Below are 113138 nucleotides of genomic sequence, written 5' to 3' on the forward strand. Positions count from 1 at the left end.
TTCAAAAGGCAAAAGCTGCGCGGCCTCGACGCATTCCACGATCTTGGCCGCAGCCGGAACCGGGCGATCAATCACCTGCGCCCGCGCACTGGCGATCGCGGTTTGATAGGCCTTTGGGTCCGAGAACCCTTCGGTGCGCTCGCGCGTGGGTACCAGCGGAGCACTGTCTGCGGCCAGTTCGCGCGCCCAAGCTTTGGACTCTTGCCCGATGTGATCCGGGACGATCCGGTCGATCAATCCCAGCCGCGCGGCCTCGGATCCGGCAATGGTGCGCCCGACCAGCATCAGCTCTAGCGCGGGGCCAGAACCCAAAATTCGTGGCATTCTCTGGGTCACGCCGCCTTCGGGCACCATGCCTAAATTTACCTCAGGAAATCCAACATAGCTGTATTTCGCAGCAATTCGATAATGGCACGCCAATGCCAAAGCCGCCCCGGCTGACAGGGCCGCACCGTGAATCGCTGCGATGACGGGCTTCGTGGACCCTTCTATTTGGTCGCATAATTGATCCAGTGAAGGCGCGTCAGAGGACCCAAATTCGGTCATCGCCCCCCCTGTGGAAAAGTTCCGCCCCGTCGCCCCGATCACAATCGCTTTGACCTCGGGGTTGGACTGCGCCATCTCGAGCGCGGTATAGATCGCGCGGCGCAGATCATCGCTTAAGGCGTTCAACGGCGGGTTGGAAAGCAACAAGTGCGCTACGCCGGTCTGATCGACGTTGACGCGCACTTTCTGTTCCATGCCGTGACCTCTAGCTCTGGGTATACTCTAAGGGCCGCCCTGTGCCGGACGGCCCCTGTTTGGCACTATTAGTATACGGAGAACCTCAAAACGCAATACTTTGATGCGCTTAGAGGCCATTTCCAACTTAGACAGGCATGTTGTCAAACATGTCGTCAGCGTCATCTTCTTCCAGTTCCATCTCAAGTTTGAGAATGTCGTCAGGAACTGGTAACCCCAGAGAGCGCAGTTCTGCGATCTTGTCGCGCAGCTGCGATTGCAGAATATGCCGATCTTCAGGACGTTTCTCGATTTCGTCTAAGATCAGGGCAATGCCCGCTTTGAGTTGTTCAAAAGCCATATAGTCCTCCCATAACCTGGCTTTGCTGTCCTGCCCTACACAGCACAGCGTTTACAAAAAGGTGTCGCTGGCAACAGGTCCAACCGTTGAGGCGCGATCTCCTCTCCGCATTTCACACAAAAACCGTACGTGTCATTGGCAATCCGATCAAGCGCTGCGCGAATTTGTTCAATCTCGTGCAACCCTGAACTGCCCATCGATTCAAGGACTTCATCCTCTTCACGTTCGACGGCCAATTCTGACCAATCCGGGGAATTATGTGTGTCAAGTTCATCCTGAATAACATGCAAGCGCACGTCCAGTTCTTTCAGTCGGGCCAGCAATGTTGCTTTGCGAGTAGACAGGTCCACCATGCGCAACTCCTTTCCTGTTTCGACAGGTATTTTGGCATTATGGCGCCCGGGCGGCCTTGACCCACGTCAAACCCTTGGGATTGGGCTCTGGAATTATTCGCATTCACGTTTATATATGTTTGCGACACCCCGTGCTGCGTGAAGGAGCCAGCCCATGACACCCGAAATCACCGCCTTTTTCGATGAGGCTACGTTCACCGTTTCCTACGTTGTCCGCGATCCAAGTTCGAACAAATGCGCCATCGTGGATTCGGTACTGGACTTTGACTATGCCTCGGGGCGCACCGATACCACCTCGGCGGATCAGGTGATCGCCTTCGTTAAGGACAAGGGCTATGCGCTGGACTGGATTCTTGAGACCCATGTCCATGCCGACCACCTGTCAGCTGCCCCCTATATTCAGGAGCAACTGGGAGGCGAAATCGGCATCGGCGAAAAGATCAAAGTGGTTCAGGATACCTTTGGCAAAGTGTTCAACGAAGGCACCGCCTTTCGCCGCGATGGCAGCCAGTTTGACCGGCTGTTCCAGCAGGGCGACAGCTTTCATATCGGGCAAATGCGCGGCGATGTATTGCACACGCCGGGCCACACCCCGGCCTGCCTGACCTATGTGATCGGCGATGCGGCTTTTGTCGGGGACACGCTGTTTATGCCGGACTTTGGCACCGCACGCTGTGACTTCCCCGGCGGGTCCTCTGAAACGCTCTATAGCTCGATCCAGAAAATTCTGGCCCTGCCCGATGAGACCCGCATTTTCGTTGGCCATGACTATAAGGCCCCCGGACGCGAGGAATTCGCATGGGAAACCACGGTGGGCGAACAAAAGGCCAAGAACGTCCATGTTGGCGGCGACAATGAAAAAGAGGATTTCATCCGCATGCGCGATGCGCGTGATGCGACGCTGGGCATGCCCCGGCTGATTGTCCCTTCACTTCAGGTCAATATGCGGGCCGGTCAAATGCCCGAGCCCGAGGACAACGGGGCGATCTATCTAAAGGTTCCGGTGAATCTGCTGTAACGCGAACACAGCAGCACCAAAGCCTCAACAGCTTGCGTCAGGAAAGGGAACACGCGCCATGCTGGAACAAGACTGGATTTACGGATTTCTGGGCGGTTTGCTGATTGGCACCGGCGGGGCCGTATTTTTGTTGATGAACGGTCGGATCATGGGGGCCAGCGGCATCCTTGGCGGATTGCTGGATGGCTCGGGCCGCGCCAATGCGCGCGAGCGTCTGGCCTTTCTTGCCGGGACCATCTTGATGCCGATCCCGCTCTATCCGTTCTTTCGCTCGGTCGACACACATATCACCACAGATCTGACGGTGATTGTCCTGGGTGGACTGATGGTGGGGCTTGGCACGCGGCTGGCGAATGGCTGCACCTCGGGGCACGGGGTATGCGGGATTTCGCGGCTGTCCTTTCGCGGCATCAGCGCAACGGCCATCTATATTCTGATGGGCGGGTTCACCCTGTCAGTCCTGCGCCACATCTGGGGGGTGATCTGATGCGAATGATCTTTGCATTTCTGGCGGGCGCCCTGTTTGGCGCAGGCCTGTTCATTTCCGGCATGACCGACACCAGCAAGGTGCAGGGTTGGCTGGATGTATTCGGCGACTGGGACCCGACGCTGGCCTTTGTGATGGGCGGGGCGATCCTGCCCATGGCTGCTGCCTGGGCCTTTGCCAAAGGACGCAAGCCGGTGCTGGCCGACAGTTTTCCCAAACCGGTCGAGCCAAAGCTGGATCGCGGCTTGGTGTTTGGTTCCATGCTGTTTGGCGCGGGCTGGGCCCTGGTTGGGCTGTGCCCGGGGCCGGCGCTGGCCTCGCTATCTTATGGCGGCTGGGGGCACTGGGTGTTCATGGCGGCCATGTTGGCAGGCATGGGCCTGGCTGTGCCCGTACGGGCGCGCATTGACCTTACGGCCTAGCGCCGTTGACGCATCGGTATGGGCGGCAGCGTTACCCGAAATGACGCACCGCCCTGCCCCGGCAGATAGGTGATATCGCCGCCCAGTTTGGTCATGATCTCACGACAAATCGCCAGACCCAGACCGGCCCCGCCCGCCGCGTTGCCATCTGAAAGGCGGGCGAATTTCTCGAAGATAATGCTTTGGCTTTTGGTCGGAATGCCCGACCCGTTGTCGGTAAAGTCGACCGCAACGCGCCCGCCGGTTTTGCGCAACCTGATCGACAAGACAGGTTCTTCGGCGTCACAATATTTCTGCGCGTTGGCAATCAGGTTGATAAAGACCTGCGTCAGCCTGTCGGTGTCAGTGTGCAGGTCGATGTCCTCGGAAAGCTTGTCGCGCCGGATTCCCAGACGATCCCCCGATGGCAGGGTCGATGTCGTGGCCACGGCCTGATCAATCAGATCACCCAGATTGCCATCCTGTTCGGTCAGCGAAATCTGCGCATTCTCAAGCACGCTCAGGTCCAGCAAATCGTCCAGAAGACGTGTCAGGCGGATCGCTTCTTCATTGATGATCGAACTGTATTTCTGCGCGTCCTCGGCGTTCAACATCTCGTCCTCCATCAGAATCTCGGAAAAGGCCCGGATAGAGGTCATCGGCGTGCGTAGCTCGTGGCTGATCTGACTAAGAAAGGCGTCCTTCTGAATGGACAATTCAGTCAGCTTTTCATTGGCTTCGCGCAGCTGGCGCGCGGTGCGGGTCAGCTCATCTGACTTGGCTTTCAGCTGGTTGGAAGTCTCCATCATCTGGGCGGTTTCATCGGCCACCGCCATCAGATCACCCACCGAAACCGCCGTACGCCCAACGATTTGACCGATCATCGCATGGGCGGTTGCAGCGCCAACAGAGCCCGAGATTTGGCGCTCTAAGCGTTCAAGAAAACCCGGAGTGATATCAGGCAGATACCCCTTTTTTCCCTGCTCATTGGCGGCCTGCAGGAACAAGGCCTGCGCATCTTCGGCCCCCAAAATCCGCTGGGTCATCATCAAAAGGTCTTCGGCCTCGGCCCGGCTTTGCGCCCAGCCCTGCGCGCTGGTGGAATGTTCAAACACGTTGACGAACTGCGCGCCCTGCAAACGTTCCATGGGTGAAGGAAAGCCCAGCAACGACACGAACAGGAAGCCAAAGGTGTTCAGCGTCAAAGACCAGAACATCGCATGTACCAGCGGGTCCAGCCCCCCGACCCCGAACATGGATTGTGGGCGCAGCCACTCAAGCCCCCAAGGGCCGTTCACCATGATCGATTCGCTAAGGATGCCTCCGGGGCCAAAGCTGGGCAGGAACAGCGTGTAGGCCCAGACCAGCGAGCCTACCAGCAAGCCTACCAGCGCACCGCGCTTGGTCGCGCCGCGCCAGAAAATGCCGCCAATCATCGCCGGCAGCACCTGCGCCACGCCGGTGAACGAGATCAGACCGATAGACGCCAGCGCCTCGGAGCCGCCGGTCAAGCGGAAGTACAAATACCCCAGCACCAGAACACCGCCGATGGACAGACGACGCGACCGCAACAGCAGTTTACGTACGTCTCCCGACACCATTGCCCCTTCCTGGTTCTGCCAGTGCAACCACAACGGCATAACAATGTGGTTTGACACCATGGTCGCCAACGCAATGGAGGCGACGATCACCATAGAAGTGGCCGAACTGAACCCTCCCAAAAATGCCAGAGTCGCGAGCCCTTGCTGATCCATGCTCAGCGGGACGGTCAGAACGAACAGGTCGGGGTTGGCTGTGGCGGGCTGCGTGGCAAGCCCGGTCACGGCAATCGGCACAACGAACAGGCTGATCAGGCAAAGGTAAAGCGGAAAGGCCCACGACGCCGTTTCCACGTGGCGTTCATCTGCGTTCTCCACCACCAGAACCTGAAACATCCGCGGCAGGGTCAGAATGGCCGCCGCTGACAAGGCCGTCAGACCAACCCAACGTCCGGGGCGAAACTGCGCATCCGCAATCGGAGACTCTGCGATATCCTGCGCCATGGCACCGATACCGCCAGACACGCCCCAGACCACGAAAACCCCCACCGCGATCAGGGCGACCAGCTTAACCACGGCCTCGACAGCAATGGCGGTGACAACCCCATGGTGGCGTTCATTCGCGTCCAGATTTCGGGTGCCAAACAGGATGGTAAACAACGCCAGCCCGGCGGCGACCCACAGCGCGGTTGAGTTCATATCAGGCAGGCGCCAGCCGCCTTCGGCGGTTGATGCAAAGACTGAAAAAGACAGCGTAACTGATTGAAGTTGCAACGTAATATACGGAGTTGTCCCGATCACCGCCATCAGGGTTACAATGACGCCCAACACATTGGATTTACCATATCGAGACGAGATAAGGTCAGCGATTGAGGTGATGTGCTGGGTACGCCCGATCCGCACCAGCTTGCGCAACAACCACCACCAACCCACCAAAACCAGCGTCGGCCCCAGATAGATCGTCAGGTATTCCAAACCCGTGCGCGCCGCGTATCCCACGGCGCCGTAAAACGTCCATGCGGTGCAATAAACCGACAGCGACAGCGTATAGATCAGCGGCGAGCGTAGCCATTTCGCCCGCCCAGAGCGCGCCCGTCGTTCGGCCCAGAACGCCACGGCAAACAGCGCGACCACATACACCAGACACACAGTTACGAGGATGTTGAAATTAATCACGCGCCGTCGTCCTCGTCAGGTTCGGGCGTGTCCTCTTCTACTCCGATTTGGCGCGTAAAAAAGAACGCGCCAAGGATCAAAAACAGCCAGACTAAGAACAGATACACCAGCTGGCCGCCCAGCCGGGGTTCTTGTTCGCTCCACTGCTGGAGCGGCGGCAGCATGATCAAAAACAGGCCGAATATCGGCAACAGACGCGCCCCATCGCGCATCCGGCGACGGCGATAGTTGCGCCGCGCCACAAACAGAGGCCGATGGGACGGTTTCACGCCTCGGCCAGCTCGCGCACCGCATCAAGAACATCCGCATTGGAAAACGGCTTGCTCATGAAGCGACTTACCCCAAGCTGTTCGGCCATCTCACGGTCCTTTGTCTGCCCTTTCGCCGTCAGCATTAAAACCGGCGTCCGGTTCAGGTTCGATGCCCCGCGTATGTCACGCAGAATATCGAATCCGCTGCGCCCGGGCAGCATGACATCCAGAATAACAACATCCGGCATGTGGTCGCTGACCGCGTCCAGTGCCGTCAGCCCGTCTGAATGCGTGCGCACAGACCAACCATCGCGCGATAGAATAAATCGAATGGCCTCAATTATATTTGGCTCATCCTCAATCAGAAGAACGTCTCTCCCCATACGTTTCCTCCCCTCCCTGTGTGCCTCTCGGCAGATTTATTAGACTATCGGCTTATTCCCGGCGACTGTCAAAACCCATCCGCAAGGATTGATGGCTCTCGACGTGCGACACAATCACCACGCGGACATATTCGACAGCTTGTTCCTACTGGTTGTGGCGGGCTGGAGGGCGTCTGGGCGGCGGGCACGATCAGCATCGACGCCTCAAGTACCTGCGGGCCATTGAAATCCTGCGTAAAAAGCGGCTGACAGATGGCAAACGTGGTAAAGCGCTCTGGTGGGCGGCCAGCCTGTTCCAGTTCAGCCTTGATCGGTGTCATCGGGCGCGACAAGGACTGATAAAGTGGCCAGAGGGGGCAAGCCGCACCAAACCGCGGCAAGCGAAAACCTTCCACCGGCTTTCGGAAAGTCAGCGTGCCCGACCCGTCACAGATCGCCAAACCGATTCTTTGGTGCATCTGATCTTCGGGCATGCAGGCAAGGCGGCGGAACACAGTGGCGGCGTCTGTGCCAAACTGCAGCGCAAGCTGCCCCGGATCAACCAAGGCCTCTTGGGCCATTGGGGCAAAGCGCTCCAGCGGCAGTTTGGCTGCATCCTGCATGTATCGCTCAAAATATGCCCGGGCCATTTCACGGGCGGACCTGGTGCTCAACTCGGGGGCGTTCTGGATCAAGGTGTTGGGGTCCAGCTTTCCCTGTTCCAGTTCAGGCAAATGATAGCCGCGCTTTTCCAGATAGGTTTCCAGCTCTTCGCGCGGCGAACTGTACCAACTGTCTTCGCCATCGGTATCGTCCAGATAATCCACCAGCGCCTGCGCCCCGTCATTCAGACGCTGGCTTTCATCTACGAGGTTTCGCAGAAATCGCGCCTGCCATTCTGGGTCGATATCTTTGGTGTCAGAAAGAATTGCCGCCGAAGAGCTGATCGCCGTCACCGTTGACAGGATTTCGTGCAAGGAGGCCGACAAGAACGGGTCATGGGTCATACGTTCGGTCAGCATCTCGACGATACGTTCCAGCTCGTCGACACGGCGCGACTTGTCAGACAGCAATTGCGCCCATCCGGGAAAGCGCCCGGCAAATTCTTCAGTACGGGACAATTCCGCCGGCGACCCCGTCGCCACGCCCGAGGCTTCACGCAAGGCTTCAAGCAGAGCAGTCTCGGCGCCTTCCGTTAGGGCAGATGCCTCGACGTCCAGCTTGCGCGCAAGGTCAACCAGCAGTTTGCCGCCGATTCTGCGCCGGTTATGTTCGATAAGATTGAGGTAAGACGGCGAAATGCCCACATCACGGGCAAGATCCGCCTGCCGCATGCCAATCAACATGCGGCGTTCGCGGATACGTGTGCCTGTCAATGCTCCTCGCGACATGTGGAAAACTCCGGTTATTCCAAGGACTTTCTGCGCCTGCGTGATAATAACTTTACAAATCGCCGCAGTGCAATGTGTATTAGTTTACAAAAAAATTGTTTTAAGAAAAGCAGTTGTTGCGAAATTTTCGGTCTACCCGCGATACTCAAAGCACCTTGTAAAAAGGGAGTAGTCCGCGCGGAGGAGGCGCGGATTGCGTTTTTAAACATGGGAGGAATTCATGTCCAAATCTACTCTTACACGCCGTGGCGTCCTTAAGACCGGTGCTGTTGCAGGTGCAACCCTTGCAACTCCGACGATCTTTACGGCGGGTTCGGCCGCGGCTTATACCAACGAGCCGACTGGCTCGACGGTTAAGTTCGGTTTCAACGTCCCTCAAACCGGCCCCTACGCCGAAGAAGGTCTTGATGAACTGCGCGCGCAGGAACTGGCCATTGAGCACATCAATGGTATGGGTGACGGCGGTGCGCTGAACACTTTCACGTCCAAAGCACTGGGCGGCGACGGCGTTCTGGGCAAAAAGGTGGAGTTCGTAACAGGCGACACCCAGACCAAATCAGACGCAGCACGTGCATCGGCTAAGTCGATGATCGAAAAAGACGGCGTTGTAATGATCAACGGCGGCTCGTCCTCGGGTGTGGCCATCGCGGTTCAGGGCCTGTGCCAAGAAGCTGGCATCATCTTCATGGCGGGTCTGACCCACTCCAACGACACCACCGGTAAGGACCGCAAGGCCAACGGTTTCCGTCACTTCTTCAACGCCTATATGTCGGCCGCTGCGCTGGCACCGGTGCTGAACAAAGAGTACGGCTCGGATCGTCGCGCTTATCACCTGACCGCAGACTACACCTGGGGTTGGTCGCAGCAGGAATCGATCGCAGCCGCGACCGAAGCCATGGGCTGGCAGACCGTCAACAACGTGCTGACACCGCTGGCGGCAACGGACTTCTCGTCCTATATCGCACCGGTTCTGAACTCGGGCGCAGACGTGCTGGTTCTGAACCACTACGGCGGCAACATGGTGAACTCGCTGACCAACGCGATCCAGTTCGGCCTGCGCGACAAGCAGGTGAACGGCAAGAACTTCGAGATCGTTGTTCCGCTGTACTCCGAACTGATGGCTGCTGGTGCAGGCGAAAACATCAAAGGCGTGTACGGTTCGATGAACTGGAACTGGCAGCTGACCGATGAAGGCACCAAAGCTTTCGTTCAGTCGTTCGGTCAAAAGTACGGTCGTCCGCCGTCAAACTCGGCTCAGACCTGCTATGCGCAGACCATCCTGTACGCCGATGCTGCGGCACGCGCCGGTTCGTTCAACCCCTGTGCCATCGCAGAAGCCCTGGAAGGCTTCGAATTCGATGGTCTGGGCAACGGTCCGACCCTGTACCGCGCCGACGATCACCAGTGCTTCAAAGACGTGCTGGTCATGAAAGGCCGCGACAACCCAACCAGCCAGTACGATACGCTGGAACTGGTTGAGAAGACTCCGGTTGCTCAGGTCACCTATGATGCGAACCACGCCATGTTCGGTGGTGATGCCGCAACGCTGGGCACCTGCAACGCTGGCGCCTGATTTCGCTCCTGTCCGGTCGCGCGCATGCCGCGCGGCCGGATCATCGCCGCCCCGGCGCCTACCCGGCCCCGGGCGTAATGCATCCAAGACAACATAGGGATGAGGACCGATGGACGCGATCCTTCTGCAAACTCTCAACGGGCTCGACAAGGGCTCTGCCTATGCGCTGATCGCGCTGGGCCTCACGCTTATCTTCGGCACACTGGGCGTGGTGAACTTCGCGCATGGCGCGCTGTTTATGATTGGCGCCTTTTGCGCCGTGACTGTGTCACGCATTCTCAATCTGTCCTACGAGACAGTTGACCCCACTAAAACCGACTTTCTTGGCAACCCGCTGAAAGTCAAAACCCCGTATCTTGAAGGCTGGTTTGGGCCGGAATTCGGCGGCGCGCTGATCGACTGGTCCGTGCCCTTAGCGATTATTTTTGCCATTCCGATCATGGTCTTCGTGGGCTTCGCGATGGAGCGCGGCCTGATCAAACACTTCTATAAGCGCCCCCACGCCGACCAGATTCTGGTGACCTTTGGCCTGGCCATCGTGCTCCAGGAAGTGGTGAAGTACTTCTATGGTGCAAACCCGATCCCGACCCCGGCACCGGATGCGCTGAAAGGCTCGGCTGATCTGGGTGTTCTGATCGGGCTTGATCCGAACGCGGTGATCTATCCGGTCTGGCGACTGGTGTATTTCGGCTTTGCCGCCTTAATCGTCGGCGCGGTCTTTGCCTTCTTGCAGTTCACCACCTTCGGGATGGTGGTTCGTGCAGGGATGGCCGATCGTGAAACCGTTGGGCTTTTGGGCATCAACATCGACCGTCGCTTTACCATCATGTTCGGCATCGCTGCTGCCGTGGCGGGGCTTGCAGGTGTGATGTACACGCCGATCAACTCTCCGAACTATCACATGGGGATGGACTTCCTTGTGCTGAGCTTCGTTGTGGTTGTTGTGGGCGGTATGGGCTCTTTGCCCGGCGCCGTTCTGGCGGGTTTCCTGCTGGGTATCCTGGAAAGCTTTGCCTCTATGAACGAGGTCAAATCCATCCTGCCCGGCATCGACCAGATCATCATCTACATGGTTGCAATCATCATCCTTCTGACCCGCCCCCGCGGTCTGATGGGTCGCAAAGGCGTGATGGAGGATTAAGACATGCTCGGACTCAATAAAAAAGACACGTCCCTATTGCTGATCGTTGCTGGTCTGGCCCTGTTTGCGCCGTTCCTGCTGAACCCCTTCCCTGCGGATAGTGGTCTGGCACAGTTCAACGCGGGCTATCCTGACCTGATGCAGCGTTTTGTCATCTTTGGCATTTTCGCGATTGGCTTCAACATCCTGTTCGGCCTGACCGGCTATCTTTCCTTCGGTCACGCAGCCTTTCTGGGTGTCGGTTCCTACTGCGTGGTCTGGATGTACAAGCTGGTAGACTACAATGTGATCTGGGGCCTGCCCCTGGCCATCGTGGTCTCGGCGCTGTTCTCGCTGCTGATCGGCTTTGTGTCGCTGCGCCGTTCGGGAATTTACTTCTCGATCCTGACGCTGGCGTTTGCGCAGATGTCGTTCAACCTTGCCTATTCGGTGCTGACCCCAATCACCAACGGGGAAACCGGTCTGCAGGTGTACAGCAATGATCCGCAAGTGCTGTTGGGCGCGACGGAACCTAACGCGCCACACCTGTTTGGCATCGTCATGAACCAGTCCAAGACCCTGTCTATGGGCGCATGGGAATTCACCTTCAACAACGGCTACTACTTCTGCGCCGTGATCCTGATGGTGGTATTCTATCTGGCCATCCGCATCTTCCGCTCCCCGTTTGGGATGATGCTGCGTGCCGTAAAGACCAACCAAACCCGGATGAACTATACCGGGCTGTCGCCGCGTCCCTACACGCTGGCAGCCTTTGTGATCTCGGGTATGTATGCTGGTCTGGCCGGTGGCCTGATGGCTGCGATGGACCCGCTTGCAGGCGCCGAGCGCATGCAGTGGACCGCCTCGGGCGAGGTCGTTCTTATGACCATCCTTGGCGGCGCAGGCACATTGCTTGGTCCGGTTCTGGGGGCTGGCTTCATCAAATACTTCGAAAACATCTTCTCGAAGATCAACGATGGTGTGTTGCACAGCTGGTTCAGCTTCCTGCCCGATGGCATGGAAAACCTGCTGGTCGGTATCGTGCATCCGTTCGTGGGCAAAGGCTGGCATCTGACGCTGGGTCTGCTGTTCATGGCCGTTGTGATCTTCCTGCCCGGTGGGCTGATGGAAGGTGGCGAACGTTTGAAGAAGCGGTTTAGCAAGACGCCCGAGGTCAAAGACCCCGAGCATCGTCCCGAAGACAAACCCCACGTGGCTGAATAAGGAGGACTGACAGATGGGAATTCTTGAAGTCAAAGGTGTGGGCAAACGCTTCGGCGGCCTTCAGGCACTGGGCGATGTGAACCTCTCGGTAGAGGAAAACAGCGTCCACGCCATCATCGGCCCCAACGGCGCCGGCAAGTCTACCTTGCTGAACTGCCTGGTGGGAAAACTGATCCCCGACACCGGATCGGTGATGTTCGAAGGTCAAAGCGTGCTGGGCCGCAAACCGCATGAGATCAACCAGATGGGGATTTCACGCGTGTTCCAGACGCCTGAGATCTTCGGCGATCTGAGCGTCCTCGAAAACGTGCTGATCCCCTGCTTTGCCAAACGCGACGGCTCGTTCCGTATGCATGCGTTTGAATCGGTCTCCCGCGAGGGAGAGATGGTCGATAAGGCAATGGCGATGCTGGAAGACGTAAACATGGCTGATAAAAAGGACATGAACTCGGCTTCTATGTCGCGCGGGGACAAACGCCGACTCGAGATGGCCATGTGTCTGGTGCAAGAGCCAAAGCTCTTGCTACTGGACGAACCCACTGCGGGCATGGCGCGTGCAGATACCAACAACACGATCGATCTTCTCAAGGAAATCAATGAGAAGCGCGCGATCACCATGGCAATCATTGAACATGACATGCATGTGGTGTTCTCTTTGGCAGAGCGGATCACCGTTTTGGCGCAGGGCACCCCGTTGGTTGAGGACACGCCGGAAAACATCAAAGGGCATCCTAAAGTACGAGAAGCCTACTTGGGCGAAAGCGCGTAAAAGGAGAAGTGAGATGAATGTAAAACCGGACTTTTCCAAAAACGCCAATATGGCGGCAACTGCCCCGGCCTTCTTGTCGGTCTGGGATTTGCACGCCTATTACGGCGAAAGCTATATCGTCCAGGGCGTGAACTTTAACGTTCACGAAGGGGAAATCCTTGCCTTGTTGGGACGTAACGGTGCCGGGAAAACATCAACCTTGCGGGCACTTGCCCGCTTGGATGACCCGCAGGTCACCCACGGCGAGATCTGGCTTGATCACCAGCCGCTGCACCAGATGACCTCGCACGAGGCTGCGGCGGTTGGCATCGGGCTTGTGCCCGAAGACCGCCGGATTATTCCCGGGCTGACCGTCGAGGAAAACCTTGAACTGGCTCAGATTGCCCCGCCGATTGGCTGGTCCATCGACCGCCTGTATGAACTGTTCCCCCGTCTAGGTGAACGGGCCAAACAGGAAGGTGTGACCCTGTCGGGCGGCGAGCAGCAGATGCTTGCAATCGCGCGAGCGCTGGCGCGCGACATCAAAGTTCTGCTGCTGGATGAACCCTATGAAGGCCTGGCTCCTGTGATCGTGGATGAGATCGAAAAGACGCTGATCCATATCAAGGAACAAGGCATCACCACAGTTATTGTGGAACAGAACGCAATACGTGCATTGGAGTTGGCTGACCGGTCCGTTATCCTGGATACGGGTCAGATCGTCTTTGATGGCACTGCTGCTGAAGTGCTGGAAAACGAGGCGTTGCGCGCCGAGTATCTGGCCATTTGATCTGCATGCCGGATGGGTCTCATCCGGTGTGTATTTAAGCCCGTGTGCCGGACGGTTTTCCGCCCGGCCACATTCACACTCATACGACCCGTTTACGGGGGGAGATCTTCATGAGCGACAAGACCTATCCACCTAGCGCAGAGCTTGCGGCCAGCGCCCACATCAATGCCGAAAAGTACGACGAGATGTACGCTGCGTCGATTGCTGACCCGGACGCATTCTGGGACGAGCAAGGCAAGCGCCTAGATTGGATCAAGCCCTACACCAAAGTTAAAAACACCTCCTTTGAGCCCGGCAACATTGATATTAAATGGTACGAAGATGGTACGCTGAACGTTGCAGCCAACTGCATCGACCGCCATCTGGAAACCCGCGGTGATCAGACCGCAATTATTTTCGAGCCGGATGATCCGGCTGAAGAATCCCAGTACATCACCTATAAAGAGCTGCACAAAAGCGTCTGCCGCATGGCCAACATCCTTGAAGATCTGGGTGTACGCAAAGGCGACCGTGTGGTGCTGTATCTGCCGATGATCCCTGAAGCTGCTTACGCGATGCTGGCCTGTGCCCGCATTGGTGCGATCCACTCGATCGTGTTTGCTGGCTTCTCGCCCGATGCACTGGCTGCCCGCGTCAATGGCTCGGATGCCAAAGTCATCATCACTGCTGACTACGCCCCGCGCGGTGGCCGTAAAACGCCGCTCAAGTCGAATGCAGACGAAGCCCTGCTGCATTGCAAGGACAGCGTCAAATGTCTGGTCGTCAAGCGCACCGGTGGCCAAACCACTTGGGTCGATGGCCGTGACTTCGACTATAACGAGCTGGCGCTGGAGGCCGATGAATACTCCAAACCCGCCGAGATGAACGCCGAAGATCCGCTGTTCATCCTCTACACCTCGGGCTCGACCGGTCAGCCCAAAGGCGTTGTGCACTGCACCGGCGGCTATCTGGTGTATGCCTCCATGACTCAGGAAATCGTCTTTGACTATAAAGAAGGCGACATCTTCTGGTGTACCGCTGACGTGGGCTGGGTCACCGGCCACAGCTATATCGTTTATGGCCCGCTGGCCAATGGTGCGACCACCATCATGTTCGAAGGTGTGCCGACCTACCCCGATGCGGGCCGTTTCTGGGCCGTCTGCGAAAAGCACAAGGTCAACCAGTTCTACACCGCACCGACCGCGATCCGCGCCCTGATGGGTCAGGGTACCGAGTGGGTCGAAAAGTACGACCTGTCTGACCTGCGCATCCTGGGTTCGGTGGGTGAGCCGATCAACCCCGAAGCCTGGAACTGGTACAACGACGTGGTCGGCAAGGGCAAATGCCCGATCGTCGACACCTGGTGGCAGACCGAAACCGGCGGTCACATGATGACCCCCCTGCCCGGCGCCCACGCGCTGAAGCCCGGCTCGGCCATGAAACCCTTCTTCGGTGTCAAAACCGTCGTTCTGGACCCGCACACGGGCGAAGAGATCGAGGGCAACGGCGTCGAAGGCGTTCTGTGTATCGCTGACAGCTGGCCGTCGCAGATGCGGACCGTCTGGGGCGACCACGAGCGTTTCGAGAAGACCTATTTCTCGGACTACAAAGGCTACTACTTTGCCGGTGACGGCTGCCGTCGCGACGAAGACGGTGACTATTGGATCACCGGCCGTGTGGATGACGTGATCAACGTATCGGGTCACCGCATGGGCACGGCCGAGGTCGAAAGCGCGCTGGTTGCCCACGCCAAAGTGGCCGAGGCCGCCGTGGTTGGCTATCCGCATGACATCAAAGGTCAGGGCATCTATTGCTATGTGACCCTGATGAACGATGTCGAGCCGACCGAGGAACTGCGCAAGGAACTGCGCACCTGGGTCCGTACCGAGATCGGTCCGATCGCAGCCCCCGACCTGATCCAATGGTCGCCCGGCCTGCCCAAAACCCGTTCGGGCAAAATCATGCGCCGCATCCTGCGCAAAATCGCCGAAGACGATTTTGGCGCACTGGGCGATACCTCGACCCTGGCCGATCCGTCGGTTGTGGACGATCTGATCGAAAACCGCATGAACCGTCAGGACGCCTGATAGGTCCAAAAGAACAAGAGCGCCTCTTCAGTGAGGCGCCCTTCCCGGTCAGCGCAGCGATGCGCTGGCCTTTTTCTTTATTAGCACCCCGGCGGGGTTACGGTGGTGGCATGATGGCTGATTTCAGCCACGCCGGGTTCGCATTGGCCGATCTCTTCTTCCAACTGGGTCGTACACCCCATCAGCGACAGGGCCAAGCCAAGGGTGATTGCGATCTGCTTAAGGGTCATGTGGGGTCTCCGCCATGTCAAACGGCCTGAGCGCCGTCAGCAGAAGGATACCACCTGAACCGATTGGTTTACCTTGACCGGAATCAAGCCGTTGCCCGCAATGCATCATCAATGGTGGTGATCAGTTGATCTATCTGCGCCTTGTCGATGATCAATGGCGGCGACAACGCGATGATGTCGCCAGTGGTTCGGATCAGACAGCCGGCCTCCCAACATTTCAGGTACACATCAAAGGCGCGCTTTGTGGGTTCATCGGGCAGCGGCGCAAGTTCAATCGCACCGACCATCCCAAGGTTGCGGATGTCCACCACATGGGGTGCATCACGCAGACTATGCAGCGCGTCCTCCCAGTAGGGGGCCAGTTCAGCGGCGCGCGCAAACAGCCCTTCTTCGCGGTAGGTTTCCAAGGTTGCAACCCCTGCCGCCGACGCCAGCGGATTGCCCGAATAGGTATAGCCGTGGAACAGCTCAATCATATGATCCGGGCCCTGCATGAACGCCTCGTGGATATGCGATCCGCACAGCACCGCCCCCATCGGCACAGCGCCGTTGGTCAGCCCTTTGGCGGTGGTGATCAAATCCGGAGTTACCCCAAAGTAATCCGCCGCAAATGGCGCCCCCAGACGGCCAAATCCGGTGATGACCTCGTCAAAGATCAATAAGATTCCATGCCGGTCGCATATTTGGCGCAACTTTTGCAGATAGCCCTTGGGTGGCATGATCACCCCAGCCGACCCCGCCATCGGTTCAACAATCACCGCGGCGATGGTTTCGGGGCCGTGCAATTGGGCGATGCGTTCCAGATCGTCGGCCAAATCAGCGCCGGTATCCGGAATACCGCGGATGAAACGGTGTTCAGGCAGATAGGTATGGGGCATGTGATCCACCCCTCCCAGCAAACCGCCAAAGAACTTGCGGTTGTTGACGATCCCGCCAACCGAAATCCCGCCAAAGTTCACCCCGTGATAGCCCTTTTCTCGGCCGATCAAGCGCGTGCGCTGCCCTTCGCCGCGCATCCGATGGTAGGCCAGCGCAATCTTCAACGCGGTTTCCACGCTTTCCGAGCCGGAATTGGTGAAAAACACGTGCTCCAGGCCTTCGGGCGCCATGTCACGCAGACTGTTGGCCAGTTCGAACACTTTGGGATGGCCCATCTGGAACGCCGGGGCGTAGTCCATCTCGCCCGCTTGCTTTTGGATGGCCTCTACAATCTTGGGTCGGTTGTGACCGGCATTGCAGCACCACAATCCGGCGGTCCCGTCCAGAATATCCCGCCCGTCATCACTTTTGTAATGCATGCCATCGGCCCCCACGACCATCCGTGGGGCGGCCTTGTACTGCCGGTTCGCAGTAAAGGGCATCCAATAGGCCGAAAGATCATTCGGGGCGGGCTTGTGATGCGTATCCATTGTCAAACCTTCTTGAAGAACACGGGGTGTCGGGTCGGCTTAGGCTAGCACTGGTGTTATAACAGTCAAGGCAAAGCGACGCTGGACACTGACCCCGGCGTGCTCTTTAAACAGAGTATGACCCAAACGCGCCAACCTAAAACCCGAATTCAGCAAAAGAACACCAGCGCCATTCTGGATGCTGCGCTGGACGTGTTCTCGCAATACGGATTTCGTGGATCAACTCTGGACCAGATCGCCGACAAGGCTGGCCTGTCCAAGCCGAACCTGCTGTATTACTTCCCGTCCAAAGACGCCATACATGCCGCGTTGCTGGAACGTATTCTGGACACCTGGGACGAGCCATTGGCCCAGATAGACCCGGACGGCGATCCCGAAGAAGAGATCATGCGTTACGTGATGAGCAAATTGGAAGCCGCGCGGGATTATCCGCGCGAAAGCCGCCTGTTCGCCAACGAAATCCTGCATGGCGCGCCCAACATCAAATCCTTGCTGGAAGGCGAAATCAAAGACCTTGTCGATGAAAAGGCCGCCGTTATTCAGGGCTGGGTGGATACGGGCAAGATTGCCGATCTGCATCCCTATCACCTGATTTTCTCGATCTGGGCGCTGACGCAAAACTATGCCGACTTTGACGTTCAGGTGCGTGTCACCCTTGGCGAAGAAGGCCAGGATCCTTTCCCGGGCGCTGAAACTTTTCTGCGTGGGCTATTCCACAAATTGCTACGACCCAGTTAATTATTATAGATAAATTATTTCTTTAAATCTATTAAACTGCCAGAATTGACAGTTTTGCCGGTTTTTCCCCCTTCGACTCGCTTTAAACAAACCGGGCAATCGCGTATAAGCGCGGGACAATAGAAATGACGATACCCGGCAATACGGGCGCATGACCACCGATCGAGGACAGCATGACCAAACTATCCCATGACGCGGACGTAGCCTTCATTCAGGCTCTGGCCGAACTGCTGCGTGAAAACGACCTGACCGAACTGCAGGTCAAACGCGAATACGCCGAAGATGACAGCCTTGATGTGCGCGTGTCGCGCGCCAAGGAAGTTGTCGCCGCCGTTGCCGCGCCTGCCGCGGCCCCGGTTGCAGCTGCAGCCCCTGCCGCGGCGCCTGCCGCTGCTGCGCCGGCGGCTCAGGAAGACCCAGCACAAATGCCGGGCGCTGTGACCTCGCCGATGGTGGGCACCGCCTATTTGCAGCCGGAACCAGGCGCGAAGTCTTTCGTGCAGGTCGGCGATCAGGTGTCCGAAGGCCAGACCGTGCTGATCATCGAAGCGATGAAGACGATGAACCAGATTCCGGCGCCCCATTCAGGCACCGTCAAGCGCATCCTGATCGAAGACGGCACGCCCGTTGAATTCGGCGCGCCTCTGATGATCATCGACTAAGGCGCACAATATGTTTGAAAAAATCCTGATCGCCAACCGTGGGGAAATCGCGTTGCGGGTCATCCGCGCCTGTCGCGAAATGGGGATCAAATCGGTTGCGGTGCATTCCACCGCAGATGCCGATGCGATGCATGTGCGCATGGCCGACGAGGCCGTGTGTGTCGGCCCGGCCCCGGGGACCGAAAGCTATCTTTCCATTCCCGCCATCGTTTCCGCCTGCGAGATCACCGGCGCAGACGCCATCCATCCCGGGTACGGCTTCTTGTCGGAAAACGCGAACTTCGTTCAGATCGTACAGGACCACGATATCGCCTTTATCGGCCCGACGGCGGAACACATCCGCATCATGGGTGACAAGATCACCGCCAAGGAGACGATGAAGAAACTGGGCGTGCCCTGCGTGCCCGGCTCGGACGGCGGCGTGCCAACGCTGGAAGAGGCCCGCAAGGTAGCCGCTGAAATCGGGTACCCCGTGATCATCAAAGCCACCGCCGGTGGCGGTGGGCGCGGCATGAAGCTGGCCAAGACTGCAGATGATCTGGACGAGGCATTCCAGACCGCCCGCGCAGAGGGCAAAGCCGCCTTTGGCAACCCCGAGGTCTATATCGAAAAGTACCTTGGCAAGCCGCGCCACATCGAAATTCAGGTGTTTGGCGATGGCAAAGGCAATGCCGTACATCTGGGCGAGCGTGACTGTTCGCTGCAGCGTCGCCACCAGAAAGTCTTTGAAGAGGCCCCCGGCCCCGCCATTGATCCCGAAACCCGCGCCCGGATCGGTCAGGTTTGTGCCGATGCGGTTGCTGGCATCAACTATATCGGCGCAGGCACCATCGAGTTTCTGTTTGAAGACGGTGAGTTTTATTTCATCGAGATGAACACCCGCCTTCAGGTGGAACACCCGGTGACCGAAGGTATTTTCGGGGTTGATCTGGTACGTGAACAGATCCGGGTGGCCGAAGGTCTGCCGCTGTCGTTCAGTCAGGACGATCTGGAGATCAACGGCCATTCCATCGAAGTGCGGATCAACGCTGAAAAGCTGCCTAACTTTTCGCCCTGTCCGGGGAAAATCTCGGCGTTCCACGCGCCGGGCGGCCTTGGCGTACGGATGGATTCGGCGCTGTATGACGGCTATTCGATCCCGCCTTACTATGACAGCCTGATCGGCAAGCTGATCGTCCATGGCCGCGACCGGAACGAGGCTCTGGCCCGTCTGAACCGCGCCCTCGGAGAGCTGATCATCGACGGTATCGACACCACCGTGCCGCTGTTTCACGCCCTGTTGCAGGAAGCCGACATCCAGAGTGGAGATTACGATATCCACTGGCTGGAACACTGGCTGGAAAGCAACCTGACCGATTGACCATGGCACAGCAGCCCCTGACAGCCGAGCTGTTGCTGCATGCCTATTCGGTTGGCATCTTTCCGATGTCTGAACACCGGGACGATCCAGAGGTTTTCTGGGTCGACCCTCTTCATCGCGGGGTACTCCCGCTGGATGGGTTCCGCATCTCGAAATCGTTAAAGAAAGCGATCCGACGCCCCGATTACCGTGTGGCGGTGGATACGGCCTTTTCAGATGTGGTGCGCGCTTGCGCTGATCGCGATGAAACATGGATCAACGAGACGATCTTTGATCTTTGCGGCCAGCTACACGATCTTGGCGCGGCCCATTCCTTCGAGCTATGGCAGGACGACAGGTTGGTTGGCGGGGCTTACGGCGTGGCTTTGGGGGGGGCATTCTTTGGCGAAAGCATGTTTTCAGCCCGGCGCGATGCGTCAAAGATTGTGCTGGCCTATCTTGTGGACCATCTGCGCCAAGCCGGGTTTACCCTGCTGGATACGCAGTTCATCACGCCGCATCTGGAAAGTTTAGGGGCAATCGAAATCCCGCGTGACGACTATCGGGCGCAACTGGCCAAGGCGCTGGAATTGGACACGGATTTCGGCGCTGTACCCGTGCCCGATGCTCACTCGCTGCTGCAGCGCATGACCCAGACGTCGTAACGCGGATGATCCAGCGCTGACAGGGCCGGGCTTGATGCAAACATCCACCCCGCAAAGGTATCTACCTGCGCCCCGACATTGCGCACCTGTACATAGGCATAGGCATCAGACGAGGGGTTATCCGCCGGATAGCGGCATTCGCCCAGCGTGATTTCAATGCGGCCAAAGCCTGTGGTCTGACCGTTGGCCAGCTCCATATCATTGAGCGCGCCCGAGACACGGTCCAGCACACGCAAAACGGCACCGGGTGCGGCTTCAGCCTTTTCTTCCTCAATCTGCGGGATCGGGGCAAAGCCTGCGTCTGCGGCCTCTTCCGGGGTCAGGGGTTCCAGGCTGATTTCTGGATCAAGGGCAGTATCAGTATCGCTTAGCCCCATGTCTGGCGGAATCGGCGCATCCAATCCGATCTGTGGCTCTTGGATGTCGTCCAGCGGAATGACCTCGATCGTTTCCTGACTGAAAGCCGGGCCGGCAATCAGCAGCGCACAAACCGGCAACGCCCGAATCATTGTGTCGCCTCACCATCATCGCGCGATACGAATTTCATCAACAAGGTCACAAGACTGACAGAGCCTTGGGTGTCTTCGATTTCGCCGCCCGGTTCGATGTTGAACGGGGACCCGCCCGGCAGAATCTCAACGAAATTTCCGCCCAGCAGGCCTTCGGAAGAAATCAGGATCGCACTGTCATCGGGCAGCTCCAGCGCGCTATCTACCGTGAAAGTCGCATCGGCGCGGAACGTCAGCGGGTTCAGTTCCAGCTCGGTGATCGACCCGACTTTGACACCCGCCATCTTGACTTCGGTGCCTACGGAAACCCCCTGAACCGAGCGAAACGAGGCCGTCAATTCATAGTTGTCGCTGCTGCTGTTTCCCACCCCGGTGGCATTGCCCAGATACAGGACAAATCCAACGGCCGCGGCCAGCACAGCCCCCCCAACAGCGATCTCTGTTTTGCTTTCAGACATGGTTACTCGGGCTGCCAGGCCTCGTAATCACGGCGATCCGCCGGAGCGGCTTGCCGCAAAGACCCTGCCGGTGCATAGGCCATTGCAGTGCCGGTCAGATTTTCCTGATGCGGCTTTTCCCACGTTTTATGCACCAAAGGTGCATCGGTGGGCGCTTCTTTAAAGGTAAAGTGCAGCCAGCCATGCCAGTCGGGGTCGATGCGGCTGGCCTCGACCTCACCGTCATAGATCACCCAACGGCGCTTACCATCGCGGGTTTCATAAAAGACATTGCCCTGCGTATCTTCGCCCACTTTGACGCCCTTGCGCCACGTGAACAACTGCGTGCCGATGGTCTGGTCATTCCACCAGGTTACCAGGCGCAAAACAGTGTTGATGATCCCCATGATCCCTCCGGCCTTTGCATGCCTGTCCTATATGGATCAACCACGCGCTCAGGTCCAGAGCGAACACCCGCGCTGAGGCGGTTGGTCGCTTATCCTTGTTTGGCTGTGACCTCAATTTCGATTTTCATCTCTGGTTCCATCAATGGGCAGGAAATCATCGTCGCCGCCGGGCGGACTTCGCCAAAGAAACCCTGCAGCACAGGCCAGCATTTCTCGAAATCCTGAGCGTCAGGCAGGATATAGCGCACACGGGTCACATTCTCCATCGTTGCCCCGGCCTGTTCCAGCGCGCCTTGAATGGTGGTCAATGCGTTGCGGCACTGATCGGCCACCTCGGAGGGCAGGGTCATGGTCTGATAGTCATACCCGGTGGTGCCCGACACAAACACCCAGCCATCCTGAACCACCGCGCGCGAGTATCCGATTTGCGCCTCGAACGGTGAGCCGGAAGAGATAAGTTTACGGGTCATGACGATGTCCTTACTGCAGTGGTGTTTGATGTGTCCTAGCCGGGTTTCCCCGCAAAGACCATTGCAATAGACGATGGTCTTGCGCAGTCTTCGCAGACGACCAACGGAGATCGTCATGAAGCCCCGTATTCTAACCCTCTGCGCCCTTGCCGTTGCCCCCCTGCCCGCCCTGGCGGATGACGCCTGGGTCGAGGCCAACACCATCGGGATTTTCTATCACGAGCTGGGCCATGCGGTGATCGACGTCGAGGGTGTTCCTATTTTCGGTCAGGAGGAGGACGCCGCAGATGTGTTTTCGATCTTTCTGATCGACGCTCTGTTCGAGGAAGAAACCGCCATTGACCTTGCCTATGACGCATCGTTCGGATTCTGGGGAGAGGTCGAAGCGCGTGAAGACGCCCGAGAAGATGTCGCCTGGTGGGACGAACATGGTCCAGACGAGCAACGGTTCTACAACACGGCCTGCATCTTCTACGGTGCCAACCCCGACAGCCGCGATGACTTCGCTCAAGACATGGGCCTGCCCGAAGAACGCGCCGAATATTGCGACTTTGAGTATGACCAAGCCAACGCCAGCTGGGGCGCGGTACTGGACGATATGATCGATCGCGGCCCCGGCGACAGTCTGAAACTTGTCGAGGCCCCCGTGGGCTTGATCGCAGACGTTCTGCGGGCTGAAATCGACGCGCTAAATGGTCTGCTGGCCCTTGCTGAACCGGTGGATGTCTACGTCGAACCCTGCGGCGAAGCCAACGCCTGGTACGACCCCGAGGCCCGCGAGATCACCGTTTGCACCGAGTTTGAACCGCACCTGCGTGAATTGTTAACTCTGCTGGAGTAGCGATACGCCTGAACGCGTGCATGACGCCCGATATTTTATATAAATATCTGATACTTAGAAAGATTTTCCGCATGAAAACGAAACCACAGGAGTTCAGCGCATTCACGGCAATAGGGGTGTTGATCGCGATCAGCCCCTTTGTGAAAATTACTTTCGGCCCCGCAGAAATTGACAACGAACAGACCATCGCTCTGATCGGGATTTTTGTTGCCATTGTCACTTTTTTGATCACCCAAAGCAGGTCAGCCCAACAATCCAAGCGCCAGCACACGATTGAAACCATGCTCGCTCTTCGCAACACAGAAGAGTTTCGTCGCGACCTCAAGCTTCGGGCCCGGCACTTCGCGCCGGGCGAGGCGATTGATCCAGAAAAGCTAGAATTTTACTCCGAGCAATCAAGCTCTCCACATGAGAATAAGCGCGCGCAGCACGACTCCGCGATGGCGACCTATTCGCTGCTGAACCATTGGGAAACCGTGGCCATCCTCGTGCGCGAGGACGCACTCGACGAGGCCATTCTCAAGGCCTCCATGCGGTCCATCTGCACCAATTTTCTCTATGATTGTCGAAAGGTCATCGTCAAAATGAATAGAAAAGACCCTCGCATGTACGAGGGTCTTGTGTGGCTATTCAACCGGTGGAAGGAAGACAGCCGGGATCTAAATCAGAGTTAGCTTGCGCTCGCCTCTTCGGCTTTGTCGGCATAGATCATCAGCGGCTGGGCCTCGGAATGCGTCACGGCCTCCTCGTTGACCACAACCTCGGTCACGTCTTCCATACCGGGCAGGTCGAACATCGTGTTCAGCAGGATGTCTTCCATGATCGAACGCAGGCCGCGTGCGCCGGTTTTGCGTTCAATCGCGCGTTTGGCGATGGCGCTTAGGGCATCTTCGGTGAATGTCAGCTGGGTGTCTTCCAGCTCAAAGAGGCGCTGGTACTGTTTGACCAGCGCGTTCTTGGGCGCGGTCAGGATGGTCACCAGCGCGTCTTCGTCCAGATCTTCCAGCGTCGCAATCACCGGCAAACGCCCCACGAATTCCGGGATCAGACCGAATTTCAGCAGATCTTCGGGTTCCAAATCTTTGAAGTGATCGCCGATGCTTTTTTCCGCTTCATCGCGCACATCGGCGCCAAAGCCCATGGCCGACCCTTTACCGCGTTGCGCGATAATCTTGTCCAGACCAGCAAACGCGCCGCCACAGATGAACAGAATGTTGGTGGTGTCGACCTGCAGGAATTCCTGCTGAGGGTGCTTACGGCCACCTTGCGGCGGAACCGAGGCCACTGTGCCTTCCATGATCTTCAACAGGGCCTGCTGAACACCTTCGCCCGACACATCGCGGGTGATTGAGGGGTTATCGGACTTACGGGTAATCTTATCAACCTCGTCGATATAGACGATCCCGCGCTGTGCGCGTTCAACGTTGTACTCACTGGCCTGAAGCAGTTTGAGGATGATGTTTTCGACGTCTTCACCCACGTAACCGGCTTCGGTCAGGGTCGTCGCATCGGCCATGGTAAACGGCACATCCAGAATGCGTGCCAGCGTCTGCGCCAGCAGCGTCTTACCGCAACCGGTGGGGCCGATCAGCATGATGTTGGATTTGGCCAGCTCGATCTCGCCGGTTTTGCCAACATGATTCAGACGTTTGTAATGGTTGTGCACCGCGACCGACAAAACCCGTTTTGCATGGCCCTGCCCGATCACGTAATCGTCCAGAACTTCGCAGATTTCCTTGGGCGTCGGCACGCCGTCGCTGGATTTCAGACCAGCGGTTTTTGTCTCTTCGCGGATGATATCCATGCACAGCTCGACGCATTCGTCGCAGATGAACACGGTTGGCCCGGCGATGAGTTTGCGCACCTCGTGCTGGCTCTTTCCGCAAAAAGAACAGTAGAGTGTGTTTTTGCTGTCGCCGCCGGAATTATTCGCCATATCGATCCTCTGAGGGCTGATGCCCGGGTGCCTGTTATAGCAAACAGACTAGGGCAGAGATTTTCCGGGCACAACGGCAAAATCGACGCTGTGCCCGTTCACGTTTTTGCGTCAGGCGTCTGCGGTGTCGCCCTTGGCGCGGTTTTCAACGATTTCGTCGATCAGACCCCAGTCTTTGGCCTGTTCCGCATCCATAAAGTTATCGCGCTCCAGTGCCTCGACAACTTCTTTCATCTTGCGGCCGGTGTGCTTGACATAGATCGAGTTCAGCCGGTCTTTCAGCTTCTGGGTTTCCTGCGCGTGGATCATGATGTCCGTCGCCTGACCCTGGTAGCCGCCCGAAGGCTGGTGCACCATGATGCGGCTGTTGGGCAGTGAGAAGCGCATCCCCGGCTCACCCGCAGCCAACAACAGCGAACCCATCGAGGCCGCCTGACCAATGACCAGCGTGCTGACCTTGGGTTTGATGTATTGCATTGTGTCATAAATCGACAGACCGCTGGTGACCACGCCACCGGGGCTGTTGATGTACATGCTGATTTCCTTGCTGGGGTTTTCCGCCTCAAGGTGCAGCAGCTGTGCCACGATCAGGCTGGACATGCCATCATGGACGGGTCCGCTGAGGAAAATGATGCGCTCTTTCAGCAGGCGCGAGAAAATATCGTAAGCCCGTTCACCGCGTGATGTCTGCTCCACCACCATCGGAACCAGCGTATTCATGTATGTTTCAAAAGGATCGTTCATTTCTACCCGCCTGTTGAATAGCCCCATGATAGGGACAAGAAACCTGACAGAGTCTTAGGGCCGCGCCCCGGTACCTGCAAGAGGCCGGGGGTCTAGGTTTTTGCAACTGCGCTAAAATTGCGCTGTTCAAGCCCACGAAATCGTTATGGAAATCATCTGGCGATGCTGCGTAAATTATGTCCAATTGCACAGACGTTTTTTAAATGCGTGATAAGAACAACCGCAAGAGGGATACCGGGATGAAGAAATTTGCCGCCGCAATGGCCTTGGTCGGCCTAGCTGGGGCCGCATCGGCCGAGCCTGACCCAAAGGATTGGGACAGTGTGCTGGCTGCGGCCAAAGGCCAGACAGTGTATTGGAACGCTTGGGGTGGCTCCACCGCGACCAATGATTTCATCGCTTGGGCCGGCGACCAAATCGAAGCTCAGTACGGCGTCAAGCTGGAGCACGTAAAGCTCTCGGATACCGCCGATGCCGTCAGCCGTGTCGTGGCGGAAAAAGCGGCGGGCAAAGATTCTGGCGGTGCAGTTGATCTGATCTGGATTAACGGCGCCAATTTTGCCGCGATGAAGGAAAACGAGCTGCTGTTTGGCCCCTTCGCCGAGGATTTGCCGAACTTTGCCCTGATCGACACGGAACAGAATACCTCGGTCACCAGCGATTTCACCGTGGCGACGGAAGGATTGGAAAGCCCCTGGGCCATGGCACAGGTGGTGTTTTACTATGATACCGCCCGCTTGGCTGAACCGCCCAAATCCATGAAAGCGTTGCTGGACTGGGCCGCTGCAAACCCGGGCCGGTTCACCTTCCCGCAACCCCCTGACTTTTTGGGCACGACCTTCCTGAAACAGGCGCTTTTCGATCTGGCGGAAGACACCAGTGTGCTGGCGGAACCGGTTTCAGACGACAGCTATGACGCCGTCGCGGACCCGCTCTGGGCATGGCTGGACCAGCTGACCCCGCATATGTGGCGCAGCGGCAAGGCTTATCCACAAACAGGCCCCCAACAGTTGCAAATGATGGGCGATGGCGAAATTGATCTGGCGATCAGTTTCTCCCCGGGCGAGGCGTCTACCGCCATCGCAAATGGGCAGTTGCCCGATACCGTACGCACGTTCGTGCTGGATGGTGGCACCATCGGCAACGCCAGCTTCGTGGCGATCCCTTACAACGCATCCGCCAAAGAAGGCGCGATGGTGCTGGCAAACTTCCTGCTGTCTCCGAAAGCACAAGCCAACGCTCAGGACCCGAACGTTCTGGGCTATGGCACCGTGCTGACCATGGACCGCCTGTCCAACGAGGAACGCGCGATGTTTGACGCGCTTGAGCTGGGCATCGCCACCTTGACGCCCGCAGAACTGGGCGCCTCCCTGCCCGAGCCGCATCCCAGCTGGATGACCCGGATCGAGGCCGACTGGACCAACCGCTACGGCGTGTCCCAGTAACATGCGCCTGGCGCCGACGCTGACTATTGCCTTGCTGATTGGCCCGGTTCTGGCTGGTCTGGCAGGAACCATAGCGCCGGCATTGGGTTTTTTCCCGGCGTTGGGCGGCACTTCGGTGTCGCCCGCGCCATTTCTGGATTTATTTGCGACACCCGGCATTTGGGCCTCGACCCGGCTTAGCCTGACGACCGGCCTGCTGGCCACGGCCATATCGCTGGCAATCACGGCGCTGGTTCTGGCGGGCTGGTCCGGAACCCGTAGCTTCGGCGCCATTCAAGCGGTGCTGTCGCCACTTTTGTCCGTCCCCCATGCCGCCGCCGCCTTTGGACTCGCCTTTCTGATCGCTCCTTCGGGCTGGATTTCACGGCTGGCGTCGCCCTGGTTGACGGGGTGGGAGCGCCCCCCCGACCTGTTGATCGTCAACGACCCTTGGGGCTTGGCGATGATCGCCGGGTTGGTCGTCAAAGAGGTGCCCTTTCTGCTGCTCATGTCCATCGCAGCCCTGCCCCAAACCCGGCCGGGCAGATCGTACACGGTTACCGCCAGTCTGGGCTATACCCGCCTGCGAGGCTGGTTCCTGATCACCCTGCCCCAGCTTTACGCCCGTATCCGGCTGCCGGTCTATGCCGTGCTGGCCTATTCGATGTCGGTGGTGGATGTAGCGCTGATCCTTGGCCCCACCACACCTCCTTCGTTGGCGGTGCGGGTGGTGCAATGGATGAACGACCCGGACCTGTCGATGCGCTTTCAAGCCGCCGCTGCCGCGGTCTGGCAACTGGTGCTGGTCATCGGTTCATTGTTTCTGTGGCGGCTATGTGAAAACCTTCTGGCGCGTTGGTCCGTGGTTCTGGCCAGCTCGGGCAGGCGCGGGCGCAGCAATGGTTTCGGCCGCGCGGTTGGTCTGACTTTCGCCATTCTGGTGGCCGGGTCGGTCTTATTGGGGCTTGGCGGGCTGGTCGCCTGGTCTTTCGCCGGGTTCTGGGGGTTTCCTGACGTTCTGCCCGACACGCTGACCGCGCGCCACTGGGCGCGCCATGGCTCGAATATGCTGCCGGTCTTGTGGCAAACGGTCTTGATTGCAGTGATCGCGACAGCACTGGCCGTGGTACTGGTTCTCGCATGCCTTCAGACCGAGGTGACCAACAACCTGCGCCGAGGCAGGACCGCGCTTTGGTTGCTGTACCTGCCTCTCCTGATGCCGCAAGTCGCTTTTCTGCCCGGCTTTCAGACCTATGCGCTGTTGTTGGGCATTGACCTTGGCACTGGTGCGGTCACGCTGACCCATCTGGTTTTTGTCCTGCCCTATGTGATGCTATCCCTTGAAGATACGTTTCGCGCCGTCGAGCCACGCCATATGGTGGTCGCCGCCAGCCTTGGCGCTTCGCCCAGCGCGCAATTCTGGCGCATCCGCCTGCCCATCCTTCTGGCCCCGGTTTTGACCGCTGCCGCGGTCGGGTTTGCCGTATCCATCGGACAATACCTGCCCACTTTGCTGATCGGTGCGGGCCGCGTGCAAACCCTGACAACCGAGGCCGTGGCGCTGGCTTCGGGCGGGGATCGCCGGGTGATCGGGGTCTATGCGCTGGCCCAGACCGGGTTGGTGATGCTTGCCTTTGCCAGTGCGCTGGCACTGCCCCGGCTTGTTTGGGCCAACCGCCGCGCGCTAAGAGAGGCCGCATGAGCCTGTCTCTGAATATCGAAATACTGCAAAACGGTGTGCAGATGATCTCGCTGGCGACGGATATCGCGCCCGGCGAAGTCGTGTCAGTCATGGGGCCTTCGGGCATTGGCAAATCGACACTTTTGGCTGCGATTACCGGAACGCTACCGCCTGCGTTCTGTGTGAAAGGGAACATCGTGCTGAATGGGCGCGACATCACCCATGCGCCGCCCCACTCCCGCCGCGCCGGCATTCTGTTTCAGGACGATCTGCTGTTTCCGCATCTGTCGGTGGGCGCCAATCTGGCCTTTGGGCTAAGCCGCGATATCAAACCCCGTTCCGCACGACGTTCAAGGGTGGAATCGGCTTTGGAAGACGTCGCAATGGCCGGTTTCTATTCCCGCGACCCTGCCACCCTGTCGGGTGGGCAACGCGCCCGCGTGGCCTTGATGCGCACCTTGCTGGCCGAACCCGAGGCCCTGCTTCTGGACGAGCCGTTTTCACGGCTGGATGCCACCCTTCGCAGCCAGATTCGCCATTTGGTGTTTGATCACGCCCGCGCCCGTGACCTGCCGGTATTGATGGTCACCCATGACGCCCAGGATGCCGAAGCAGCCGGTGGGCGTGTCATCCATCTGACCTGACGGATCGGCCCTAGAACCCTCGTTTATCGAACGAGATCGCCTTGAGCACAGCAAAGACCTTTTGCCCACGCGCTAATCCCAACTGGGCCAGTGCCGCACGCGTAATCCGGGCGCGCAGGATCTGAGTTTCAGCTTTCAGGAACAGTTCAGCAAAAGCTGTGTCGGGTTCTTCGATGATGTTGGCAATGGTGACGGGCAGGACGTTCTGTGCGCTCAACCCTTCGGGCCGCCCCTTAGAGATCATCACATCCCGCGCCCGCACCCTAAGCTGCACCGGCGCACCCAGTTCCAGCGGCGCAGACGGCATCGACAGGCGCATCCCTTCCACGGTCACAAAGCTCAGGTGCAAATCCGGGTCATGATCGCTGATCTGCCCCTGCAGGATCGCCCCGGCCTCAAAATGGCTGCCCCCGGCATCAAGATCCAGACGAGGGAACACTTCGGGCAGGTCGCCAAAGGCCACCACCCGCCCCGCATCCATGGCAATCATCTTGTCTGCGATACGGGTCAGCTCATCTACGGCATGGGTCACATAGACCACTGGCAAGGCAAATTGCTGTGGCAAACGGGCGATATAGGGCAGGATTTGCGCCTTGCGCTTGCTGTCCAGCCCGCTTAGCGGTTCATCCATCAACAGCATGCGTGGCCGCGCCAAAAGCGCGCGCCCGATCGCCACGCGCTGACGTTCGCCGCCGGAAAGGGTCTGGCTGCGTTGAGCCAACAACGGCCCTAAATCCAACGCTTCGACGACCGCGTCATATTGTGGCCCCGGCAGGCCCTCGGCCCGGCGTTCAGCAAACCGCAAGTTGCCCGCGACATCCAGATGGTCAAACAGATTGGGCTGCTGAAACACCATGCCAAAGCCGCGCTTGGAGGGCTTAACGAAGCGCCCGGCCGCGCTGTCCAGCAACGTCTCGCCAGCCAGAACGACCTTGCCTCTGGCTGATTTCTCGAACCCCGCCAAAGCGCGCAGCAAACTGGATTTGCCTGCACCGGACGCGCCAAACAAAGCGGTCACGCCAGACATGTCCCCGGCATAGCATGCATTCAGGGTGAAATTGCCCTGAGCCTGCGTGATATCAAAGCTTAGCGCGGTCATAGGCGCCCCAGATGTACAGGGAAGCGCCGGTTCAGCGTGTAGACCAACAACAGGATCAGGAACGAGAACACCAGCAAACCACCTGACAACAGGTGCGCCTGCGCATAGTCGATGGTTTCAACATGTTCGAAAATCGCGATCGAGATCACCTTGGTGCGCCCCGGAATATTCCCCCCGACCATCAACACCACACCAAATTCCCCAATCGTGTGGGCAAATGTCAGAACCGTGGCGGTCAGGTAGCCTCGTAATGACAGGGGCAAAACCACATTCACGAACGTGTCCCAAGGCCCGGCACGCAGGCTGGCGGCGGCCTCCAACGGGCCACGCCCCAGTGTTTCAAACGCGGATTGCAGTGGTTGCACCATGAAAGGCAAGGAATACAAGACCGAGGCCACAACCAATCCGGTAAACGAAAAGGTCAGGCTGCTGCCGGTCACATCGCGCCAGACCCCACCAAACGGCGCCGCCGGAGACAGGATCACCAGCAGGTAGAACCCCAGAACCGTGGGGGGCAAGACCAACGGCAAGGCGGTGATTGCTTCGACCACCGGTTTCCAGCGCCCGCGCGACTGCGCCAATACCCATGCCAAAGGAGAGCCCAACAACAGCAAAACCAACGTGGTGACCCCGGCCAGTTTTAACGAAATCCAAAGCGGCGCCAAATCAACCATCGACGGCCTCATATCCGTACTTCGAGATCACCGCGCGCGCGGGCACACTGGACAGAAATTCCAAAAAGGCTGCGGCCATTTCACCCGCACCTTGGATCAAGACCGCATCCTGCAGGATCGGGTCGTGCAGGTCAGAAGGCACCAGCCAGTGACTGCCGCCCTGCCCGCCCAGCGCGCTTTGCGCCACAAAGCCCAAATCTGCATTTCCTGTCGCTACCATGGCAAAAGCCTGTCCGACATTCTGCCCCATTGCCAGTCGTCCTTTGGTCTCGACCTGTAGCTGCGCCAGCACCTGCGCCGCGGCCGTGCCATAGGGCGCCAGATCGGGATTGGCCATTGCGATGAACCCGTCTCCCTGCAAGGACTGCGGCCCGATTACCCGCGCGGGGTCCGGGGACCACAAGGCCAGTTGGCCGACAGCATAGGTGCGGCGACTGTCTTTGATGGCAAGGCCCTCTGTCTCCATGCGCTGCGGGCGGGCCTGATCGGCGGCCAGAAATACCTGATAAGGCGCACCCGCGCGAATTTGCGCATAGAGCTGTCCGGTTGCACCAACGACAAGCACAATATCCGCGTCATGGCGGGCTTCAAATTCGGGTTCAAGGGCGCGGGCGACTTGGGCAAAATTGGCGGCGACGGCCACAAGAACCTGTTCGCGCGCTTGCGCCTGCGTCGTCCAGACAAGTGCAAGCACACACAGAATAAGCGCTCTACTCATCCGTTGCCCCCCGAACCTGCTCTGAACGCACCCGCCGGAGCACCTCAACCAGTTGTGCGGTAAACACCCCCATGCTCAGCAGGCCATTCGCTGCAGCCAAACCGCCAAGGATGCGCCACTCCTGTGGCAACACGACATCGCCAAAGCCTAGGGTCGTGAACGCCACCAGCGCGAAATAGACCGACAGTTCCCATTGAACAAAGATTTCAAGCGCCATGAACACCCCGGCCCAGAGCCAGACCGACATGGTCAATACGATCAGGATCATCACCACCGTCGCCATCAACACCATCGCCAGCTTGGGCGTATGTGGGCGACGCACCAGCCATCGCCCCCCCAGTGTAATCAGGCCTTCAGCCACCCAAAATCCCATCGCGGCAATCGCGATTGTGCACAGCATCAAACCACCGCCGATGAAAAGCTGATGAGCCAAAGATGATCCTCCTGACCTGACATAGGTCCGCAAAACCCCATTGGCGTCAATGGGGTGCGTGCCCCTGCGGGCTTAAACCGCAGGCGGCCGAATGGTAATGTCGGCGCGTTCCAGATGGTGTCGTATCTGCTGTGCCGTTTGCAGGGCTGTTGTGCCATCTCCGTGCAGGCAGATCGTATCAATCCGGGTCGGGATATGGCTGCCATCCTGTGCGATCACCGCACCGGTGCGCAGCATTTGCACGACACGTTCCGCCGCTTCATCCGGATCGTGGATCACCGCGCCAGGCAGGCTGCGATCAACAAGCGTGGCATCCGGGTTATAGGCTCGGTCCGCGAAAATCTCGGCCGCATAATTTGCGCCCAGTTCGGTTGCCACCTGCTGCTGCATCGTCGCTGCGATAACGGTCAAAGTCAGATCGGGCTGCAGTTCAAGCGCAGCTTGATAACAGGCGCGCGCGATTTGCGCATCTTCGGCAGCCATATTTGCAAGGGCACCATGCAGTTTCAAATGCGCGACCTGCCCGCCTGCCGCACGCGCCATCGCCTGTGCCGCTCCCAGTTGATAGGTGATCAGATGGCGCAGCTGATCTTGGGTCAGCGCCATCCGGCTGCGGCCAAAGTTGGCGCGGTCGTCAAAACCGGGATGGGCCCCGATGGCTACCCCTTGCGCCACGGCCGCCGCCATCGTCGCCGCCATCACATCGGGTCCGCCCGCATGGAAACCGCAGGCCACATTGGCCGAGCTGACAATCCGCAACAAAGCGCTGTCATCCCCGATGCCTTCGCCCATGTCGGCGTTCAGGTCTACGCTGGACTGCATTTAGATGCCCTCCTCATCGCCACGGGTCACCCCGCTGATCAATTGATAACTCAACAGATCGCGCATGGCATGGGGGTCACGGGTTTTATGCGCCACCTTTGCGCGCAACTGTTTCAACTGAACATCGGGCGTTTGCCAAAGCGCATCTGCCTGTGCCAGATCAATCAGCTGCAGCTGCAACGCAGCGCCCATGGGTGCTTGGGCCAATTTCGGCAAGTCCGCCGGGATCACTGTCCCCAGACGGGGATACCCTCCGATGGTCTGACACTCGGCCAGCAACACATAGGGCGCACCGTCTCCGGTGATCTGCACATCCCCTGCGGTGATAAAATCCGATGCCAGCCCCGCGGCGCCCTGTGCTTCAAAGGGCGCGCCGGTGAACTCCAGCCGCACCCCCTGCCGATTGGCGCGGGCGCTGCGGGTGAACAGTGTGCGCTGCACCCGTGTCAGCGTTTCGGGGGCAAACAATCCTGTCTGGGGGCCCGGCATCACCCGCACCATCCCGCCGCTAAAACGGGGCGCGGCCTTCAGACGTTTGGGCGGGGCCATTACCTGAGAATCGTCGCCCAGCGTCAGCTTTGCTCCGCTGGCCAACGGGGCCTCCCCCGGGAAGGTTGAAAAACTGTCCAACCATGGCGTGTCCTGCACCCCACCTGCCGGAGTCAGATAGCCATAGACCCCAGCCTCGGCGGCGCCGATCTCCAAAACCTGTCCGGGCAACAAAAGCTGTGTCTCGCTCCACCCGATCCGGGCCCCATCGACGTGGGCCCGCATAGGCGCGCCAGTCAGGGCAAAGCGCATCGGCGCAGAACAGGTAAAGCGCCCGCCAACCCCAGCCATTTCTAGCGCCGGTAAAGGCGCGGGCACATCCAACAAGGCTGCGGCTTCGAGCAAGGCCAAAGGGTCTGCAGCGCCCCCCGGCGCAACGCCTTGCGCAATGTAACCCGGGCGGCCCAAATCCTGCACGCGCAGGGCAGGCCCGGCCTGTTCTAGGGTCAGCACCGTCATGCGCCTGCCTCGTAGCGCGCACCGCCCAGCCCGTCAGAACGGTTTTTTAGCGCGCTATATTCGGCAGACCCAATCGCGTGGAACTGCACGCTATCCCCGGACTTCAGAGCAAAGGGCACTGTCCGGTCCCGCTGAAAAGGGCGAAACGCCGTCTCGCCGATTTGGAACCAGCCGGTGGGGCTGGCGTGGTTGAACAACACCAGCTGACGCAGCGCCGCCACCAATGCGCCTGCGGGCACCTGCGGCGTCAAGGCGGCGCGGCGCGGGATATCCCACGCGGGCGGCAGATATCCAAGATAGGGCTGACCCGGCGCAAACCCGATTGCCAGAACGCGCAGTGGTGTCTGGGTGATCTGGGCGATGGCCTGTTCACTGCTTAGGCCCGCCAGTTGACAAAAAGTCTTTAGATCTGGCGCTTGATCTGCGCCAAAACAAACGGGCACATGCCAGATGCGCGACGCAGGCGGCAACGTTTCCGCCAACCAGTCCACGCCCCCAAGCAGCTTTCGCAACGCCGTCAGAACCTGATCGCGGCGCCCCCGGGCAGGATCAAACCGCACCAACACCGACGACAGCGACGGAGCGACCTCGGTCACGCCATCTGGCAGGTTTTCCTGCACGGCCTGTTCAAAGGCCAGCACTGCCGCGGAAAGCTGCGGGCTGACCACCCGTCCAAAGCGCACCACAATGCCATCTGGCCCAAGCGGCAATAGCTCGGGCAGTTCCGGCCCCGGGTGGGCAGAGGGGGATGGTTGAAACAGGTCCACGATATTGCTTACTGGCAGGCGCAACAGATTGCGTCAACGCACAGAATACCAGCACGGGTGCCGGGTTGCAGGCGCGCCAGTCCGGTGATAGGTCCGGTGCACTGTTTCCGGAGCCTATAACAGGCAAACACAGGCAGGCCCGAAATGACCAAAAGCGCCCCCCATGTCACCCCGGTCCCGACCCAGTGGGTTGGCCCGATTGAAATCACCGGTGACGTGGTGAATGAGGCCGTCAGCGTGCCGCTTGCCACCTATGAAACGCCGCTTTGGCCTTCGACCGCACGTGGCGCACGGGTTTCGCGCCAATCGGGCGGCATCCGGTGCACCGTCGTGGATGAACGCATGACACGCTCCATCGCCTTGCGCGCCCGCACTGCGGCAGATGCGCATGCAGCCTGGGTCTCGATTGAGGCGCGGCGCGAAGAGCTGGACGCGGTGGTGCAAACAACCAGCCGCTTTGCCCGTTTGGTCGGGCTCAACCGTCAGATCGTTGGCAATCTGCTGTATGTCCGGTTTGAATGCGCCACCGGCGATGCTTCGGGCCACAATATGGTGACCAAGGCGGCGGATGCTTTGCAGGGCTGGATTTTGCAGAATTACCCATCGCTGGATTACGCGACGATCTCGGGCAACTTCTGCACCGACAAAAAAACCAGCGCCGTAAACGGCCTGCTGGGGCGGGGCAAATACGTTGTCGCCGAAATCGACATTCCGCGTAAAATCTGCACCCGGATGCTGCGCACCACGCCTGAAAAGATGGTGCAGCTGAACACTGAAAAGAACCTGATTGGCGGGGTCGTAGCGGGCAGCCTGCGCAGCGCCAACGCCCATTTCGCCAACATGTTGCTGGGCTTTTATCTGGCCACCGGGCAAGACGCGGCCAACATCATCGAAGGCAGCCAGGGCATCGTCCATTGCGAGGCCCGCGAAAACGGCCTGTACTTTTCCTGCACCCTGCCCAACCTGATTGTTGGGTCCGTGGGCAATGGCAAAAGCAATGATGCGGTCGAAGATCACCTGCAACAGATTGGCTGCCGCGAAGACCGCGCCCCGGGTGAAAACGCCCGTCGTCTGGCTGTGCTATGCGCCGCCACCGTGCTGTGTGGCGAACTGTCTTTGATGGCGGCACAGACAAACCCGGGCGAGCTGATGCGCGCGCATCTGTTGATGGAGCGCTGATGGCCGACCAGATCAACAGCCGCAAAGAGGACCACCTGCGCGCCATCGAACGCGACGCAGATATTGAACGTCACGCCAGCGGGTTTGACGCGATCCGCCTGACCCATCGTGCGCTGCCCGAGCTGGATTTCGACGCCATCGATACCCGTGTGTCCTTTATCGGCAAAGAACTGTCGATGCCCTTGCTGATTTCCTCGATGACCGGGGGCGACAGTGACGAGATTTTGCGCATCAACCGCAATCTGGCAGAAGCTGCGGAAGAATGCGGTGTGGCCATGGCCGTTGGCTCTCAACGGGTGATGTTTTCCACACCGGCAGCGCGCAAAAGCTTTGCGCTGCGTGACTATGCGCCCACGACTGTGCTTTTGGGCAATATCGGCGCAGTGCAACTAAACAAAGGCTTTGGCGCCGATGAATGCCAGCAAGCGGTGGATGTTTTGCAGGCGGATGGGCTGTATCTGCATCTCAACCCGCTGCAAGAAGCCATCCAACCCGAAGGTGATCGCGATTTTTCGGGACTGGCGCGCAAAATTGCCAAACTGGTGCCGCAGATGGACGTGCCCATCCTTTTGAAGGAAGTTGGTGCAGGCCTGTCACCCGCAGACATCGTGCGCGGCCTGCAGGCTGGCATCCGGCATTTTGATGTTGCCGGTCGGGGCGGCACCTCGTGGAGTCGCATCGAATATCACCGCCGCAAAGACGATGCGGATGATCTGGGTCTGGTCTTTCAGGACTGGGGCCTAACCACCGTCGAGGCGCTGACTGCGGCAAAGACGACACTTGAAACCGGCGGCCATGACGCCACGTTGATTGCGAGCGGCGGTTTGCGCAACGGCGTCGACATGGCAAAAGCCATATTGTTGGGCGCTGATATATGCGGTATCGCGGCCCCGTTCCTTGCTGCTGCGCAAGACTCGCGCGGGGCCGTGATTAACCAGATCAACGCCCTGCACCGCGAATTCCGTACGGCGATGTTTTTGCTGGGCTGCACCAATTGCGACGAATTGCGCCGGTGTGACGGGCTATTGAAGTGAGTAAGACGCGACTATGACGAAGATCGGCATCGAGAAACTGGGGTTCTATATCCCGAGGCACTATCTTGCTCTCTCGACCCTGGCGCACCGCAATGGCATTGATCCGGCCAAGTTCTCGCGCGGGATCGGGCAAGAACTGATCGCTGTGCCATCCCATGACGAAGACATCGTGACACTGGGCGCCGAAGCCGCCCGTCCGGTTATTGACGCCTGTGGCACCGACGGCATCGACACCGTCCTTTTCGCCACGGAAACCGGAATCGACCAGTCCAAGGCGGCGGGCATTTATGTGCACGGCCTGCTGGGCCTGCCAGCCAACTGCCGCTGCGTCGAATTGAAACAAGCCTGTTATTCGGCCACGGCAGCGCTGCAAATGGCCTGTGGGCATGTCGCCCGTAAACCCGACCGCAAGGTGCTGATCATTGCCTCGGACGTATCGCGCTATGATCTGGACAGCCCGGCAGAGGCTACTCAGGGCGCAGGCGCGGTGGCCATGTTGGTCTCGTCCGACCCCAAGGTGCTGGAAATCGACCCTTGGACAGGCCTGTTTACCCAAGACATCATGGATTTCTGGCGCCCCAACTATCGCAAAACCCCACTGGTGGATGGCAAGTATTCGGCCCTGCGGTATCTCAGCACCATGGGCGAAGCCTGGAATGACTATGTGTCCCAAGGGGGGCGCGCCTATGAAGATCTGGCGCAGTTCTGCTATCACCTGCCATTTTCGCGCATGGCGCAAAAGGCGCATCGCCAACTTGCCTTGTTGAACAAAACCTCGGTCGACAATGAAAAATGTCTGCCGGGCATGGAATACAACCGTGTGATCGGCAACTGCTATGCCGCGTCTTTGTATCTGAGCCTGATATCAATGCTGGAAAACACCGCGGCAGACCTGTCAGGCCAGCCCGTGGGCCTGTTCAGCTATGGCTCGGGTGCTGTGGCCGAGTTCTTCTCGGGCGTGGTGCAACCGGGCTATCGCGATCATCTGATGGTCGCGCATCACAAAGCGCTGATCGACGAACGTGTCGAGCTGAGCTATGAAGATTACCTGACCCTGTGGCATGCGCCCGACCCCCAGGATGGCAGTGCGGTGGAAAACCCCGTCGCTGCGCGCGGGCGCTATAGACTGGCCAAGATTGATGAGCACAAGCGCCACTATATCGACGCCCAAGCCTGACCGCGCCCGCGCGCCGGGCAAGGTGATCTTGTCGGGTGAGCATGCAGTGGTTTACGGCGCGCCCGCTTTGGTCGCGGCTGTGGAACGCTATACCGAGGTCTGGTTTACCCCGGTGCATCGCTCGGGCGGATTGCGCACTGTGTTTGAAAACCTCTCACAGGGGCAGCTTTACCCGCTGGACGTCCTGAAAGGTTTCAAACAGGGGCTGGATCAACGCTTTGAACAGTTCATGCGCGGCGAAATGCCTGTGCAACAGATCCTGCAGCGCCCCGATGATCTGGCCGTTTATACGATGGCTTCATTGCTGCAAAACCTGCCTGTGCCCGGCGCGACGGCCACGCGGCATTTGCCGGTGCCGGGGCAACTGCATTCACGCTCGGATCTGCCTTTGGGGGCCGGGATGGGATCGTCGGCGGCGGTGATCGCGGCGACCTTTGTTTTGTACGAACACCTTCTGGAACGCCCTCAAACCCTGCAAGAGCGGTTTGAGCGCGTGCGGTTTTGCGAGCGTCTGCAACATGGGCAAGGCAGCTCTGTCGATGCGGCAGCGGTTGTGTTTGGTGGCATCAATCGGGTGCAAAGCGGCCAGATCAGCCAACCTGATCTGGCTAAGGATCATCCGCTCTGGTCTGGCGACAGCTGGTACTGGGTATTGCATGGCGCGCCTGCGTCTTCGACCGGCGAATGCGTGTCGGCCGTGCGCGCCCAGCACGGCAAAGATACACAGCTTTGGCACGCGTTTGAGACCTGCACCCAAGCCCTGCAATCGGCGCTGGAAACCGGCACCTCCCCTGACGAGGCATTGCGAGAAAACCAGCGCCTGCTTGAAAAAATTGGTGTTGTCCCAGCAGCGGCGCAAAGGTTTGTGCAATCGGTCAATGACTTGGGCGGCGCGGCAAAAATCTGTGGGGCGGGCGCTGTGCGCGGGGATCATGCTGGTGTCGTGCTGGTACATCTGGACTCGCCCGACGCAATGGAACGCCTGATGGCGGATTACCCGGATCGCCGCTGGGAGAAACTTCGCATCGCCAGTCAGGGCGCGCAACTAAGCGGGGAAGCGGGATGACAATCACCGCCTCGGCCCCTGGCTCTGTCATGATCACCGGCGAACATGCGGTGGTTTACGGCCACCCGGCAATTGTTTGCGCCATTGAACAACGTGTGACTGTGCGGCTGAAAACACTGGACCTGCCAGAGCTTCAAATCACATCTGAAATCGCGCCCCCTGCGCAGATTGCGCTGCAAGATTTACCCGTTGAAGGGCCCTACAGGTTTGTGTCGCAGGCTGTGGCGCTCTATCGCGATCATCTGTCTGCCGGGATCGCGCTCGAGATCACTTCGCAAATCGAACCGACTTTGGGGTTGGGGTCTTCAGCGGCCGTTACCATTGCCACGCTGGGAGCGTTGAAACAGCTGACAAACGCAACCGCCGATCTGCATGCGCAGGCGCTTGGGATTGTTCGCTCCATTCAGGGGCGGGGCAGCGGAGCCGATCTGGCAGCCAGTCTGCATGGCGGCATGATCGCGTATCAGTTGCCCGCCGAGATGACGTCCGGAGTGCCCGGGAACGATCAACACGCGACTTGCCACCCCCTGCCCTCTCCACCTCAGCTAAGCCTGCGCTATGCCGGGTACAAAACCCCGACCGCAGAGGTGCTGGCCACGATCGCCACGCGGATGCGCGGAAACGAGGCCCGGTTTGATCGTCTCTATGCCCGTATGGGCCGATGCGCCCAAGCCACAACCGACGCCGCGCTTGCCCGCGACTGGGACAGTTTTTCTGAACTCTTGCAAGACTATCAGGTGCTGATGCAGGAACTGGGCGTTTCAGACCCCACCTTGGATCAGATCATTGCCGAAGCCATGGTAACCCCGGGTGTCAGGGCCGCAAAGATATCGGGCTCGGGGCTTGGCGATTGTGTTGTGGCCTTGGGGGATGTGGCGCCGGGGTTTCGCGCCGCACCGTTGGCCGTAAAAGGATTGGTGACCCATGACTGACGCCCGCACCGTGTTTGACCGCCACTTGCCCGATCAGCTGCCCACACCGCAGCCCGCCACGGCTTATGCGCCTTCAAACATCGCGCTGTCCAAATATTGGGGAAAGCGTGATAAAGCGCTGAACCTGCCTTTGAACAGCTCTTTGTCGATTTCCCTGCGCGATTGGGGATCCACCACCCGCATCAGCCCTTCAAGCACGGATGAAGTCTGGTTTCAGGACCGGCTGCTGCCCGCAGATGACCCTTTCGCTGACAAAGTGCTGCGTTTTGCCAACCGGTTCCGGCGCGACCAAATGATGCCGCTGAAAATCGAAACTTCGAACACGATCCCAACCGCCGCTGGGCTTGCTTCTTCGGCCTCGGGATTTGCGGCACTGACGATGGCTTTGGTCCAAGCGTTTCAGCTCGACCTTCCTGACGATACCGTATCCATGTTCGCCCGGCTGGGATCGGGCAGCGCAACACGGTCGCTTTGGCACGGTTTCGCCCGATGGGAACGCGGCCACGCCAATGATGGCACCGACAGCTTTGCCCGTCCGCTTGAGGTGCGGTGGCCGGCGTTTCGGATTGCAATCATTCCCGTTGATACCGGGCCTAAATCACACTCCAGCCGCGACGGCATGAACCACACCGTCGCCACAAGCCCCCTGTTTGGCGCGTGGCCGGCGCAGGCCGAGTCAGATTGTACCGCCATCCAGAACGCAGTTCAGGATCAGAACTTTCAGACACTGGGCCAATTGGCCGAAGCCAACGCGCTGGCCATGCACGCAACCATGCTGGCCGCGCGCCCGGCGCTAAGCTATCTGAAACCCGAAAGCTGGCAGGTGCTGGAAACACTGTGGACCGCACGACATGAAGGGCTGGCAGCCTTTGCCACCATGGATGCAGGCGCGAATGTGAAGCTGATTTTAGAAGCCTCCAGTGCCGCCGATGTCAAAGCGATCTTCCCGCAATCCCGGTTGATCGCGCCCTTCGACCCGCTTTGAACCCGTCCATGACCCGCAGCTTCGGGGCGCATGGAAAACCATCAGGCACCGGGGGAAAGAGGGCAACCGGTGCTTGTGACACTTTGCGTAAGGGTTTCCATCGACTTGCGGGTGTTTTGTCCTGTATTCTGTCTGACAAGCACGCTAGGAAGACGTCGTTGACGAATCCCGGTCGCCGGGTGTCAGCATCGGAACAGCATCATCTCGACCAGTGAGAGGCCATTCTACATGTGCGGTATCTTGGGGATCGCCAGCCGGGACCACGAAGTCTTTGCTGAAATTTACGACGGCTTGCTGATGCTGCAACACAGGGGCCAAGATGCCTCGGGCATCGTGACCTACAACGGCGAGTATTTCCGCGAGCGCAAGGAAAACGGTCTGGTCAAAGACGTTTTCGACGCAAGCAATGCGGAAACCCTGCGCGGCAACATTGGCATGGGCCATGTGCGCTATCCGACAGCCGGCAGCCTGAGCGCCTCGGAAGCTCAGCCTTTCTTCGTGAACGCGCCTTACGGCATATACCTGGTTCATAACGGGAATATTACAAACACCGCCGAGCAGCGTGAAAAAGTGACCGCTAAGTACAGCCGTCATCTGCGCACCACGTCGGATTCGGAAATTCTGCTGAACGTGCTGGCCGATAAAATCTCGGACGCGATCAAGGTGAACGGCACCGCCGAACCCATCCGCAACGTCTTTGCGGGCGTAAAGATGACGATGGAACGTATTCAGGGCGCCTATTCGGTGATCTGCCTGATCGCCGGTGTCGGCATGCTTGCCTTCCGCGACCCCAACGGCATCCGCCCGTTGTCTGTCGCCCGTCGCGACGCAACAAACAGCGGCGATGACTATGCCTTTGCCTCGGAAGACGTGGCCTTTGGCATCAACGGCTTTGAAAAAATCCGCGACGCCAAACCCGGTGAGGCGATCCTGATCGACCTTGAAGGCAAGATGCACGATTTCCAGGCCGTGCCCGGCAAGCTGACCCCCTGCATTTTCGAATACGTCTATCTGGCGCGCCCGGATTCGATGCTCGATGGTATTTCGGTCTATAAAACGCAGATGCGTATGGGCCAGACACTGGCCAAACAGATCGAAGAAAGCGGCCTGCAAATTGACCGGATCATTCCGGTGCCCGACAGTGCCCGCCCCGTGGCTTTGGAAGTCGCGAAAGCCACCGGTATTTCCTACCGCGAGGGTCTGGTGAAAAACCGCTATGTCGGCCGCACCTTCATTATGCCCGGCCAAGCCGAGCGCAAGAAATCGGTGCGCCGCAAGCTGAACGCCGTTCCGTTGGAGTTCGACGGTCACAACGTGCTGTTGATCGACGATTCCATCGTACGTGGCAACACGATCAAAAAGATCGTCGAAATGTGCCGCGAAGCCGGCGCCAAAAAAGTATATGTCGCCAGCGCCTCGCCGCCGGTCAAATTCCCGAATGTGTATGGCATCGACATGCCCACCAAACAGGAACTGATCGCCAACGGGCTTAGCGTCGAAGAAATCCGCGATGAACTGGGCGCGGATGCGCTGTTCTATCAAAACCTCGAAGATCTGATCTGGGCCGCGCAAGAGGGTAACAAAGACATCAAACAGTTCGATTGTTCCTGCTTTGATGGCAAATACGTTACCGGCAGCGTCAGCAATGCCTATCTGGATGGTCTTGAAAGCAGCTCTCGCGTGACAGAAAAGATGAAGGACCAGCCCGACAGCGGTTCCTCTTGGAACGCTGCCTAATTCGGGCTTTGGGCCTGTGGCCTTGACGATACCCCAAGCCGTTTAGCTGTGGTCGCCAGTGTGTGCCACAAACTGTCTGCAAGGCTACGCATGCCAATCACACGCAGCTGTGTCGTATTGGGGCGCACCACGAAGACCGTCATGTGGTGCAGCCCGGTGCGGGTGGCATGGCCGGGGGACAGAAATTCAGGGTTCAGATTGACCAGCTTGGCCAAAAGCGTTTGCATCTGCGCATCGTCTGCAACGGTGACATCAACTGCGGCCCAGCCATCCGTTTGTTCGGTGACAGAACATCCCGGGGCCTGCGCCCGGACATCGGCGGCAAAGTCGCTGTCGCCGCGCCCTTCCGCGCACAGCATCCATTGATCCGAGCCGGTCCAGAACGCCCCAAGCCCGTTCTGCCCAACAAACCCGCCTGCTTGGGGTAGCGCAAGGCCAAACGGGGTCGGAACCCCCTGCCCGCGTCGCAGCGCAAGCGACGCAAACGCCAGATCCGGGGTTTCGCACAATGTCAGCGACCCCATGCTTTGCACCCGTGCGCTTGAAGCGCCCAATGCGGTGATGGGTTTTAGATCAGTCACGCAGGCGCCCTCCATCCGGGTCAACAAAATGCGCGGAAACCACTTCAAGCAGCGTTTCCTCGCCTTCAAGCGGGTTGGCGGCGGTGATCACCTCGCCCAGCCGGGTGTCGCCGTCTTCCAGATACCCCAGCCCGATATGGCTTTCGATATTGGGCGAGTAACAGGCCGAGGTTACCCAACCTTCATCAGTCTGCATCGTTTGCACGGCTCCTTGGGCAAACAGATGCGCGCCGGGGGTAACCTTCTGGTTCGGATCGCGTGGCTTTAACCCAACCAAACGGCGGCTGTCACCGACCAGGCCTTCGCGCCGCGACATCAGCGCACCGATGCTGTCTTTCTTCTTTGACACCATCCGACCCAACCCCAGCATGTCCGCCGTGGTCTGGCCGTTCAGTTCGGCCCCCGCGGCGTGGCCTTTTTCTATCCGCAGCACACCCAGAGCCTCCAGCCCGTAAGGGGTCACGCCCAGATCCGCGCCCTGCTCCATCAGTCGTTCCATCAGCGCGTGGCCATAACGGGCAGGCACCGCCAGCTCATAAGCCAGCTCACCCGAAAACGATATCCGGAACAGCCGCGCCCGCAGGCCGCTGCACACCGTCAGTTCGGCACAGGCCATAAAGGGGAAGGCATCATTCGAAAGGTCAAAATCATCGACGATCCGGGACAGCAATTCACGCGAGCGCGGTCCTGCCACGGCGATTTGGGCCCAGGCATCTGTGGTTGAAATCAACTGAACATCCAGATCAGGCCACAGACACTGATGGGCAAATTCCATATGCCGATAAACCGGACCCGCCTGTGCTGTGGTGGTTGTCACAACATAATGGTCGTCGCCCAGCCGCGCGCAGGTGCCATCGTCATAGGCGAAACCATCCTCGCGCAGCATCAGCCCATATCGGGTTTTGCCAACGGCCAGCGTGCCCATCATATTGGCGTAAATCCGGTTCAGGAAATCGCCCGCGTCGGCACCCTGCACGTCGATTTTACCCAGCGTGGTCACGTCGCAAATGCCCACGCTTTGGCGCACAGCTTTGGCCTCGCGATCAACACTTTCGCGCCAGTGGGTTTCACCGGGTTGCGGAAAATACTGCGCCCGCATCCATTGACCCACTTCGATGAACTGCGCACCTTTTGCCTTGGCCCAATGGTGGGTTGGCGTCAGCCGGCGCGGGCGGAAATGGGCGCCCGTATCACCGCCCCCCAGCACCGAAAGTGACACGCCAGTATAGGGCGGGCGAAAGATCGTGGTGCCGGTTTGTGGGATGGTTTTGCCCGTCAGTTCGGCCATCACGGCCATCGCGGAAATATTTGCCGTTTTGCCCTGATCTGTCGCCATGCCCAGCGTGGTCCAGCGTTTCAAATGTTCAACCGAGCGCATATTTTCCTTATGCGCCAAGGTGATATCCTTCACAGTTACATCATTTTGGAGGTCCACCCATGCCCGCCTTTTGCCCGGTACATGCCAGAACGCCACCTGACCCTGCGCCGCGTTTTCGGCCTCGGGCAAAGCCACCGGCGCGGCTTTGATGCCCAGATCAGACAGGGCCTCTTGCGCGGCTCCCATGCCCGAGGCCAAAGCCTGCGCTGTGGTGCCGCGGCCTGCCGCGGCACCTGCTGGCACCAGGCCCGGAGGACCATCTTGCCCCGGCACAAAGGCAAGCAACTGATCATCCCAAACAGGGCGTCCGCGATGATGCGAGGCCAGATGGATATTCGGATTCCACCCGCCCGATACTCCCAACGCACCCACGTCATGCCAGCTGGCTTTACCGTTTTGTGTGATTTCAATCTCGCGCAGCCCATGGCGCCCTCGGGAGCCAGTGACGGTCGCGCCGTTGTACAGGGCGTAGTCGCCCAAACGCGGCGCATCCTCGCGCGGGTCAATCACCCCAAGCACCGGCACACCGCATCTTATCATGTCCAGTGCGCTGCGGTGGCCGTCGTCATTGTTGGTGAAAACCGCGACAGGATCACCCGCCTTGGCCACGGGCGATACGGCCCAGCGGTTGGCATAGGCCTGCATAGCTCCGGCCAACAGGATACCCGGTCGGTCGTTATTGGCGAAGGGAATGTGACGCTCGGTTGCACCAGCGGCCAGCACAGTGCGCCGCGCGGTAATCCGCCACAGCGACTGGCGCACCGTGTCCCCCGGTTCGGGCAGGTGATCCGCCACACGCTCTACCGCGCCGTACACCCCGTGATCATAGACGCCAAAGACGGTCGTGCGCGGCAGGACACGCACATTGGGCAGGTTTTCTAGCTCGGCCAGTACCTGTGCGATCCAATCTGTGGCCGAAATTTCGGCAAAGGGGGTGGCCTCGGCCAACAAGCGCCCGCCCAGACGGAAGTCCTCGTCAACGAGGATCACCTGTGCGCCCGCGCGCGCTGCCGTCAGCGCCGCGGTCAAACCAGCGGCCCCTGCTCCGATCACCATAAGATCGCAATGCAGATACCCCCGATCATAGGCGTCCGGGTCCGGCAACATTGACAGCCGCCCCAAGCCAGCGGCCTTGCGGATCATTGGCTCATAGAGCTTTTCCCACAAGGCTTTGGGCCACATGAACGTCTTGTAGTAGAACCCGGCTGCAAAAAACGGCGCGAACAGGTCGTTCACCGCCAATAGATCATGCTTCAGCGGCCCAAGGTGGTTTTGACTGCGCGCTGTCAGCCCATCATAGAGTTCAGCCACGGTGGCACGGGTGTTGGGTTCTTGGCGCGCCCCACTGCGCAGTTCGACCATGGCGTTTGGCTCTTCCGAACCTGCGGCAAACACACCGCGCGGGCGGTGGTATTTGAAGCTGCGGCCAACCAGCCGCACCCCATTCGCCAACAGCGCCGAGGCCAGCGTATCGCCCGGGTGCCCGCTGTATTGCGTGCCATTGAAAGTGAAATTCAACGTTGAGGCGCGGTCAATCAGACCGCCGGAAAGCCGTGTCACTCTGTGCCCTCCATCCGTTTCTTAACGTCCGAAGCCAGCTCAGCACTCAGGATTTCATGGGTCACTGTATCGCGGGTTACCACCAGCCAGCTACGATCGCCCTGCTCGTGGAACCACAGCTCGCGGTGCACACCTTTGGGGTTGTCGCGCAGAAAAACATAGTCGCAAAACGCTGCCTCGGCGTCGCTGCGGGTGGGATCGGGCCGTGCCAGAAGGCTGGCATCACCCAGAACCGTGAATTCCTGCGCATCGCGTAGACCAAGAAGAGGATGCGGGATCAGCATGTCGTCACCTCAATGCAGGTTCGGTGTGGCGCCCACACCTTTTTCGTCAATGACATAACCGCGGTTGAACCGGTCAAATCGAAAGGCCGTGGCAGTTTCATGCGGGGTATCGGTGGCCAGCAGATGGGCGAACACATGGCCTGCGGCGGGCGTCGCTTTGAACCCGCCATAGTTCCAGCCGCCGTTAAAATAGAGCCCATCAATGGGCGTGCGGTCGATGATGGGCGAGCCATCCATCGACATGTCGACGATCCCGCCCCAACTGCGCAAAAGCCGCGCGCGCCCAATCATCGGCATCAAGGCCATACCGCCTTCTGCAACGTCCTCGACCACCGGCAGGTTGCCCCGCTGGGCATAAGAATTATAGCCGTCAATGTCGCCCCCAAAGACCAGCCCGCCCTTGTCGGACTGGCTGACATAAAAATGCCCGGCGCCAAAGGTGATCACGCCCGGAATTGTGGGTTTTAATCCTTCGCTCACAAAGGCTTGCAACGCATGACTTTCGATTGGCAGGCGCAGGCCCGCCTTCGCCATGACCTGACTGGAATGGCCCGCGACGGCGACGCCCACTTTACCTGCGCCGATAAAGCCGCGGGTGGTTTCGACGCCCTGAACTTTGCCGCCTTCAACTCTAAAGCCCGTAACCTCGCAGTTCTGAATAATATCAACGCCGCGGCTGTCCGCCCCGCGCGCATAGCCCCATGCCACCCCGTCGTGGCGCGCTGTTCCTGCGCGCGACTGCATCAACGCGCCCCGGATCGGAAAGCGGGCGTTGTCATAGTTCAGAAACGGCACCATTTGGCGCAGTTGGTCCACATCCAACAAACGCGCCCCCGCGCCTGACAGCATCATCGCATTACCGCGCCGCCGGTACGCATCACGCTGCGCGTCTGAGTGGATCAGGTTGATGATCCCGCGCTGGCTGACCATGGAGTTGAAGTTGGTGTCCTGCTCCAGGTTCTCCCACAGTTTCATCGACAATTCATAGAACGGCTGATTGCCCGGCAGCAGATAGTTAGAGCGAATGATCGTGGTGTTTCGCCCGACGTTCCCGCCGCCGATCCAGCCTTTTTCAAGCACCGCCACATTGGCCTGCCCAAAGGTTTTCGCCAGCGTGTACGCCGTCGCCAACCCGTGCCCACCCCCACCGATAATGACAAAGTCATAGGCGGGTTTGGGGGCCGGGTTGCGCCATAAGGGCGCCCAGCCGTTGTGGCCAGTCAGGGCTTCTTTGAGCACCCGAAAGCCGGAAAATCTGGTCATGACACCCCCTGAGAGACTTAAGAGAAGCCTCAGATATCCAGCGTGTTCTCGCGTTCCCAGTTTGAGAAATGCGAGACGAAGGAATTCCATTCCTGATGTTTCATCTTGATGTAAGAGGCCGAAAATTCTTCGCCCAACATCGACTTTAGCTCTGTGTCTTTGCCAAAGGCGCGGATCGCATCCAGCATGTTCAAGGGCAGTTTGGGTGCGTCGGCAACGGTATGGCCCTGGGCGTACATATCAATGTCATAGCGCTTGCCCGGATCGGCCTTGGACTGAATGCCCGACAGGCCAGCGGCGATGATCACCGCCTGCAACAGATAGGGGTTGGTCGCGCCGTCTGGCAGGCGCAGCTCAAACCGGCCCGGTCCGGGAACGCGGACCATATGCGTGCGGTTATTGCCGGTCCAGGTCACGGTGTTGGGCGCCCATGTCGCGCCCGACATGGTGCGCGGCGCGTTGATGCGCTTGTAGCTGTTGACGGTGGGGTTGGTGATCGCAGCCAGCGCCTCGGCGTGTTTCATAATGCCGCCCAGAAAGTAGCCACCCTGATCGGAAAGGCCGACCTCGCCGATTTGGCCACCGGCGTCGCCCGCAAAGGCGTTGACCTTGCCGTCCAGATCCCAGACCGAGATATGCGCGTGGCAGCCATTGCCGGTCAGGCCCTCAACTGGTTTGGGCATGAAAGTGGCACGCAGCCCGTGCTTTTCAGCGACGGATTTGACCATGAATTTAAAGAAGCTGTGGCGGTCAGCGGTGACCAGCGCATCGGCAAATTCCCAGTTCATTTCAAACTGGCCATTGGCATCTTCGTGATCGTTTTGGTACGGGCCCCAGCCCAGACCCAACATGTAATCGCAAATCTCGGCGATCACGTCATAGCGGCGCATGACGGCCTGTTGGTCGTAGCAAGGCTTTTCGGCCGTGTCATACGGGTCCGAGATTTTATCGCCTTCGGGTGTCAGCAAGAAGAACTCGGCCTCGATGCCCGTCTTGACGCGCAGGCCCGCCTCGGCGGCCTCGGCGACCAGTTTCTTGAGCACATTGCGCGGGGCTTGCTCGACGGGGGTACCTTCCATGACACAATCAGCGGGTACCCATGCCACATCGGGCTTCCACGGCAGTTGGATCACCGCGGCTGGGTCGGGGATGGCCAGCATATCGGGATGGGCCGGAGTCATATCGAACCACGTGGCGAAGCCGGCAAAGCCCGCGCCGTCTTCCTCCATGTCTGCGATGGCGGCGGCAGGAACCAGTTTGGCGCGCTGGCCACCAAACAGGTCGGTGTAGGAAATCATGAAATACTTCACGCCGGTCTTGGCGGCGAATTCGGCAAGTTTGCTCATCGTTTTATCCTTTTCCCATGTCGTGGAAAAAGGGGCACGTGGCCCCTTCCCGTTTGTTTAGAAACCCGGTTTTCCGGGGTACCAGTTGGTGCCCGCCAGCGGGACCTGCGCCATGGCAGCCGCCTCCATTGTCAGGGCACACAGGTCCTCGGGTTCGAGGTTATGAACGTGGCTCTTGCCGCAGGCGCGGGCCAAAGTCTGACACTCAAGGGTCAATACATTCAGATAGTTACGCAGCTTTCGCCCCGCGATTTCCGGGTCCAGACGGGCCATCAGATCGGGGTCTTGGGTGGTGATACCCGCCGGGTCCTGACCTTCGTGCCAATCGTCATAGGCACCGGTGGTCGACCCCAGTTTCTGATACTCGGCTTCCCATTTGGGGTCGTTGTCCCCCAGCGCCACCAACGCCGCCGTCCCGACCGAAACCGCATCCGCGCCCAACGCCAGCGCCTTGGCCACATCCGCGCCGGTGCGAATACCGCCCGAAATAATCAGCTGCACCTTGCGATGCATGCCCAGATCCTGCAACGCCTGCACGGCGGGGCGGATACAGGCCAGCGTGGGTTGGCCAACATGTTCGATGAACACGTCCTGCGTGGCCGCAGTGCCCCCCTGCATGCCATCCAGTACAACCACGTCAGCGCCCGCTTTCACGGCCAGTGCAACGTCGTAATAGGGGCGCGCGCCGCCCACTTTGATGTAGATGGGTTTTTCCCAGTTGGTGATCTCGCGCAGTTCCAGAATCTTGATTTCCAAATCATCGGGGCCGGTCCAGTCGGGGTGACGACAGGCCGAGCGCTGGTCGATCCCTTCGGGCAGATCGCGCATACCGGCGACACGTTCGGTGATCTTCTGGCCCAGCAGCATACCACCGCCGCCTGGTTTGGCGCCCTGCCCCACGACGATCTCAATCGCATCGGCGCGACGCAGATCATCGGGGTTCATGCCATAGCGGCTGGGCAGGTACTGATAGACCAGCTTTTCAGAGTGACCGCGCTCTTCCTCGGTCATGCCACCGTCACCGGTAGTGGTAGACGTACCCGCCATGGTCGCACCACGGCCCAAGGCCTCTTTGGCGGGGCCAGACAGCGAGCCAAAAGACATCCCCGCAATGGTGATCGGGATTTTCAGCTCGATCGGCTTTTTGGCAAAGCGGGTGCCCAGCGTGACGCTGGTTTCGCATTTCTCGCGATAGCCTTCTAACGGATAGCGGCTCATTGAAGCACCAAGGAACAGCAGGTCATCAAAATGCGGTACGCGGCGTTTGGCGCCACCGCCCCGGATGTCATAGATGCCGGTCGCCGCGGCGCGCCTAATTTCCGAGTTGGTCTCGTTGCTGAACGTCCAGGATTGGCGCGGCATCGTGTTGGGTGTGTGGTCCATGTCGCGATCCTTTAGTATTCGTCGGCGTGATCAATGTTGAAATTATAAAGCTTGCGGGCCGAGCCATAGCGTTTGAACTCTTCGGGCTTGGCATCCGCACCCGTTTTGGCCAGCAGATCGGCCAACAGTTCGATATGCTCGGGGCGCATCTCTTTCTCGATACAGTCTGCCCCCAGCGATTTCACATCGCCGCGCACGAACAAGCGGGCCTCGTACAGGCTGTCGCCAAGCGCGTCGCCCGCGTCGCCCAACACCACAAGATTGCCCTTTTGCGCCATGAAAGCCGACATATGGCCGATGTTGCCATGCACCACGATGTCGATGCCCTTCATCGAAATGCCGCAGCGGCTTGAGGCGTTCCCCTTGATGTTCAGCAGCCCGCCGTGGCCCGTTGCACCGGCGTATTGGCTGGCGTCCCCTTCAATGGTCACGACACCCGACATCATGTTTTCCGCCACCCCCGGCCCGGTAGAGCCGGTCACGGTAATCGCGGCCTCTTTGTTCATACCCGCGCAGTAGTATCCGGTGGAGCCCTGCACGGTCACTTCCAGCGGGCCGTCCAGACCGCAGGCAATCGCGTGACTTCCACGGGTGTTGGTGATGGTATAGGCCTCGTTCGCTTGCGCCTTTGCGGCCGCTTGCAGCGTGGTGTTGACCTCGCGCAGCTCAACCTGCGCCATATCCAGCGTGATGCTCATTGGCTTAACGCTCCCAGAAGTAGACAGTTGCGGGTTCAGGCTCCCAGACGCGGGCGCCGTCAATATCGGGAAGGTCTGCAAAAGCGCGGTATTCACTGGCAAAGGCGACATAATCGTCGGTTTCGGCCATCACTGCAGGCTTACAGGCGATTGGGTCGCGCACGACGCCAAAGCCGTTCTTAGTGCCTGTAACGAAAGTGAAAAAACCGTCCAGATCGTCCAGAGTGCCTTCCAGCGCTTCCCCCAGGCTGGCACCATCTGCGATGCGCGAGCTGATATAAGCCGCGCCCACTTCGGTATCGTTTTCCGAGCGCGTCATGACGCCCTTTTGTGCCAAAACGCGACGCATTTGGTTGTGGTTCGACAGCGATCCGTTGTGCACCAGGCACTGGTCATCAGCGGTCGAAAACGGGTGCGCGCCCATGGTGGTGACGGCACTTTCGGTGGCCATGCGGGTGTGTCCGATGCCGTGGCTTCCACCCATGTCGCGCAGGCCAAAGCGGGCGGCAACGTCCTTAGGTAGGCCAACTTCCTTGTAGATTTCCATCGACGCGCCCGAGCCCATGATGCGCAGGCCCTTTTCTTCCAACAGGGAAATTGCCTTTTCTTCTGCCTCAGCCGGGAGGCTCAGCACGGCGTGCGTGTCTAGAATTTTCATGGTCACCGGCGCATCCAGATCGGCGCTTAGGTCATTGTCCAGATCAGCAAATGCCATCTTCGGGGTATCCGACTGAACGGAAATTTTTACGCGGCCGCTGACCTCATCGCCATAAATCGCGATGCCGGCGCTGTCAGGGCCGCGATCCGTCATGGTGATTAACATATCGGTCAGCAACCCCCCTAGTTTGGGCCGCAGTTCGTCCTTCTTCAGGAACAGGCCAACAATGCCACACATGGCGCCTCCTATCAGGTTGTCTTCCTCGGCCCAGCCGATAAAGCATGACTAATAGGAAATGTTATTTCTTTTCAAGAAAGTTTTTATCCCCGCTGGAATAATTCCTCGATGTACCGGCATGTTCACAAGATACCAGTCCGAACGCTCAAAAACGCAGCCAAGCGCTTAATTTTTGCTCATTTCAGGCAGGAATCAGAGCTGCTGAGGATAGGAGATGATCGACAGATAGCGCGCTGGAAGACTCACGATTTCCTCAGGTCCATGCGGGGCGTCGGCATCAAACATCAAGGTGTCGCCTGCTTCCAGAACATAGATCTGATCGCCGTGCCGGTAGTGCACACACCCTTCCAACATATACAGCGTCTCGATTCCATCATGCTGGAACGTCGGAAACCGTTCGCTCGCATCGGTCAGCGTGATCAAATAAGGTTCCACAACGACGCCGGAATTGTTCGAGCCAATGTGCCCAAGCAGCTTGTATTGATGTCCTGCGCGGGTGCCTGCACGATCAATTTCGACCCCGTCTCCTGACTTCACATGCATACAGCCGCGCTCTTCTTCATAGCCGGAAAATAGCTGTACCAGAGGCACTTTCAATGCGTGCGCCAACATCGAAATTGTATTTAACGACGGGGAAATCACGCCGTTTTCAATTTTGGATAACATACCGACCGACACGCCGGTCTTGGCCGCCAAATCAGCCCCTGTCATGCGTTGCCTTTTGCGAAGCTCACGAACCTGGCGGCCAATTGCCACTTCAAGGTTCTTTTCACGCCCCTCGCGCAATACGTGGGGATCTTGCTGCAGTATCTTATCGCTTTTAACCAACGGTTTTCAGTCCCTTTATCGCTGTTCAGCGTCGTTATGTCGAAGCTCTGACTTGGTCGATAAAGCTTTCGGAGGCTTTAGAAGCCTTCTCCCCGGCAGCAAATGTGCCAAACCTTCTTGCAAGTCTCATCATCCGATTGCGAACCAGAGCGAAAGAAGTTGCATGTTCTTTCGCCAAACATGTCGACATATGACTTGGGTCGTTTGCAAAGCTTCAGGCTGTATATTCCTCTAAAGAAAATTCTTTGACCACAACAAAATTGCTTGGCGCTGCCCCCCTGATCTGGTTGGACCGCATTGCCAGATGCAGATTAGCCATGCCCAACCACCCAAGTACTTCTTTTCGCGTCAATGTTCTTTGCGTTTAAAAACAGGGAGCTTTCAGGAGCTCTTAACCTGCAGGTAGCTAAACCCCTGCTGAAAAAATTATTCGATATCCCTAAGGAGAGAGGAGCCTTCACGCCACATACATTGCGCTAAGCACCTCTCTCGGATTGGGCAAATTTGTTGGTCAGGAGAACGTCGGCTTAGGTCGCCCCGGCCGTTGCGACAGGGGCAGTCCATTTTTGAATGGCGTCCATGAGCGCGGTCTTGCGAACGGGTTTTGTTAAGAAGTCATCCATCCCGGCTTGCAGGCACCTGTCTTTGTCCTCTTTCAGGACGTTCGCCGTCAAAGCGACTATTGGGCAGTGGCCCGAGGGATGCTTCATCTCCAGGTCCCGAATAGCATGGGTTGCCTCAAACCCATCCATCTGAGGCATCGAAATATCCATCAACACCATATCGGGTTGTAGCTTTTCAAACTTGTCGAGCGCCTGCTGACCATCGTCTGCAAAAGTAATGGAAAATCCGGCATTCTTCAGCATGGACTTGACGATCAGTTGGTTGGTCTTGTTGTCTTCCGCAACAAGAATTTTGATGTCGCCGCTTTCCATCTGGTGGTCTTCCGGGTGTTGGGGGCTCGCCTCTTTTGAAGCGTGTAGCGCCCCCGACATTGCCTGCTGCAGCCGCGCCGCGCGCACCGGTTTTTGCAAAACGCGGGCGTTGATTTCCTGTTTGGTTGCAGCAGATATGGGTTGGTCAATCGAAGAAAGGACAATCAAAGGAGTCTGCGCGTAGGCATCTATCTTGCGAATGTGGTGTGCCAGCTCTTCGCCGTCCATGCCGGGCATTTGATAATCCTGAATGATAAAGTCGAACCGGCTGGATGTGTCTTTCAGAATATCCAGCGCTTCCGCGCCCGAGGCCGCAAGACAGGTCTCAACTTTCCAATTGGCAAGTCGCTCTTCCAGAATGCGCCGGTTGAGCTCCAGATCGTCGACCACCAACACGCGCAGACCTTTCAGGTCGGGCAACTCTATTATGCTATTGGCAGGGGCTTTATCACTTTGGGGTAAGGAGAGCTGAATCGTAAAGGTTGAGCCTTGGCCAAGTTGCGACTTAACCGATATTCTCCCCCCCATCAGCTCCATCAAACGCGCTGAAATCGCAAGGCCTAGTCCGGTCCCCTCAAACCGTCGGTTCCGAGAAGTGTCTGCCTGTTCGAACTCACTGAAAATATGCTCAATCTGATTTTCAGGAATGCCGACTCCAGTATCTTGGATATCTATTTTCAAACTTGTTCCACCGGGCCCGTTCTGCCCGCTGACATCAATCAGCACATACCCTTTCTGGGTAAACTTCACGGCGTTTCCGGCGATATTGGTAATGACCTGACGTATGCGCCCGACATCGCCCTCGAATACTGTAGGCAGTTCAGGGTCATAGCGCAGTGTAAGCTCTACGTTTTTTTCGCTCGCTTTTGTTGAAAGCAGCGTGATGACATCTTCGAGAGAGGTCTGCAGATCAAAGGGAGCCTTCTCCAGCTCCATTTTGCCAGACTCAATCTTCGAGAAATTCAGAATGTCATTGATAATCGTCAGCAAGGCCGCGCCAGACTTAGATATTGTCTCAGCATACATACGCTGGTCTTCATCAAGCTGCGTCTCTTGCATCAATTCCGCCATGCCGATGACGCCGTTCATAGGGGTACGTATTTCATGGCTCATGTTGGCCAGAAAATCTGATTTCGCACGGCTGGCCTGCAAGGCTTTTTCTCGCGCCTCTTCTAACGCCTTTTCGCGCTCGTCGCGTTCTTCCAGCGTGTTTTCCAAGACCGAAACCGAGAAATCCAGCGCTTTGAACTCTCGTGAAACATAGCCGGGCAACGGGCGGTGCGGGTGATGTTCACCGGCGATAACAGCCGACATCCGTCCGTGTATCCGAGACAGGGGGCGTAAAGACAACAGGTTGGTCACCGCCAGCACCAAGAATGACAGGACCATAACTGTGACCACAATCGTTACCTGAGTGCGGCGCACATTTGCGTCAATCGACGCCTGACCCTGCGCGGTGGACCATTCGACCTCCATCTGGCCGAAAGCTTCTCCCTCAACAATGATGTCGCGAAGGAACTGCCGCGAGGGCGTGTCACTGTCGGACAAAACCCGGGTTTCGCGCGCGATTTCGCGACCGTTCGGGTTGCGGATCGACAACGCAAGGAGTTTGGGGTTTCGCGCCAGAGCCTCCTGCATGGCGGTCTGTAGAACCGGGGTGTCTTCGACGATAATCGGTTCTACCATCAGGCCACTGATCAAAGACACCGTCAGGTCCGCCTGAGCCAGAAGGTCTTCGTTCATTCGCCGAATTTCGGCCCGCCGCTCATAGTCGCCAACCACCGCCGTAACCAGAAAGGCGGCCAGGGCCATAGCAAGGGCGATCTGCGCGTTTATTCCCATATTCTTCATGCGTTGTCTCGCCTTGCTCAGAACATTCGGCTGCGTTCCATGGCGTCACGGACAAAATCGTAATCCGTATCCGCCCCCGTCGTGAAACCATCTTTCGCGATAGACCCCAGGATTTCAGGGTCGGTGGTGTTCATGATCACTTGCTGCATCGCCGACAGGACTTCGGGCGACATGTTTGAACTTGCGAGCCAGGGCTTGGTGACATTGTCAAACTTGAACAAAGCCTTGATTGGCACACCGGACTGAACCATTTTTTTGAAGGTACTTTCCTTCAGTGCGCCCGCCGTGAAATTACCTGCCCCTACGGCAGCGCCGACACGGTCGTGCCGACCCAGAAATTCGAACCGTTCAAGGTCCTGTCCGTACACTCCCGCTTCGATCAGATGGCTTTGCGCCAGATACCGCCCGATGGTTGATAGTTCATCCCCAAAGGCAAAGCTGCGCTGAGCAAGCTCTTGAAGGGATTCAATGTCACTGTCGGCATGGACCGCGATCACACCCTTAAAGCGCTTTTCGCCCTTTTTAAGCTCCATTGCCACAATCTGGATGTCGCTGTTGCGGGCGTGCGCAGTGATATATGACGCTGGCCCGAAACGGGAAAAATCAATTGCGCCTGTCGCCAGATGATCAATGCTTTCTTCGTACTCTTTCGCGATTTTCATTTTGATCGAAACCGGCTCACCCAGAATTTCCGTCATGCCAGCGGCGACATGATCCAGAAAGGGTTTGAACTTGCGCACCGTTTCGGTCGGCTTATCCGCAGCATAGGTCCCAAAGATCAGGTTGATGTCCGCCAAAGCGGGTTGGGCACACAGCCCCAGAAACACAGCCGCAACGGCAGGTCGCAATCGCCTGACCAGCGTGTATTTCAACGTTGCGGATATTGACGTCTTCTGAGTATGCGGATCGTTCATCGGTTTTCCTCAGCTTGATGCCCCAGCCAGCGACCGGAACACGAATTGATTTGCAAGATTTCCGATTGGTGTCAGATCGAGGAAAAGAAAAAGTTAATCAGGCAGTGCAATCTATAGGATTGTAACGATTTTGTTTTTCCGGCATCCGACGCATTAACCAACTGTTTTGTAAACTATTTATTAACTTTAAATAACAACTAATAATTGAATCAATTTATTGATGGGGCGCGGAAATTGAAATGACACAGTCGAACAAACAGAGAACTTTAAGATTCAGAAGTACCTTCTTTCTTGCGGCAGCTCTGGGTGCTGCGGCGGGGTTATCTCCAACCAGTGCGGTGGCGATCCCGTCACCAGAGCTGGTGATTGGATCGGTTTCCTCACTGTCGCAGGTCTTTGCAGTTGGCTTTGCGGCCGTCACCGGTGCCGGCGCCCTTGTGGCCAAACGGTTGGGAATCCAGCCCGCCTCTGTGGGAAAAGCATCTGGATTGTGGCGCCGCGCCGTGGCCGTTCTTGCGTTGTTGACGCTGGGATTGGGCGCGCTGAACATCTGGCAATTCAACACTCAGCGCAGCGCGGAACTTAACCGCCTGCAGGCAACCCTGACACGCCCCGCACAAGGGAGCGGGGCGAAAATATTAGATGCCAATCTCAAGGAAACCAGCTTCTCCAAGCAGAACAACAGCCCTTTGGCCATGACCACGGCCCAAGCACAAAGCTTGCTGACGTCAGACTCGGGTAAAGACACGTTGTTTTTCGACGTGCGCGAAACCGGCGAGAATAAGATGGGCACCCTGCCCGGCGCCGAGCATGTGCGGTATCCGGATTTCCTGAATGCCGACATGGCGTTAGAGGGCAAACAGGTGGTTCTGTTTTGCCACAACGGCAATCGTAGTTCCGAAACCTGCGCCGAACTGGCGGCGCGCGGAATTGATTGCCGCTTCATCGCAGGTGGTATCGAAAAGTGGATCGTCGAAGGGCGCGCCTTTAGTGATCTGAATGTTAAATCCCTGTCGGATTTGCGCGCCTTGCCGGATTATCCCAACAAGAACGTGCTGCTGAACACCAAACAGTTTACCAAGCTGATCAACACTGACATTCAGATCGTCGACACCCGGTACCCCGGAGATTTCGAAAGTGGTCACCTCCCCGGTGCGATCAACATCCCGCTGCGCGCGCTGCCAACGGCAGAGTTGCAGCAACGCATTGCGGCCCTGGCTGACAAACCCACCGTTGCCGCTTGCTATGACCGGCGCAGCTGCTTCATGGCTCAGGTTCTTGGGCTGGAAATGTCAGACGCCGGGATTGAGTTCCTGGGGCGCTACACCACGCCATGGGACTATTTCGAAGCCCCGCCGGTAAAACCTCATGTCGAGGAATGGCTGGCGGCGCAATCCATGGGCCCCTGGCAGAGTGCGATTGATGGGCTGGCGGCAGCTCTGGCTTGGGTCGCTAAACACAGCCACTTGGTTGTTGGGCTGTTTGCCCTGTCGCTTGCGTCTCGGCTGATGGTCCTGCCGATCGCGCTGAAATCAGAACGCGACCAGCTGACAACGGCCAGACATGCGGATGAGCTTGCGGCGCTGAAGGAAAGCCTGCGCGATGATCCGACACGACGCGCCCGCGCGGTTCAGCAGTTCTATGCTGACAAAGGTCTGACACCGATGCGCAACATGATGGCGCTGTTGTTCCTGCCGTTGATGATGCTGGGCCTGTCCGCAACACAGCAGGCATCAACCCAATTGGGGGGCAGCTTCCTATGGATCCGTGATCTGGGCGTGCCTGATCCGCTTTTTGCCGCACCGCTGATCTTTACGCTGCTGGCCTGCGTCTATCTGCACTGGGCCATGGCCAAAACCAAACGTCAGGCCATCCTGTGGTGGGCGCTTGGTGGACCGGCGATGTTCGCCCTGGTGTTCCAACTGGCTGCCGCGGGCAACGTGTACCTGTGTTTCAGCCTTGGCCTGTTGCTGTTGCAACGCGCCTATGTCACCGGGCATTTCTCGGGCCTGAGCGCGCAATTCAAACCCGTTTTGGAGCGCCTGCGTGAACGCGGCGACATCCACGGCGTTTTCCCCCTGCACCGCACCGATGCTCTCAGCCAGTCAGGCAACAAGTCTTACCGCCTTTCCATCATGAAAAACGCGGGGCTGCCGGTACCCGATGGCCTGGTGGTCCGAACCGAGGCCGTCGAAGCCTACTCCAACATGTCCACGCCACAAAAAGAGCAGTTCTCGGATCAGGTCTGGCGGATGATCGAACAGCCCTGCGCCGTGCGCAGCTCGGCCGCCGGAGAGGATGGCGAGGATCAAAGCTTTGCCGGGGTGTTTGACAGTGTTCTGAACGTACAGGGCGATGCCATGCGCCCGGCGCTGGATGCGGTGGTTGATAGTTTCTCATCGGCGCGCGCCCAAAGCTATGACACCGACACTGAAAATGGCCACGATGGCAATATCCTGATCCAGCAAATGGTCAGCGCAGAATATGCCGGGGTGTTGTTTACCAAGGATCCGGCGGCGCCCGGGCTGATGATGGTGGAAATGGTGCAAGGCTGCGGCGATGATCTGGTCTCGGGCCGGGTGACACCGCAAAGCCTGCGCTTTGGCCGCTATACGCTGACTGCCGCGGATGACGAAACACCGCCGGTCGATCTGACCCCGCTGTTGCAAATGGCACGACAGATCGAAGCCATCTTTGGACGCCCGCAAGATATCGAATGGGCTTATGCCGACGGCGCATTCAAACTGCTACAAAGCCGGGACATCACCACGTTGGGGCAAGGAAGCCCCGCAGAGCAGGCGCGGATCAACGAGTGGGAGCGGATACTGGCTGCCTATGCCGATCACCCCAGTGATACAGTTGTGTTGGAACAGGACGAAATGGCCGAGCTCCTGCCCTGCCCAACACCTTTGTCCTTCTCGCTCATGGCATCGCTTTGGGCTCCGGGGGGCAGTCTGGACATGGCCTGCCGTCAGCTTCGTCTGGAATACAACCTGCCCGAAGGGCGCCCCGGCCATCTGGTCAACCTGTTTGGCAGTACCTACGTGGACCGCCAGCTGAAAGAGAAAATGGCGCTGCGCTTGAATAGCGCCAAAGCGCGTCAATTGCACCGCGAGGCCCTGAGCACACTGCACAGGTTCCGCCAGGAAGTGGTTCCCGAGCTGCACGAAACCATGGCCGTATGGCGCGCGATCGACTTTGGCGCCCTGCCCGCGCATCAGATTTTGGTCAGCATCGCCAAGCTGCGCAAGAAACTGCTGCGCGAAGCCTATGTCGAGGCGGAAAAGATCAACATCCTGGCCAGCTTCACCATGACCGAGGCCGAACAGGCGACCAAGGATGATCCTGATGCACGCAAACGGCTGATGAACCCGGTTCTGCCCCACGCGCCGCTCAATCAGATCAATGCCTGCGCGACGCTGAAGGGCGAGGCCCAACAACGCGCCCTTATGAACCTGATGGGGCATCGCGCGATCTTTGACTATGAACTCAGCGAACCGCGCTATGCTGAGGCGCCCGAACTTCTGGCTCCGATGCTGGAAACCGCGGCAACCGCCCCCGAGGTCCACGCCATGGACACCCAGATTGACCCGCATGATCCCGTGTCGCTGGCCATCGCCTTTCAGGACCTGAAGGAACATGCCAAGCACGAAGTTCTGCATTTGGTGGCCTTGCTGCGCCATGCCACGCTGGCATTGGCCGAAAAAACCGGGATGGACGATTTGATCTTCTATCTGACCATGGACGAGCTTCTGTGTCTGGATCTGGCAGATACCACAGCCCTGCATGCCAAGGCTGAAGCCCGGCGCGCGCAGGCGCTGTCGCTGCTGCCACATGCGATCCGGCAGGTATCCTTGACACTGCACGACATAGAGCGCCTGTCAGCTCCCGAAAACCTGCGCGGCGGCGGGTCAGCGGAAGGGCTGGGCGGCACCTGCGTGTCCGGCGACGCGCCGTCGAAAGGGCGGGTTTTCGTGGCCGATGAAACGGCCCAAACCACCGCGCAGGCCTTTGAAGGATTTCAGGATGGGGACGTGATTGTCTGCCGGATGATCAACCCTGCGTGGCTGCCCTATCTGCAGCGTTCAAACGGGGTGCTCAGCGAAGTCGGTGGATGGCTCAGCCACATGGCCATTCTGGCGCGCGAAAAGGGCATTCCCATGTTGGTGCGCTGCAGCGGGCTTGAGTCGCTTGAAACCGGTCAGCGGGTGCGACTGGACCCCGATGGCACCATTGAACTTGTGGCAGAGCAAACCACACGGCTTAAATCCGCCTGACGCGCCCTCAACCAGCGGGGCGACCCGCTGGTTCATGCCCCTGTTTCGCTCAGAGGGTTACTTGGCAGATTGCTCCAACTCTTCGCGATTGCGTCGCGCAAGGTCTTCGAGCTCTTCAACGATATCCTTGCGCACCGAAACCGAGTCTGGCTCGGATATTTCGTCAGGAACCCGCGCATAGGGGTTGTCAAACTCAGCGCTCAGGGTCTGGCCATATCGCGCCAGAATGGCCTGCAGACGCCCGTCATCGCGCATCTTGGCCGCGATCTCGTGATAGTCGGCCTCGTCCAGAGCATCGGTGTGCCGCAACGCGATGGTCAGAGGATAATGGCTTGTCACGTCCAGAATGTCGGTGGACAGGGCAAACAGCGCAGCACCGGGGCGATCATGGCGATACCAGTCAAGCGCGACGCTGCTGACCACGCCTGCGTCAAGCTCGCCGGACTCGATCGCCTGCAAAATCGCGACTTCGGATTTATAGGCGACGCGCGGATCCGCGCCGATCTCAAGCAACTTGAAATGCGCCAACGAGGCACTGGGCACTGCCACCACCTTGTCGCTCAGGTCCTCAAACGCCACATCCCGGGGGGGGCCGGCGAAGACCAGGATCACCTGAACATCTGTCAGGGCCTGCAGATAGCGCAGGAAGCTTGCGGGTTTGGGGTCGCGGGCAACGCCCAACATCAGGTCGCAATCGGTATAGCGCGCCTGATAGCCAGCCCAAATCCACTCCACGCTCAGCCGCACACCCAGCTCTTTGGCAATCTCCTGAGCGATCTCCATCTGAAAGCCGGGGCGATCCCCGATACCGGATATCGGCATGGCGTTCTTGTTGGCGCATACAATCAGTTGCCCTGACTGTCGGATCCCATCCAAATCCCGGGCGGCGGCTGGTGCACAAAGCATCAGCGCCACCAGAAAAGCGCGGATCAGCTGCATGAGTCCAGCAAGCCAAGCGATGAAATATACCCGACCAATTCCCAGCGTTTTTCGTCCGAAAAGTGATCCCAAGGCGGCATGAAATACGACCCGCTTTCCAACCCGTTGGAAATGACGTCGAACAGATAGTCAGGGTCAAAATCGCGGCATTGCAGTTTCTTGTGCTTGCCGCCGATCCCTTCAGCGCCGTGGCAATAGCTGCAGTTCTGGGCAAAACGCAGCTTGCCGTTTTCAATGTGAGCCGGGTCCGTCAGATCAATCATCTGGACAGGCTGCGTGGCTTGCGTCCCGGTTCCGATGGCGGAAGGCGCGGCGGCGGCCAGAAGAAGGCAGGCCGAGGCGCCAAGGGCTGTCATTGTGATGCGGGTCATGTGTCTACTCTTTGGTGTTCGCGATCCAAAAGACGCGGCGCCCCGAACAGGCGCCGCGCGGTTTCTTGATTTAATCCAGGGCAAAGGCGATCAGCGCCGCGCCACCCGGAAGACCGACAATGTCGGGGAAGGCTGAAGCCATGAAGCCCGGTGCGTGGCTGCCAAAGCCCGACGGCACCAGCAGGTACTGCTTGCCATCCACGCCATAGCTAACGATGCCCGAGCGGATGCCCGACCCCGTCGCAAAGCTCCAGACTTCTTCGCCGGTCTGGTCGTTATAGGCGCGCACAACACCGTGCACATCGCCGTTAAAGACCAGCCCACCGGCCGTCGCCAGAACCGAACCCAGACCCGGGATCGGATAGTCGACAGTCCACTTAAGCTCGCCGGTGATCGGGTCACGGGCGTCCAGACGGGCGCTGGCTTTCTGGCCCGGAGGATCAACAGCTTCCAGCACCGATACACCCAGATACAGGCCGGCAATGCCGATCTCTTCGTGGTTTTGCGGTGCCGCCACGATGCGGTTACAGACCTCCATCGCGTTGGTGTACCAAAGGCCGGTATCGGGGCTGTAGGCGCCGTGGTTCCAGCTGCGCACACCCAACAGATAGGGGCACAGGGTGGTCTCTTCGCCTTCAACCGGTTCGTTACGGCCAATCAGCTCGCCGGTTTTGGGGTCAATGCTTTCCACCCAGTTGTAGGTCTGCGACAGCGGCCAGACATTGACGACCGAGCCGTCATCCTTGTTCAGCACCGACACGAAGCCACCTTTGTTCAGGTGGAAGATCACATCCTTGCCTTCATGTTCGATGGTGACGGACTCGTAAGCCGAGTCATAATCCCACACGTCATGGGGCACTTCCTGATGGTACCATTTCAGCTCACCCGAGGGCGCATCAATGGCCAGTACCGAGGCAGTGTACAGGTTGTCGCCTTCGCGGATGCTGCCAAAGAAGTCAGGCGCCGCATTCGAGGTGCCGATGATGATCGCATCGCGTTTGGCGTCGTATTGACCGGGCATCCATGCGCCACCGCCACCAACATCACCGGTATCACCAGGCCAGCTGGCCTGATCATCCGAGATGGTGTCAAACGTCCAGGCGGGCTCGCCGGTCAGGGCGTTCACGGCCCAGATTTTACCGCGCTGAGGCTGGTCGCCCCCCGTGGTGCCGCCGTACAGGATATCCCCGGCCAATTGCGGCGGAGACGAGAACAGGCAGCCATAGCACTCTTCCAGAATGGTGATCTGGCGCGACCATTTCACCTTGCCGGTTTCCTGATCCAACGCGATGTAGCGCCCGTCCAGCGTACCCAGATAGACCATGCCATGGCCCACTGTCACACCGCGCGACGCGGCCTGATAAAACACCCGGCGCACGATCGGGTCCAGATCGGGTTTATAATGCCAGATTGTCTCGCCGGTTTCGCCGTTCACGGCATAGACGTTGTTGTTGGGGCCAACATAGTAAACGATCCCATCAACGATGATGGGGGTGGCTTGCAGGCCGTGCTGAATGTCACCGGGCTGGTGAATCCAGGCAACGCGCAGGTCTTTGATCGTGTCGGCATTGATTTGGTCCAACGGGCTGTAACGCCAGCCGTCATCGGTACGGTGATATTTCGGCCAATCCTCGTGGCCATCGGCCACAGCGCTTCCCGGCGCCAACACCGCCAAAGTCGCGGCAAAGGCCGTGCCAAGCATCCCTAACTTAAAAGTCTTGGGCATGGTTTCCTCCCTATGCTCTGTTCACGGATCGGCGCAGATGCAGACCCGCAAACCCCTGCAAGCAACAGCCGTGCCAAAATTTTAGAAAATCACGCGAGCAAACGTATTTATCTCTTACTCTCTGAACCTTACGCGTAGTCAGACTTACGGCACCTGCTCGATCAGGGGCCTATGGCACCCTCGTTGCTTCAATGAGTCCACGCCCGCTAAAGGCGTTCATTTCAGGGAGGAACAAATTGACAGATTCACAGACTCTTCAGGGAAAAACAGCACTGGTAACCGGCGGCAGCCGGGGCATTGGTGCGGCCATCTCACAGCGCCTCGCGCAGGCCGGTGCACAGGTCTATCTGACCTATCAAAACAACAGCGATGCCGCTGAAAGCGTCGCTAAAAGCTGTGGCAAAGGTGCGCGCGCGGTGCAATGCGATGCGGGCGACGTGGCTGCCGGAAAACTGCTTGTCGATCAGCTGGCCGCAAAACACGGCGGGCTGGACATTCTGGTCAATAACGCCGCCGTTCTGACCGCCGCACCCCTGCCCGACTGCACCGAGGAAGACTTTGACCGCAACATCGCGGTGAACCAAAAAGGCGTGTTCTTCCTGACGCAAGCCGCCGCCAAGGTCATGCCAGCAGGTGGGCGGGTCGTAAACATCGGTTCGATCTTTGGTGAAACCGTCCCCTTTCCGGGGCTGGACCTGTATTCCATGACCAAGTTCGCCATGGCTGGTCTGACCCGCGCCTGGGCGCGCGATCTTGCCGAGGCTGGGATTACCGTGAACTGTATCCAGCCCGGCCCGATCAACACAGACATGAACCCCGAGGATGGGCCTCTGGCCGAAGCCATGTTGCCCCGTTCGCCCATCGGGCGCTATGGCCGCCCCGAGGAAATCGCCGAGATGGTCGCCTATCTGTGTGGCCCGAACACCGACAACGTCACCGGAACAATGTTCAACAATGACGGTGCGTGGAACGCCTAAGCCAACCGGCGACGCGGGGTGCCCGCGTCGTCAGCCTTTCAACGTGAAGGGATGATCCGACGTATCAAGCCAGGCTTTCACACCGGCAACGGCCAGCGTTATATCCTCGGCCCCGCCCATGCCAACGTCGTCCAAACCGCCTTTCACAACCGTCACATCGACCGTGCCAAACGGCAACGCTTCGGCCACCGCTTGTTTATCCAGCTTGTCGGGATCAGGCACACCAATGGTCACCTCAACCCGCATTTCGGACGGGTGCTTATAGGCATGAAACACCGTCAGAGAGCTATGACGGATCGCATCCGAAATCGCCCGCAGCGCCGCTTTCGTCATGTCGCGCCCGTGCACATCGGCGCCCATGCCCATTTCCAAGATCAACGGCTCCATGGCTTATCCTTTCTGGTCCACATCGAAGGACACGGTGACGATGGCATTGGCGATGATCGGCCCCTGCCCGCGCATCTCCAACTGCAATCCACCCTGCACGGCCTCGGCGGTGACGGTGCCCACGGGGGCTTCAGCCTTTACGGCCTCCAGATCGACCTTGTCGGGTTCTGAAACCCCCACGCGGATATCCACCAGCATCGACTCGGGCGGGAAGCCAAAGGCCTGCGCCACGGTCAGATAGTTGCGATGCAGGGCGTCATGCACGGCGCGGCAGGCGGCTTTGGTGAAATCCTTGCCCTTCAGATCGGTGCCCATGCCCATCTCAACGGCGAATTGGGTCTTGCTCATGATGTTCCTCCCTGTGCGGCGCGCAGCCGCTCGAAATCTTCGCCCGCGTGATAGCTTGATCGCGTCAGCGGGCTGGCCGAAACCATAGAGAACCCCTTGCCCCGCGCCATACGCTCCAGGCTATCAAACTCGTCCGGCGTCACATAGCGTGCCACCGGGTGATGCTGTGGCGTGGGTTGCAGGTACTGGCCGATGGTGATGAAATCAACGCTGGCGGCGCGCAGATCATCCATCACCTGCGCGACCTCTTCCAAGGTCTCCCCCATCCCGACCATCAGACCGGATTTGGTGAAAATGCTGGGATCAGCGTCCTTCACCTGCCTGAGCAGCCACAATGAATGAAAATAGCGCGCGCCGGGGCGCAACTTCAGATACAGCGAGGGCACGGTTTCGATATTGTGGTTAAACACGTCCGGGCGGGCCTTGATCATCAGATCGGCTGCCCCCGGATCACTAAGCCTGAAATCCGGAGTCAGCACCTCGATCGTCGTGCCCGGCGACTTGCGGCGGATGGCGCGAATGGTGCGGGCGAAGTGATCCGCCCCGCCATCCGACACGTCATCCCGATCAACCGAAGTCACCACCACATGCGACAGCCCCAAATCGGCGACCGCCTTTGCCACTTTGGCCGGCTCGAACATGTCCAAGGCTTCGGGCCGGCCAGTGGCGACGTTGCAAAAGGCGCAGCCGCGGGTGCAGATGTCGCCCATGATCATGAAGGTCGCATGGGATTTCGACCAACATTCGCCGATGTTGGGGCATGCCGCTTCTTCGCAGACGGTGGTCAGCCCGCCCATGGCGCGCTTGGTCCGCTGCACCCCCTGCCCCGCGGGCGCCTTGACCCGAAGCCATGGCGGCTTGGGCAGGCGCGGCGCCGGAGCAACCTTGGCCTTTTCAGGATGGCGCAGAGAGGCAGAGACCGGCGCGTTCATTTACAGCCGCCCTCCGTCTTCTGCGAACAGATGCAACCGCCGCGCATCGAACCGCGCGGTGATCTGCGCGCCTTCGGCCAGGTCGATCTGACCGGGCGCGCGCAGTTTGACGATCTGATCGCCCAGCGTCGCGTTGACGATGGTGTAGCCGCCCAACGGTTCAATCGAACTGACCGTGACCGGCACACCAAAGCCATCGCCTTGCAGCCAGATGTCTTCGGGGCGCACGCCCAGCGTGACGGCTGCACCCACCGGTGCGGGGTCTGGCAAGGGGCATGGTGCCCCAAAAGCCGCGCTGATGAACGAAGTTCCATCATCCGAAATCCGCCCCTCAAAAAAGTTCATCGGCGGCGAGCCAATGACCTCGGCCACGGCCTTGGAATTGGGGCGGCTATAGACATCATCCGGCGTGCCGATTTGCGCGATCTTGCCATCAATCACCACCGCCACGCGGTCTGAAATCGCCATGACCTCTTCCTCGTCATGGCTGACGTACACGAAGGTCTGGTTGTTTTCGCGCTGCAGGCGTTTCAGCTCGACGCGCATTTCTTCACGCAGGCGGGCATCCAGCGCCGCAATCGGTTCATCCAGCAGCATCGCCCGACTGTCCGCCGCAAAGGCACGCCCCAACGCGATACGCTGGCGCTCCCCGCCCGACATCTGCGATGGGTTCTTGTGCAGGATATGGCTGACATGCAGCACCTCGGACACGAAATCCAGACGCTCTGAAATCTCGCGTTCCGGCGCACCGCGTTCAGTCAGCGGGAAAATGATATTTTCACGCCCCGACATATGCGGAAACAACGCAAGGTTCTGAAACACCATGGAAATGTCGCGTTCAGCGACGTCCAGATTGGCGGCATCGCGGTTTGACAACACCACCTGCCCTTCGTCCGGGTCCAACAGCCCAAGGATCAACTTCAGGATCGAGGTTTTGCCGGTCGAGGGCGGGCCGAAAATCCCGAAGAACTCGCCCTGCGCCACTTCCATATTGATCGGCCCCAAGGTGAAGCCGGGATAGGATTTCACCGCATCGCGGATCTCAATTGCGTTCATGGTCTTATCCTCCCAACCGGCGGCCCGAGGCCAGATCAAACGCCAGACTCTTGGCTGGCGGCATATAGAATGGCACCTCGTCACCCACGTTCAGCTGATCCTGATCGTCAATGGCCAGGAACATGGTTTCCAGCACCTGCAGATAGACCAAACGCTTGGGGCCGACACGCTCCAGCACCTCGACAGTGCCGTGCATTTCGATATCGTCCTCGGCCCGGCGCGCGCCGAAATAGATGTCTTGCGGGCGAATGCCGAAAGAGCCGCTATGCACCTTGGTGTCCGAGCTGAATTCTGACCGCACCTGCCCCGACAGCGGGATTTCCGCGCCGCCATGCACCATCAAACGCAGCGTGCCGCGTTCCTCGCGCAGCTCTCCGTCGATCAGGTTCATACGCGGGCTGCCGACGAAGTTGGCGACAAACCGGTTGGCCGGGTTGTTATAGATCTCCAGCGGCGAGCCATATTGCATCAGCTTGCCCTGATCGATGATCGCGATCTTATCGGCCAGGCTCATGGCTTCGATCTGATCGTGGGTCACATAGATCATGGTCTGACCGAATTCGTGCTGCAGCACCTTCAGTTCAGCCCGCATATAGGCGCGGAACCCGGCATCAAGGTTCGACAGCGGTTCATCCAGCAGGAAAATCCGCGGCTCGACAATCGCCGAACGGCCGATGGCCAGCTTCTGCATCTCATTGACCGACAGGCTGGAGGCCGGTTGATCAAGCCGGTGGCTGATGCTCATCCGGTCCGCCATGGCCTTCACGCGGCGGTCAATTTCGGCCTTGTCGACCTTTTTGACCTCAAGCCCGTAGGACAGGTTCTTATAGACCGACAGATGGGTGAAGATCGCATAGTTCTGGAACACGAAGCCGATGTTGCGGTCCTGTATTTTGGTGCCAGACAAGTCTTGACCGTCAAACAGGATCGACCCTTCGGTCACGTCCTCCAATCCCGCGATCATGTTCATCGTGGTGGTCTTGCCGCAGCCCGAGGGGCCCAGAAGGGCGACGAACTCGCCCTCCTCTATGTCCAGGCACATGTCTTCTACGGCGGTGAAGTCGCCAAAGCGTTTTGTGACGTTGTTGATTTGTATCGAGGACATCTGATCACCCGTTCTTCTTGGCCATGTAGGACAGGCCTTTTGCGGCGATAACGCTGAGCACGAACAGGATCGTCAGACCAATCGCGGCCACGTAAGCCCATTCCAGCTCGCCGAAGGTTTGCTTGTAGAGGAAAAGCGAGATCGTCTCGGTTTGCACACCGGGGCCGCCCTTCGTCATGATGAAGATCAGGTCGAAGATTTTGAAACATTCGACCGCCCGCAAGACCAGCGCAATGATGATCACCGTCTTCATGCGCGGCAGCACGATCTTCAGAAAGTTCTGCCAGTTCGACCCGCCCAGAAGGCGCGCTGCCAGCAATTGATCGGATGGCACGCCCAGCATGCCCGCCAGCAGGATCAGGAACATCAGCGGCGTCCACTGCCAGATGTCCGCAATGATCACTGAAATCATCGCGCGGTTCACATCCGTCAGCCACGAAAAGTCCGCCGGCAGGCCAAGGTGGTCATTGACCGGCCCGGTGCCCTGAAACAGCAGGAAGAACATCAGACCAACCACCGCAGGCACCACCATCATCGGGGTCAGCATGATCGAATAGAAGATCTTGCGCCCGGGGAATTTGTCGACGAACAGATAGGCCAGCGCCATGCCCAGAAAGAACTGGATCGGCACGGCAATGCCCATGATCACCACGGTGCGCCACAACGCGCCCCACAGACGGGGATCGGTCAGCAGGAACCAGTAGTTTTCGCCCCAGCTGAAGACCTCCCATGCGCGGTACCACGGGATACCCTCAAGCGGCGTCCACCAGGTCACACTCAGGTAAAGCTGCATCAGCAGCGGGAAAACCACGATGAACAGCAGCAGAAGCATGGTCGGCAGGATGAACCAGAAGCCCATCTTCTGGCCGTCCCGCGCCACTGTGGCCCAATAGCCTTTGCGCTTTTCGCTTTGGGTGGTCTGCGAGGCAGGAGTAGGAATATCGGTCATTGTTTCAACGCTCCGAAGGTCAGGCCGCGCACAAGGTGTTTCTGGATCATCAGTCCGAACACCACGGGCGGGATGGCTGCGATGACACCCAGTGCGGCTTTCATGCCGTACATCTGGCCGCCCATCGCCGAGGTCAACGTGGCCATGTAAACCGGCAGGGTGACCCAATCTTTCTGGGTCAGCAGCAGGGCCAACAGGTAGTCCGACCAGTTCAGGATAAAGACAAACAGCGCACAGGTGGCGAGGCCGGGTTTCACGATCGGCAGGGTGATGCGATAGAACACCCGCCAGTAGCTGCATCCAGACACGCGGGCGGCGTCTTCGATCTCGACCGGGACTTCTTCAAAGAAGGTCTTCATCAGCCAGAAGGCGAAGGGCAGCGTGACGATGCCATAGATCAACGACAGGCCCCACCAGGTGTCGACCGCGCCGATAAAGGCCCACATGACCATCACAGGGATCATCACCGCAAGCGGCGGGAACAGGCGCAGCTGCAACACCGACAGAGGCAGCGATTGCGCCAGGCCAAAGCGGACGACCGCATAGGACGCCAGCGTGCCACTGACCACCGCCAGCAACGTGCCGCAGATAGAGGTCACAAGGCTGGAAATCAGCGGCCCCACAATGGTGCGGTCCAGGCTGACGACAAGGCCTTCAGCTTCGCCATAGAAGATGAACTCGAAGTTCTGCAACGTGGGGTTCTTGGGGAACCAGGTTAGCCCCGACACGGTGGTCCATTCGGGATACGGTTTGAACGCCATCGTGACCATCCACAAAAGCGGATAAAGAACCACGGCTGCCGCCAGCAGAACAAAGACATATTTCAGCGCCAGAGCGCCCGGTGACACCTTCACGGGAAGGCCCTCCCTTTATCTGAGTGTTAGGGTGTGCCGGGCCCAAAAACGGGATCGCAGGCTCGGCACATGAGAACGAAGTCGATTACGCAGGGTCCACAATCGTGGGCCAGGTTTTCCGGCTTGCCTGGATCGCTTCGACAATGCCGTTCCGCTTTTGTCGCTTAATGATCCGTTCCCATTTCTTCTGCGCCGCATCCATGGCTTCGCGGGCGGTCTTCTGACCGGTGATCGCAGCCTGGATTTCCTCGTCCAGCGCATTGTCCAGCGCGGTCTGGCCCGCAAAGTTGATCGACGGCACCGAGCGCGCGATGGTCGCAGGGATCGTTTCCATCGCATAGTCATGGTAGGTGCTGGCAACCAGCGGCTCTTTGAAGTTGGCCTGCTGCATCGGGTCAAAGTAGCCACCCGGGTTGCCCGCCATCCACGTATAGGTGCGGGTCGAGCTGAGCCACTGTAGGAACAGATACACCGCCTCGGGATAGTCCGACTTGGACGAAATCCACGCGGTGATGTGATAGTACAGCACCGAACGGCGGTTGATCTGATCGCCAAACTGACGGCCCACCGGCAGGTGGCTGCCGATCATGCCCGTGGCTTTGGATTTCGCCGTGCCGTCGGGGTTATAGCCGTCACCAAACTTCACCAGATTGGTATAGATCGCGGTGTGCGGGATCTGCAGGTTCCACATGGCGGCATAGGCCTCGGCCCAGGTGAAGGTCAGCGCATCCGGCGGGCACCACTCGAACGAGCGCACGTGCTCTTCGGCGCATTGAATGCCCAGATCACTGTTCAGGTTCGGGTTCCCGTCTTCGTCAAAGAAGTGGTAGTTGGGGAAATCCATCGAGGCAAACCGCGCATAGAACGTCGCCAGACCCCAGAACGGGCTCATCAGGTTGCCGTTGCCATACATGGTGCCATGGCCGAAATCCTTGCCGGTGAAGAACTCGGAAATGCGGTCGACCTCTTCCCAGGTGTTGGGCGTGGTCAGCGCATGGCCGGTTTCCTTCATAAAGGCTTCCTGCACGTCTTCGCGCTCGTAGATGCCTTTCAGGTAGAACCATGTCTGGAAATCGCCATCCAGCGAGAACGAATAGTAATCGCCGGCATAGGTATAGAGCAGCTGCTCCATCTCGGGTGTCGGCGTGCCGCGCTCACTGTCACCCCAATCGGGCTGATACTTGGCAACGAAATCCGAACAGTTCACCGCGCCGCCCGACGACACCAGATCGCCGGTCGAGTTCCACGGCCCGGTATAGATGTCAAACGTGCCATCGCCGGTGGTGACGTCCTGCATCACCTTCTTGAAGATATCCTCGGCGGGGGCGCCGATAATGTCAATTTCAATGCCGGTTTCCTTTTCCCAAACCTCTTTGGCCGACGGCGCCCCATCGGGGAAAGGTTTGGTGATCTGGCCAATGGCGCCATCGGTCAGCAGCATCGAGATCTTCTTGGGGGCCTTGCCCGCAGCCTGCAGCGCCTTGATGCCCTCAATCGCGCGGCCTTCGGACATTGTGTTGTTGTACTGGAAGCGCTCTGCCCCCTCAAATCCGGTCGGGCCGCCGGTCATGCCCGGCGCAAAGCCATTGGCAAAGGCTGGCGAAGCCACGAAGGCGCTAAGCCCCCCCATCCCCGAAGCCGCCATGGCTGCCGTCGAGGTTTTCAGGAACTCGCGCCGCGAGGGCCCAAAGCCCTTTTTGGTATCAGTCTTCATGTTTTCCTCCCAAACAGACAAAATCGTTTTGTCCGATTGGGAATAAGCAACGAGCATGCCACGCCCGTTAACACGTTGTTAAAAATGAAAAACCCGCCCAGTTGCGCGGGCGGGTTTTCCTAGGGTCATCTTAGGGTGTCTTGTTAGATCACAAGGCGTTGGCCACGTGATCGGGCAGGTCGTCCAGCTCGACGATCTCGTCCTCGCACAGCGCCACGCACAGCTCAAAGACGTTGATCATTTCGCGCACATTGCCCGGCCAGTCATAGGCGCACAGGGCTTCTTCGGCGTATTTGTCGAACCGCAGCGGGTGCTCTTCTGACACCAAGGCGGCGATCTGCCGGATCAACCAGGATTTATCCTCGCGGTCGCGCAACGACGGGATGTTCAGCACCACACCGTTCAAACGGTAATACAAATCCTGCCGGAATTGGCCCTTGTCGACCAGCTCCTTGAGGTTGCGGTGCGAGGCCGAGATCACCCGCACATCCACCGGCACCGGTTTGGTCGCGCCCACGGCCATGACCTCGCGTTCGGCCAGAACCCGCAGCAACCGTGCCTGCAAGGCCAACGGCATATCGCCGATTTCATCCAGGAACAGCGTGCCGCCATTTGCCTGTTCAATCAGACCTTTCTTGCCCTTGGCATGGGCGCCGGTGAACGAATTGGGCGCATAGCCAAACAGCTCACTTTCGATCAACGCCTCAGGCAGCGCGGCGCAGTTGATGGCCACGAACGGCCCCTTCTTCTTGCGCGATTCATGCAAGGCCTGCGCCAGAAATTCCTTCCCGACACCGGTTTCACCCTCAAGGATAATACTGATCTGTTTGTCGACCACGCGGGCAGCTTTCTTGGCCAGCCGCTGCATCTGGCTGTCCCCACCATGCACCTTGCTCAACGGCAAAGGCATGTCGCGCGCAGGCGTGGCTTTTTGCGGCCGCATCGGCGCCTGCACATCGGCAAACAGCACCTTGCCATCATGGGTTTCCAACGCCTGTTCGCCGGGTGTGCTGGCACCAATCAGACAGGGCAGATCGTTGAAATCAAACTCGAATATGTCTTCGAACGGCCGCCCGATCAGGCTTTCAGGCGTGCGCCAATCTGTTTTAAGCGTGTCTGCCATCATCCGATGCGCCCCGTGCGTGACACCCGAAATCGTACCGTCATCCGCAATGGAGACGGCGCAGTTCGGATCAACGCCCAGAAACTCGGACGAACCATTCAGCCGCAAAATCCAATCGGACTTGCGCGAGGCCATCAGATTGGCCAGCTCAATCCGCCGTACGCAGGATTTCACCACTTCCAGTGTCAGGGCCTGACTGTACTTTTCAGTCGGCGACATCAGCAAAGACACGTCCAAAACCCCGACCATGTTCCCGTTCGGATTATAGATCGGCGCGGCGGTACAGCTGAGCGGCGTATGCGCCATATCAAAGTGATCAGTCTGGTGGATCGTGATCGCCTCGCCCGAGGTCAGACAGGCCCCCACGCCACAGGTTCCAGCGTTTTCTTCGCTCCATTCCGAGCCGATATAAAGCCCGGCGCGCTTCAATTCACGGTCGACCTTTTCGTCGCCAATGAAATCCACGGTGACGCCCTTGGCATCGGTCAACAGCAGCACATAGCCCATCGAATTCACGCGGCGGTACAGGTCCTCCATCCCGAACCGCGCCATCGACAACAGGTCTTCGGCTTCTTGCTGATGTTCCTTCAACACCTGTTCGGGCACGATCCGTGCCTCGCCCTTGTGTTCAGGATCAAGATTATAGTCGTTCAGACAGCGCAGCCAGGATTGCACCACAGCCGCATCGCGACCGGTCTGCCCCCCCTCTCCTGCGGTGACGATCTCATGCACATGCTGTGCGAATGCTCTCGCTTCGGCCATTGCAGCACCCCTCCCAAAGTGGTTGCAACCCGAGGAATTTCGGTGTTCTCGAACTCATCCATCCTAATGGCAATCGTTAAAATAACCAAACGTTTCCTACTTCCTCCGTCTCAGAAAACGCTCAAAACACCCCCAACTTCCCCCATAAGTTGACGCAGGGGCAAGGCGCATATCCGCGCACCACCCCTGCGGATTGATTTTCGAATCAAAGATGCGCCTGCATCTCGGACGCGCCACTGCCCGTCACGACGGTGGCATCCGGTTCGATGAAGATTTTCTCTACTTTGCCGTCGCGCAACACGGCGGCATAGCGCTGCGCGCGCATGCCCAAACCGATCTCGCTCAGATCCAGTTGCTGACCGGCGGCGGCGGCAAACTGTTGGCTGCCATCTGCCATGAACTGCACACCGGCGGGTGGCTGAAAGTGATCAGACCACGCCTTGGTGACAAAGAAGTCACTGGCGCTGAGGATCACGATATCATCGACCCCCTTGTCCAGAATCTCCTGTGACTGGGCGATATAGGCGGGTACGTGATCGTCGTTGCAAGTGGGCGTAAACGCCCCGGGCACCGACACCAACATCACGGTCTTATTCTTTGAGAACTCGGCCAGATTAATCTGGCGCACTTCACCCGCATCCAATTGCTGAACGGGCGTTTGTGGGATCATTGTTCCGGGTTTCATCAACCGCTCCTATAGGTTGTCATAGGCGTCAAGCGCCTTGGCGGCGTAAACCGCGCCGGGTCCGCCGGACATTTCAACAGCCACGGCGACCACTTCGATCAGCGTGTCGCGGGTGGCCCCGTGTTTCTTGGCCTCTTCGACGTGATAGATGATGCAATCATCACAGCCACGGGCGGCAGCCACGGCAACAGCGATCAGCTCTTTCATCGCGGTGCTGACAGCACCTTCGCGCACCGCCGCATCAGACAGCGACTTGAACGCCATCATGGATTTCTGGTCGGCCTTGAACAGCGCCATCAGGCGTTTGTTGTTTGCGGCCAGTTTCTGTTTTGCGTCAGACATGACACCTCCGAAATTTCAGGTGACGCGCCCGGCCGGGAGAACCGGGCGCGTCGGGGGCTGGGTCAGAGCCGAGACGTAATTAGCTCATTAACCCGGTTCGCATTTTCCATCTGGACCATGTGGCCCGCGCCATCGATCACCACGACCTCGGCACCGCTGACGGCATCCGCATGGGCCACAGGGATCACCGCATCTTCGGCGCCCCAGACGACCAGCAGCGGAATATCCAGCGCTTCCAGACCTTTGGCGATATCAACAGCTTGGCTGCCACCGTCGAACAAGGCGGCTTTCAGCGCTTCCAGATAATCCTGCACGCCATCGATCCGCTTGTATTTCAGCAGGTCATCGACCATCGAGCGGTTCACAAGGCTCTTGTCTGCAAAGAGATGATGCAGCTTGGGCTTCAACTCTTTACGGCTGGCGGCGGAAACAAACCCTTCGATGTAGTCAGAGTTGATTTCGGCCCCCAAACCGGCCGAACAGATCAGCGTCAGCGAGGCGACCCGATCCGGGTGGCTGATCGCGGTTTGACCCGACACCAGACCGCCCTTGGAATGGCCCACCAGATGCGCTTTGTCGACGCCCAGATGATCCATAAAGTCGATGATGGTTGTCACCAGCTTGTCTAGACCGGGCTGATCCACGGCTTTCACCGACTGACCATGACCGGGCAGGTCCAGCGCATAGGCCGGGGCCACCTCGGACACGGCGTCAATATTGAACAGCCAGTTGTCCAGATCACCGCCAAAGCCGTGAATAAAGATCACCGGAGTACCCTCGCCGCTGCGTTCGGCATAGCGGATCTTGCCAATCGGCAGATCTGCGAACTCATAGGTCGGGCCGGTGTCTTCTTCTTCCTCGACTTCGGGCAGCTCGTAGGCGTCGACAAATGCGTCAATTTCCGCATCCGACACTTCGGCCGGCGCCATCACGCCCAGCAATGCGCGCACCGGATAGATTTCTCCATCCGAACCAACGCGCCGTCGCAGGAGGCCGCCATCGGCAGCCTCCACGACATTCGCAATCTTGTCGGTTTCGACATCCATGATCTCGTCGCCCGGACTGATCTCGGTGCCTTCTTCGACATGCCATGCCGCCAAGGTGCCTTCGCTCATCGAAAGGCCCCATTTGGGCATGAGAATGGGAATGATCAGATCGCTCATTGTGCAGCAACCTCTTGCTTGCTTGACGCCATCGTCTTGCGCACAGCGTCAGCGATGCGGTCGGGCGATGGGATATAGATATCCTCAAGCGACGGGGTGAACGGCACCGGCGCGTGCGGTGCAGTGACCATTTCAATCGGGGCTTTCAGAGCGCCAAAGGCATCCTGTGCCACCACCGACGAAATGTCCGATGCGATCGAACAGCGCGGGTTGGCTTCGTCGACACAGACCAGACGTCCGGTCTCCTCGACGCTTTCAATGACCGTATCCATATCGATCGGCGAAATCGTCCGCAGGTCGATAACCTCTACGTCGATCCCCTCTTTCTTCAGGGTCTCGGCAGCGGTCAGCGAGTTGGGCACCATCAGGCCATAGGTCACGATGGTCACATCCGAGCCTTCGCGCACCACGTTGGCTTCGCCAAACGGGATCGCATAGGGCTCTTCGGGAACATCACACTCGGAACCATAGAGGTTCTTGTGCTCCAGGAAGATCACCGGGTCATTGTCGCGGATCGCCTGGATCAGCAGACCTTTGGTGTCATACGCGTTCGAGGGGCAGACCACTTTCAGGCCCGGGATGTGGGCGAAGATCGGGGTCAGCATCTGGCTGTGCTGGGCCGCGGCGCGGAAGCCAGCACCACACATGGCGCGGATCACAACCGGGGTTTCAGCCTTGCCGCCGAACATATAGCGGAACTTGGCCGCCTGGTTGTAGATCTGGTCCAGACAAACACCCATGAAGTCGATGAACATCAGTTCTGCCACCGGGCGCAGGCCACAGGTCGCGGCACCGATGGCCGCGCCCACATAGGCGCTTTCCGACAGCGGCGTGTCGATCATCTGCTTGGGGTGCTTGGCATAGAGGCCCTTCGAGACCCCCAGAACACCGCCCCATGCATCGTCTTCACCAGCAGCGCCAGCGCCGCCAACGATGTCTTCCCCCATCATGATCACCGTGGGGTCGCGGGTCATTTCCTGATCCAGCGCCTCGTTGATCGCGTCTTTCATGCTCAATGTACGTGCCATTTCGAATTCTCCTTTCTTTTCAGACGTGTCAGTAGGACACGTACACGTCGGTGGTCAGTTCTTCGGGGGCGGGCAGCGGTGCGGCCTTGGCCTCTTCGACGGCTTCCTCGATCAGGTCCATGACCTCGGCATCGATGGCGTCCAGCTCGGCGTCGGTCAGAACACCGGCCTCGGTCACCTTGGCGCGGAAGATTTTCAGACAGTCGCGGTTGGCGCGGTTGTCTTCGTTCTCGCCGGGCGCACGATAAGTCTGTGCATCGCCCTCAAAGTGGCCAAAGAAGCGGATCATCTTGCATTCCAGCAAGGTGGGACCAGCCCCTTCACGGGCCCGTTTGACCACTTCGCCAGCAGCTTCATAGACAGCAAAGAAATCGGTGCCATCGACGGTGATGCCGGGCATCCCGAAGCCGGTGGCGCGGTCAACATAGCTGTCCGAGGCAACCGCGTAATCAACCGAGGTCGATTCCGCATAACCGTTGTTTTCGACCACGAAGATCGCCGGCAGGTTCCAGATCGCAGCCAGGTTCATCGACTCCAGCACGGTGCCCTGGTTGGATGCACCATCACCAAAGAAGGTGATGCCCACGCCATCATGGCCCAGCTTTTGTGCGGCCAACGCAGCACCGCAAACCAGCGGCGCACCGGCACCAAGGATACCGTTTGCGCCCATCATGCCTTTGGACAGGTCAGCGATATGCATCGAGCCGCCTTTACCTGCGCAGGAACCGGTCGACTTGCCATAGATCTCGGCCATCATGCCTTTGACATCCACGCCTTTGGCGATGCAGTGGCCATGACCACGGTGGGTCGAGGCGATGCGGTCATGATCCTGTAGGTGCATCATGATGCCAACGCCAGCGGCTTCCTCGCCCGCATAAAGGTGGACGAAGCCCGGGATATCGCCCCGGCCAAAATCCACATGCAGACGCTCCTCGAATTCGCGGATCGTCTTCATGCGACGATAGGCTTCCAAAAGCCCTTCTTTTTCCAGTGGGAACGGGTTGCTCATAAGGTCCTCCCTTTATCTACAGAGCTTCGTGAACTGCGGTTTGCACTTCACGGGTGAGAAGCCCGCGCTTGGCCGCGAAGGCCATGCACGCGGGCACGTTTACGGTTCTGAAAGCATCGGTTTTCAGGCGAATGCTGACGTCATCGGTTTCGCTGAAGGTCAGTTCACGCTCGCCATCCAGGGCGATGGAGCCGACCGAAACACTGGGCAAAAACAGCACATTGGGGTCCATGCGCTCGACGCCGCCAATGCCGACCTCTTCGATCAGGCCGGGGGCAATCGGGGCGATGATGCTGGCGTCGGCGCGCTCCAGAGGCACAAGCCGCACGCGGCGCCCTTCGGGGGTCTGGCGATCCAGAGGCGCCAGCAGGCCAACGATTGACGACATGCCGATCCCCTCGGGCAGACCAAAGGTGGTGAACAGGTCACGGAAGTTGGCGGTCTTCCAGATCGCCCGGGCACCAACGAACCGTTCGGCCACCACGGCCACGTCCACCAGCGCGATCTCGCGATCATCGTTCACCCGGACTTCCAACAGCTTGTTGTCCTGAAAGGCGTATTCCGGTGGCACCTGCCCTGTCACGGCCAGACCCACGGCCAAGCCGGTGATGGTAGGTTCGCGCAGTTCAGGGAAGGCGTTGTTGGTGCCGGTGGACACGCCCGCAATCGGGGTATTGCCGCTGTTGGCCACAACCACACGATTGGTCCCGTCGCCGCCCAGAACCGCAATCGCGCCAACGCCCTGTGCTGCCATCTGGCGCGCGGCCTCCGCGCTGTCATCGGCGGTGCAGGTGACCGGCATATCCAGATAGGTCACTTTCGGAAAGCGCAGCGTGCCCATGTTGTTTTCACGCGTGATGGTGCGCATCAGCTGGGTACGGATGCCACCGTTTTCGGGCATGATGACCACTTCTTCGACGCCCGCTGTCGCCAGACCGGTCAACATGCGCAATACGATATTGGCGCGATCATTGATCGGCAGGTTGCCCGCATGCGACACGATTCTACGGATGTCGCGGGCGGAAACTGGATTAGCAATTATCCCTACTTTTGACACGTGGCTCTCTCCCTTTGCCCAACCACCAAGCAACGACCGTGCCAGATGGGTTAAACGTGACAAAACCGCCTACGACCACGACCCCGTTGACAGGCAGGGAAAGGGCCGCTCACACTTAAGAAGCACCGGGATTTGGGAGGAAACCGCCGCGCCATGAGACAGGTTCAAAACCAGTCACAACAGCAAAAGATGTCGCTGACGCAGCAGATGCGCAGCTCTTTGTCCTTGTTGCAGATGGGGCCCGCGCAGATCGCCGAAACGCTCGAGGAAGAACTGCCGCGCAATCCGTTCCTGCGCCCCGTGCCTGCCCCACCCGGAGGCGGCAGTAGTGGCGGGGCGGAGCTGCCCGAATCTACCCCCGCGCAAGAGCTGTCCCACGCGCAATCCCTGCTCGCGCAAATCGCGCTGATCCGGTTTTCGCCGGACGAGGCAAAACTGGCCACCGAACTGGTCTATTGCATTGATGAACGAGGGTTTTTCGAAGATCCGCGCGATCAGATGTGCGCCTATCTGAACACCTCAGCGGCGCTGCTGGATCAGGTCGTCGCCAAGCTGCAACAAGCGGTGGAACCTGCGGGTGTTTTCACATGGTCTTTGCGCGAAAGTTTCACCGTTCAACTGCAGGCGCAAAACCGGTACGATCCGCTGATCGAAGCGCTGCTGAACCGCATCGACCTGATCGCCAAAAGTGACATCGCAGGCATCTGCGAACATTGTGGTGTCGATGCAGAAGACGCCGAAGACATGCTGGCCGATATCCGGTCGCTCTCCCCTGCCCCGCTGACACCGGTGCCCGACCTGACAATCACCGCCCGCGCGCCTGATCTGATCATGCGCCCGGATGTGGACGGGGTGATTCAGGCAATGCTGAACCCAGCGGCCCTGCCCGACCTGCTGACCGATGATGCCCTGTTCGACACGCTCAAAACCTCGGAAACCGATAGCGCCGCCCTGGCCTATTACCGCGATTGTTATCGCGGGGCGGGCGCGTTTGTGGTGGCGATGCAAAAGCGCGCCAACACATTGCTGCGGATCGGCCAGCAGATCGCCGAAACCCAGCAGGCCTATTTCCGCACCGGCCGCCCGCTGGATCGAAAGCCCCTGACCATGGGTTCCATGGCGCAGGATCTGGGCGTGAACAAAAGCACCATCAGCCGCGCGATGAACAATTGCACGATTGAATGCAGTCACGGGGTGATTGCCGCCACCGATATGTTGGTGCGCCCGATCAGCGATGACGCAGGCCAAAAGACCCGCGATCAGGCGCTCAAACGCCTGTCCCTGCTGATCCGCACCGAAGACAAGAATATGCCGCTGTCAGATCAGGCGCTGGCCGATCAGATGTGCAAGCTGAACCTTGGGATTTCGCGCCGCACCGTCGCCAAGTATCGCGCCATTCTGGGCCTGCCCAACGCAACAGAACGCCGTACGGCGGCGCGTCATTAAACCGGTCCAAAGGGGGTATGGCGGAGAGACAGGGATTCGAACCCTGGAGACGGTTTCCCGCCTACACACTTTCCAGGCGTGCGCCTTCGACCACTCGGCCACCTCTCCGTGAGGCCCCGTGTAGCCAATTTTCATAACCCTGTGCAAGAGCCGATCAGAAAACTTTGAAAGAGGCCACAAACGGCAGATGGTCCGACACCGTGTCGCGAAACTTGGCGCGGCCCATCTTTAGGGTCCAGTGCATTGGGAATAAACGCAAAGACCCCTGAATATAGCGGGTCGAATAGTTGCGCGACACGGCAAAGCCATCCAGCAGATTGGCCCGCCCGCTTTGCAGGATATGCGAATACCGGTCCTGCAAATCCCAGCTCGACACGAAATCCATAACATCATCGCCGCCCAGAAAATGGAAATTGCTGACATCGCGCCCCGGGATCATGTTGAAGTCCCCCATCAAGGCGACCATGTGCTGCTTGTAGCCCGGGGTGTTTTGCAGCGTCGTGATCCAATCACCGATCACCTCGCACTGGCTGTCGCGTTTTTGCTGATCCCCGCCCTTGCGGCCGGACTTCAGGTGGACACCAATCACCACCGCCTTAAGCCGCGCGCCGATCCGAACATCCACAGCCAGCGCCTGCCGCCCGCCCTGATACGTTCCGGCAGACCCCTGGATGAACCGCGGATTGTCGACCTTCACCCCGGGCTTGTGCAGAAAACCGATGTTCAGGTGGCTGTCGGGCTGGGGCAGCATCGTCACCGCATACTGCAGCCCCTTTTCCGCCAGTTTATCTGCCAGCCATTGAATGTGACTTTCCGGGAATACCTCAACCAAGGTAACGAAATCCGCATCCAGCAACGCCAGCCCCAGCACCTGATGCCAAGCCCGCCGACTGTCCGCAACGATCCCGGTTCCTGCCCCGCCGGGATATTTGTCATTTCCCGCCAGATTCCAGACCGCGAGACGTGCGATCGAATGATCAAAAGAGCTCATGAAATAACTCCGCCTATAAAATATAGGGGCAATATATCACAGATTCACTCAATCAAGGAGCCGCGGCCAAACCCCTATCGGTCTCCGTCCGGGTCTTCGCGGAAATCGCTGGGCAGATTGGGCGGCATTGTGGGCTGGGGCGCGGGCGCAGCGGCATCTGGCGCCGGGGCCTGCTCGCCGCGCAGCGCTTCGGGGTTACGCAGCCAGATGTCGCGCTGTGCAAACGGGATCTCAATCCCTTCCTCAGCAAAGCGCCGGGCGATTTCATGGTTCAGTTCCGACCGCACCGTCAGGCCGAAATTGATATCCGACAGCACACAGCGCACCTCGAAATCCAGACTATCCGCGCCAAAGCCGGCAAAAGACACATGCGGGGGCGGATTGACGATGACAATCGGGTGGGACTGGGCGATTTCCTCCAGCAAACCATGCACCTTGCGGGTGTCGGTGCCATAGGCCACGCCCACTTTCAGAATGATCCGCCCGGTCACGTTTGACCGGGTAAAGTTGGTCACCATCCCCGAGATCAGATCAGTGTTGGGCACGATCACATCGGTGCGGTCAAAGGTTTCAACCCGGGTAGAGCGCACCGAGATATCGCGTACCGTTCCCATCACGCCGCCGACCTCGATCCAGTCCCCCTCGGATACCGGGCGTTCAATCAGCAAGATGATCCCCGACACAAAGTTCGACACGATGTTTTGCAGACCAAAGCCGATCCCAACTGACAAGGCACCGGCGACAATCGCAACCGAGCTCAGGTCAATGCCCGTGGCCGTGATGGCAATAATCGCGGCCAGAAAGATGCCGAAATACCCGGTGCCCGATACAATCGCATTCTGCCCGCCCTTGTCGATTCCGGTCTTGGGCAGGATGGTGGCCCGCAGGGCGCCCTGAAACAGTCGGGTCAGGAAATAGAGCGCCGCAAAGATGATCGCAAAGGTCAGAAAGTCGGAGGGCGACAGGCGCGTATCACCCAGCTGAAAGCCTTCGGTGAACCGTGTCCAAAGCTCGGTCAGGTCGGCAACACGTACCCCCCAGATCAGCGCAAGCACCGGCATCGCGGCCAAGAACAACACAAAGCCGATCAACACCGGCATCAGGGCGTCCTGCACACCTTCGCCCTCGCCCATCAGCCAGCCATAGGCATCATAGACGAACCGCTGAAGCGCGGCGACAAAACCCAACAGTGCCAGCGAATGAATTGCCGGATAGGTGACAAAAACAGCCGCCTGATAATAACCAATCGCGCCGAGGATCGGGCCGACAAAGGCCACGATCATCACCGCGCGTGCAACCAGCTGAATGATGTTGTCGCGATACGGGTGGGTGTTTTCAGCATCGGTTTCATTGCGCACATGGATCGTCAAAATTTGCGCAATGCGGAACATCAAGATGCCGGCGATAATCAACAAAGGCAGGTTCAGAACGGCCAGCTCGGCGGGCTCGTACTCATCGAAATCCGCCAACCGCTGCAGGATGTACCAAAGCGCCGCAACCCCTGCCAAACCACCGGTTTCCCGACGGGCCTCGTCCATGCGGGCCTCCGACAGGGTGAACATCGGTTTGCGGAAACTGATCCGCGGGAACAACCGCCCCGCCAGCCACAGGCCCACCAAAAGGATGATCCCGGCGCCGGGGATCAACCCGGCAATCCGGGCACCGCGCAACCCCAGCAGTTCGGCCGAATAAAACGCCTCCAGCAGGGCCATCAGCCCCATCAGCGGCAGGATGATCTGCCCAATAGAGAGCACCCCGGCATAGACAGCCACGCCGCGCTGGGTGCTTTTTTGCGACAGACGTGTGGTCAGGTTGATCATCCAGACCCGGCCCCGCAGCAACAGCACACCCGCCAGCGCCAGATAGAACAGAACCGCCGGCAGGTTGCCGCGCAGGTTCGACCAGAAATCGGGGGCGGCCATGGCATCGACAGCTTCCAGCACCGCCAACCGCACCGAGCCGGTCAGCGCGCCCAGCGCCTTGGGCCAGTGCACCGGGTTCAGCGGAGTCGGCCCCAGCTGCAACAGCTCATCTGCCTGACGCGCGCGGATGATCGAGTCGATCTCGCCGATCAGCCCGTCCGCCCGGCGATAGGCTTCCTCGGCGGTCAGAACCGGGGCCTGCAAGACATCAAGCTGCGCGGTAAGCTGCGCACGGCGCGCGGTAATCTCGGGCGCCTCAGATGCGCCATCTTCGGGCGCGGCGCCTAAAACCGCGATCTGTTCGTTCAGCGTGGCAATCCGCGTGGCATTGGCATCCTGAGCTTCAAGAAACAGGCTGCGCCATCCGGCCAGTTCCTCACGCAGCTGTTCCAGTGCAAGGTTCGACGCCCGCGCGGCCAGAATCGCCTCTTCGGCGCGTTCTGCCGTGGCCGTCCACGTGACGTAATCCACCGTTTGGTCAGCCTGGGTCGGCGCCGCCTGTTCAGACCCGGCGCCGCTGACATCTGCCACCTGCGCCTGCCCCGGGGCCGCCGCCCAAAGTGACAGGCAGAGAACCGTAAAGCACAGACGCAGAAAATGGGTCACGACGCGTAAACCTCGGGCAGTTTGCGCGCATCATCCTCCAGCCACGCCGGAATCGGCAGGCCCGCTTCGCGCAGGAAATCAGGGTTGAACAGTTTCGACTGATAGCGCGTGCCATAGTCGCACAGCACCGTCACAATGGTATGACCCGGCCCCATTTCGCGCGCCATGCGCATGGCACCCGCTACGTTGATGCCCGACGAGCCGCCAAGGCACAGCCCCTCGTGTTCGGCAAGATCGAACACAACCGGCAAGGCTTCGGCGTCAGGGATGTTGAAGCACATATCGGGGGTAAACCCTTCGAGGTTGGCGGTGATCCGCCCCTGCCCGATACCTTCGGTGATCGAGCCCCCCTCGGCCTTGTGCTCGCCGGTGGTGTAATAATTGTACAGCGTCGCGCCATCGGGATCGGCCAGACCGATCTTCACGCCCTTGGGCTGCAGCGCCATGCCGACACCCGCCAATGTCCCGCCCGAGCCAACAGCGCAGATAAACCCATCCACCTTGCCGCCGGTCTGCTCCCAAATCTCGGGGCCGGTGGTTTCCACATGGGCCTGCCGATTGGCGACGTTATCAAACTGGTTGGCCCAGATCGCGCCATTTGGTTCGCTCAGCGCCAGCTCTTGGGCCAGACGCCCCGAATAGCGCACATAGTTGTTGGGGTCGCGATACGGTTTCGCAGGCACCTGCACCAATTCGGCCCCGGCCAGACGGATCATGTCCTTCTTTTCCTGGCTCTGGGTTTCAGGGATCACGATAACCGTGCGAAAGCCCATCGACGCGCCCACCAGCGCCAGACCAATGCCGGTATTGCCCGCCGTACCTTCGACAATCGTGCCACCGGGCTTCAGCAGCCCCTTTTCCACCGCGTCTTTGATGATGTAGAGCGCCGCGCGATCCTTGACCGATTGGCCCGGATTCATGAACTCGCATTTGCCCAGAATGGTACAGCCAGTGGCCTCGGAAGGGCCTTGCAGTTTCACCAACGGGGTGTTGCCAACCAGCTCGGCCAGATCATTGCGCGCGTTCATTCCCGCCTCTCCTCAATGTTGCCTTCCCTGAGTAGCGCCCGTTCGCGGTGAACTCAAGCAGATGCCCGCAGCTCTTCACGATGAAGTGCAAGCCATTGCAGCGACACCATCAGCGGAGAGTTTTCCACCTCGCCGCTTTGCAGCAGCGCCATGGCATGATCATAGCTGATAACATGGGCGCGAATGTCTTCGCCCTCAGACAGCAATCCCCCCAGCCCCGCGGCGCTGTCAGGCAGATCACACAGCGCAAGATAGGAAAAGATATACTCTGATTTCGCGCCCGGAGAGGCATAGTAACTGCCGATCCGGCGCATCTCTCCTATTTCCAGCCCGGCCTCTTCCATGGCTTCACGGCGCGCGGTCTCTTCGGTTGGCTCACCCGGCTCAATGCGCCCCGCGATCGCCTCCAATGACCAGCACTGCTGATCCCCCCGCCCAAAGGGACCCATGCGAAACTGTTCAATCAGCAACACCCGGTCGCGTACAGGGTCATAGGGCAGCACCGTCACCGCATCGGTCGACACGAACACCGCCCGATCCAAAGGCGCGCTGATCGAGCCGTCAAACTTGCGGTGACGCAGTTCGTATTCTTCGACAGAAAAGAAATGCGCATAGGCTTGGCGATGGCGGATCACCTCGACGTCTTCACGCGCAGCATGGCGACGCAGCGTGGTGGGGGCGCTTTGGCGGGCATTTACCCGCGCCGCCGCGCGCGCCCGGATCGGCAGGTATCGTTTCGCCACCGCATCCGGGGCGGACTGGCCGAAATGGCTCATTACCTCGGCAGCGGCAACATCCGCCACATCGGCCCACCGCATCTGCCAGTCTGACAGATCAAACGTGCCGCCCGGCGTAACCGCATGCTGCGGCAGCCAGACCTGCGCGGCCACCGGCCCACTTTGGGTTTCAACGGTGCGGGTCTGGGGATGATATCCCTGCCCGGCCTCATAAAACGCCAGCCGATCCAAGGCGGCCGGGGATACGTCGCGCGCCAGCAAGCCTTCGGCCCGTGCCTCGGGTGCATCGACCAACACCGGATGCCCGCGCCCGGCCACCCAGCGGGTGTCATGCCCCGGCAAAAAGGCAGGTTCCAAGGCGGGCAAAGCCCCCTCTTCGCCCAATATGCGTTGCAACAACGGTTGATGGCGCAAGGTGCCAAACAAAAAGAGGTCGGTCATAAAACATCAATTCCAGCGGTGGCTTGCCCATTCACTGAACCAAGCCGCCAGCACCGAGCCAACAAACAGGATCAACATGACCGGGACAGACGTGACAATCAGAAATCCGTAGTCAAGGATCATTGCAAACATACCCATGATCGCATCGCCCGGGCCATCATAGCGCAGCTTGGTGGCCAGACGGATCATCTCGGCCAGACAATGCCCGCCCAGCGCGAAAAACATGAACACCGCCAAGGTGCGCAACCCCGAGGTCATCGCGCTGTAATAGCCATCCCCCGCCAGCTTTCCCATCACCCGCCAGCCGCAAATCGCGCCAATCGCCGTGTTGATATAGGAAAACCAGCCCGGATCGGTGCCCTCGGGCAGTTCAAACACAAAGCTTTCCGACGCAAAGAACGCCATGAATGCAAATCCGAAGGCGGCGAAAAGTTTAGCAGCTGTCGGCATGTGCAGATCCTCTTGCGGTCAGTTCGAGGCTACTTTCCGCGCAGGCAGGCCCCGGTGCAAGGAAAAATCAGCCGTTCTTGCCGCGGAAACTGTCATAGGCCGCCAAGGCGCGGGCGCGCCCGTCTGGCAAGGTGACAACAGGTGCGGGGCGCGGTGCATCCGGCGATAGGTTCCAACTGCGCGGTACCGCCTGATAAAATCCGCTGTCCGGAGCCAACCACTTTTGCCGATAAGCCCCTGATGCATCAAACTTTTCCGCCTGCGTGTCTGGGTTGAACACCCGGAAATAGGGTGCCGCATCGGGGCCGCACCCGGCCACCCACTGCCAGCCCATCGCGTTGGCCGCGGGATCCCAGTCAATCAGGCAATCTTCGAACCAGCGCATCCCGATGCGCCAATCCGTCAACAGATGCTTGGTCAGATACGAGGCCGCGATCATCCGCGCCCGGTTGTGCATGCGCCCGGTTACATACATCTCGCGCATTGCGGCATCGACCAGATCTATCCCGGTCTGCCCGCGTTTCCAGGCGATAACCTCAGGGCGCTCTGCATCGGTGTTCCACGGGAAATCCTGCCATCCGTCGCGCCAGTTTTCCCGATTGATGCTGGGGCTGTGAAACATCAGATGCCACGCGAAGTCACGCCATGCCAGTTGCCGCAAAAAGGCCTCGGCGCCACGGGTCCCTTCGTGCAACGCCGGTTGAACCGCATGCCAGATCGTGGCCGGGCTGATTTCCCCCCACGCAAGGTACTGCGACAGGTCCGAACCGCCCCATCCTGCAAGTTCATCCCTGCGATCATTATAAACCGCCATGTCATTTTGCAAAAACGCCTGCAATCGCGCCTGCGCCGAAGCCTCTCCGACCTGCATCTGCGCGCCCACCACCGCCCGGCCGCGCTGCATATCAGCCGACAGATTCCAATCCTCCAGACGGTCTGATCGCGGCCACCTGACGGGCGTCGGCAGAACAGCGGGGGGCAATCGGGGCGGTTGCACGTCGCGCCCGCGCACGGCCCGCCAAAACGGCGTAAACACCTTATAAGCGCCGCCCGAACCGGTCTGCACATCCCACGGCTCAAACAAAAGGTTCCCAACGAAAGAGCGCGCCTCAACCCCGCTTTGGCGCAGGGCCAGTTTGACCGCACGATCCCGATCAATCGAGGTAGACGACAAATCCCGGCTCCAGAAAACGCGACAGGCCCCGGTTTCCTTGACCAGCGCCCGCAATACGTCCAAAGCCTCTCCGCGCCGCAAAATCAGACGGCTGCCGACCCCGTCCAGCGTACGTGCAAACTCGGCCAGCGCCTGCTCCAACCGGAACCGAGGCGCCGCCCCCATGTCTTCAACGTAGCTATCTAATATATATACCGGAATCACCGGCCCGCCGGATTTGCACGCCGCCGTCAAAGCGGCGTGATCCGCCAACCGCAAATCGCGGCGCAACCAAACAATAACTGCCAAAACCTTATTTACCCACGCCCCTAAACATCTGGTTCCAGTCATTTAGAGCGGCCCAGAATTCGTCAAGGATTCCGCTAGGTCATTTCAGGGCTTCGGCTTAGGTCTCCAAATTGTGGCGTTACTTTAGGCGTTCACATCCACCACAACGCGCCCTTTGACCTTGCCCTCCAGAATGTCAGCACCCAGTTGCGGCAGGTCGGCCAGAACGGCGGGTTTGATCATCGCCTCAAGCTTGTCCATCGGCAGGTCGCTGGCCACGCGTTTCCAGGCGCGCAGACGGTTGTCATATGGCTGCATCACACTGTCGATGCCCAGCAGGTTCACCCCGCGCAACAGGAACGGGATCACCGTGGCCGGCAGGTTTGCGCCGCCTGCCAAGCCCACGGCCGAAACCGAGCCACCATATTTCATCTGCCCCAGCACCCGCGCCAGCATCGGCCCGCCGACGGCGTCAACGCATCCAGCCCATGTTTCCGCCTCAAGCGGGCGTTTGGTGGTTTCAGACAGCTCTTCGCGCGGCACCACGCGGCTGATGCCCAGATCGGTCAGATAGCCTTCGGTATCCGGGCGCCCGGTGACCCCGGCAACATCATAGCCCAGGTTTGCCAAAATGGCCGTTGCAACGGATCCAACCCCACCCGCAGCCCCGGTCACCAAGACCTCGCCCTTATCGGGCGTCAGGCCGTGGTCTTCCAATGCCATCACCGCCAACATCGCGGTAAACCCCGCCGTGCCCACCGCCATCGCCTGACGCGGTGTCAAACCCTCGGGCAGCGGCACCAGCCAATCGGCCTTGACCCGCGCCTTTTGCGCATAGCCGCCCCAATGGACCTCGCCCACGCGCCAGCCGGTCAGCACCACCTTGTCGCCCGGCGCGTAGCGCGGGTCATCCGACGCCTCGACCGTGCCCGCAAAGTCGATCCCGCCCACATGCGGGTAGTTGCGCACCAACCCGCCGCCTTTGGGCGACAGGCACAGCCCGTCTTTGTAGTTCACCGTAGAATATTCCACCGCGACGGTCACATCGCCTTCGGGCAGCTGGCTGTCGTCGATCTGGGTGATATTCGCGCTGGCCACGCCTGCGTCGTCTTGGGTTAGCAGCAATGCGTTGAACATGGGGGCCCCTCCTTGGCTTTGGGTTCCCCTTTGGCGCAATTGCACGTATCAAGGGGCACGCCTTAAATGTCATACAATTAATTGTCTGACAATTAAAATCGCCAAAGTCACCGCAGGAGCGCGCATGAAAACCCAGCTGTCCCCAGACCGCGACCTGTCCGCCCAGATCGCCGAGGCGATCCGCGACGCGATCGTATCTGGCCAGCTGATCGTCGATGCGCGCCTGCCGTCCGAGGCCGAGCTTTCAGACACTTTCGGTGTGTCGCGCCCAACCGTGCGCGAGGCCCTGAAACGTCTGGCGGCGCAAAGCCTGATCCGCACCCGGCGCGGGGCAACGGGCGGCGCCTATGTGAACCGGCTGTCCTATGACGAAGCCTATGGCCAGCAGATCACCACCTCCACCCTCTTGCTCAGCATGAACGAGGTCGATTTTCACACCGCCTGCGAGGCCCGCTTTGCGATGGAGCGCGCCTGTGTGGCGCTTTCGGCCCAACGGCGCAGCGCCGATCATCTGGCCGCAATGCGGGCCGAGGTGCACCGCCAGTCGCAGCCGGGCCTGTCAGACGAAAGCTTCTGCGCCTCGGACGTGGCCTTTCACCGGGCGCTGGTCGATGGCGCCGGCAACCCGGTGCTGTCCTACCAACTGGCCGGCGCGGTTGAGGCCATGCAACCGCTGATGAACATGATCACCTACTCCGCCCGCCCGCGCGAGCAAATCATCCACCTGCACACCACCCTGACCGATGCGCTGGAAAACGGCGACGCTGCGCAGGCGGAAACCCTCCTGACCGAGCTGGAACAGATCACCCAGATGCTGGGGGAAACCACCCTGCAGGCCCGCGCCAAAGCCAAGGGTTAACCCACCCCCGCCACATCGCGTATGCATGAGATGTGCATCGGATGTGCATGCCATGTGCATCCCGCAGAACCACGGATTTCAACCTGTCTTACGCCTGCGTACGCTTGAAACCCGCCGTGGTTTCCCCTATCTCAGGTATGTCCTTCGGGACTATGGCAATAAACGCGCTCGTAATAAGCGGATCGGACCCGGGGGCGGTACCCGGCGGCTCCACCAATCATCCTTCATTTGGGGATCATGGGGCCGAAATAGGATCGACGGACGTCTAAAGGGGTTAGCTTTTGCTCGGTGAGGAACCACCGTTACCGGTCCGATTAAGCTAGTTGCAAATGACAACAAAGCTCCGGTTGCTCTGGCTGCTTAAGCAGTCCGAAAGACCGAAATTTAAGCCCTGACGCTTTGCAGCCTCAGGCGGGGTTCGCAGGCACCTGGCAACAGAAGCCTGTATTACAAAACCTTCACAAAGCGTTATCAGTTTGGAAAGGCCGCCCAGCCTATATTTGCCCTGCGCGAACCCCTTGTGGAGCAAAAAAATCCATGCAAATCAAAGCTATGCTTGAAGCCTGGTATCAACAAGTCTGGATCGAGGGGAATCTGGACGCGGTGGATATGTTCTTTAAACCTGACACCAAAGCCGCAGGATTTGTTAACGGCTTCACCGCCGGTCCTGAAGATACCAAAGAATTTGTTACGGCGGGACGCCTGTTTTTTGAACCGCTGAAGGTGGCGGTGTTGCACGTCATCCAGCAAGACAACTGGGTGTCTGCCTTGATCCAAATGGATCTGCGCCACCGCGAAAAAGGTCTTGCGATGTCTTTCACCGGGCAGGTCATGATGCGGATGGAAGGCCCTTACATTGTCGAGGCCTACAATCACTTTGACTATATCTCTTTGCTGGAACAGGCCGAACTTCTGCCGCCGGGCACAATGGAAATTTGCCTGTCTGGCCAAGCAGTTGGAATAGAGGCCGCTTGACAGAATCGCCCCCGCACGGTCTGTCCCTGACCGACAGCAACCGGGGGAATGCAGGTGGCGCAGTCGGAACTTAACGCAACGCCGGGCCTTGGCGCACTAACCCGCGTTTTTGGACGGATCGGGCTGTTGTCCTTTGGTGGACCTGCCGCGCAGATCGCCCTGATGCATCGCGAATTGGTCGAAGAACATCGCTGGCTCAGCGATGCGCAATACCTACGCGCGCTTAGCTTTTGCATGATGCTGCCCGGCCCCGAAGCCATGCAGCTTGCCACCTATGTCGGGTGGCGGCTGCGCGGTACGCTCGGCGGGCTGATCGCTGGTCTTTTGTTCGTATTACCAGGGGCTTGCGTGGTTTTGGCCCTTTCTGCAATCTATGCGGTCTACGGCAAACTGCCGGTGGTCGAGGCGCTGTTCACCGGGGTCAAAGCCACGGTGGTGGTGATTGTGTTGCAGGCGTTGATACGCCTGTCAGGCAAGGCAATGAAGGGCCGCGCGCACCTGACCACGGCGTTGTTGTCTTTTGTTAGTATATTTGTGCTCAACTTGCCCTTCCCACTGATTATCGCGCTGGCCGCGGCTTATGGGTTTTGGTCCAGCTATGGCACGGCGGCAGATGTGCCGCCACAAGGCCGGCCGCGCACGCTGCGCACGGTGATGATATGGGCAGCAATCTGGCTGTTGCCCGTGGCGGCCTTGCTGCTGTGGGGGCCCGACCCCCTGCCGCAGATCGCGGTGTTCTTTTCCAAGCTGGCGGTGGTGACCTTTGGCGGCGCCTACGCGGTTTTGGCATATATGACGCAAGCGGCAGTGTCGGATCACGGCTGGCTGACAACCGCACAGATGATGGACGGGCTGGGCCTTGCCGAAACCACGCCCGGACCCTTGATTCTGGTGACCCAGTTCGTCGGTTTTATCGCCGCATTTTCCGGGGGCTGGGGCATGGCGCTGGCCGGTGCTTTGGTCACGCTTTGGGTTACCTTTACCCCCTGTTTTTTATGGATATTCGCAGGTGCCCCTTACATTGACCGGCTGGCCGCGCAGCCGCGCCTTTCGGGCGCCTTGGCCTTTGTGACAGCTGCCGTTGTCGGGGTGATTGCAAACCTGTCCCTGTGGTTTGCGATCCATGTGCTGTTTGGCGATGTCGGCCAGTTATCCGCCGGCCCCGTGACGCTGATCTGGCCGGTTTGGAGCAGCCTGCAAACGCCGGTTGTCGTGCTGACCCTCTGCGCTGCAGCGATGCTTTTGTGGCGGCGATTGTCGCTTCTGCCGGTGCTGGCAATAATGGCCGTATTGGGCGCAGCCAGCGGCATGATCGCAAATTGAACACCGCCTCTTCACTTAAGCGACGAATCCCCTATGCTGACACCGAGTTCGACTGGTAGGGAGCACCCGTGTCTGAGCATATCGAATATGGTCAATTGATGCACAGCGCCATGCGGGGTCTGATCCGCAAGGTTCTGACCGATGTGGCACAAAACGGCCTGCCCGGAGAGCATCATTTCTTCATCACCTTTGACACCACCGACCCGGACGCGGCGCTGGCAGATTGGCTGCGCGAACGCTACCCCGAAGAAATGACCGTGGTGATCCAGCATTGGTTCGAAAACCTTGAGGTGGATGAAGACGGGTTCTCGATCACGCTGAACTTCGGCAACAGCCCGGAACCGCTGTATATCCCGCTGGACGCGATCCGCACTTTTGTCGACCCGTCGGTCGAGTTTGGCCTGCGATTCGAAACGCAGGATGAGGACGACGAAGACGAGGAAGAACTGGAAGAACTGTCCGAAGACAACACGGAAGAGGCTCCAAAAGCCGACGCCGAGGTTGTCAGCCTCGATCAGTTTCGGAAATAGCGCTAACGCCCCCCACCCAAGATTGTATTGCCATGCCGCTGGCATTAAACGGTATGCAAACGCATGCCGGAGGAGAGAAACATGACAGATACCCGCACTGAAACCGACAGCTTTGGCCCGCTGGAAGTTCCCACCGACAAGTATTGGGGCGCACAGACGCAGCGCTCGATCATGAACTTCCCCATTGGCTGGGAAAAACAGCCCGTCGCCATCGTACGCGCGCTGGGTGTGATCAAAAAAGCCTGCGCCATGGCCAACAAGGAAAGCGGCAAACTGGACGCGAAACTGGCCGACGCTATCATTCAGGCCGCGGGCGAAGTTTTTGAGGGCAAGTTTGACGACAACTTCCCGCTGGTTGTCTGGCAGACCGGCTCGGGCACCCAGTCGAACATGAACTCCAACGAGGTCATCGCCAACCGCGCGATCGAAATTCTGGGCGGCGTGATCGGCTCCAAGGATCCGGTCCACCCGAACGACCACTGCAACATGGGTCAGTCCTCCAACGACACCTTCCCCACCGCGATGCACATTGGTGCTGCGATGATGGTGCGCGACACGCTGCTGCCCGGCCTGACCAAACTGGCCGAGGGTCTGGAAGCCAAATCCGAAGAGTTCAAAGACATCATCAAGATCGGCCGGACCCACACTCAGGACGCGACCCCGCTGACCCTGGGTCAGGAATTCAGCGGCTATGCCCACATGATCCGTCAGGGCATCGCCCGCGTTGAGGCCGCCCTGCCCGGCATCTATGAGCTGGCCCAAGGCGGCACCGCCGTTGGCACCGGTCTGAACACGGCCCCCGGCTGGGGCGAAACCGTCGCGGCGAACATGGCTGAAATCACCGGCCTGCCGTTTGTGACCGCCCCCAACAAATTCGAAGCCCTGTCAGCCCATGACGCGATGGTCTTTATGTCGGGCGCGTTGGCCACGGTTGCTGGCTCGATGTACAAAATCGCCAACGACATCCGCTTCCTGGGCTCGGGCCCGCGTTCGGGTCTGGGCGAGCTGATCCTGCCGGAAAACGAGCCGGGCAGCTCGATCATGCCGGGTAAGGTGAACCCGACCCAGGCCGAGGCCATGACCCAGGTCGCCGCGCACGTCATGGGCAACAATGCCGCCATGACTTTCGCCGGGTCGCAGGGCCATTTTGAGCTGAACGTCTACAACCCGATGATGTCCTACAACCTGCTGCAGTCCATGCAGCTTCTGGGCGACGTCGCCGACAGCTTCACCGAGCGTATGCTGAACGGCATCAAAGCCAACGAGCCGCGTATCGACAAGCTGATGAAAGAGAGCCTGATGCTGGTCACCGCTCTGGCCCCGACCATCGGCTATGACAACGCCACCAAGGTTGCCAAGACCGCGCACAAAAACGGCACGACCCTGAAAGAAGAGGCCATCGCGCTTGGTTTCGTGGACGAGAAAACCTTTGACGAGGTTGTCCGCCCCGAGCTGATGATCGGCCCCAAATAAGCCGGGTCAAACCCCATCCAAAGGGCGGTGCCGCGTGCGCCGCCCTTTTCTTTTGTGCGGATGCTGGCCATGATGGCGCCATGAGCAACGTCACCAACCTGAACCAGTTCCGCAAATCAAAGGCGCGCGCCGCGAAGCGCGCGCAGGGCGATGAGAATGCGGCGAAGTTCGGCCGTTCGAAGTCCGAGCGGGAGCTGGAAAAAGCCCGCGCCGACAAGACTCGGCGCGATCTGGACGGGCACGAACGGGACGACGCATGAGCACCCGCCCCGTGAAACGATCTCTGACGCTGAAAGGGCACCGTACCAGCGTGTCTTTGGAAGACGACTTCTGGAATGGGTTTCGCGACATCGCCGAGGCGAAATCTATGCCAATCAATGCTTTGGCGGCGGAAATTGACGCCGAACGCGGGCTGGAAACCGGGCTGGCCACAGCCATCCGGTTGTACGTTCTGCGCTATTACAGGGACCGATGATCAGGCCGCTGCCGCCAATAGGCGAATACGTTCAACCATCGCCCGTACGCCGTTCGAACGTTGTGCCGAAAGATGCTCGTTCAGGCCCAGCCGGGCAAGCTCGGTGGGCGCGTCAACCTTCAACACTTCGGCGTTGGTCAATCCGCTGTAAAGATCATGCAGGATCGCGATCAGCCCGCGCACGATCATCGCATCGCTTTCCCCCTGAAACCGGAACACACCCTGCGGCCCTGAGCCTTCGATCTCGGGGTGGAGCCAAACCTGACTGGCGCAGCCATCCACCTTTGTGGCAGGCACCTTTAGCGCGTCGTCCAGCGGCGCCATGGCTTTGCCCATGTCAATCACATGGCGGTACCGGTCTTCCCAGTCCTCCAGAAACTCAAAGGTTTCGACGATCTCTTCAAACGCTTCGCTGGCCATATGTCCGCCCCATGTCTTTGCGATTGAATTAAGGTGTTGCGCCCCGAAGGTCCAGTGACGGGTTTTCAAGCGGCGCGTATTGGGCTAACCCGGTGGGGCAATTTGAGGGATGACGATGAAAAAACCGCTTCTGGCCGCGCTGGCGGCGATCACCCTGCTGACCGGCTGTGCCTCGGTGCGGGAATCGCGCGTAAACCCGTTCAACTGGTTTCAGCGGTCCGAACCCGAAAAAGACTTGGCGCCTGAACTGGCTGATCTCGACCGTCGCGGTTTGGTCGATCAGGTTGTTTCGATGAAGGTCGACGCGGTGCCCGGCGGTGCCTTGGTTACAGCAATAGGCCTGCCGCCGACGCAGGGCTATTGGGATGCGGAACTGGTCACGGATGAGAATACCGATCAGGCGGGCGTTCTGGTGCTGCAATTCCGCGCCGAGCAGCCAACCTTTGTGTCGCCGCAAGGCGCACCTGTATCGCGCGAAGTCAGTGCCGGTTTGTTTGTATCCGATCAAACCCTAGAAGGTATCCGCCAGATCATCGTTCTGGGCGCACAAAACCAGCGCAGCAGCCGCCGTTAAAGCTCAACAACCGTGACTTTCTGGCCTTTGGTTGCCAGCGCCAGTTCGCCATTGCACAGGCGCAGGGCGTCTTTGCCGAACACTTCGGCCCGCCAGCCCTGCAACGCCATGACATCGCGCTGCCCCGCCGCGATCTGATCCAGATCGGCCGATGTCGCGATCAACTTTTGCGCCACGCCTTCGTTTTCGGCCTTGGCTTTCAGCAGCACCCGCAGCAGATCGGCCAAAGCCGGGTTTACCTGCAGCTTGTCGTTGGGTTTGGACACCTTGGGGTAATCCTCGGGCGAAAGCTCAGCCGCGGCTTTGACAGCTGCCAGAATGCCCTCGGCGATCTCACCCTTGCGGGCCTCGCGCAGCAAAAGGCGCGACCGGCCAAGGTCCTGCACGGTTTTCGGCTTGGTCGAGGCCATCTCAAGCAAGGCGTCATCCTTGAACACCCGGTTGCGCGGAATGTTGCGGGCCTGGGCATAGCCTTCGCGAAAGCGCGCCAGTTCCAGCACCTGCGCCATGAACTTGCCGCTGTGGGTGCGGGTTTTCACGCGCTTCCAGGCCTGCGACGGCTGCACGACATAGGTTTCAGGCGTCAGCAGCACTTCAAGCTCTTCGCGCAACCACTTGTCACGGCCACTTTTTTCTAGCTCGCCCTGCAAAAACTCATAGATCACCCGCAGATGGGTGACATCGGCCAGCGCATAGGTTTTCTGCGCCTCAGACAGCGGGCGGCGCGACCAGTCAGTAAAGCGCGAGGTCTTATCCAGCGACGCTTTGGCGATCTTGCGCACCAAGGTTTCATAGCCGACCTGCTCACCAAAGCCGCAAACCATCGCTGCGATCTGCGTATCAAACAGGGGGTCGGGCAGGACATTGCCTTCGATAAAGAAAATCTCAAGGTCCTGACGTGCAGCATGGAAAACCTTTACGACGGTGGTATCGCCAAACAGGTCATAAAGAGGCTGCAACGACATGCCATCAACCAGCGGATCGACCAGCACCGCCTCTCCGTCATCGGGCAGCGCCAGCTGCACCAGACACAGTTTCGCGTAATAGGTCCGCTCGCGCAAAAACTCGGTATCGATCGTGACATAGGGGCCTGCTTTGGCCAGTTCACAGAAATCGGCAAGTTCTTGGGTCGTGGTCAGGGTACGCATACGGTGAAGACTGCTCGTTTTATGGCTATTCCAACCGGTTTAGGCAATCTGGACAGGAATTTAAACCCTGTCAGGGCAGAAAGACCGGGGAACGGTCGCCTTGCACAAACCGGCGCAGCACGGCGGGGTAAAGCTGATGCTCCATCGGCAGGACTCGCGCGGCCAGATCTTCCCATGTGTCACCGGCGTTCACCGGCACCTTGGCCTGCCCCAATATCGGGCCGCCATCCAGTTCGGCGGTGACTTCGTGCACCGAACACCCGGCCTCGGCATCACCCGCATCAATGGCGCGCTGATGGGTGTGCAGCCCCTTGTACTTGGGCAAAAGCGACGGGTGGATGTTGAGCATCCGGCCTGCGTAATGGTTGATGAACTTAGGCGTCAGGATGCGCATAAACCCGGCCAGCGCCAGAAAGTCGGGCTGGTGGGCGTCAATCGCGTCGATCAACGCGCCCTCAAAGGCCTCGCGATCCTTGCCGAACTGTTTGTGATCCACGGTGGCGGTGGCGATACCCATATCGGCAGCCTTGGCCAACCCACCTGCCCCGGGCACGTTTGACAGCACCAGACAGGGCCGCGCCGGGTGTTCACCCGTCATGGACTGGGCCAGCGCCACCATGTTGGAGCCGCCGCCCGAAATCAGGATCGCAACGCGGCTCAAAGCAGCGCGCCCTCATAGGCGACGCCCTCGCCCTCAATCACCGAACCAATGCGGTACACGGTCTCGCCTTCGGCTTTCAGCAGCTCTTCAATCGCGTCGGCGCGGTCCGCTGCAACAACGGCGATCATGCCAATGCCAGAGTTGAAGGTTTTCAACAGCTCGGCCTCCTCCATGCCGGCGTTTTCGGCCAGCCAGCGGAAGATCGCAGGCAGCTCCCACGCGGTCAGATCGACCTTGGCGCCCAGCCCTTCGGGCAGCACGCGGGGCAGGTTTTCGGTCAGACCGCCACCGGTGATATGGGCCAGCCCATGCACGCCCCCTGCCCGTACAGCGGCCAGCGCCTGTTTTACATACAGGCGGGTCGGCGTCAGCAGGTTGGCGCCCAGCGTGCCTTCAGCCCACGGGCACTCGGCGTCCCAGCCCAGACCGGACAGCTCCACAACCTTGCGCACCAGCGAATAGCCGTTGGAATGCACCCCGTCCGAGGCCAGTCCCAGCAGAACATCGCCCTCGGTCACACCCGCAGGCAGGTCCGCCCCGCGGTTCATCGCCCCAACCGAGAAGCCCGCCAGATCGAAATCGCCGTCTTCATACATGCCGGGCATTTCAGCGGTCTCGCCGCCAATCAAAGCGCAGCCGGAACGCACACAGCCCTCGGCGATGCCTTCGACGACTTTGGCGGCCTCGTCGACCGACAGTTTGCCGGTGGCGAAGTAATCCAGAAAGAACAGCGGCTCGGCGCCCTGACAGACCAGATCGTTGACGCACATGGCGACAAGGTCGATGCCCACGCCGCCGACCTCGCCAGTGTCAATCGCGATGCGCAGCTTGGTGCCCACGCCATCGGTGGCGCCTACAAGGATCGGGTCGTCATAGCCTGCAGCTTTCAGATCGAACAGCGCGCCAAAACCGCCCAGTCCGGCCATCGTGCCGGGGCGGTTGGTGCGCTTGGCGGCCGGTTTGATCCGATCCACCAAAGCATTGCCCGCATCGATGTCGACGCCTGCGTCGGCGTAAGTCAGGCCGTTCTTACCCTCGGTGCTCATATTCACGATCTCCGGCTATTGAGTTGGCGCCGGGTTATCGCATCGCACCGGAAATGGAAAGATGTGTTGACCCCGCCAAAGCGCATTCAGCGGGGTCTGATGGCGGATTAAACCGCGTAGTTCCACGGGGACGCCTGATAACGATAGGCATCGCCCGCGCGCAGCACCTGCCCCCAGCCGGGGAAATCGACGTGCATGCCGGTGACCAGCAACTTGTCGGTCGCGGCCATGTCCATCATCTTGGCGCGGGTTTTCAGGGTTTGATCGCGGTCCATATCAAAAGCGACGGTCAGTTCGGGGTGGGTGAACTGCAGGCCCGTCAGGTGGACGATGTCGCCCCAGAACAGCAGGCTATCGTCGCCCGAAGACAGGGTGAACCCGCTGTGGCCCGGTGTGTGGCCCGGCAGCGGCATGGTGGTGATGCCTGCGCCCAGATCGGCCTCGCCCGAGAACAGTTTCAGGCGGTCTTTGTAGGGCGTGGTAGTGGCGCGTGCGGCCTGGAAGAAACCGGCGGCCTCCTCTCCGCCGGCCGCCATCATCGCGTCGTCATACCAGAAATCCCATTCGGATTGGGCAACAGCGACTTCGGCGTTCGGGAAAACAGCATTGCCTTCGCCGTCGATCAGGGCGCCGACGTGGTCCACGTGCAGGTGGGTCAGCAGCACCATGTCGATCTGATCGGGGGTCACGCCAGCCGCTTTCAGGTTGGCGGTCAGCGAGCCCAGCGTCGGCGCAAACAGATCAGCCGCGCCAGCATCGACCAGGATCTTCTTTTCGCCGGTTTCGATCAGGTAGCCGTTGACGGGAATGCGCATGTGGCCATCGTTGATCTTGTGGCCATAGTCGGCAAACGCGCCCGATACCTGCGCCTCATCAAATGACGAAAGAACACCGGTGGGCAGGTCGACATAGCCGTCCAGAAGGGCGGTGACGACGGAATCGCCAATACGGGTGCGGTGGATGCCCGCCACCTGCGTGCTTGCTTGGGATGTCATAGCACGCACAGGGGCCGCGGTCAGAGTGGTGGCAAGGGGCAGCGCGGCGGTGGCGGACAGGAAGGATCTGCGGGACAGGGTCATGTTGGTCTCCGTTGGGTTGCAGAAAAATGTGTCTGTCGCCCTGATATGTCACCTCAGGGGCTTGCAGGTAGCGGGGGCGTGCTCATATGGGATATAAGAGTGGCTAATACCCAAGAGGCACCCATGGACCGCATGACCGCATTGGAAACCTTCGTAACCGCGATCGAAACCGGCAGCTTTAACCGCGCCGGGCAGCGGATCAACATCAGCCAGTCCGCTGTCAGCCAGCAGATCAAGTCTCTGGAACAGCTGATGGGGCACGATCTGGTTGTACGCAGCCCCAAAGGGGTTCGCACCACCGAGGCCGGTCAGATCGTATATGATCGCGCGCAGGAAATCCTACGCAATTACAATATGATGGGTGACGATGTTGAGGCTCTCTTTCAGTCTGTTTCGGGCACTGTGCGCATCAGCATTGGCAGCTATCTGGGCAAGCTTCTGGTTGGCCCCGCATTGATTGATCTGAACAGCCGCTATCCCGAGCTTGATCTGGTCATCCGGCTTGAAGACCGGCTGGTCGATGTGGTGGCAGAAAACTATGATCTTGCGATCCGCACCGGCCAGCTGGGCGATACCAGCGGCTATGCACGAAAACTTGCAACGATTGACACGATGCTCTTTGCCGCGCCGAGCTATCTTGAGCGCCACGGCATCCCGACCCGCCCAGGCGATCTGGAGCAAATGAAGTTTGTGCAGTTCAATGAAACCGGCGGTGATATGCGTCTGGCCCTGCGCGATGGCGACGGCACCGTCGATGTCGCCATCCCGGTCGGTCTTAGCGCCGCCAGCCCAGAACTGATCATCCACGCGGTGCTGAACGGCACCGGGATTTCACGCGCCCCGCTGTTGATGATCGAAGACTTGCTGGAACGGGGCGAGGTCGTGCCGGTATTGCCCGACTACCCGCTTGAGACCAAAGACATCCACATTATCTACCCCAGCCGCCGTGCCATGACCCGCACGATGCAAACGGTTGTGACCACCTTGCGGACCGCACTGGCGCAGCACCCGTCCATCACGCTCATGCGAAGTGCAAACGACGCTTGACGCGCGGCGCTGGTCTGATTACCCAGATCGCCACGGTGGGCCTGTAGCTCAATTGGTTAGAGCAGAGCGCTCATAACGCTTTGGTTGCGGGTTCAAGTCCTGCCGGGCCTACCAAACCCTCCTGAACCGCGATAGCCTGCCATCATGTGTGGCAGAATTGGACTTCCCGACCTCAGCTGGGCGCAGTTTATCGCATGGCAGCAAGGCTTTCTGGACTGGGACAGCGTTATGCGTGAGGGCCAGCATCTGCCCCTGCCCGCAAGCTGGAATGTGAAACCAACCCAACAGGTGCAGATCGTCTATGGGCAGGATCAAACCCTGCACATGGCCCCAGCACGCTGGTGGCTGGTGCCGGGCTGGTTTCGCGGTCCGATGAAAGACTGGAAAGCCACAACCTTCAATGCCCGCATCGAAAGCGCCAACACGACCAACGCCTTCAAAGGCGCGTGGCAGACCGGGCGCTGCGTGATTCCGGCCTCGGGCTATTATGAATGGACGGGCCCCAAAGGTGCCAAGCAACCTTGGTGGATTGCCCCCGACACCAACGCGCCCGCGATGCTTTTGGCCGGGTTGCATACGCAGTTGCATGATGGCACCCGCAGCTGCACCATCCTGACCCGCGCGGCCCTGCCGCAACTTGCTGACATCCACGCCCGTACCCCGGTGATCCTGTCCGAAGACGAAACCGCCCCCTGGCTGCGTGGTGAAATCGACCATGCAGCAGCGCAGGACCTTGGCCTGTCATGGGAGGGCCGGATGCGGTTTCATCAGGTGCCAAAATTTGGGCTGAAAGACGACGGACCCGAGCTGATCGAACCGGTACAGGGCACTTTGCTTTAGCGCGCCAACACCAGCTCAGCTTTCAGCCCACCCAGATCACCGCTGTCTCCCAGACGCAGAACACCGCCATGGCTGCGCGCGATTTCCGAAGCGATCGCCAGCCCCAATCCGACACCCGGCGCACGGTTCTGGTTGCGCGACTGATCCAGCCGGTTAAAGGCCTTCACCGCGGCCTCTCTCTGGTCGGCGGGAATGCCGGGACCATCGTCCTCGACACTAAAACGGATCATCTTGTCGCTGACATCCAGAGACAAATGGCAGCTCGCGCCATAGTTCAGCGCGTTGTTCACAAGGTTCTGGACGGCGCGTTCAATGGCAACGGCGCGTAGCGGGACACTGACCCCGTCAGGCAGCACGCCCAAGGTCACCACCCCGCCGGAACGCACCGCCTTATCCGCCACCCCGCGCAGCAAAGCCGCCGGATCGGTCGGTTCGGGGTCATCCAGAGTTTCGGATCGGGCGAAATCCAGAAAACCGTCCAGCATACGTTCCATATCTTTCACGTCACGGTTCAGCTCTTCGGTCTCAGGGGTTTCCTCCATCAGCGACAGGCTTAGCCGCATCCGAGTCAGCGGCGTGCGCAGATCATGGCTGACACCGGACAGCATCATGGTGCGCTGTTCGATCTGACGCTCGATCCGGCCGCGCATGTTCAAGAACGCACTGCCCGCCGCGCGCACCTCGTTTGCACCAGAGATCCGATAGGGCACGGACTGCCCCTTACCAAAGGCTTCGGCGGCGCGGGCAAGGCGCCGGATCGGGCGCAGCTGATTGCGCAGAAAGATGAAGGCGATCACCGTCATCAAAATACTGGCGAAGATCATCAAAACCAGCAGCTGATGTGGGTTGGAGGCCGACACCCGCACCCGTTCAAAGGCCACTTCGACATCCCCATGCCGGGTCTTCAGGTGCAGACGCAACTGCTTGGCGACCTCATACCAAGGCGTGTCACCCCGCAGATCAACCGAGACCAACTGAGGCAGTTGGGCATAGAGATTTGAGATAACAAAGCGGCCGGACAAATCTATCGGCGATCGGCGGTCGGGGCCGGTGGCCTGATCGGTGGGCGCAACTTCGATGGCCAGGGCGCTTAGCGCCGGGGTCAGGTCTTGCAATGCGAGCGGCAGGCTGGGGGCCGCGTCAATTTGATCGACGATAAACGACACCTCGCGCGCCATATTGCGCGACATCTGTTTGGTCACGCCCTCGAAATGGCGTTGAATAAACTGCACGGACACCACCAGCTGGATCGTGACGATGGGCACGATCAGGATAAGTGCCGCGCGACCATAGAGGCTTCGGGGTAAAGTACGTTTGATCCAACCTTGTTTCATGCGTTAGACCGTACCGGGCGGCAGGCTCTGAAGGAAGCGCAAGATGCAGGCAGAAGATGATTTCAACCCGGTAGCGGGTCTGTGCGAGTGGCTGGACACAGACATCCGCCGCGTGCTGGCGCCCAACCCCTCGCCGATGACCTTTCGTGGCACCAACACCTATCTGCTGGGACGCGGCACGGTGGCGGTGATTGATCCCGGACCGGCTGAGCCAACCCACATTGACGCGATCCTGGCCGCGCTGGAACCGGGCGAGCAGGTCTCTCATATCCTGGTAACCCATTCCCACAGGGATCACTCGCTTGGGGTTCCGATGTTGAAGGCGGCCACCGGGGCCCCGGTCTATGCCTTTGGCGACAGCCGCGCCGGGCTGCGGGCAGAACTGGCCGTATTGACGGATCTGGGGGGCGGTGAAGGAGTGGACGCGGATTTCGCGCCCGATCAGTGTCTGGCCGACGGGGATGTCGTAGATGTTGGTGCCCTGCCCGTCCGCGCCATCTGGACGCCCGGCCATATGGGCAATCACATGTGCTTTGTCAGCGGCGATCGGATATTTACCGGTGATCACGTCATGGGCTGGGCCACGTCAATGGTGTCTCCCCCTGATGGCAGCGTGACAGACTTTATGGTGTCTTTGGACCGGCTGGGCGCGCAGGACGCCCGGGTATTCTATCCAGCGCATGGGGCTCCGGTCGCGGACCCTGCGGGGCGTATCGCCCATCTGCGCACCCACCGCCAAACGCGCGAGAGGCAAATTTTGCTGGCCTTACAAGGGGCTGAGGCCACCCCCGCCGAACTGGCCGCACAGATCTACACCGATCTGGCCCCCAACCTGCTGCCCGCGGCCACCCGCAATGTTCTGGCCCATCTGCTTGATTTAACAGCCAGAAACCTGACGTCCTGCGAAGGGTCGCCCGGCCTGCACAGCCAATTTCGTTTGGAGTGAGAAAACTGAAACTTTTTGTGCATTCCCCTCTGGACGCGCCCGAAGCCTGTTGCTATATCGCGCTTCACATTCCGGCGTAGCTCAGCGGTAGAGCAGTTGACTGTTAATCAATTGGTCGTAGGTTCGATCCCTACCGCCGGAGCCATAAAAAGCCCTTAAGTCTTAGCGATTTAAGGGCTTTTTTGGTTCTTTGACAGGGTATCAGCTGACGTTCAGGCAGGCTCTACCCGCACAGCCGCAAACTTGAATTCCGGAATTTTCCCAAAGGGATCCAACGCCGGGTTGGTCAGGATGTTGGCGGCGGCTTCCACAAAGGCGAAGGGCACAAACACCATGCCTTCGGCGATTGCGCGATCGGCCCGTGCCATGATTGTAATCTCTCCTCGTCGACTGATCAGGCGGATGTCTTGCCCAGGGGATAGGCCCAGTTTGCGCAAGGTCCGCGGATGAAGAGAACAGTTCGCCTCGGGCTCGACAGCATCCAGCACGCTGGCGCGTCTGGTCATCGAGCCGGTATGCCAATGCTCCAGCTGCCGCCCCGTGGTCATCACCATCGGGAAATCGTCATCGACGGCTTCATCGGGCGCGATGATCGCGGCAGGGGTGAATTTGGCCCGGCCTTCTGGGCGCGGGAAGCCATCGCCAAACACCACAGCTTCACCCGGATGATCGGGTGCAGGGCACGGGTAGGTCACGGCGCCTTCGGCCTCTAGCCGGTCCCAGGTGATGTTGTTCAGCGACGGCATGCCCAGCTTCATCTCGGCAAAGACCTGTGAGGGATGGGTATAGTCCCATTGCAACCCCAGTCGATTGGCCAGATCGGTGGTGATGCGCCAATCCTCGCGCGCCTCGCCCGGGGCGGGCACAGCGGCGCGGGCGATCTGCACCTGCCGGTTGGTATTCGTCACCGTCCCGGCCTTTTCATAGAAGGCGGCGGCGGGCAGAACCACATCGGCATAGTTCGCGGTTTCGGTCAGGAAAATATCCTGCACCACCAGATGATCCAGCTTGGCCAGCGCGGCGCGGGCGTGATCAACATCTGGGTCGGACATGGCGGGGTTTTCCCCCAGAATATACATGCCCTTGATCCGACCAGCATGCACGGCGTCCAAAATCTCGGTCACCGTCAGGCCTTTTTCAGCGGCAATAGCATCCCCCCACATGTCGGCGAAATGGCTGCGCACTTCGGGGTCGGTGACGTCCTGATAATCCGGCAGGAACATCGGGATCAGGCCCGCATCGGACGCGCCCTGAACATTGTTCTGTCCACGCAACGGGTGCAAGCCCGTGCCCGGCCGCCCCACCTGCCCGCACATCAGCGCAAGGCTGATCAGACAGCGGGAATTGTCGGTGCCATGGATGTGTTGCGACACGCCCATGCCCCAAAAGATCATCCCCGCTTTGGCCCCGGCAAAGTCGCGGGCAACGGCGCGCAGGGTGTCTGCATCAATGCCGCAATGCTCGGCCATGTCTTCGGGTTTGAAGTTGGCCAGATGGGTTTTTTCGGCCTCCCAGTTTTCGGTGTAGGCGTCGATATACTGTTGATCGTAAAGGCCTTCTTCGACGATCGTGGCCATGATCGCATTCAGCATGGCGACGTCCGCGCCGGGCTTGAATTGCAGCGTATGAGTGGCGAACCGGCTTAGCCCATGCGCGCGCGGGTCCATCACGATCAGCTTGCCACCGCGCTGGGTGAACTGCTTGAAATAGGTCGCAGCGACGGGGTGATTTTCCAGCGGGTTGCAGCCGATCACGATGGCCACATCAGCGTTTTCGATCTCGTTAAATGTGGCGGTCACAGCACCCGAACCAACGTTTTCAACCAGCGCAAAAACCGATGAGGCATGACACAGCCTTGTGCAATGATCGACGTTGTTATGGCCAAAGCCCTGACGGATCAGTTTTTGGAACAGATACGCCTCTTCGTTGGTGCATTTGGCCGAGCCAAACCCGGCCACGCCCTGCCCGCTGATGTCCTGTAGCCCCTTGGCGGCGGCATCCAGCGCCTCGTCCCACGAGGCCTCGCGGAAATGGGTCAGCAGATCGCCGGGGTCGACGTTCAGCCCCTTGGCGGGTGCGTCGTCGCGCCGGATCAGCGGTTTGGTCAGGCGGTGCGGGTGGTGGATGTAATCGAACCCAAACCGGCCTTTGACGCACAGGCGGCCTTCATTGGCGGGGCCGTTCAGCCCTTCGACATATTTCACCTTGCCGTCTTTGACCTTCAGACTGACCTGACAACCAACACCACAAAACGGACACACGCTGGCGACTTCTTCGTCGAAATCTGCGCTGTCGCCCTGCACCGTGGCGGGCAGCAAAGCGCCGGTCGGGCAAGCCTGAACACACTCGCCGCAGGCCACGCAACTGGAGGCGCCCATCGGGTCGGCCATGTCAAACGTCGGATAGGCGTCGTGCCCACGTCCGGCCATGCCGATCACATCGTTCACCTGCACCTCGCGGCAGGCGCGCACGCACAGGCCGCATTGGATACAGGCATCCAGATTGACCTGCATCGCCACATGGCTGTCGTCCAGCAGCGGCACGCGGTCCTTTTCCAGCTTGGGGAAACGGCTGTCGGAAACGCCGTTCACTGCCGCCATGTCGGCCAGATGCGAGGACGCATCATGCGCCACCTCGGGCTGGTCGGTGACCAGCATTTCAACCACCATCTTGCGGGCGGTTTTGGCACGAGTGCTATCGGAGTGTACCACCATGCCCTCAGCCGGTTCACGGATGCACGAGGCCACCAGCGAGCGCTCGCCTTCGACCTCAACCATACAGGCGCGGCAATTGCCGTCGGGGCGGTAGCCGGGCGCGGGTTTGTGGCACAGATGCGGGATGATTAGCCCACGGCCATGGGCGACCTGCCAGATGGTTTCACCGGGCTGGGCCTGAATCGTTTCGCCATCAAGGGTAAAGGTGATCGTGTCGGTCATATCTTACACCTCATCCGGGAAGTGTTTCATGGTCAGGCGCAGACAGTTGGGGGCCGCCTGCCCTAGCCCGCAGATCGAGGCATCGACCATGGTTTGGCTCAGCTCTTCGAGCAGGTCCTGATCCCAGCGATCCGCCTGCATCAGCTTGACGGCCTTTTCACAGCCCACGCGGCAGGGCGTGCATTGGCCGCAGGATTCATCTTCGAAGAACCGCATCATGTTCAGCGCGGCGCCGCGGGCGGAATCGTGATCTGACAGCACCACCACGGCGGCCGAACCGATGAAGGTGCCGTGTTCCTGCAATGTATCGAAATCCAGCGGAACGGCGTTCAAAGACGCAGGCAACAGGCCCGAAGATGGCCCGCCGGGTTGATAGGCCTTGAAGCTGTGCCCTTGGGCCATGCCGCCGGCTGCGTCGATGATGTCCAGAATGGTCGAACCCGCGGGCAGCAGGTACACGCCCGGCTTGGCAACCCGGCCTGAAACCGAATAGTTCCGCAACCCGGTGCGCCCGTTCTTTTGCGTCGCGTTCAACACCTGCGCCCCTTCGCGCAGGATACGCGCGACCCAGTATAGGGTTTCGATGTTGTGCACCAAGGTCGGGCGATCAAAGACGCCGACCTGCGCCACAAAGGGCGGACGATGGCGCGGCAGGCCGCGCTTGCCTTCAATGCTTTCGATCATCGCGGATTCTTCGCCGCAGATATACGCCCCGGCACCGCGCCGCAGGTCGATATATCCGGGGGCGACGATTCCTTCGGCTTCAAGCCGGGCAATCTCTTGTCGCAACACTTCGCGCGCGGCTGGGTACTCATCGCGCAGATAGATAAAGCAGGTCTCGGCCTCTATCGCCCAAGCGGCAATCAACATCCCTTCAAGAAAAAGATGCGGCGTTTGTTCCAACACCTGACGGTCTTTGAACGTGCCCGGCTCGCCCTCGTCGCCGTTCACGGCCAGATAGCGCGGGCCATCATTGGCGCGGACAAAACCCCATTTGGTGCCCGACGGAAAGCCAGCCCCGCCAAGCCCGCGTAGACCAGCCTCTTTGATCTGCTCTTGCACGTTCTGCCAATCACCACTCTTGCGCAATTGGCGCAGCGTGGCATAGCCGCCCTCGGACTGATAGGCCTCAAACCCTTGATAATTTGGGATGATCGGATGGGTCGCACCAGCGTCAATCGCGGCTTGAATTTTCGGGACCGAGGCGTGGTCGATATGGTGATGGCCCAGCTCAACCACGGGTGCGGTATCGCAGCGGCCCATGCAAGGCGCGCGCAAAACACGCACCTGCGCCGGGTTCATCCCGTCTTCAAGCGCCTCTTTCAACTGCTGCGCCCCCGCCAATTCGCATGACAGCGAGTCACACACGCGTATTGTCAAAGCGGGCGGCGCGGTCTCGCCCTCTTTGACCACATCGAAGTGCGCGTAAAAGGTTGCAACCTCATAGACTTCGGCCTGGCTGATGCGCAGTTCATCGGCCAAAGCACACAAATGGGCCGCCGACAGATGGCCATAGGCGTCCTGCAAAAGGTGCAGAAATTCGATCAGCAAATCACGGCGGCGTGGTCGCGCGCCCAGCAAGGAACGCAGCTGTTGGGCGGCCGCGTCATCCAGCTGCCGCCCCTTTGGCGTTGCCCGCCCGCGTCCTTTCCCGGTCTTCCAGACGCCGTCCATCGTGTCGGTGGTCATGACCTGATCCACCGCACCCGGTCAGAAACTGACCCTGAAAGCCCTAACACGAGAGAATAATCTTTCATTTTCTTGACCTTAAAGCGCCCCATCTTGGTGACATGCAGAATTTGCCAAGCCTGTTCTGGACATCCACGTCTATAGTTTCTACCTCTTTTTCTATGACATGGGACGAAGAAATCGACGCGACCGGGCTTTTGTGCCCTTTGCCGGTGCTCAAAGCGCGCAAACGCCTGAAAGCGATGCAAGACGGATCGGTTTTGCGCCTGATCGCGACCGATCCCGCCGCGGTGGTGGATGTCCCGCATTTTTGCAATGAATCAGGGCATAGCTTTCTGGGAACAACGCAGGAAGGCGACGCCACGGCCTACCTGATCCGTAAGGTGGTTTCTTAAATCCCAAAGCCCGCGTAAGGCAGAAAGCGCACCGGCGTTCCCGGTTGAACTGCGATGGCTTCGTCTGGCAACTCTACCAGCCCTTCAGCCCAGGCCAAACCGCTTATGCGGCCCGAGCCTTCGGAAGCAAATACCTCTGCAGCGCCGTCAGAATTCAAACGGGCGCGCAGGTATTCGCGCCGCCCGGGTTTCTTGTTCTTGGAAAACGCGGCGGGCACGGTGAGACCCGCAGGCGCCTGCCACCCGGCACCCGACATTTGCGCCAAGGCAGGATGGGCAAAGATCAGGGCACAGACAAAGGCGGCGACCGGGTTGCCGGGCAAGCCAAAGACCGGCGCGCCCTGCCACAACGCCAGCGCCAAAGGCCGCCCGGGTTTCAGCGCAATGCGCCAGCTGGAAAGGCTGCCGGTGTCGCGCAACAGGCGCGAGACATGGTCTTCATCGCCCGCCGAAGCCCCACCCGAGGTCAGGATCACATCGGCGTGTTGCGCCCCGTTATCCAGTTTGGCGCGGATCGCATCGGCATCATCGGGCGCATGGCCCAGATCAACAGGCGTATAGCCCCAGCCAGCAATCAGAGACAGCAGCATCGGGCGGTTGGCGTCATAGATGTTATGCGCCCCCCCCTGTATCGACGGATCAGCCAGCAGCTCATCCCCGGTCGACAAAACCCCCACCCGCAACGGGCGAAAGACGGTCACTTGCGCAATGCCCAATGCCGTCAAAAGGGCAATGTCTGGCGGGCGCAGGCGATGGCCCTTGGTCAGCGCGATCTGCCCCTCCTGCACGTCTTCCCCCGCTTTGCGCGTGTTGGCGTTTGGCTTGATGGGGCCATCAAAAGCCACGCGTGTTGCATCGGTTGAACAGTCTTCCTCCAGCACCACGGTGTCTACGCCCTTGGGCAGGATCGCGCCTGTCAGGATACGAATGGCGTGACCGGCGGGGACTTCCTGGTCGTAAGGTTGCCCCGCTGCGGCGCGCCCGTTGACCAAAGGCAGGGTTTGCACCCCGGCACCGGTCGCGACGTGGGCAAAGCCATAACCATCAACCGCCGAATTTGGTGCAGGCGGGTTGGAACGTTGGGCGATGCAATCCTGTGCCAGCACCCGGCCTGCGGCCTGCGCCGTGGTCAGGGTTTCCATCTGCTTTACCGGCGGCAGGATCGCCCGCAGACGTGTCTGGGCATCCTCGACCGAGATCCAATCAACCCCTTGGGGCATGGCAAAACAGTCGTCGCGCAGGCGTGGCGGGATCAGGGGCTCAGACATTGTCAGGCTCCTTTGGCAGGCCAACCTGCGTCAGAATAAAATTGGCAATCGCCGCCGTATCATCCAGATCAAATGCGGGCAGATCGCCCACCTGCACCCCGGCGTCCGAAGCAATCGCCCGGATCGTCGGGTTCTCGGGCGCAAGCAGCGGGTGGCCTGTTTCGGCTCTGTGGGCCTCAACCTTGGGGTGGGGTTCGCGTTTGTAGCCTTCGATCAACACCAAATCGACCGGGCTGATCTTTCGCAGTATTTCATCCAGTGAAGGTTCGGGCGCTCCGCGCAGTTCATGCATCACGGCCCAACGACGCGGAGACGATACCACGACCTCCTGCGCGCCGGCTTCGCGGTGGCGATAGCTGTCACGCCCGGGATGGTCGATCTCGGTGGCGTGGTGCGCATGCTTGATGGTCGATACTGTAAAACCACGCCCAGTGATTTCGGCCACCAGACGTTCCACAAGACCTGTTTTTCCGGCGTTTTTCCAACCGGTTACCCCGTATACCTTCATGTTGCCTCCTGTTGTAGCAACGCGTCAGCCCGGGTCAGATCTTCGGGCGTGTTTATGTTGAAAAACGGATCAAAATCCCCAACCGGAAACAGGGCCTCGCGCCCGCCATGAGGATCGGACCACAGCACGACCTTCTTCAACCCACCCCCAAGCGCCGCCCGCAGATCATCGCGCAAAGCGACGGGCCACAGCCCGAAAGTGGGATGACGGATCAGGCCAGATTTGGATTTGCTTTTGGTCTGGGCCTCGCCCTTTGTCGCGGCCAGAACCAGCGGGTGCTCCTGCCCATGAGACGCCTCTAACAGATGCGCCGCCAGATCATTGGGAAAGAACGGAGTGTCAGCAGCAACGGTGATGATGGCCTGCGCGCCCTGCCCCGCAGCCCAATCCAGCCCGGCCAGAACACCGGCCAACGGCCCCGGATGCCCGGCAATGCTGTCTGCCACAACAGGCAGGCCGAAATCGGCAAACCGCGCGGCATCGCCGTTGGCATTCAGCGCGATTTCAGCAACCTGCGGGCGCAACCGAGTGATAACATGGGACAACAGGGTTTGGCCGCCAAGCTGCAAAAGCGCCTTGTCACAGCCCCCCATCCGAGTGCCCTGCCCCCCGGCCAGTATCACGCCCAGAATATGATCAGTCATGTGCGGCACTCTTGCGGCGATGCTTGCGGTTTTCGGGGGCGACAGCGGTAATATCGGCGTCGTAAATCAACCGCTCCTCGCCCGACAAACAGACGAACCGCTGCCCGCGGAGTCGCCCGATCAACGTCAATCCGACCTGCTGCGCGATCTCGACTCCCCAAGCGGTGAACCCCGAGCGCGACGCCAAAACCGGGATGCCCATCTGCGCGGTTTTGATCACCATTTCCGAGGTCAGCCGCCCAGTGGTATAGAGGATTTTATCCTCGACCGGCGCGCCATGGCGAAACAGCCAACCGGCGATTTTATCAACCGCGTTATGGCGCCCGACGTCCTCCATATAAACCAATGGCGTGTGCTGTTCGCACAAAACCGTACCGTGAATTGCGCCTGCCTCCAGATACAAAGATGGCAGGGTGTTGATCTGTTTTGACAGGGCATAGAGCCAGCTGGTGCGCAGCTCGGCCGGGGGCAGCTTCAGCCCCTCCAGCCCCTCCATCATGTCGCCGAAAACCGTGCCGACAGCACAGCCCGACGTGCGGGTCTTTTTCTTGACCTTTTCCTCGTAACTGGTTTCACGCGCCGTGCGGACAACGATGGTTTCAAGGTCGTCGTCATAGTCAACGCCGGTGACCTGATCGTCGGCCAAAAGCATGCCCTGATTGCGCAGAAAACCAAGCGCAAGATACTCAGGATAGTCCCCGAT

General features: G+C 59.4%; 110 protein-coding genes, 3 tRNA genes and 1 other RNA gene (2 of these 114 cut by a window edge). 43 read left to right on the plus strand and 71 right to left on the minus strand.

Going from position 1 to position 113138, the window contains the following annotated elements:
* The 3 genes from ATO10_RS10225 to ATO10_RS10235 all read right to left on the minus strand — a co-directional run.
* Positions 1 to 741, minus strand: partial view of an enoyl-CoA hydratase-related protein gene (locus tag ATO10_RS10225; protein WP_035251154.1) — the 5' portion only. 1110 nt of this gene lie to the left of the window's left edge; 741 of the gene's 1851 nt are visible here — the first part of the coding sequence; it begins with the start codon at positions 739 to 741; the stop codon falls past the left edge of the window.
* A 127-nt stretch (positions 742 to 868) separates the two neighbouring features.
* The gene (locus ATO10_RS10230) at positions 869 to 1081 is read right to left on the minus strand and encodes a hypothetical protein (RefSeq protein ID WP_035251155.1); all 213 of its coding nucleotides are present in this window, start codon (positions 1079 to 1081) and stop codon (positions 869 to 871) included.
* Between the two features lie 35 nt (positions 1082 to 1116).
* Complete coding sequence (locus ATO10_RS10235) at positions 1117 to 1434, minus strand: TraR/DksA family transcriptional regulator (RefSeq protein WP_035251157.1); 318 nt, start codon at positions 1432 to 1434, stop codon at positions 1117 to 1119.
* Between the two features lie 154 nt (positions 1435 to 1588).
* On the opposite strand from ATO10_RS10235, the gene ATO10_RS10240 reads away from it, so the two are divergent.
* From ATO10_RS10240 to ATO10_RS10250, 3 genes are all read left to right on the plus strand, one after another.
* Positions 1589 to 2452, plus strand: a complete 864-nt coding sequence (locus tag ATO10_RS10240; RefSeq protein ID WP_035251159.1) for an MBL fold metallo-hydrolase — start codon at positions 1589 to 1591, stop codon at positions 2450 to 2452.
* A gap of 61 nt (positions 2453 to 2513) precedes the next feature.
* On the plus strand, positions 2514 to 2939 hold the full coding sequence (locus tag ATO10_RS10245) for a YeeE/YedE family protein (protein WP_155886753.1): 426 nt from the start codon (positions 2514 to 2516) through the stop codon (positions 2937 to 2939).
* Positions 2939 to 3361: a DUF6691 family protein gene (locus tag ATO10_RS10250; RefSeq protein WP_035251162.1), complete on the plus strand. Its 423-nt coding sequence runs from the start codon at positions 2939 to 2941 to the stop codon at positions 3359 to 3361. Before ATO10_RS10245 ends, ATO10_RS10250 begins: the two co-directional genes overlap by 1 nt.
* Here the strand turns inward: ATO10_RS10250 and ATO10_RS10255 are convergent.
* The 4 genes from ATO10_RS10255 to ATO10_RS10270 all read right to left on the minus strand — a co-directional run bounded on the left by ATO10_RS10255 (position 3358) and on the right by ATO10_RS10270 (position 8058).
* Positions 3358 to 6051 (minus strand): ATP-binding protein, encoded by a 2694-nt coding sequence (locus ATO10_RS10255; RefSeq protein WP_035251417.1) that lies wholly within the window; start codon positions 6049 to 6051, stop codon positions 3358 to 3360. The two genes, ATO10_RS10250 and ATO10_RS10255, sit on opposite strands and share 4 nt — an antisense overlap.
* Entirely contained in the window at positions 6051 to 6323 is a 273-nt protein-coding gene (locus ATO10_RS10260; RefSeq protein ID WP_035251163.1) for a hypothetical protein, read from the minus strand. The genes ATO10_RS10255 and ATO10_RS10260 overlap by 1 nt, the downstream gene beginning before the upstream one ends.
* Complete coding sequence (locus ATO10_RS10265; RefSeq protein ID WP_035251165.1) at positions 6320 to 6688, minus strand: response regulator transcription factor; 369 nt, start codon at positions 6686 to 6688, stop codon at positions 6320 to 6322. Before ATO10_RS10265 ends, ATO10_RS10260 begins: the two co-directional genes overlap by 4 nt.
* A 68-nt stretch (positions 6689 to 6756) precedes the next feature.
* A complete protein-coding gene (locus tag ATO10_RS10270; protein ID WP_035251167.1) occupies positions 6757 to 8058 on the minus strand; it encodes a helix-turn-helix domain-containing protein in 1302 nt (433 codons plus the stop codon).
* Between the two features lie 220 nt (positions 8059 to 8278).
* Here ATO10_RS10270 and ATO10_RS10275 point away from each other — a divergent pair, with 220 nt between their 5' ends.
* The 6 genes from ATO10_RS10275 (at position 8279) to acs (ending at position 15579) form a co-directional block, all read left to right on the plus strand.
* Complete coding sequence (locus ATO10_RS10275; RefSeq protein WP_035251168.1) at positions 8279 to 9631, plus strand: substrate-binding protein; 1353 nt, start codon at positions 8279 to 8281, stop codon at positions 9629 to 9631.
* A gap of 109 nt (positions 9632 to 9740) precedes the next feature.
* Positions 9741 to 10772, plus strand: coding sequence for a branched-chain amino acid ABC transporter permease (locus ATO10_RS10280; protein ID WP_035251170.1), 1032 nt, complete (start codon positions 9741 to 9743; stop codon positions 10770 to 10772).
* Between the two features lie 3 nt (positions 10773 to 10775).
* Entirely contained in the window at positions 10776 to 11975 is a 1200-nt protein-coding gene (locus tag ATO10_RS10285; RefSeq protein ID WP_035251172.1) for a branched-chain amino acid ABC transporter permease, read from the plus strand.
* Positions 11976 to 11988: 13 nt separating this feature from the next.
* On the plus strand, positions 11989 to 12744 hold the full coding sequence (locus ATO10_RS10290) for an ABC transporter ATP-binding protein (protein ID WP_035251174.1): 756 nt from the start codon (positions 11989 to 11991) through the stop codon (positions 12742 to 12744).
* Between the two features lie 13 nt (positions 12745 to 12757).
* Entirely contained in the window at positions 12758 to 13513 is a 756-nt protein-coding gene (locus ATO10_RS10295; protein WP_035251176.1) for an ABC transporter ATP-binding protein, read from the plus strand.
* 110 nt (positions 13514 to 13623) lie between these two features.
* Positions 13624 to 15579, plus strand: coding sequence for an acetate--CoA ligase (gene acs / locus ATO10_RS10300; protein ID WP_035251178.1), 1956 nt, complete (start codon positions 13624 to 13626; stop codon positions 15577 to 15579).
* 80 nt (positions 15580 to 15659) lie between these two features.
* On the opposite strand, the gene ATO10_RS16410 is transcribed toward acs, so the two are convergent.
* Positions 15660 to 15809: a hypothetical protein gene (locus ATO10_RS16410; protein WP_155886748.1), complete on the minus strand. Its 150-nt coding sequence runs from the start codon at positions 15807 to 15809 to the stop codon at positions 15660 to 15662.
* A gap of 83 nt (positions 15810 to 15892) precedes the next feature.
* A complete protein-coding gene (aptA, locus tag ATO10_RS10305; protein ID WP_035251180.1) occupies positions 15893 to 17218 on the minus strand; it encodes an omega-aminotransferase AptA in 1326 nt (441 codons plus the stop codon).
* Between the two features lie 117 nt (positions 17219 to 17335).
* Here aptA and ATO10_RS10310 point away from each other — a divergent pair, with 117 nt between their 5' ends.
* From ATO10_RS10310 to aat, 4 genes are all read left to right on the plus strand, one after another.
* The gene (locus tag ATO10_RS10310; protein ID WP_035251181.1) at positions 17336 to 17956 is read left to right on the plus strand and encodes a TetR family transcriptional regulator C-terminal domain-containing protein; all 621 of its coding nucleotides are present in this window, start codon (positions 17336 to 17338) and stop codon (positions 17954 to 17956) included.
* Between the two features lie 173 nt (positions 17957 to 18129).
* Entirely contained in the window at positions 18130 to 18618 is a 489-nt protein-coding gene (gene accB / locus ATO10_RS10315; RefSeq protein WP_035251183.1) for an acetyl-CoA carboxylase biotin carboxyl carrier protein, read from the plus strand.
* A 10-nt stretch (positions 18619 to 18628) separates the two neighbouring features.
* A complete protein-coding gene (gene accC / locus ATO10_RS10320) occupies positions 18629 to 19978 on the plus strand; it encodes an acetyl-CoA carboxylase biotin carboxylase subunit (protein ID WP_035251185.1) in 1350 nt (449 codons plus the stop codon).
* Between the two features lie 2 nt (positions 19979 to 19980).
* A complete protein-coding gene (aat, locus tag ATO10_RS10325; protein ID WP_035251187.1) occupies positions 19981 to 20622 on the plus strand; it encodes a leucyl/phenylalanyl-tRNA--protein transferase in 642 nt (213 codons plus the stop codon).
* Here aat and ATO10_RS10330 read toward each other — a convergent pair.
* From ATO10_RS10330 to ATO10_RS10345, 4 genes are all read right to left on the minus strand, one after another.
* The gene (locus ATO10_RS10330; RefSeq protein WP_238323465.1) at positions 20586 to 21131 is read right to left on the minus strand and encodes a DUF2155 domain-containing protein; all 546 of its coding nucleotides are present in this window, start codon (positions 21129 to 21131) and stop codon (positions 20586 to 20588) included. The genes aat and ATO10_RS10330 overlap by 37 nt on opposite strands.
* Complete coding sequence (gene mlaD, locus ATO10_RS10335; RefSeq protein WP_035251189.1) at positions 21128 to 21589, minus strand: outer membrane lipid asymmetry maintenance protein MlaD; 462 nt, start codon at positions 21587 to 21589, stop codon at positions 21128 to 21130. The genes ATO10_RS10330 and mlaD overlap by 4 nt, the downstream gene beginning before the upstream one ends.
* A 2-nt stretch (positions 21590 to 21591) precedes the next feature.
* On the minus strand, positions 21592 to 21975 hold the full coding sequence (locus tag ATO10_RS10340; RefSeq protein WP_035251191.1) for an NADH:ubiquinone oxidoreductase subunit NDUFA12: 384 nt from the start codon (positions 21973 to 21975) through the stop codon (positions 21592 to 21594).
* An 89-nt stretch (positions 21976 to 22064) separates the two neighbouring features.
* Positions 22065 to 22445, minus strand: a complete 381-nt coding sequence (locus tag ATO10_RS10345; RefSeq protein ID WP_035251193.1) for a RidA family protein — start codon at positions 22443 to 22445, stop codon at positions 22065 to 22067.
* A 115-nt stretch (positions 22446 to 22560) separates the two neighbouring features.
* Here ATO10_RS10345 and ATO10_RS10350 point away from each other — a divergent pair, with 115 nt between their 5' ends.
* Together ATO10_RS10350 and ATO10_RS10355 are read left to right on the plus strand one after the other, a co-directional pair.
* On the plus strand, positions 22561 to 23286 hold the full coding sequence (locus tag ATO10_RS10350) for a DUF4344 domain-containing metallopeptidase (protein ID WP_035251195.1): 726 nt from the start codon (positions 22561 to 22563) through the stop codon (positions 23284 to 23286).
* Between the two features lie 20 nt (positions 23287 to 23306).
* Positions 23307 to 23960 (plus strand): DUF4760 domain-containing protein, encoded by a 654-nt coding sequence (locus ATO10_RS10355; protein ID WP_035251197.1) that lies wholly within the window; start codon positions 23307 to 23309, stop codon positions 23958 to 23960.
* On the opposite strand, the gene clpX is transcribed toward ATO10_RS10355, so the two are convergent.
* Entirely contained in the window at positions 23957 to 25222 is a 1266-nt protein-coding gene (clpX, locus tag ATO10_RS10360; RefSeq protein WP_035251199.1) for an ATP-dependent Clp protease ATP-binding subunit ClpX, read from the minus strand. The two genes, ATO10_RS10355 and clpX, sit on opposite strands and share 4 nt — an antisense overlap.
* A 111-nt stretch (positions 25223 to 25333) precedes the next feature.
* On the minus strand, positions 25334 to 25966 hold the full coding sequence (locus tag ATO10_RS10365) for an ATP-dependent Clp protease proteolytic subunit (RefSeq protein WP_035251201.1): 633 nt from the start codon (positions 25964 to 25966) through the stop codon (positions 25334 to 25336).
* 239 nt (positions 25967 to 26205) lie between these two features.
* On the opposite strand from ATO10_RS10365, the gene ATO10_RS10370 reads away from it, so the two are divergent.
* Genes ATO10_RS10370 through ATO10_RS10380 form a run of 3 tightly spaced genes read left to right on the plus strand, consistent with a single transcriptional unit; the run spans position 26206 to position 29715 of the window.
* Positions 26206 to 27411, plus strand: coding sequence for an ABC transporter substrate-binding protein (locus tag ATO10_RS10370; protein WP_035251203.1), 1206 nt, complete (start codon positions 26206 to 26208; stop codon positions 27409 to 27411).
* Position 27412: 1 nt separating this feature from the next.
* Entirely contained in the window at positions 27413 to 29092 is a 1680-nt protein-coding gene (locus ATO10_RS10375) for an ABC transporter permease (RefSeq protein WP_035251206.1), read from the plus strand.
* Positions 29089 to 29715 carry an ATP-binding cassette domain-containing protein gene (locus tag ATO10_RS10380; protein WP_035251207.1) on the plus strand — a complete coding sequence of 209 codons (627 nt, stop codon included), beginning with the start codon at positions 29089 to 29091 and terminating at the stop codon, positions 29713 to 29715. The genes ATO10_RS10375 and ATO10_RS10380 overlap by 4 nt, the downstream gene beginning before the upstream one ends.
* A gap of 10 nt (positions 29716 to 29725) precedes the next feature.
* On the opposite strand, the gene modC is transcribed toward ATO10_RS10380, so the two are convergent.
* From modC to ATO10_RS10415, 7 genes are all read right to left on the minus strand, one after another.
* The gene (gene modC, locus ATO10_RS10385) at positions 29726 to 30814 is read right to left on the minus strand and encodes a molybdenum ABC transporter ATP-binding protein (RefSeq protein WP_035251209.1); all 1089 of its coding nucleotides are present in this window, start codon (positions 30812 to 30814) and stop codon (positions 29726 to 29728) included.
* Complete coding sequence (modB, locus tag ATO10_RS10390; protein ID WP_035251211.1) at positions 30811 to 31488, minus strand: molybdate ABC transporter permease subunit; 678 nt, start codon at positions 31486 to 31488, stop codon at positions 30811 to 30813. Before modB ends, modC begins: the two co-directional genes overlap by 4 nt.
* A complete protein-coding gene (modA, locus tag ATO10_RS10395; protein ID WP_035251213.1) occupies positions 31481 to 32206 on the minus strand; it encodes a molybdate ABC transporter substrate-binding protein in 726 nt (241 codons plus the stop codon). The genes modB and modA overlap by 8 nt, the downstream gene beginning before the upstream one ends.
* Complete coding sequence (locus ATO10_RS10400) at positions 32199 to 32639, minus strand: ion channel (protein WP_238323467.1); 441 nt, start codon at positions 32637 to 32639, stop codon at positions 32199 to 32201. Before ATO10_RS10400 ends, modA begins: the two co-directional genes overlap by 8 nt.
* A 72-nt stretch (positions 32640 to 32711) precedes the next feature.
* A complete protein-coding gene (locus ATO10_RS10405; protein ID WP_035251215.1) occupies positions 32712 to 33461 on the minus strand; it encodes a LamB/YcsF family protein in 750 nt (249 codons plus the stop codon).
* Positions 33462 to 34469 (minus strand): 5-oxoprolinase subunit C family protein, encoded by a 1008-nt coding sequence (locus ATO10_RS10410; protein WP_035251217.1) that lies wholly within the window; start codon positions 34467 to 34469, stop codon positions 33462 to 33464.
* The gene (locus ATO10_RS10415; protein WP_051598080.1) at positions 34466 to 35236 is read right to left on the minus strand and encodes a 5-oxoprolinase subunit B family protein; all 771 of its coding nucleotides are present in this window, start codon (positions 35234 to 35236) and stop codon (positions 34466 to 34468) included. The genes ATO10_RS10410 and ATO10_RS10415 overlap by 4 nt, the downstream gene beginning before the upstream one ends.
* 144 nt (positions 35237 to 35380) lie before the next feature.
* On the opposite strand from ATO10_RS10415, the gene ATO10_RS10420 reads away from it, so the two are divergent.
* From ATO10_RS10420 to purF, 7 genes are all read left to right on the plus strand, one after another.
* A complete protein-coding gene (locus ATO10_RS10420) occupies positions 35381 to 36415 on the plus strand; it encodes a hydroxymethylglutaryl-CoA reductase (RefSeq protein WP_035251219.1) in 1035 nt (344 codons plus the stop codon).
* Entirely contained in the window at positions 36415 to 37449 is a 1035-nt protein-coding gene (gene fni / locus ATO10_RS10425) for a type 2 isopentenyl-diphosphate Delta-isomerase (RefSeq protein ID WP_035251221.1), read from the plus strand. The genes ATO10_RS10420 and fni overlap by 1 nt, the downstream gene beginning before the upstream one ends.
* A gap of 13 nt (positions 37450 to 37462) precedes the next feature.
* Positions 37463 to 38626, plus strand: a complete 1164-nt coding sequence (locus ATO10_RS10430) for a hydroxymethylglutaryl-CoA synthase (protein ID WP_035251224.1) — start codon at positions 37463 to 37465, stop codon at positions 38624 to 38626.
* Complete coding sequence (locus tag ATO10_RS10435) at positions 38589 to 39692, plus strand: mevalonate kinase family protein (protein ID WP_051598081.1); 1104 nt, start codon at positions 38589 to 38591, stop codon at positions 39690 to 39692. Before ATO10_RS10430 ends, ATO10_RS10435 begins: the two co-directional genes overlap by 38 nt.
* A complete protein-coding gene (locus tag ATO10_RS10440) occupies positions 39689 to 40624 on the plus strand; it encodes a mevalonate kinase family protein (RefSeq protein ID WP_035251226.1) in 936 nt (311 codons plus the stop codon). The genes ATO10_RS10435 and ATO10_RS10440 overlap by 4 nt, the downstream gene beginning before the upstream one ends.
* Positions 40617 to 41609: a diphosphomevalonate decarboxylase gene (gene mvaD, locus ATO10_RS10445; protein ID WP_035251229.1), complete on the plus strand. Its 993-nt coding sequence runs from the start codon at positions 40617 to 40619 to the stop codon at positions 41607 to 41609. The genes ATO10_RS10440 and mvaD overlap by 8 nt, the downstream gene beginning before the upstream one ends.
* Positions 41610 to 41837: 228 nt before the next feature.
* Positions 41838 to 43346, plus strand: coding sequence for an amidophosphoribosyltransferase (purF, locus tag ATO10_RS10450; protein ID WP_035251231.1), 1509 nt, complete (start codon positions 41838 to 41840; stop codon positions 43344 to 43346).
* Here the strand turns inward: purF and ATO10_RS10455 are convergent.
* The 11 genes from ATO10_RS10455 to ATO10_RS10505 form a co-directional block, all read right to left on the minus strand.
* Positions 43343 to 43927 carry a sarcosine oxidase subunit gamma gene (locus tag ATO10_RS10455; RefSeq protein ID WP_035251425.1) on the minus strand — a complete coding sequence of 195 codons (585 nt, stop codon included), beginning with the start codon at positions 43925 to 43927 and terminating at the stop codon, positions 43343 to 43345. The two genes, purF and ATO10_RS10455, sit on opposite strands and share 4 nt — an antisense overlap.
* The gene (locus tag ATO10_RS10460) at positions 43920 to 46865 is read right to left on the minus strand and encodes a sarcosine oxidase subunit alpha family protein (RefSeq protein ID WP_035251233.1); all 2946 of its coding nucleotides are present in this window, start codon (positions 46863 to 46865) and stop codon (positions 43920 to 43922) included. The genes ATO10_RS10455 and ATO10_RS10460 overlap by 8 nt, the downstream gene beginning before the upstream one ends.
* Positions 46862 to 47149: a sarcosine oxidase subunit delta gene (locus tag ATO10_RS10465; RefSeq protein ID WP_035251235.1), complete on the minus strand. Its 288-nt coding sequence runs from the start codon at positions 47147 to 47149 to the stop codon at positions 46862 to 46864. Before ATO10_RS10465 ends, ATO10_RS10460 begins: the two co-directional genes overlap by 4 nt.
* 9 nt (positions 47150 to 47158) lie before the next feature.
* Positions 47159 to 48412, minus strand: a complete 1254-nt coding sequence (locus ATO10_RS10470; RefSeq protein WP_035251238.1) for a sarcosine oxidase subunit beta family protein — start codon at positions 48410 to 48412, stop codon at positions 47159 to 47161.
* 29 nt (positions 48413 to 48441) lie between these two features.
* Positions 48442 to 49758, minus strand: a complete 1317-nt coding sequence (glnT, locus tag ATO10_RS10475; RefSeq protein ID WP_035251240.1) for a type III glutamate--ammonia ligase — start codon at positions 49756 to 49758, stop codon at positions 48442 to 48444.
* Positions 49759 to 49815: 57 nt separating this feature from the next.
* The gene (locus ATO10_RS10480; RefSeq protein WP_035251242.1) at positions 49816 to 51141 is read right to left on the minus strand and encodes an FMN-binding glutamate synthase family protein; all 1326 of its coding nucleotides are present in this window, start codon (positions 51139 to 51141) and stop codon (positions 49816 to 49818) included.
* Positions 51142 to 51152: 11 nt separating this feature from the next.
* The gene (locus ATO10_RS10485; RefSeq protein WP_081806493.1) at positions 51153 to 51839 is read right to left on the minus strand and encodes a GltB/FmdC/FwdC-like GXGXG domain-containing protein; all 687 of its coding nucleotides are present in this window, start codon (positions 51837 to 51839) and stop codon (positions 51153 to 51155) included.
* A gap of 4 nt (positions 51840 to 51843) precedes the next feature.
* On the minus strand, positions 51844 to 52734 hold the full coding sequence (locus ATO10_RS10490) for a class II glutamine amidotransferase (RefSeq protein WP_035251244.1): 891 nt from the start codon (positions 52732 to 52734) through the stop codon (positions 51844 to 51846).
* Between the two features lie 192 nt (positions 52735 to 52926).
* Positions 52927 to 53562, minus strand: a complete 636-nt coding sequence (locus ATO10_RS10495) for a helix-turn-helix domain-containing protein (protein ID WP_035251246.1) — start codon at positions 53560 to 53562, stop codon at positions 52927 to 52929.
* A 527-nt stretch (positions 53563 to 54089) separates the two neighbouring features.
* On the minus strand, positions 54090 to 56348 hold the full coding sequence (locus ATO10_RS10500; protein ID WP_035251248.1) for a response regulator: 2259 nt from the start codon (positions 56346 to 56348) through the stop codon (positions 54090 to 54092).
* A gap of 17 nt (positions 56349 to 56365) precedes the next feature.
* A complete protein-coding gene (locus ATO10_RS10505; protein WP_081806494.1) occupies positions 56366 to 57262 on the minus strand; it encodes a PhnD/SsuA/transferrin family substrate-binding protein in 897 nt (298 codons plus the stop codon).
* Between the two features lie 239 nt (positions 57263 to 57501).
* Here ATO10_RS10505 and ATO10_RS10510 point away from each other — a divergent pair, with 239 nt between their 5' ends.
* Positions 57502 to 61539 carry a PEP/pyruvate-binding domain-containing protein gene (locus ATO10_RS10510; protein WP_081806495.1) on the plus strand — a complete coding sequence of 1346 codons (4038 nt, stop codon included), beginning with the start codon at positions 57502 to 57504 and terminating at the stop codon, positions 61537 to 61539.
* Positions 61540 to 61596: 57 nt separating this feature from the next.
* Here the strand turns inward: ATO10_RS10510 and ATO10_RS15990 are convergent, their stop codons facing one another.
* From ATO10_RS15990 to ATO10_RS10525, 3 genes are all read right to left on the minus strand, one after another.
* A complete protein-coding gene (locus tag ATO10_RS15990; protein WP_051598082.1) occupies positions 61597 to 62478 on the minus strand; it encodes a substrate-binding periplasmic protein in 882 nt (293 codons plus the stop codon).
* The gene (locus ATO10_RS10520) at positions 62469 to 62849 is read right to left on the minus strand and encodes a c-type cytochrome (protein ID WP_051598083.1); all 381 of its coding nucleotides are present in this window, start codon (positions 62847 to 62849) and stop codon (positions 62469 to 62471) included. Before ATO10_RS10520 ends, ATO10_RS15990 begins: the two co-directional genes overlap by 10 nt.
* Before the next feature lie 70 nt (positions 62850 to 62919).
* Complete coding sequence (locus tag ATO10_RS10525) at positions 62920 to 64575, minus strand: pyrroloquinoline quinone-dependent dehydrogenase (RefSeq protein ID WP_035251250.1); 1656 nt, start codon at positions 64573 to 64575, stop codon at positions 62920 to 62922.
* 236 nt (positions 64576 to 64811) lie between these two features.
* Between ATO10_RS10525 and ATO10_RS10530 the strand changes: the two genes are divergently transcribed.
* A complete protein-coding gene (locus ATO10_RS10530; RefSeq protein ID WP_035251253.1) occupies positions 64812 to 65552 on the plus strand; it encodes an SDR family NAD(P)-dependent oxidoreductase in 741 nt (246 codons plus the stop codon).
* A gap of 30 nt (positions 65553 to 65582) precedes the next feature.
* Here ATO10_RS10530 and ATO10_RS10535 read toward each other — a convergent pair whose 3' ends face one another.
* The 15 genes from ATO10_RS10535 to ATO10_RS10605 all read right to left on the minus strand — a co-directional run bounded on the left by ATO10_RS10535 (position 65583) and on the right by ATO10_RS10605 (position 80066).
* Positions 65583 to 65939, minus strand: coding sequence for a Lin0512 family protein (locus ATO10_RS10535; RefSeq protein WP_035251254.1), 357 nt, complete (start codon positions 65937 to 65939; stop codon positions 65583 to 65585).
* A gap of 3 nt (positions 65940 to 65942) precedes the next feature.
* Positions 65943 to 66287, minus strand: a complete 345-nt coding sequence (locus tag ATO10_RS10540; RefSeq protein ID WP_035251256.1) for a Lin0512 family protein — start codon at positions 66285 to 66287, stop codon at positions 65943 to 65945.
* Positions 66284 to 67219 carry a lipoyl synthase gene (lipA, locus tag ATO10_RS10545; protein WP_035251258.1) on the minus strand — a complete coding sequence of 312 codons (936 nt, stop codon included), beginning with the start codon at positions 67217 to 67219 and terminating at the stop codon, positions 66284 to 66286. Before lipA ends, ATO10_RS10540 begins: the two co-directional genes overlap by 4 nt.
* Positions 67220 to 68275, minus strand: a complete 1056-nt coding sequence (locus tag ATO10_RS10550; RefSeq protein WP_035251260.1) for an ABC transporter ATP-binding protein — start codon at positions 68273 to 68275, stop codon at positions 67220 to 67222. It lies immediately after the preceding gene.
* Positions 68276 to 68279: 4 nt separating this feature from the next.
* Positions 68280 to 69380: an ABC transporter ATP-binding protein gene (locus ATO10_RS10555; RefSeq protein WP_035251262.1), complete on the minus strand. Its 1101-nt coding sequence runs from the start codon at positions 69378 to 69380 to the stop codon at positions 68280 to 68282.
* A gap of 4 nt (positions 69381 to 69384) precedes the next feature.
* Entirely contained in the window at positions 69385 to 70329 is a 945-nt protein-coding gene (locus ATO10_RS10560; RefSeq protein WP_081806497.1) for a carbohydrate ABC transporter permease, read from the minus strand.
* Entirely contained in the window at positions 70326 to 71183 is an 858-nt protein-coding gene (locus ATO10_RS10565) for a carbohydrate ABC transporter permease (protein ID WP_035251264.1), read from the minus strand. Before ATO10_RS10565 ends, ATO10_RS10560 begins: the two co-directional genes overlap by 4 nt.
* An 85-nt stretch (positions 71184 to 71268) precedes the next feature.
* Entirely contained in the window at positions 71269 to 72897 is a 1629-nt protein-coding gene (locus ATO10_RS10570) for an extracellular solute-binding protein (protein ID WP_155886749.1), read from the minus strand.
* A 148-nt stretch (positions 72898 to 73045) separates the two neighbouring features.
* Positions 73046 to 74782: a sigma-54-dependent Fis family transcriptional regulator gene (locus ATO10_RS10575; RefSeq protein ID WP_051598084.1), complete on the minus strand. Its 1737-nt coding sequence runs from the start codon at positions 74780 to 74782 to the stop codon at positions 73046 to 73048.
* Between the two features lie 205 nt (positions 74783 to 74987).
* Entirely contained in the window at positions 74988 to 75467 is a 480-nt protein-coding gene (locus ATO10_RS10580; protein WP_035251266.1) for a peroxiredoxin family protein, read from the minus strand.
* 9 nt (positions 75468 to 75476) lie between these two features.
* Positions 75477 to 75809, minus strand: coding sequence for a carboxymuconolactone decarboxylase family protein (locus ATO10_RS10585; RefSeq protein ID WP_035251268.1), 333 nt, complete (start codon positions 75807 to 75809; stop codon positions 75477 to 75479).
* A 62-nt stretch (positions 75810 to 75871) separates the two neighbouring features.
* Complete coding sequence (locus ATO10_RS10590; protein ID WP_035251270.1) at positions 75872 to 76972, minus strand: acetoin dehydrogenase dihydrolipoyllysine-residue acetyltransferase subunit; 1101 nt, start codon at positions 76970 to 76972, stop codon at positions 75872 to 75874.
* Complete coding sequence (locus tag ATO10_RS10595; protein ID WP_035251272.1) at positions 76969 to 78000, minus strand: alpha-ketoacid dehydrogenase subunit beta; 1032 nt, start codon at positions 77998 to 78000, stop codon at positions 76969 to 76971. Before ATO10_RS10595 ends, ATO10_RS10590 begins: the two co-directional genes overlap by 4 nt.
* 28 nt (positions 78001 to 78028) lie before the next feature.
* A complete protein-coding gene (locus ATO10_RS10600) occupies positions 78029 to 79009 on the minus strand; it encodes a thiamine pyrophosphate-dependent dehydrogenase E1 component subunit alpha (protein ID WP_035251274.1) in 981 nt (326 codons plus the stop codon).
* 16 nt (positions 79010 to 79025) lie between these two features.
* Positions 79026 to 80066: an ATP-NAD kinase family protein gene (locus ATO10_RS10605; protein WP_035251276.1), complete on the minus strand. Its 1041-nt coding sequence runs from the start codon at positions 80064 to 80066 to the stop codon at positions 79026 to 79028.
* A gap of 153 nt (positions 80067 to 80219) precedes the next feature.
* On the opposite strand from ATO10_RS10605, the gene ATO10_RS10610 reads away from it, so the two are divergent.
* Positions 80220 to 81512 (plus strand): RNA polymerase factor sigma-54, encoded by a 1293-nt coding sequence (locus ATO10_RS10610; protein WP_035251278.1) that lies wholly within the window; start codon positions 80220 to 80222, stop codon positions 81510 to 81512.
* A gap of 18 nt (positions 81513 to 81530) precedes the next feature.
* Here the strand turns inward: ATO10_RS10610 and ATO10_RS10615 are convergent.
* The 8 genes from ATO10_RS10615 to ATO10_RS10650 form a co-directional block, all read right to left on the minus strand.
* Positions 81531 to 81620 (minus strand) — tRNA-Ser (locus tag ATO10_RS10615).
* A 46-nt stretch (positions 81621 to 81666) separates the two neighbouring features.
* The gene (locus ATO10_RS10620; protein WP_035251280.1) at positions 81667 to 82503 is read right to left on the minus strand and encodes an endonuclease/exonuclease/phosphatase family protein; all 837 of its coding nucleotides are present in this window, start codon (positions 82501 to 82503) and stop codon (positions 81667 to 81669) included.
* A 74-nt stretch (positions 82504 to 82577) separates the two neighbouring features.
* Positions 82578 to 85031, minus strand: coding sequence for a DUF3772 domain-containing protein (locus ATO10_RS10625; protein ID WP_051598085.1), 2454 nt, complete (start codon positions 85029 to 85031; stop codon positions 82578 to 82580).
* The gene (locus ATO10_RS10630) at positions 85028 to 86059 is read right to left on the minus strand and encodes a cysteine synthase A (protein WP_035251282.1); all 1032 of its coding nucleotides are present in this window, start codon (positions 86057 to 86059) and stop codon (positions 85028 to 85030) included. The genes ATO10_RS10625 and ATO10_RS10630 overlap by 4 nt, the downstream gene beginning before the upstream one ends.
* A gap of 53 nt (positions 86060 to 86112) precedes the next feature.
* The gene (locus ATO10_RS10635) at positions 86113 to 87237 is read right to left on the minus strand and encodes an NUDIX domain-containing protein (protein WP_035251284.1); all 1125 of its coding nucleotides are present in this window, start codon (positions 87235 to 87237) and stop codon (positions 86113 to 86115) included.
* Between the two features lie 6 nt (positions 87238 to 87243).
* Positions 87244 to 87687, minus strand: coding sequence for a TrgA family protein (locus ATO10_RS10640; RefSeq protein WP_035251285.1), 444 nt, complete (start codon positions 87685 to 87687; stop codon positions 87244 to 87246).
* Positions 87688 to 87754: 67 nt separating this feature from the next.
* A complete protein-coding gene (locus ATO10_RS10645) occupies positions 87755 to 89191 on the minus strand; it encodes a cryptochrome/photolyase family protein (protein WP_051598086.1) in 1437 nt (478 codons plus the stop codon).
* Positions 89192 to 89272: 81 nt separating this feature from the next.
* Positions 89273 to 90265 carry an MDR family oxidoreductase gene (locus tag ATO10_RS10650; protein WP_035251287.1) on the minus strand — a complete coding sequence of 331 codons (993 nt, stop codon included), beginning with the start codon at positions 90263 to 90265 and terminating at the stop codon, positions 89273 to 89275.
* 124 nt (positions 90266 to 90389) lie between these two features.
* Between ATO10_RS10650 and ATO10_RS10655 the strand changes: the two genes are divergently transcribed.
* The 8 genes from ATO10_RS10655 (at position 90390) to ATO10_RS10685 (ending at position 95900) form a co-directional block, all read left to right on the plus strand.
* Positions 90390 to 91124, plus strand: a complete 735-nt coding sequence (locus tag ATO10_RS10655) for a FadR/GntR family transcriptional regulator (RefSeq protein WP_035251288.1) — start codon at positions 90390 to 90392, stop codon at positions 91122 to 91124.
* 100 nt (positions 91125 to 91224) lie between these two features.
* Positions 91225 to 91573: a transfer-messenger RNA gene (gene ssrA / locus ATO10_RS16225) on the plus strand.
* 88 nt (positions 91574 to 91661) lie between these two features.
* Positions 91662 to 92099, plus strand: a complete 438-nt coding sequence (locus ATO10_RS10660) for an ester cyclase (RefSeq protein ID WP_035251289.1) — start codon at positions 91662 to 91664, stop codon at positions 92097 to 92099.
* A gap of 48 nt (positions 92100 to 92147) precedes the next feature.
* On the plus strand, positions 92148 to 93422 hold the full coding sequence (gene chrA / locus ATO10_RS10665) for a chromate efflux transporter (RefSeq protein ID WP_035251290.1): 1275 nt from the start codon (positions 92148 to 92150) through the stop codon (positions 93420 to 93422).
* A gap of 68 nt (positions 93423 to 93490) precedes the next feature.
* Positions 93491 to 93952: an SspB family protein gene (locus ATO10_RS10670; RefSeq protein ID WP_035251291.1), complete on the plus strand. Its 462-nt coding sequence runs from the start codon at positions 93491 to 93493 to the stop codon at positions 93950 to 93952.
* Positions 93953 to 94033: 81 nt separating this feature from the next.
* Positions 94034 to 95425: a class II fumarate hydratase gene (gene fumC, locus ATO10_RS10675; RefSeq protein WP_035251292.1), complete on the plus strand. Its 1392-nt coding sequence runs from the start codon at positions 94034 to 94036 to the stop codon at positions 95423 to 95425.
* An 80-nt stretch (positions 95426 to 95505) separates the two neighbouring features.
* Positions 95506 to 95685, plus strand: coding sequence for a DUF4169 family protein (locus ATO10_RS10680; RefSeq protein ID WP_035251293.1), 180 nt, complete (start codon positions 95506 to 95508; stop codon positions 95683 to 95685).
* Positions 95682 to 95900, plus strand: a complete 219-nt coding sequence (locus ATO10_RS10685; RefSeq protein WP_035251294.1) for a ribbon-helix-helix domain-containing protein — start codon at positions 95682 to 95684, stop codon at positions 95898 to 95900. Before ATO10_RS10680 ends, ATO10_RS10685 begins: the two co-directional genes overlap by 4 nt.
* Here the strand turns inward: ATO10_RS10685 and ATO10_RS10690 are convergent, their stop codons facing one another.
* Positions 95901 to 96320 carry a SufE family protein gene (locus ATO10_RS10690; protein WP_035251295.1) on the minus strand — a complete coding sequence of 140 codons (420 nt, stop codon included), beginning with the start codon at positions 96318 to 96320 and terminating at the stop codon, positions 95901 to 95903.
* Between the two features lie 115 nt (positions 96321 to 96435).
* Between ATO10_RS10690 and ATO10_RS10695 the strand changes: the two genes are divergently transcribed.
* Positions 96436 to 96894 carry a hypothetical protein gene (locus ATO10_RS10695; RefSeq protein ID WP_035251296.1) on the plus strand — a complete coding sequence of 153 codons (459 nt, stop codon included), beginning with the start codon at positions 96436 to 96438 and terminating at the stop codon, positions 96892 to 96894.
* Here the strand turns inward: ATO10_RS10695 and rnd are convergent.
* The 4 genes from rnd to ATO10_RS10715 form a co-directional block, all read right to left on the minus strand.
* Complete coding sequence (gene rnd / locus ATO10_RS10700) at positions 96891 to 98042, minus strand: ribonuclease D (RefSeq protein WP_035251297.1); 1152 nt, start codon at positions 98040 to 98042, stop codon at positions 96891 to 96893. The genes ATO10_RS10695 and rnd overlap by 4 nt on opposite strands.
* A 70-nt stretch (positions 98043 to 98112) precedes the next feature.
* Positions 98113 to 98703, minus strand: coding sequence for a phosphoribosylglycinamide formyltransferase (gene purN / locus ATO10_RS10705; protein WP_035251298.1), 591 nt, complete (start codon positions 98701 to 98703; stop codon positions 98113 to 98115).
* Positions 98700 to 99749, minus strand: coding sequence for a phosphoribosylformylglycinamidine cyclo-ligase (gene purM / locus ATO10_RS10710; protein WP_035251300.1), 1050 nt, complete (start codon positions 99747 to 99749; stop codon positions 98700 to 98702). The genes purN and purM overlap by 4 nt, the downstream gene beginning before the upstream one ends.
* Positions 99750 to 99856: 107 nt before the next feature.
* Entirely contained in the window at positions 99857 to 100828 is a 972-nt protein-coding gene (locus tag ATO10_RS10715) for an MBL fold metallo-hydrolase (RefSeq protein ID WP_035251302.1), read from the minus strand.
* A 123-nt stretch (positions 100829 to 100951) separates the two neighbouring features.
* Here ATO10_RS10715 and ATO10_RS10720 point away from each other — a divergent pair, with 123 nt between their 5' ends.
* From ATO10_RS10720 to ATO10_RS10730, 3 genes are all read left to right on the plus strand, one after another.
* On the plus strand, positions 100952 to 101875 hold the full coding sequence (locus ATO10_RS10720; RefSeq protein WP_051598087.1) for a LysR family transcriptional regulator: 924 nt from the start codon (positions 100952 to 100954) through the stop codon (positions 101873 to 101875).
* Positions 101876 to 101912: 37 nt separating this feature from the next.
* Positions 101913 to 101989 (plus strand) — tRNA-Ile (locus ATO10_RS10725).
* Between the two features lie 30 nt (positions 101990 to 102019).
* Positions 102020 to 102715, plus strand: coding sequence for an SOS response-associated peptidase (locus ATO10_RS10730; RefSeq protein ID WP_035251304.1), 696 nt, complete (start codon positions 102020 to 102022; stop codon positions 102713 to 102715).
* Here the strand turns inward: ATO10_RS10730 and ATO10_RS10735 are convergent.
* On the minus strand, positions 102712 to 104049 hold the full coding sequence (locus tag ATO10_RS10735) for an ATP-binding protein (protein WP_035251306.1): 1338 nt from the start codon (positions 104047 to 104049) through the stop codon (positions 102712 to 102714). The genes ATO10_RS10730 and ATO10_RS10735 overlap by 4 nt on opposite strands.
* A 43-nt stretch (positions 104050 to 104092) precedes the next feature.
* On the opposite strand from ATO10_RS10735, the gene ATO10_RS10740 reads away from it, so the two are divergent.
* Positions 104093 to 104995, plus strand: coding sequence for an MBL fold metallo-hydrolase (locus ATO10_RS10740; RefSeq protein ID WP_035251308.1), 903 nt, complete (start codon positions 104093 to 104095; stop codon positions 104993 to 104995).
* A gap of 70 nt (positions 104996 to 105065) precedes the next feature.
* Positions 105066 to 105140: transfer RNA gene (locus ATO10_RS10745), tRNA-Asn, on the plus strand.
* Between the two features lie 67 nt (positions 105141 to 105207).
* Here ATO10_RS10745 and fdhF read toward each other — a convergent pair.
* Positions 105208 to 107931, minus strand: coding sequence for a formate dehydrogenase subunit alpha (gene fdhF / locus ATO10_RS10750; RefSeq protein ID WP_035251310.1), 2724 nt, complete (start codon positions 107929 to 107931; stop codon positions 105208 to 105210).
* Between the two features lie 3 nt (positions 107932 to 107934).
* Positions 107935 to 109620 carry an NAD(P)H-dependent oxidoreductase subunit E gene (locus ATO10_RS10755; protein ID WP_035251312.1) on the minus strand — a complete coding sequence of 562 codons (1686 nt, stop codon included), beginning with the start codon at positions 109618 to 109620 and terminating at the stop codon, positions 107935 to 107937.
* 161 nt (positions 109621 to 109781) lie between these two features.
* Between ATO10_RS10755 and ATO10_RS10760 the strand changes: the two genes are divergently transcribed.
* A complete protein-coding gene (locus ATO10_RS10760; RefSeq protein WP_035251313.1) occupies positions 109782 to 110015 on the plus strand; it encodes a sulfurtransferase TusA family protein in 234 nt (77 codons plus the stop codon).
* Here the strand turns inward: ATO10_RS10760 and ATO10_RS10765 are convergent.
* The 4 genes in view from ATO10_RS10765 to ATO10_RS10780 are tightly spaced (each overlapping or abutting the next) and all read right to left on the minus strand, a layout consistent with a single transcriptional unit that may run on beyond the window.
* Complete coding sequence (locus ATO10_RS10765) at positions 110012 to 111283, minus strand: molybdopterin-binding protein (protein ID WP_035251315.1); 1272 nt, start codon at positions 111281 to 111283, stop codon at positions 110012 to 110014. The two genes, ATO10_RS10760 and ATO10_RS10765, sit on opposite strands and share 4 nt — an antisense overlap.
* The gene (mobB, locus tag ATO10_RS10770) at positions 111276 to 111791 is read right to left on the minus strand and encodes a molybdopterin-guanine dinucleotide biosynthesis protein B (protein WP_035251316.1); all 516 of its coding nucleotides are present in this window, start codon (positions 111789 to 111791) and stop codon (positions 111276 to 111278) included. The genes ATO10_RS10765 and mobB overlap by 8 nt, the downstream gene beginning before the upstream one ends.
* Entirely contained in the window at positions 111788 to 112435 is a 648-nt protein-coding gene (mobA, locus tag ATO10_RS10775) for a molybdenum cofactor guanylyltransferase MobA (RefSeq protein WP_035251319.1), read from the minus strand. The genes mobB and mobA overlap by 4 nt, the downstream gene beginning before the upstream one ends.
* On the minus strand, positions 112428 to 113138 hold the 3' portion of the coding sequence (locus tag ATO10_RS10780) for a formate dehydrogenase accessory sulfurtransferase FdhD (protein WP_035251320.1). 162 nt of this gene lie beyond the right edge of the window; only the last 711 of its 873 coding nucleotides appear in the window; its start codon lies beyond the right edge, outside the window — the gene reads right to left on this strand; its stop codon occupies positions 112428 to 112430. The genes mobA and ATO10_RS10780 overlap by 8 nt, the downstream gene beginning before the upstream one ends.

Source organism: Actibacterium atlanticum (assembly GCF_000671395.1).
GTDB classification, from domain to species: Bacteria; Pseudomonadota; Alphaproteobacteria; order Rhodobacterales; family Rhodobacteraceae; genus Actibacterium_D; species Actibacterium_D atlanticum.

Bases quoted from the DNA above. Each gene is read 5' to 3' on its own strand.
- ATO10_RS10240 (WP_035251159.1), top strand. From the start codon at position 1,589: ATGACACCCGAAATCACCGCCTTTTTCGATGAGGCTACGTTCACCGTT.
- ATO10_RS10555 (WP_035251262.1), bottom strand. From the start codon at position 69,380: ATGTCCTCGATACAAATCAACAACGTCACAAAACGCTTTGGCGACTTC.
- ATO10_RS10370 (WP_035251203.1), top strand. From the start codon at position 26,206: ATGAAGAAATTTGCCGCCGCAATGGCCTTGGTCGGCCTAGCTGGGGCC.
- ATO10_RS10620 (WP_035251280.1), bottom strand. From the start codon at position 82,503: ATGAGCTCTTTTGATCATTCGATCGCACGTCTCGCGGTCTGGAATCTG.
- ATO10_RS10650 (WP_035251287.1), bottom strand. From the start codon at position 90,265: ATGTTCAACGCATTGCTGCTAACCCAAGACGACGCAGGCGTGGCCAGC.
- ATO10_RS10575 (WP_051598084.1), bottom strand. From the start codon at position 74,782: ATGGCCGAAGCGAGAGCATTCGCACAGCATGTGCATGAGATCGTCACC.
- aptA (WP_035251180.1), bottom strand. From the start codon at position 17,218: ATGGATACGCATCACAAGCCCGCCCCGAATGATCTTTCGGCCTATTGG.
- ATO10_RS10505 (WP_081806494.1), bottom strand. From the start codon at position 57,262: ATGAACGATCCGCATACTCAGAAGACGTCAATATCCGCAACGTTGAAA.
- ATO10_RS10290 (WP_035251174.1), top strand. From the start codon at position 11,989: ATGGGAATTCTTGAAGTCAAAGGTGTGGGCAAACGCTTCGGCGGCCTT.
- mlaD (WP_035251189.1), bottom strand. From the start codon at position 21,589: ATGTCTGAAAGCAAAACAGAGATCGCTGTTGGGGGGGCTGTGCTGGCC.
- ATO10_RS10500 (WP_035251248.1), bottom strand. From the start codon at position 56,348: ATGAAGAATATGGGAATAAACGCGCAGATCGCCCTTGCTATGGCCCTG.
- ATO10_RS10610 (WP_035251278.1), top strand. From the start codon at position 80,220: ATGAGACAGGTTCAAAACCAGTCACAACAGCAAAAGATGTCGCTGACG.
- ATO10_RS10350 (WP_035251195.1), top strand. From the start codon at position 22,561: ATGAAGCCCCGTATTCTAACCCTCTGCGCCCTTGCCGTTGCCCCCCTG.
- acs (WP_035251178.1), top strand. From the start codon at position 13,624: ATGAGCGACAAGACCTATCCACCTAGCGCAGAGCTTGCGGCCAGCGCC.
- ATO10_RS10560 (WP_081806497.1), bottom strand. From the start codon at position 70,329: ATGACCGATATTCCTACTCCTGCCTCGCAGACCACCCAAAGCGAAAAG.
- ATO10_RS10570 (WP_155886749.1), bottom strand. From the start codon at position 72,897: ATGAAGACTGATACCAAAAAGGGCTTTGGGCCCTCGCGGCGCGAGTTC.
- ATO10_RS10235 (WP_035251157.1), bottom strand. From the start codon at position 1,434: ATGGTGGACCTGTCTACTCGCAAAGCAACATTGCTGGCCCGACTGAAA.
- rnd (WP_035251297.1), bottom strand. From the start codon at position 98,042: ATGCGTACCCTGACCACGACCCAAGAACTTGCCGATTTCTGTGAACTG.
- ATO10_RS10680 (WP_035251293.1), top strand. From the start codon at position 95,506: ATGAGCAACGTCACCAACCTGAACCAGTTCCGCAAATCAAAGGCGCGC.
- ATO10_RS10535 (WP_035251254.1), bottom strand. From the start codon at position 65,939: ATGGAGCCGTTGATCTTGGAAATGGGCATGGGCGCCGATGTGCACGGG.
- ATO10_RS10525 (WP_035251250.1), bottom strand. From the start codon at position 64,575: ATGCCCAAGACTTTTAAGTTAGGGATGCTTGGCACGGCCTTTGCCGCG.
- modA (WP_035251213.1), bottom strand. From the start codon at position 32,206: ATGAGTAGAGCGCTTATTCTGTGTGTGCTTGCACTTGTCTGGACGACG.
- fni (WP_035251221.1), top strand. From the start codon at position 36,415: ATGGCCGACCAGATCAACAGCCGCAAAGAGGACCACCTGCGCGCCATC.
- ATO10_RS10430 (WP_035251224.1), top strand. From the start codon at position 37,463: ATGACGAAGATCGGCATCGAGAAACTGGGGTTCTATATCCCGAGGCAC.
- ATO10_RS16410 (WP_155886748.1), bottom strand. From the start codon at position 15,809: ATGACCCTTAAGCAGATCGCAATCACCCTTGGCTTGGCCCTGTCGCTG.
- ATO10_RS10485 (WP_081806493.1), bottom strand. From the start codon at position 51,839: ATGAGCATCACGCTGGATATGGCGCAGGTTGAGCTGCGCGAGGTCAAC.
- ATO10_RS10365 (WP_035251201.1), bottom strand. From the start codon at position 25,966: ATGAACGATCCTTTTGAAACATACATGAATACGCTGGTTCCGATGGTG.
- modC (WP_035251209.1), bottom strand. From the start codon at position 30,814: ATGACCGCGCTAAGCTTTGATATCACGCAGGCTCAGGGCAATTTCACC.
- ATO10_RS10295 (WP_035251176.1), top strand. From the start codon at position 12,758: ATGAATGTAAAACCGGACTTTTCCAAAAACGCCAATATGGCGGCAACT.
- ATO10_RS10310 (WP_035251181.1), top strand. From the start codon at position 17,336: ATGACCCAAACGCGCCAACCTAAAACCCGAATTCAGCAAAAGAACACC.
- purF (WP_035251231.1), top strand. From the start codon at position 41,838: ATGTGCGGTATCTTGGGGATCGCCAGCCGGGACCACGAAGTCTTTGCT.
- ATO10_RS10655 (WP_035251288.1), top strand. From the start codon at position 90,390: ATGAAAACCCAGCTGTCCCCAGACCGCGACCTGTCCGCCCAGATCGCC.
- clpX (WP_035251199.1), bottom strand. From the start codon at position 25,222: ATGGCGAATAATTCCGGCGGCGACAGCAAAAACACACTCTACTGTTCT.
- ATO10_RS10470 (WP_035251238.1), bottom strand. From the start codon at position 48,412: ATGACCAGATTTTCCGGCTTTCGGGTGCTCAAAGAAGCCCTGACTGGC.
- ATO10_RS10275 (WP_035251168.1), top strand. From the start codon at position 8,279: ATGTCCAAATCTACTCTTACACGCCGTGGCGTCCTTAAGACCGGTGCT.
- ATO10_RS10585 (WP_035251268.1), bottom strand. From the start codon at position 75,809: ATGTCTGACGCAAAACAGAAACTGGCCGCAAACAACAAACGCCTGATG.
- ATO10_RS10735 (WP_035251306.1), bottom strand. From the start codon at position 104,049: ATGAAACAAGGTTGGATCAAACGTACTTTACCCCGAAGCCTCTATGGT.
- lipA (WP_035251258.1), bottom strand. From the start codon at position 67,219: ATGAACGCGCCGGTCTCTGCCTCTCTGCGCCATCCTGAAAAGGCCAAG.
- ATO10_RS10280 (WP_035251170.1), top strand. From the start codon at position 9,741: ATGGACGCGATCCTTCTGCAAACTCTCAACGGGCTCGACAAGGGCTCT.
- mobA (WP_035251319.1), bottom strand. From the start codon at position 112,435: ATGACTGATCATATTCTGGGCGTGATACTGGCCGGGGGGCAGGGCACT.
- ATO10_RS10480 (WP_035251242.1), bottom strand. From the start codon at position 51,141: ATGGACCACACACCCAACACGATGCCGCGCCAATCCTGGACGTTCAGC.
- ATO10_RS10730 (WP_035251304.1), top strand. From the start codon at position 102,020: ATGTGTGGCAGAATTGGACTTCCCGACCTCAGCTGGGCGCAGTTTATC.
- ATO10_RS10690 (WP_035251295.1), bottom strand. From the start codon at position 96,320: ATGGCCAGCGAAGCGTTTGAAGAGATCGTCGAAACCTTTGAGTTTCTG.
- ATO10_RS10550 (WP_035251260.1), bottom strand. From the start codon at position 68,275: ATGAACGCAATTGAGATCCGCGATGCGGTGAAATCCTATCCCGGCTTC.
- ATO10_RS10640 (WP_035251285.1), bottom strand. From the start codon at position 87,687: ATGCCGACAGCTGCTAAACTTTTCGCCGCCTTCGGATTTGCATTCATG.
- ATO10_RS10465 (WP_035251235.1), bottom strand. From the start codon at position 47,149: ATGCTGATCCCGCATCCTCTTCTTGGTCTACGCGATGCGCAGGAATTC.
- ATO10_RS10660 (WP_035251289.1), top strand. From the start codon at position 91,662: ATGCAAATCAAAGCTATGCTTGAAGCCTGGTATCAACAAGTCTGGATC.
- ATO10_RS10270 (WP_035251167.1), bottom strand. From the start codon at position 8,058: ATGTCGCGAGGAGCATTGACAGGCACACGTATCCGCGAACGCCGCATG.
- ATO10_RS10685 (WP_035251294.1), top strand. From the start codon at position 95,682: ATGAGCACCCGCCCCGTGAAACGATCTCTGACGCTGAAAGGGCACCGT.
- modB (WP_035251211.1), bottom strand. From the start codon at position 31,488: ATGGTTGATTTGGCGCCGCTTTGGATTTCGTTAAAACTGGCCGGGGTC.
- ATO10_RS10230 (WP_035251155.1), bottom strand. From the start codon at position 1,081: ATGGCTTTTGAACAACTCAAAGCGGGCATTGCCCTGATCTTAGACGAA.
- ATO10_RS15990 (WP_051598082.1), bottom strand. From the start codon at position 62,478: ATGCAGCTGATCCGCGCTTTTCTGGTGGCGCTGATGCTTTGTGCACCA.
- ATO10_RS10265 (WP_035251165.1), bottom strand. From the start codon at position 6,688: ATGGGGAGAGACGTTCTTCTGATTGAGGATGAGCCAAATATAATTGAG.
- ATO10_RS10720 (WP_051598087.1), top strand. From the start codon at position 100,952: ATGGACCGCATGACCGCATTGGAAACCTTCGTAACCGCGATCGAAACC.
- ATO10_RS10635 (WP_035251284.1), bottom strand. From the start codon at position 87,237: ATGACCGACCTCTTTTTGTTTGGCACCTTGCGCCATCAACCGTTGTTG.
- mvaD (WP_035251229.1), top strand. From the start codon at position 40,617: ATGACTGACGCCCGCACCGTGTTTGACCGCCACTTGCCCGATCAGCTG.
- ATO10_RS10590 (WP_035251270.1), bottom strand. From the start codon at position 76,972: ATGAGCGATCTGATCATTCCCATTCTCATGCCCAAATGGGGCCTTTCG.
- ATO10_RS10355 (WP_035251197.1), top strand. From the start codon at position 23,307: ATGACGCCCGATATTTTATATAAATATCTGATACTTAGAAAGATTTTC.
- ATO10_RS10510 (WP_081806495.1), top strand. From the start codon at position 57,502: ATGACACAGTCGAACAAACAGAGAACTTTAAGATTCAGAAGTACCTTC.
- accC (WP_035251185.1), top strand. From the start codon at position 18,629: ATGTTTGAAAAAATCCTGATCGCCAACCGTGGGGAAATCGCGTTGCGG.
- mobB (WP_035251316.1), bottom strand. From the start codon at position 111,791: ATGAAGGTATACGGGGTAACCGGTTGGAAAAACGCCGGAAAAACAGGT.
- ATO10_RS10765 (WP_035251315.1), bottom strand. From the start codon at position 111,283: ATGTCTGAGCCCCTGATCCCGCCACGCCTGCGCGACGACTGTTTTGCC.
- purM (WP_035251300.1), bottom strand. From the start codon at position 99,749: ATGAGCACCGAGGGTAAGAACGGCCTGACTTACGCCGACGCAGGCGTC.
- ATO10_RS10540 (WP_035251256.1), bottom strand. From the start codon at position 66,287: ATGAGCAAGACCCAATTCGCCGTTGAGATGGGCATGGGCACCGATCTG.
- chrA (WP_035251290.1), top strand. From the start codon at position 92,148: ATGCAGGTGGCGCAGTCGGAACTTAACGCAACGCCGGGCCTTGGCGCA.
- ATO10_RS10420 (WP_035251219.1), top strand. From the start codon at position 35,381: ATGACCAAAAGCGCCCCCCATGTCACCCCGGTCCCGACCCAGTGGGTT.
- aat (WP_035251187.1), top strand. From the start codon at position 19,981: ATGGCACAGCAGCCCCTGACAGCCGAGCTGTTGCTGCATGCCTATTCG.
- ATO10_RS10440 (WP_035251226.1), top strand. From the start codon at position 39,689: ATGACAATCACCGCCTCGGCCCCTGGCTCTGTCATGATCACCGGCGAA.
- ATO10_RS10405 (WP_035251215.1), bottom strand. From the start codon at position 33,461: ATGCAGTCCAGCGTAGACCTGAACGCCGACATGGGCGAAGGCATCGGG.
- ATO10_RS10375 (WP_035251206.1), top strand. From the start codon at position 27,413: ATGCGCCTGGCGCCGACGCTGACTATTGCCTTGCTGATTGGCCCGGTT.
- ATO10_RS10760 (WP_035251313.1), top strand. From the start codon at position 109,782: ATGACATGGGACGAAGAAATCGACGCGACCGGGCTTTTGTGCCCTTTG.
- fdhF (WP_035251310.1), bottom strand. From the start codon at position 107,931: ATGACCGACACGATCACCTTTACCCTTGATGGCGAAACGATTCAGGCC.
- ATO10_RS10285 (WP_035251172.1), top strand. From the start codon at position 10,776: ATGCTCGGACTCAATAAAAAAGACACGTCCCTATTGCTGATCGTTGCT.
- ATO10_RS10600 (WP_035251274.1), bottom strand. From the start codon at position 79,009: ATGAGCAACCCGTTCCCACTGGAAAAAGAAGGGCTTTTGGAAGCCTAT.
- ATO10_RS10755 (WP_035251312.1), bottom strand. From the start codon at position 109,620: ATGACCACCGACACGATGGACGGCGTCTGGAAGACCGGGAAAGGACGC.
- ATO10_RS10330 (WP_238323465.1), bottom strand. From the start codon at position 21,131: ATGATTCGGGCGTTGCCGGTTTGTGCGCTGCTGATTGCCGGCCCGGCT.
- ATO10_RS10715 (WP_035251302.1), bottom strand. From the start codon at position 100,828: ATGACCCTGTCCCGCAGATCCTTCCTGTCCGCCACCGCCGCGCTGCCC.
- ATO10_RS10740 (WP_035251308.1), top strand. From the start codon at position 104,093: ATGCAGGCAGAAGATGATTTCAACCCGGTAGCGGGTCTGTGCGAGTGG.
- ATO10_RS10695 (WP_035251296.1), top strand. From the start codon at position 96,436: ATGAAAAAACCGCTTCTGGCCGCGCTGGCGGCGATCACCCTGCTGACC.
- accB (WP_035251183.1), top strand. From the start codon at position 18,130: ATGACCAAACTATCCCATGACGCGGACGTAGCCTTCATTCAGGCTCTG.
- ATO10_RS10630 (WP_035251282.1), bottom strand. From the start codon at position 86,059: ATGAACGCGCGCAATGATCTGGCCGAGCTGGTTGGCAACACCCCGTTG.
- ATO10_RS10580 (WP_035251266.1), bottom strand. From the start codon at position 75,467: ATGAAACCCGGAACAATGATCCCACAAACGCCCGTTCAGCAATTGGAT.
- ATO10_RS10250 (WP_035251162.1), top strand. From the start codon at position 2,939: ATGCGAATGATCTTTGCATTTCTGGCGGGCGCCCTGTTTGGCGCAGGC.
- ATO10_RS10490 (WP_035251244.1), bottom strand. From the start codon at position 52,734: ATGTGTGGCATTGTTGGCCTGTTCCTGAAGAAGGACGAACTGCGGCCC.
- ATO10_RS10435 (WP_051598081.1), top strand. From the start codon at position 38,589: ATGAGCACAAGCGCCACTATATCGACGCCCAAGCCTGACCGCGCCCGC.
- ATO10_RS10410 (WP_035251217.1), bottom strand. From the start codon at position 34,469: ATGACGGTGCTGACCCTAGAACAGGCCGGGCCTGCCCTGCGCGTGCAG.
- fumC (WP_035251292.1), top strand. From the start codon at position 94,034: ATGACAGATACCCGCACTGAAACCGACAGCTTTGGCCCGCTGGAAGTT.
- ATO10_RS10340 (WP_035251191.1), bottom strand. From the start codon at position 21,975: ATGGGGATCATCAACACTGTTTTGCGCCTGGTAACCTGGTGGAATGAC.
- ATO10_RS10380 (WP_035251207.1), top strand. From the start codon at position 29,089: ATGAGCCTGTCTCTGAATATCGAAATACTGCAAAACGGTGTGCAGATG.
- ATO10_RS10345 (WP_035251193.1), bottom strand. From the start codon at position 22,445: ATGACCCGTAAACTTATCTCTTCCGGCTCACCGTTCGAGGCGCAAATC.
- ATO10_RS10645 (WP_051598086.1), bottom strand. From the start codon at position 89,191: ATGACTGGAACCAGATGTTTAGGGGCGTGGGTAAATAAGGTTTTGGCA.
- ATO10_RS10595 (WP_035251272.1), bottom strand. From the start codon at position 78,000: ATGGCACGTACATTGAGCATGAAAGACGCGATCAACGAGGCGCTGGAT.
- glnT (WP_035251240.1), bottom strand. From the start codon at position 49,758: ATGAGCAAACTTGCCGAATTCGCCGCCAAGACCGGCGTGAAGTATTTC.
- ATO10_RS10520 (WP_051598083.1), bottom strand. From the start codon at position 62,849: ATGACCCGCATCACAATGACAGCCCTTGGCGCCTCGGCCTGCCTTCTT.